This window comes from Streptomyces sp. HD (assembly GCF_028369295.1).
Taxonomy (GTDB): domain Bacteria; phylum Actinomycetota; class Actinomycetes; order Streptomycetales; family Streptomycetaceae; genus Streptomyces.
Map to the genome: position 1 here is coordinate 57,672 of NZ_JAQMYP010000024.1, position 88,762 is coordinate 146,433.

General features: G+C 71.1%; 80 protein-coding genes (1 of these 80 running past the window's edge). 37 read left to right on the forward strand and 43 right to left on the reverse strand.

Features of this window, described 5'->3' with window-relative positions; translation table 11 throughout:
- Positions 1–697, forward strand: partial view of a cholesterol oxidase substrate-binding domain-containing protein gene (locus POF73_RS23420; RefSeq protein ID WP_272118655.1) — the end only. It extends 995 nt beyond the left edge of the window; only the last 697 of its 1,692 coding nucleotides appear in the window; the start codon falls outside the window, past its left edge; the stop codon is at positions 695–697.
- A 7-nt stretch (positions 698–704) separates the two neighbouring features.
- Here POF73_RS23420 and POF73_RS23425 read toward each other — a convergent pair whose 3' ends face one another.
- The gene (locus POF73_RS23425; protein WP_443049608.1) at positions 705–1,922 is read right to left on the reverse strand and encodes an FAD-dependent monooxygenase; all 1,218 of its coding nucleotides are present in this window, start codon (positions 1,920–1,922) and stop codon (positions 705–707) included.
- 360 nt (positions 1,923–2,282) lie between these two features.
- On the opposite strand from POF73_RS23425, the gene melC1 reads away from it, so the two are divergent.
- Complete coding sequence (melC1, locus tag POF73_RS23430; RefSeq protein ID WP_272118659.1) at positions 2,283–2,654, forward strand: apotyrosinase chaperone MelC1; 372 nt, start codon at positions 2,283–2,285, stop codon at positions 2,652–2,654.
- Positions 2,655–2,688: 34 nt separating this feature from the next.
- Positions 2,689–3,513 (forward strand): tyrosinase MelC2, encoded by an 825-nt coding sequence (gene melC2, locus POF73_RS23435; RefSeq protein ID WP_272118661.1) that lies wholly within the window; start codon positions 2,689–2,691, stop codon positions 3,511–3,513.
- Positions 3,514–3,532: 19 nt separating this feature from the next.
- Here melC2 and POF73_RS23440 read toward each other — a convergent pair whose 3' ends face one another.
- Positions 3,533–4,213, reverse strand: a complete 681-nt coding sequence (locus POF73_RS23440) for a ribonuclease H family protein (protein WP_272118663.1) — start codon at positions 4,211–4,213, stop codon at positions 3,533–3,535.
- A 47-nt stretch (positions 4,214–4,260) separates the two neighbouring features.
- Positions 4,261–5,064, reverse strand: a complete 804-nt coding sequence (locus POF73_RS23445; protein ID WP_272118665.1) for a VOC family protein — start codon at positions 5,062–5,064, stop codon at positions 4,261–4,263.
- Between the two features lie 149 nt (positions 5,065–5,213).
- Here POF73_RS23445 and POF73_RS23450 point away from each other — a divergent pair, with 149 nt between their 5' ends.
- From POF73_RS23450 to POF73_RS23470, 5 genes are all read left to right on the forward strand, one after another.
- Entirely contained in the window at positions 5,214–6,221 is a 1,008-nt protein-coding gene (locus POF73_RS23450; protein ID WP_272118816.1) for a zinc-binding alcohol dehydrogenase family protein, read from the forward strand.
- A 432-nt stretch (positions 6,222–6,653) separates the two neighbouring features.
- Positions 6,654–8,096 (forward strand): family 2B encapsulin nanocompartment shell protein, encoded by a 1,443-nt coding sequence (locus POF73_RS23455; protein WP_272118668.1) that lies wholly within the window; start codon positions 6,654–6,656, stop codon positions 8,094–8,096.
- A 16-nt stretch (positions 8,097–8,112) separates the two neighbouring features.
- Positions 8,113–9,159: a family 2 encapsulin nanocompartment cargo protein terpene cyclase gene (locus POF73_RS23460; RefSeq protein WP_272118670.1), complete on the forward strand. Its 1,047-nt coding sequence runs from the start codon at positions 8,113–8,115 to the stop codon at positions 9,157–9,159.
- Between the two features lie 74 nt (positions 9,160–9,233).
- Positions 9,234–10,112, forward strand: a complete 879-nt coding sequence (locus POF73_RS23465) for a geranyl diphosphate 2-C-methyltransferase (protein WP_272118672.1) — start codon at positions 9,234–9,236, stop codon at positions 10,110–10,112.
- A 120-nt stretch (positions 10,113–10,232) separates the two neighbouring features.
- Positions 10,233–11,144, forward strand: coding sequence for an SGNH hydrolase domain-containing protein (locus tag POF73_RS23470; RefSeq protein WP_272118674.1), 912 nt, complete (start codon positions 10,233–10,235; stop codon positions 11,142–11,144).
- 39 nt (positions 11,145–11,183) lie between these two features.
- Here the strand turns inward: POF73_RS23470 and POF73_RS23475 are convergent, their stop codons facing one another.
- Positions 11,184–11,666, reverse strand: coding sequence for a VOC family protein (locus POF73_RS23475; protein WP_272118676.1), 483 nt, complete (start codon positions 11,664–11,666; stop codon positions 11,184–11,186).
- A 135-nt stretch (positions 11,667–11,801) separates the two neighbouring features.
- On the opposite strand from POF73_RS23475, the gene POF73_RS23480 reads away from it, so the two are divergent.
- The 3 genes from POF73_RS23480 to POF73_RS23490 all read left to right on the forward strand — a co-directional run bounded on the left by POF73_RS23480 (position 11,802) and on the right by POF73_RS23490 (position 14,346).
- On the forward strand, positions 11,802–13,016 hold the full coding sequence (locus POF73_RS23480; RefSeq protein WP_272118678.1) for an epoxide hydrolase family protein: 1,215 nt from the start codon (positions 11,802–11,804) through the stop codon (positions 13,014–13,016).
- Positions 13,017–13,103: 87 nt separating this feature from the next.
- Entirely contained in the window at positions 13,104–13,742 is a 639-nt protein-coding gene (locus POF73_RS23485) for an ATP-dependent Clp protease proteolytic subunit (RefSeq protein WP_272118680.1), read from the forward strand.
- Position 13,743: 1 nt separating this feature from the next.
- Positions 13,744–14,346 (forward strand): ClpP family protease, encoded by a 603-nt coding sequence (locus POF73_RS23490; RefSeq protein ID WP_272118682.1) that lies wholly within the window; start codon positions 13,744–13,746, stop codon positions 14,344–14,346.
- Positions 14,347–14,384: 38 nt separating this feature from the next.
- Here POF73_RS23490 and POF73_RS23495 read toward each other — a convergent pair whose 3' ends face one another.
- The 3 genes from POF73_RS23495 to POF73_RS23505 all read right to left on the reverse strand — a co-directional run bounded on the left by POF73_RS23495 (position 14,385) and on the right by POF73_RS23505 (position 16,742).
- Positions 14,385–14,879, reverse strand: a complete 495-nt coding sequence (locus POF73_RS23495; protein WP_272118684.1) for a helix-turn-helix domain-containing protein — start codon at positions 14,877–14,879, stop codon at positions 14,385–14,387.
- Positions 14,880–14,990: 111 nt separating this feature from the next.
- The gene (locus POF73_RS23500; protein WP_272118686.1) at positions 14,991–15,446 is read right to left on the reverse strand and encodes an ATP-binding protein; all 456 of its coding nucleotides are present in this window, start codon (positions 15,444–15,446) and stop codon (positions 14,991–14,993) included.
- 99 nt (positions 15,447–15,545) lie between these two features.
- Positions 15,546–16,742: a DUF6777 domain-containing protein gene (locus POF73_RS23505; protein ID WP_272118688.1), complete on the reverse strand. Its 1,197-nt coding sequence runs from the start codon at positions 16,740–16,742 to the stop codon at positions 15,546–15,548.
- Between the two features lie 221 nt (positions 16,743–16,963).
- On the opposite strand from POF73_RS23505, the gene POF73_RS23510 reads away from it, so the two are divergent.
- A complete protein-coding gene (locus POF73_RS23510; protein WP_272118690.1) occupies positions 16,964–18,250 on the forward strand; it encodes a streptophobe family protein in 1,287 nt (428 codons plus the stop codon).
- Positions 18,251–18,266: 16 nt separating this feature from the next.
- On the opposite strand, the gene POF73_RS23515 is transcribed toward POF73_RS23510, so the two are convergent.
- From POF73_RS23515 to POF73_RS23530, 4 genes are all read right to left on the reverse strand, one after another.
- The gene (locus tag POF73_RS23515) at positions 18,267–19,322 is read right to left on the reverse strand and encodes a serine/threonine-protein kinase (RefSeq protein ID WP_272118692.1); all 1,056 of its coding nucleotides are present in this window, start codon (positions 19,320–19,322) and stop codon (positions 18,267–18,269) included.
- The gene (locus POF73_RS23520; RefSeq protein ID WP_272118694.1) at positions 19,312–19,857 is read right to left on the reverse strand and encodes a hypothetical protein; all 546 of its coding nucleotides are present in this window, start codon (positions 19,855–19,857) and stop codon (positions 19,312–19,314) included. The genes POF73_RS23515 and POF73_RS23520 overlap by 11 nt, the downstream gene beginning before the upstream one ends.
- A 9-nt stretch (positions 19,858–19,866) precedes the next feature.
- Positions 19,867–22,224 carry an FHA domain-containing protein gene (locus tag POF73_RS23525; protein WP_272118696.1) on the reverse strand — a complete coding sequence of 786 codons (2,358 nt, stop codon included), beginning with the start codon at positions 22,222–22,224 and terminating at the stop codon, positions 19,867–19,869.
- Between the two features lie 71 nt (positions 22,225–22,295).
- On the reverse strand, positions 22,296–22,706 hold the full coding sequence (locus tag POF73_RS23530) for a hypothetical protein (protein ID WP_272118698.1): 411 nt from the start codon (positions 22,704–22,706) through the stop codon (positions 22,296–22,298).
- Between the two features lie 337 nt (positions 22,707–23,043).
- Here POF73_RS23530 and POF73_RS23535 point away from each other — a divergent pair, with 337 nt between their 5' ends.
- Positions 23,044–23,448, forward strand: a complete 405-nt coding sequence (locus tag POF73_RS23535; RefSeq protein ID WP_272118700.1) for a nuclear transport factor 2 family protein — start codon at positions 23,044–23,046, stop codon at positions 23,446–23,448.
- Positions 23,449–23,660: 212 nt separating this feature from the next.
- Here POF73_RS23535 and mgrA read toward each other — a convergent pair whose 3' ends face one another.
- Positions 23,661–24,653 carry an L-glyceraldehyde 3-phosphate reductase gene (gene mgrA / locus POF73_RS23540; protein WP_272118702.1) on the reverse strand — a complete coding sequence of 331 codons (993 nt, stop codon included), beginning with the start codon at positions 24,651–24,653 and terminating at the stop codon, positions 23,661–23,663.
- Between the two features lie 136 nt (positions 24,654–24,789).
- On the opposite strand from mgrA, the gene POF73_RS23545 reads away from it, so the two are divergent.
- Both POF73_RS23545 and POF73_RS23550 read left to right on the forward strand, forming a co-directional pair.
- On the forward strand, positions 24,790–25,677 hold the full coding sequence (locus POF73_RS23545; protein WP_272118704.1) for a LysR substrate-binding domain-containing protein: 888 nt from the start codon (positions 24,790–24,792) through the stop codon (positions 25,675–25,677).
- Positions 25,678–25,702: 25 nt separating this feature from the next.
- Complete coding sequence (locus POF73_RS23550; protein WP_272118706.1) at positions 25,703–26,212, forward strand: mycothiol transferase; 510 nt, start codon at positions 25,703–25,705, stop codon at positions 26,210–26,212.
- Here the strand turns inward: POF73_RS23550 and POF73_RS23555 are convergent.
- Positions 26,200–27,273: an adenosine deaminase gene (locus POF73_RS23555; protein WP_272118708.1), complete on the reverse strand. Its 1,074-nt coding sequence runs from the start codon at positions 27,271–27,273 to the stop codon at positions 26,200–26,202. The two genes, POF73_RS23550 and POF73_RS23555, sit on opposite strands and share 13 nt — an antisense overlap.
- A gap of 52 nt (positions 27,274–27,325) precedes the next feature.
- A complete protein-coding gene (locus tag POF73_RS23560) occupies positions 27,326–27,712 on the reverse strand; it encodes a VOC family protein (RefSeq protein ID WP_272118710.1) in 387 nt (128 codons plus the stop codon).
- Positions 27,713–27,892: 180 nt separating this feature from the next.
- Here POF73_RS23560 and POF73_RS23565 point away from each other — a divergent pair, with 180 nt between their 5' ends.
- Positions 27,893–28,351, forward strand: a complete 459-nt coding sequence (locus POF73_RS23565; RefSeq protein WP_272118712.1) for a pyridoxamine 5'-phosphate oxidase family protein — start codon at positions 27,893–27,895, stop codon at positions 28,349–28,351.
- 121 nt (positions 28,352–28,472) lie between these two features.
- Positions 28,473–29,459, forward strand: a complete 987-nt coding sequence (gene sph / locus POF73_RS23570) for a sphingomyelin phosphodiesterase (protein WP_272118715.1) — start codon at positions 28,473–28,475, stop codon at positions 29,457–29,459.
- A gap of 19 nt (positions 29,460–29,478) precedes the next feature.
- Here the strand turns inward: sph and POF73_RS23575 are convergent, their stop codons facing one another.
- The 10 genes from POF73_RS23575 to POF73_RS23620 all read right to left on the reverse strand — a co-directional run bounded on the left by POF73_RS23575 (position 29,479) and on the right by POF73_RS23620 (position 39,990).
- Positions 29,479–30,384: an aldo/keto reductase gene (locus POF73_RS23575; protein WP_272118717.1), complete on the reverse strand. Its 906-nt coding sequence runs from the start codon at positions 30,382–30,384 to the stop codon at positions 29,479–29,481.
- A gap of 38 nt (positions 30,385–30,422) precedes the next feature.
- Positions 30,423–31,130, reverse strand: a complete 708-nt coding sequence (locus POF73_RS23580; protein ID WP_272118720.1) for a chitinase — start codon at positions 31,128–31,130, stop codon at positions 30,423–30,425.
- A 257-nt stretch (positions 31,131–31,387) separates the two neighbouring features.
- Positions 31,388–34,153 carry a fumarate reductase/succinate dehydrogenase flavoprotein subunit gene (locus POF73_RS23585; protein ID WP_272118722.1) on the reverse strand — a complete coding sequence of 922 codons (2,766 nt, stop codon included), beginning with the start codon at positions 34,151–34,153 and terminating at the stop codon, positions 31,388–31,390.
- A 69-nt stretch (positions 34,154–34,222) separates the two neighbouring features.
- Positions 34,223–35,017, reverse strand: coding sequence for an ABC transporter ATP-binding protein (locus tag POF73_RS23590; protein WP_272118724.1), 795 nt, complete (start codon positions 35,015–35,017; stop codon positions 34,223–34,225).
- Positions 35,014–35,856 (reverse strand): ABC transporter permease, encoded by an 843-nt coding sequence (locus tag POF73_RS23595; protein ID WP_272118727.1) that lies wholly within the window; start codon positions 35,854–35,856, stop codon positions 35,014–35,016. The genes POF73_RS23590 and POF73_RS23595 overlap by 4 nt, the downstream gene beginning before the upstream one ends.
- A complete protein-coding gene (locus POF73_RS23600; RefSeq protein WP_272118729.1) occupies positions 35,853–37,193 on the reverse strand; it encodes an ABC transporter substrate-binding protein in 1,341 nt (446 codons plus the stop codon). Before POF73_RS23600 ends, POF73_RS23595 begins: the two co-directional genes overlap by 4 nt.
- Positions 37,194–37,207: 14 nt before the next feature.
- Positions 37,208–37,435, reverse strand: coding sequence for a 4Fe-4S dicluster domain-containing protein (locus POF73_RS23605; RefSeq protein ID WP_031480193.1), 228 nt, complete (start codon positions 37,433–37,435; stop codon positions 37,208–37,210).
- 79 nt (positions 37,436–37,514) lie between these two features.
- Positions 37,515–38,285, reverse strand: coding sequence for a GntR family transcriptional regulator (locus tag POF73_RS23610; protein WP_272118736.1), 771 nt, complete (start codon positions 38,283–38,285; stop codon positions 37,515–37,517).
- Positions 38,286–38,443: 158 nt separating this feature from the next.
- Positions 38,444–39,637: an RNA polymerase sigma factor gene (locus POF73_RS23615; RefSeq protein WP_272118738.1), complete on the reverse strand. Its 1,194-nt coding sequence runs from the start codon at positions 39,635–39,637 to the stop codon at positions 38,444–38,446.
- On the reverse strand, positions 39,634–39,990 hold the full coding sequence (locus POF73_RS23620) for a YciI family protein (protein WP_272118740.1): 357 nt from the start codon (positions 39,988–39,990) through the stop codon (positions 39,634–39,636). The genes POF73_RS23615 and POF73_RS23620 overlap by 4 nt, the downstream gene beginning before the upstream one ends.
- A gap of 236 nt (positions 39,991–40,226) precedes the next feature.
- On the opposite strand from POF73_RS23620, the gene POF73_RS23625 reads away from it, so the two are divergent.
- On the forward strand, positions 40,227–40,667 hold the full coding sequence (locus POF73_RS23625) for an SPW repeat protein (protein WP_272118742.1): 441 nt from the start codon (positions 40,227–40,229) through the stop codon (positions 40,665–40,667).
- A gap of 80 nt (positions 40,668–40,747) precedes the next feature.
- Here the strand turns inward: POF73_RS23625 and POF73_RS23630 are convergent, their stop codons facing one another.
- On the reverse strand, positions 40,748–41,515 hold the full coding sequence (locus POF73_RS23630; protein WP_272118818.1) for an ArsR/SmtB family transcription factor: 768 nt from the start codon (positions 41,513–41,515) through the stop codon (positions 40,748–40,750).
- A gap of 197 nt (positions 41,516–41,712) precedes the next feature.
- Between POF73_RS23630 and POF73_RS23635 the strand changes: the two genes are divergently transcribed.
- The 3 genes from POF73_RS23635 (at position 41,713) to POF73_RS23645 (ending at position 43,387) form a co-directional block, all read left to right on the forward strand.
- Positions 41,713–42,408 carry a hypothetical protein gene (locus POF73_RS23635; protein ID WP_272118744.1) on the forward strand — a complete coding sequence of 232 codons (696 nt, stop codon included), beginning with the start codon at positions 41,713–41,715 and terminating at the stop codon, positions 42,406–42,408.
- 74 nt (positions 42,409–42,482) lie between these two features.
- On the forward strand, positions 42,483–43,052 hold the full coding sequence (locus tag POF73_RS23640; protein ID WP_272118746.1) for an AAA family ATPase: 570 nt from the start codon (positions 42,483–42,485) through the stop codon (positions 43,050–43,052).
- 71 nt (positions 43,053–43,123) lie between these two features.
- Complete coding sequence (locus POF73_RS23645) at positions 43,124–43,387, forward strand: GlsB/YeaQ/YmgE family stress response membrane protein (RefSeq protein WP_272118748.1); 264 nt, start codon at positions 43,124–43,126, stop codon at positions 43,385–43,387.
- 66 nt (positions 43,388–43,453) lie between these two features.
- Here the strand turns inward: POF73_RS23645 and POF73_RS23650 are convergent, their stop codons facing one another.
- Both POF73_RS23650 and POF73_RS23655 read right to left on the reverse strand, forming a co-directional pair.
- Positions 43,454–44,431 carry an NAD-dependent epimerase/dehydratase family protein gene (locus POF73_RS23650; RefSeq protein ID WP_443049617.1) on the reverse strand — a complete coding sequence of 326 codons (978 nt, stop codon included), beginning with the start codon at positions 44,429–44,431 and terminating at the stop codon, positions 43,454–43,456.
- A gap of 57 nt (positions 44,432–44,488) precedes the next feature.
- On the reverse strand, positions 44,489–45,265 hold the full coding sequence (locus POF73_RS23655) for a GNAT family N-acetyltransferase (RefSeq protein WP_272118752.1): 777 nt from the start codon (positions 45,263–45,265) through the stop codon (positions 44,489–44,491).
- A gap of 74 nt (positions 45,266–45,339) precedes the next feature.
- Between POF73_RS23655 and POF73_RS23660 the strand changes: the two genes are divergently transcribed.
- The 3 genes from POF73_RS23660 (at position 45,340) to POF73_RS23670 (ending at position 51,008) form a co-directional block, all read left to right on the forward strand.
- Positions 45,340–45,825: a nucleoside deaminase gene (locus POF73_RS23660; RefSeq protein WP_272118754.1), complete on the forward strand. Its 486-nt coding sequence runs from the start codon at positions 45,340–45,342 to the stop codon at positions 45,823–45,825.
- 157 nt (positions 45,826–45,982) lie between these two features.
- A complete protein-coding gene (locus POF73_RS23665; RefSeq protein ID WP_272118819.1) occupies positions 45,983–50,272 on the forward strand; it encodes an aminotransferase class I/II-fold pyridoxal phosphate-dependent enzyme in 4,290 nt (1,429 codons plus the stop codon).
- A gap of 7 nt (positions 50,273–50,279) precedes the next feature.
- On the forward strand, positions 50,280–51,008 hold the full coding sequence (locus POF73_RS23670) for a class I SAM-dependent methyltransferase (protein WP_272118756.1): 729 nt from the start codon (positions 50,280–50,282) through the stop codon (positions 51,006–51,008).
- On the opposite strand, the gene POF73_RS23675 is transcribed toward POF73_RS23670, so the two are convergent.
- Positions 51,005–51,856, reverse strand: a complete 852-nt coding sequence (locus POF73_RS23675) for a GNAT family N-acetyltransferase (RefSeq protein WP_272118758.1) — start codon at positions 51,854–51,856, stop codon at positions 51,005–51,007. The genes POF73_RS23670 and POF73_RS23675 overlap by 4 nt on opposite strands.
- Positions 51,857–52,058: 202 nt before the next feature.
- Complete coding sequence (locus tag POF73_RS23680) at positions 52,059–52,718, reverse strand: chaplin (protein WP_272118761.1); 660 nt, start codon at positions 52,716–52,718, stop codon at positions 52,059–52,061.
- 271 nt (positions 52,719–52,989) lie between these two features.
- Between POF73_RS23680 and POF73_RS23685 the strand changes: the two genes are divergently transcribed.
- Both POF73_RS23685 and POF73_RS23690 read left to right on the forward strand, forming a co-directional pair.
- Positions 52,990–54,570 carry an alpha/beta hydrolase gene (locus tag POF73_RS23685; RefSeq protein WP_272118763.1) on the forward strand — a complete coding sequence of 527 codons (1,581 nt, stop codon included), beginning with the start codon at positions 52,990–52,992 and terminating at the stop codon, positions 54,568–54,570.
- Between the two features lie 64 nt (positions 54,571–54,634).
- Positions 54,635–55,732 (forward strand): baeRF3 domain-containing protein, encoded by a 1,098-nt coding sequence (locus POF73_RS23690; RefSeq protein WP_272118765.1) that lies wholly within the window; start codon positions 54,635–54,637, stop codon positions 55,730–55,732.
- A 62-nt stretch (positions 55,733–55,794) separates the two neighbouring features.
- Here the strand turns inward: POF73_RS23690 and POF73_RS23695 are convergent, their stop codons facing one another.
- The gene (locus POF73_RS23695) at positions 55,795–56,208 is read right to left on the reverse strand and encodes an SsgA family sporulation/cell division regulator (RefSeq protein ID WP_272118767.1); all 414 of its coding nucleotides are present in this window, start codon (positions 56,206–56,208) and stop codon (positions 55,795–55,797) included.
- 429 nt (positions 56,209–56,637) lie between these two features.
- On the opposite strand from POF73_RS23695, the gene POF73_RS23700 reads away from it, so the two are divergent.
- Positions 56,638–58,068, forward strand: coding sequence for a PP2C family protein-serine/threonine phosphatase (locus tag POF73_RS23700; protein WP_272118769.1), 1,431 nt, complete (start codon positions 56,638–56,640; stop codon positions 58,066–58,068).
- Positions 58,069–58,110: 42 nt separating this feature from the next.
- Here the strand turns inward: POF73_RS23700 and POF73_RS23705 are convergent, their stop codons facing one another.
- A complete protein-coding gene (locus POF73_RS23705; protein ID WP_272118771.1) occupies positions 58,111–59,607 on the reverse strand; it encodes a DNA-binding protein NsdB in 1,497 nt (498 codons plus the stop codon).
- Positions 59,608–59,840: 233 nt separating this feature from the next.
- On the opposite strand from POF73_RS23705, the gene POF73_RS23710 reads away from it, so the two are divergent.
- Together POF73_RS23710 and POF73_RS23715 are read left to right on the forward strand one after the other, a co-directional pair.
- Entirely contained in the window at positions 59,841–60,989 is a 1,149-nt protein-coding gene (locus tag POF73_RS23710; protein WP_272118773.1) for an aminoglycoside phosphotransferase family protein, read from the forward strand.
- Positions 60,990–61,306: 317 nt separating this feature from the next.
- Positions 61,307–63,205 carry an N-acetylmuramoyl-L-alanine amidase gene (locus POF73_RS23715; RefSeq protein ID WP_272118775.1) on the forward strand — a complete coding sequence of 633 codons (1,899 nt, stop codon included), beginning with the start codon at positions 61,307–61,309 and terminating at the stop codon, positions 63,203–63,205.
- A gap of 13 nt (positions 63,206–63,218) precedes the next feature.
- Here the strand turns inward: POF73_RS23715 and POF73_RS23720 are convergent, their stop codons facing one another.
- Complete coding sequence (locus POF73_RS23720) at positions 63,219–65,453, reverse strand: glycoside hydrolase family 95 protein (protein WP_272118821.1); 2,235 nt, start codon at positions 65,451–65,453, stop codon at positions 63,219–63,221.
- 269 nt (positions 65,454–65,722) lie between these two features.
- A complete protein-coding gene (locus POF73_RS23725) occupies positions 65,723–66,220 on the reverse strand; it encodes a hypothetical protein (RefSeq protein ID WP_272118777.1) in 498 nt (165 codons plus the stop codon).
- A 171-nt stretch (positions 66,221–66,391) separates the two neighbouring features.
- Between POF73_RS23725 and POF73_RS23730 the strand changes: the two genes are divergently transcribed.
- A complete protein-coding gene (locus POF73_RS23730; protein WP_272118780.1) occupies positions 66,392–67,315 on the forward strand; it encodes a phosphotransferase family protein in 924 nt (307 codons plus the stop codon).
- Between the two features lie 39 nt (positions 67,316–67,354).
- Here the strand turns inward: POF73_RS23730 and POF73_RS23735 are convergent, their stop codons facing one another.
- From POF73_RS23735 to POF73_RS23760, 6 genes are all read right to left on the reverse strand, one after another.
- Positions 67,355–68,260 carry a universal stress protein gene (locus POF73_RS23735; protein WP_272118781.1) on the reverse strand — a complete coding sequence of 302 codons (906 nt, stop codon included), beginning with the start codon at positions 68,258–68,260 and terminating at the stop codon, positions 67,355–67,357.
- 178 nt (positions 68,261–68,438) lie between these two features.
- Complete coding sequence (locus POF73_RS23740; protein WP_272118783.1) at positions 68,439–68,684, reverse strand: DUF397 domain-containing protein; 246 nt, start codon at positions 68,682–68,684, stop codon at positions 68,439–68,441.
- A gap of 118 nt (positions 68,685–68,802) precedes the next feature.
- Complete coding sequence (locus POF73_RS23745; RefSeq protein WP_272118785.1) at positions 68,803–69,969, reverse strand: thiolase domain-containing protein; 1,167 nt, start codon at positions 69,967–69,969, stop codon at positions 68,803–68,805.
- Positions 69,966–71,015 (reverse strand): thiolase domain-containing protein, encoded by a 1,050-nt coding sequence (locus POF73_RS23750; protein WP_272118788.1) that lies wholly within the window; start codon positions 71,013–71,015, stop codon positions 69,966–69,968. The genes POF73_RS23745 and POF73_RS23750 overlap by 4 nt, the downstream gene beginning before the upstream one ends.
- A complete protein-coding gene (locus POF73_RS23755) occupies positions 71,012–72,019 on the reverse strand; it encodes a Zn-ribbon domain-containing OB-fold protein (RefSeq protein ID WP_272118790.1) in 1,008 nt (335 codons plus the stop codon). The genes POF73_RS23750 and POF73_RS23755 overlap by 4 nt, the downstream gene beginning before the upstream one ends.
- A gap of 13 nt (positions 72,020–72,032) precedes the next feature.
- Positions 72,033–72,833, reverse strand: a complete 801-nt coding sequence (locus POF73_RS23760; protein WP_272118792.1) for a crotonase/enoyl-CoA hydratase family protein — start codon at positions 72,831–72,833, stop codon at positions 72,033–72,035.
- Positions 72,834–73,011: 178 nt separating this feature from the next.
- Here POF73_RS23760 and POF73_RS23765 point away from each other — a divergent pair, with 178 nt between their 5' ends.
- The 3 genes from POF73_RS23765 to POF73_RS23775 all read left to right on the forward strand — a co-directional run bounded on the left by POF73_RS23765 (position 73,012) and on the right by POF73_RS23775 (position 77,532).
- A complete protein-coding gene (locus POF73_RS23765) occupies positions 73,012–74,649 on the forward strand; it encodes an acyl-CoA synthetase (RefSeq protein WP_272118794.1) in 1,638 nt (545 codons plus the stop codon).
- Between the two features lie 506 nt (positions 74,650–75,155).
- A complete protein-coding gene (locus tag POF73_RS23770; RefSeq protein WP_443049618.1) occupies positions 75,156–76,949 on the forward strand; it encodes a sulfatase in 1,794 nt (597 codons plus the stop codon).
- 166 nt (positions 76,950–77,115) lie between these two features.
- Positions 77,116–77,532, forward strand: coding sequence for a hypothetical protein (locus tag POF73_RS23775; protein ID WP_272118799.1), 417 nt, complete (start codon positions 77,116–77,118; stop codon positions 77,530–77,532).
- A 91-nt stretch (positions 77,533–77,623) separates the two neighbouring features.
- Here the strand turns inward: POF73_RS23775 and POF73_RS23780 are convergent, their stop codons facing one another.
- From POF73_RS23780 to POF73_RS23790, 3 genes are all read right to left on the reverse strand, one after another.
- Positions 77,624–78,349: an alpha/beta fold hydrolase gene (locus tag POF73_RS23780; protein ID WP_272118801.1), complete on the reverse strand. Its 726-nt coding sequence runs from the start codon at positions 78,347–78,349 to the stop codon at positions 77,624–77,626.
- A 157-nt stretch (positions 78,350–78,506) separates the two neighbouring features.
- The gene (locus tag POF73_RS23785) at positions 78,507–79,778 is read right to left on the reverse strand and encodes a cation:proton antiporter (RefSeq protein WP_272118802.1); all 1,272 of its coding nucleotides are present in this window, start codon (positions 79,776–79,778) and stop codon (positions 78,507–78,509) included.
- Between the two features lie 6 nt (positions 79,779–79,784).
- Positions 79,785–80,270, reverse strand: a complete 486-nt coding sequence (locus tag POF73_RS23790) for a cation:proton antiporter regulatory subunit (protein WP_272118804.1) — start codon at positions 80,268–80,270, stop codon at positions 79,785–79,787.
- Positions 80,271–80,490: 220 nt separating this feature from the next.
- Between POF73_RS23790 and paaK the strand changes: the two genes are divergently transcribed.
- The gene (gene paaK, locus POF73_RS23795) at positions 80,491–81,786 is read left to right on the forward strand and encodes a phenylacetate--CoA ligase PaaK (RefSeq protein ID WP_272118806.1); all 1,296 of its coding nucleotides are present in this window, start codon (positions 80,491–80,493) and stop codon (positions 81,784–81,786) included.
- On the opposite strand, the gene POF73_RS23800 is transcribed toward paaK, so the two are convergent.
- A complete protein-coding gene (locus POF73_RS23800; RefSeq protein WP_272118807.1) occupies positions 81,783–83,282 on the reverse strand; it encodes an acyl-CoA synthetase in 1,500 nt (499 codons plus the stop codon). The genes paaK and POF73_RS23800 overlap by 4 nt on opposite strands.
- A gap of 120 nt (positions 83,283–83,402) precedes the next feature.
- Between POF73_RS23800 and POF73_RS23805 the strand changes: the two genes are divergently transcribed.
- The 3 genes from POF73_RS23805 (at position 83,403) to POF73_RS23815 (ending at position 88,658) form a co-directional block, all read left to right on the forward strand.
- Positions 83,403–85,841 (forward strand): penicillin acylase family protein, encoded by a 2,439-nt coding sequence (locus tag POF73_RS23805; RefSeq protein WP_272118808.1) that lies wholly within the window; start codon positions 83,403–83,405, stop codon positions 85,839–85,841.
- A gap of 329 nt (positions 85,842–86,170) precedes the next feature.
- On the forward strand, positions 86,171–87,661 hold the full coding sequence (locus POF73_RS23810) for a cytochrome P450 (protein WP_272118810.1): 1,491 nt from the start codon (positions 86,171–86,173) through the stop codon (positions 87,659–87,661).
- Complete coding sequence (locus tag POF73_RS23815; RefSeq protein ID WP_272118812.1) at positions 87,645–88,658, forward strand: (-)-alpha-amorphene synthase; 1,014 nt, start codon at positions 87,645–87,647, stop codon at positions 88,656–88,658. Before POF73_RS23810 ends, POF73_RS23815 begins: the two co-directional genes overlap by 17 nt.
- The last annotated feature ends 104 nt before the right edge of the window (positions 88,659–88,762 follow it).

An 88,762-nucleotide genomic window follows, 5' to 3' on the forward strand; every position in this document is an offset into this window, starting at 1 on the left:
GCGGATGGTGTCGGACGGGGCCTGGTATCTGGCGCCGGTGCTCGGCAACGCGCAGTACGACGTGGCCGCGCTCGGGCTGGTGACGACCCTGTCGGCGGACATCTGGGGGCCGTCCAGGAACACGCTGCTGTATCTGCGGCCGACGACGCTGAGGATCGCCACGAACGGCTGCGCGGTGCTGACCAGCCGGGCCCAGGTGCAGCGTGTCGTCGCCGAGTTCACCGCCTTCTACCGGGAACGGCTCACTGCGTACGCCGACCGGGGGCACTTCCCGGTCAACGGCTCGCTGGAGATCCGGGTGACCGGTGTGGACGATCCGGCGGACGTCGGCTCGCAGGGGGCGCGGACCCCGCTGCTGTCCGCGCTCCGGCCCCGGGACGACCGGCCCGAGTGGGACACCGCCGTGTGGCTGAACATCCTGACGCTGCCGGGGACGCCGTACGCGGAGGCGTTCCTGCGTGAGATCGAGCAGTTCATGCTGCGCACCTTCGACGGCGGGTACGCCATGCCCCGGGTCGAGTGGTCGAAGGGCTGGGCCTACACCGACGAGGCCGCCTGGAGCGACGACGAGATGCTGGACGCGGTGGTGCCCGGCTCCTTCGGGGAGGACGTGTGGGGGCAGGCGTCCGGGGCCCTGGACCGGCTGGACCCCCACGGGGTGTTCGGCAACGCCTTCCTCGACCGGCTGTTCCGGTGAGGTACGGCTATCTGCGGGACGTCAGCGCCCTGGCGTGCACGGTGCGGGCGACCTTCGGTCCGAGCCAGCGCTTGAGGCGGCGCAAGGCCTCCAGCTGTCCGGCCGCCCGGTCGAGCCGGTAGTACAGCTGGGGCGGTACGTGGGGCAGCAGGGGTGAGTGGCGCTGGCCCAGCAGGGCGAACATCTGCCGCGGGGGCAGGTCGATGTAGCGGGGCAGGTTCTCGTACCACTGAGCGCTGTAGCGGGCCGCGCTCTGGACGGGCAGGAGGGCCTGTTTGCGGGCCCGTTCGTAGTGGGCGAGGGCCTGCGGGAGCGAGGCGTGCTCGTGCAGGGCGTCGGCGAGGGCGATGGCGTCCTCCAGGGCCAGGGTGGTGCCGGCACCGATGGAGTAGTGGGTGGTGTGGGCGGCGTCGCCGAGCAGGACGAGGTTGCCGCGGTGCCAGGTGCGGTTGGTGAGAGTGCGGAAGGTCAGCCACTGCGCGGTGCCGTCGGCGCCGGAGCGGCCGATGAGGGGGTGGCCGTCGAGGACGGCGGCGAAGAGCTTCTCCAACAGGGCCAGTCCGGCGGCCTCGTTCGCGGTGTCGAGGCCCAGGCCGGTCCAGGTCTCGGGGGCGCACTCGACGACACAGGTGCCGGCCTCGGGGCCGAAGCCGTAGCCGTAGCCGTAGCACCAGATCCAGCCGTGCGCGGTCTCGACGAAGGCGAAGGTGAAGGCGTCGAAGGCCTTGCTGGTGCCGAGCCAGGCGTAGCGGTTGCGGCCCGCCATGAGCCTCGTGCCGAAGTGGTCGGCGTGGCGGGTGCGCAGGGCGCTGTGGACTCCGTCGCCGGCCACGACCAGGTCGGCGGCGGGCAGGGTGTCCGGGGTGATCCGGTGCTCGAACTCCAGCCGTACGCCGAGTGCGCGGGCGCGCGCGGTGAGGATCTCCAGCAGCCGGTGGCGGCCGATGCCGCGTCCCTCGTCGCCGGGCCGACGGGTCGTCAGGTCCCGTACGTGGGCCACGCCTTCCCGCCACTGGACCGAGCTCTCGTCGATGGCGCGGGCGGATTCGGGGTCGTGCTCGTGCAGCGTGTCCAGCAGGGTGCGCCAGTAGGTGACGCCCCAGCCGTAGGTGGCGCCCTCCGGGTCGCGTTCGTGGACGGTGACGTCGTGGGACGGGTCCCGCAGCTTCAGCAGGATCGAGAGATACAGGCCGGCGGGTCCGCCGCCGACGCACGCGACCTTCACACACACCCCTGAAAATTGCTCAAAGCGGTCATTTCGGCATCGCAGGGTAGCAGGGCGGGTGCGTCGATCCCTGGCGTTTTGAATCGCGCCAGTTTCCGCGGGTGAGACAGACCACGAAGGACCCTCCCGCCCACCAAGGACCACCGGGAACGCGATCCCCAGGAGAAGGAATTGCTCATTCCGGGGATACGCGGGCGCCGTCCACAGCAAGATCACCCTCGTTCAAACTTGCACGACATGTGACTAATTGTCCGGATCGGAGCCAACCACTACCGACCGATTTCTCCCGCTCTCCTCGGTCCGGATAGGCATACGGAGTCCTCAACCGAACGCACCATCGAACGAACCCAGGAGGTCCGTATGCCGGAACTCAGCCGTCGCCGCGCGCTCACCGCCGCGGCCGCCCTCGCCACCGCGGCCGGCGTCCCGGCGGTCACCGCCCTCACCGCGTCCGCCGCCGAGCACGACCACCACGCCCCGACGTCCTTCGACGAGGTCTACAAGGGCCGCCGAATAGCGGGCCGGCCGGTCTCGGGCGGCGGCCACGAGCATCACGGCGGCGGATACGCCGTGTTCGTCGACGGGGTCGAGCTGCATGTGATGCGCAACGCCGACGGCAGCTGGATCAGCGTCGTCAGCCACTACGACCCGGTGCCCACCCCGCGCGCCGCCGCCCGCGCCGCCGTGGACGAGCTGCAGGGCGCCGCACTCCTGCCCTTCCCCGCCAACTGACCTGCCGTACCCGCACTTTGGAGCACCAGCGACCATGACCGTCCGCAAGAACCAGGCCGCCCTGACCACCGACGAGAAGCGCCGATTCGTCGCCGCCGTCGTGCAGTTGAAGCGCAACGGCCGCTACGACGAGTTCGTCACCACGCACAACGCCTTCATCGTCGGCGACACCGACAACGGGGAACGCACCGGCCACCGTTCACCGTCCTTCCTGCCCTGGCACCGCAGATTCCTGCTCGATTTCGAGCGCGCGCTGCAGGAGGTGGACGCCTCGGTCGCGCTGCCGTACTGGGACTGGACCACCGACCGCTCGACACGGTCCTCGCTGTGGGCGCCCGACTTCCTCGGCGGCACCGGGCGCAGCCGCGACGGACAGGTCATGGACGGCCCGTTCGCGTCGGCGTCCGGCAACTGGTCGATCAATGTGCGCGTCGACGGCCGTACGTTCCTGCGCCGCTCCCTCGGCACCGCCGTACGGGAACTGCCGACACGGGCCGAGGTGGAGTCCGTGCTCGCCATGCCGACGTACGACATGGCGCCCTGGAACAGCGGGTCGGACGGCTTCCGCAACCACCTCGAAGGGTGGCGCGGCGTCAATCTGCACAACCGGGTGCATGTGTGGGTCGGCGGGCACATGGCGACCGGGATGTCGCCCAACGACCCGGTGTTCTGGATGCACCACGCCTATATCGACAAGCTGTGGGCGGACTGGCAGCGTCGGCACCCCGACTCCGGTTATGTGCCGACGGCCGGGACGCCGAACGTGGTCGATCTCAACGACACGATGAAGCCTTGGAACGACGTGCGTCCCGCCGACCTGCTGGACCACACCGCGTACTACACGTTCGACGCGGCCTGAGTCAGGCCGGGCGGCTCGGTCAGGCGTCGGCGGTGCGGCACTCCGGGTGGCCCCAGCCCTGGGTGTTCTTGGCGATAGGCTCGCCCGCCGCGTAGCCGCGGCCGCAGACGCAGCGGCCGGGGAACTTGGCCTTGATGGTGCGCGAGGAACTGCCGTTCTTGCGGGCGGTCGCCGCCTTGCGGCGCGGGGCCGTGGCCGGCGGGGTGTCCGGGGAGGCCGGCGGCTGCGGGGAGCCGAGGCCGCTGCCCGCCGGTTCCTGCACGGTGGCCGCCTGGCTGGCGGCGCGGTCGGCGAAGTCGTTGAGCGGGTCGCCGTCGACCTGGTGGGCGGGGACGTAGCGGAACTCGACGGTGCGGCCGTCGAGCAGTTCGTCGATGCGCACGACCAGATCCTGGTTGGCGACCGGCTTGCCGGCGGCCGTCTTCCAGCCGTTGCGCTTCCAGTTCGGCAGCCAGGTGGTGACGGCCTTCATGGCGTACTGCGAGTCCATGCGGATCTCCAGCGCCACGCCGGGGTCGGTCGCGGTGAGAAGGCGCTCCAGCGCGGTGAGTTCCGCGACGTTGTTGGTTGCCTTGCCGAGCGGCCCCGCCTCCCAGCGGGCCGGGGTCTCCGTCTCGTCGGCGACGACCCAGGCCCAGCCCGCCGGCCCGGGATTTCCCTTCGATGCCCCGTCGCACGCGGCCACAACTCGTTCACGCATGTGCCGATCATGCCATGGGCGGGCCGGGGGCCCGGTCGCGGAGTCGTTCAGGAGACGTCGCTGAGCCCCGGCATCTCTCCCTCGGTCGTGCTGGTGTCGATCACCGAGAAGTTCGCGCCCTGGGGGTCGCTCAGCGCGGCGAACCGGCCGAACGGGGTGCTCATCGGACCGAAGCGGAGCACGGCGCCGATCTTGGTGGCCTTGGCGACGGCGTCGTCGCAGTCGGGGACACTGAAGTACACGTTGATGTACGGCGGTACCTCGGGCGGGAAGTCGTCGGTCATCTTCATCCGGCCCAGGACGGTGGTGTCCTTGCCGAGGGAGTAGAGGCGGAAGTCGATCGCGTCGTCCTCCATCTGCTGCTGCCGGTATCCGAAGACGGCGGCGAAGAAGGTGTCGGACTTCTCCGGCTCGCGGGTGAAGACCTCCGCCCAGCAGAAGGCGCCCGACTCGGTCGGCTCCGTTTCGAACCCCTCGTGGGTGCCGGCCTGCCACAGGCCGAAGACGACGCCGCCCGGGTCGCGGGCCAGGCACATGCTGCCGAAGTCGCCGACCGCCATCGGCTCCATCAGGATCTCGCCGCCGTTCTCACGAATCCTGCCGGCGGTCGCGGCGACGTCCGCGGAGGCGAAGTAGAGGCACCACTGCGACATGCCCTCCTGGCCCGGCATGGGAGGGACCACCGCGGCGGCGGCCTTGCCGTTCGCGTAGGCCTGGGTGTAGTTGCCGAACTCCGACGACGCCTCGCCGAAGGTCCAGCCGACCACGTCGCCGTAGAAGCTCTTGGCCGCCTCGACGTCACTGAACATCGCATCGGCCCAACAGGGGGTTCCTTCAGGTTGCACGGCCATGGCTGCGGCCCTCTCCGGGATCGGTGAGCTGTCCGGATTCTCACGCTAGTCACCGGGCGGTCGGGTCGCGCGCCGAACGCCCGGTTCCGTCCCAGACTGGATGGGAGACGGCCGCTCGAAGGACGGGGCTCGGAATGGCGGACGGGACGATGCGCGCGTGGTCGGTGGTCGAGCCGGGGCCGGTGGATGCCGGGTCACTGCGGCTGGTCGGCAAGCCGGTTCCGGTGCCGGGGGACGACGAACTGCTGGTGCGGGTGCGGGCGTGCGGGGTGTGCCGTACGGATCTGCATGTCGTCGAGGGAGATCTGCCGGTGCGCCGGCCGGGTGTGACGCCGGGGCACGAGATCGTCGGCGTGGTGGCCGGGTTCGGGGCGGCGGTGCGTGGCTTCGAGGCCGGGGAGCGGGTGGGGGTGGCCTGGCTGCGGCGCACCGACGGCAGCTGCGGCTACTGTGCGCGCGGGTCCGAGAACCTGTGCCCGGCCTCGCGGTACACGGGCTGGGACGCCGACGGCGGTTACGCGCAGTACACGACCGTACCGGCGGCGTACGCCTACCGGTTGCCCGGCGACGTCGACGACGTGACGCTCGCCCCGCTGCTGTGCGCCGGGATCATCGGCTACCGCGCGCTGCGCCGGGCGGCGCTCCCCGCGGGCGGCCGGCTCGGGCTGTACGGCTTCGGGGGCAGCGCCCATCTGTGCGCGCAGGTGGCGCTGGCCGAGGGCGCCACCGTGCATGTGCTGACGCGGGGCGCGGCCGCGCGGAAGCTGGCGCTCGATCTGGGCGCCGCCTCGGCGCGCGACGCGTACGAGATACCGCCGGAACCGCTGGACAGCGCGATCCTCTTCGCGCCCGTCGGCGACCTGGTCCCGGTGGCGCTGCGGGCGCTCGACCGGGGCGGCACGCTGGCGGTCGCCGGCATCCATCTCAGCGACGTGCCGGCGCTGCGCTACGAGAGCGACCTCTTCTACGAGAAGCAGTTGCGCAGCGTCACCTCCAACACGCGCGAGGACGGCCGTCAGTTCCTGGCGCTCGCCGCCGAGCACGGCGTCCACGCCACGACGCACACCTATCCGCTGTCGCGGGCCGACGAGGCACTGCGGGATCTCAAGGCGGGCCGGTTCGACGGGGCGGCGGTGCTGGTGAACGACCTGTCCTAGTGCCTGTCCGGCGGATCAGGCCGGCTGCAGAAGGCGGCATCTCATTGACGCAGGTGAGCGGGGTCTGGTGCGTGCAGCTGCAAGGCGGAGGCGAGCGGCGACGCGATGGGGGTCCCCCCGCGCGAGGTGTTTCGAGCGTCGGGGAGTCGGCAACCGGCGACAACGCGACTGAGGGTCCCCCCTCTGGGGAGGGCGTGCCGGCCCCCGCGACGCCGGCATGATCCGCCGGACAGGCACCCCAGCGTCGCGATTCAGGCGTGCGGGAGCACGGGAGGGGAGCGGGGGCACTCACGGTTCGATCACTGCCCCACGCGGCAGGTTTGCACCTCCAGGGTCCTGAAGCCGCCCCGTTCACGCCCTGATCATGCTGTCACGGCGGCTGTTTGGCTAGGACGCGCGCACGGCCAGCCAGCTCACCTCCCGGGAGGGAATGTGTCCACTCCGGACAGCGCCACCGGTCCCGCCATCGACGAACCCGAGCCCGATCCCCAGTCCGACGGTCAGCTCACCAGTCTCAGCACACAGGCGGCACGGCAGCTCGCCACGACCACCAAGTCCGAACCCCAGATGCAGGCCATCAGCTCGCGCTGGCTGCTGCGGATGCTGCCCTGGGTGGACGTGAAGGGCGGCACCTACCGGGTCAACCGCCGACTGCAACTCCGTGTCGGCCGGGGCCGGGTGCAGTTCGACCAGAACGGCGCCGACGACATCAAGGTCATCCCCGAGACGCTCACCGAGCTGCCGGTATTGCGCGGCTACGCCGACCTCGACGTGCTAAGGGAGGTCGCCACCCGGTTCCGGGTCCGTGAGGTCCGCGCCGGTCAGGTGCTGGTCGAGGCCGGGCAGCCGGTCACGGAGGCCTACCTCGTGGTGCACGGCCGGTTCACCCGCTTCACCGAAGGCAAGTACGGCGAGGAGGAGATCCTCGGCGTCGTCACCGACGGCGACCAGCTCGGCGACGAGGCCATCGGCCGGGACGACCCGCTGTGGCTGAGCTCGGTGCGGGCGGAGACCGCCGGCGTGCTGCTCGTCCTGCCCTGGACGGTGGTCGAGGAGTTCACCGACCGGGTGCCGTCCCTCGCGGCGCACCTGCAGGCCTACGCCGCACAGCAGAGCCTGCCCATGAACCGCAAGGGCGAGGCGGATGTTCCGGTGCAGGCGGGCCATGTCGGCGAGCCCACGATCGGTGGCGGCTACGTCGACTACGACCTCGCGCCGCGCGAGTACGAGCTGTCCCTCACCCAGACCGTGCTGCGCGTCCACACCCGGGTCGCCGACCTCTACAACAACCCGATGAACCAGACCGAGCAGCAACTGCGGCTGACCATCGAGGAGATCCGCGAGCGCCAGGAGTGGGAGCTGGTCAACAACCGGGAGTTCGGGCTGCTGCACAACGTCGACTACGGGCAGCGCGTCAGCACCTTCTCCGGGCCGCCGACCCCGGACGACATGGACGAACTGCTGTCGATGCGCCGTAAGACCAAGCTGTTCATCGCCCATCCGAAGGCGATCGCGGCGTTCTTCCGGCAGTGCAACCGGCGTGGTCTGGTGCCGGGCACGGCGAGCGTCGAGGGGCACGAGATCCCGGCCTGGCGCGGGGTGCCGATCTTTCCCTGCAACAAGATCCCGATCAGCCCGCAGCACACCAGCAGCATCATCGCGCTGCGCACCGGAGAGGGCGACCAGGGCGCCATCGGGCTGTACCAGACCGGGATCCCGGAGGAGTACCAGCCCGGTCTGAACGTGCGGTTCATGGGCATCGACGCCAACTCGATCATCCGCTACCTCGTCACCGCCTACTACTCCATGGCGATCCTCGTGCCCGACGCGGTCGGGATCCTGGAGAACGCCCAGATCGGCCGGACGGCCGAGTGACCGCGTGGAGCAAGCCATGAGCACGTCGCCCCCCTTCTCGCTGCCGGGCCCGCCCAATCTGGCGAGCGCGGTGCGCACCCGGCGCGGCGGGGCCATCCCCGGACTGCGGTACCGGGAGGTCGCCCCCGCCGACCCGGAGAAGGCCGCGGAGGTCGACCGCAGGCTGGAGGACTGGGCGCGGCGCCTCGACCTGTTCCCCGAGGCGTGGAACGGGGACTTCGCGGGGTTCCAGTTCGGGCGGGCCGTGGTGCTCCAGCATCCGCAGGCCGTCGATCTGGACCGGCTGACGGTCGCCGGAGAGTTCCTGCTCGCCGAGAACGTCGTCGACTCCTGCTACTGCGAGGAGGACGAGGGCCGGGGCGGGGCGCGCCGCGGTCTCGGGGGCCGGCTGATCATGGCACAGGCCGCGATCGACCCCTTCCACGGCATTCCGGAACTGGAGGAGGAGTGGCGCGAGGGGGTGCGGGCCGACGGTCCGCTGCGCTCGTACCACTTCGCCATGCAGGACTACGCCGCCGTCGCCACGCCCAGCCAGGCCGACCGCTTCGTGCACGACATCGCCAGGCTGCACCTGGGCTACCTCGCCGAGGCCGCCTGGGCGGAGACCCGGTATGTGCCCCGGGTCTGGGAGTACCTGGTGATGCGGCAGTTCAACAACTTCCGTCCCTGTCTGTCGATCGTGGACGCCGTGGACGGCTACGAGCTGCCCGAGCCGGTCTACGCACGGCCCGAGATCCAGCGGATCACGGCGCTGGCCTGCAATGCGACCACGATCGTCAACGACCTGTACTCCTTCACCAAGGAGCTGGCGAGCGACCCGACCCACCTCAATCTGCCGCAGGTCGTCGCCGCGAACGAGCGGTGCGGGCTGAAGGCCGCCTATCTGAAGGCCGTCGAGATCCACAACCGGATCATGGAGGCCTTCGAGGAGGAGTCCGCGCTGCTCGCCGCCACCTCACCTCTCGTGGAGCGCTATGCGCAGGGGCTGTCCGACTGGGTGGCCGGCAACCACGAGTGGCACGCCACCAACACCCACCGCTACCACCTGCCCAACTACTGGTAATCCGCGACCGCCAACTACGGGTAATGCGCGCACGAATGACAGAACGTCACACGCACCAGCACGAGGAGTCACCGTTGACCATCGCCCCCGAAGCCGGCACCACCAACGCCAAGGTGCCGTCCCAGTCCACGTACCAGACCCGCGTCGCGGACTACTGGAACGCCGAGGAGAACCCGGTCAACCTCGAACTCGGAAAGCTCGACGACCTGTACCACCACCACTACGGCATCGGCGACGCCGACCGCTCCATGCTCGATGAACCCGACCCCGTCCGGCGCCGGGAACTCATCACCGCCGAACTGCACCGGCTGGAGCACGCCCAGGCCGAACTGCTCGCCTCCCGTCTCGGCCCGCTGACGCCCGCCGACCGGGTCTTCGACGCCGGCTGCGGGCGCGGCGGCGGCAGCGTCGTGGCCCATCTGCGCCACGGCTGCGAGGCCGACGGGGTCACCATCTCCGAGAAGCAGGCCGAGTTCGCCAACGCGCAGGCCCGCAAACGGGGCATCGACGACCGGGTGCGCTACCACCACCGGAACATGCTGGACACCGGGCTGCCGACGGGAGCGTTCGCGGCCTCCTGGAACAACGAGTCCACCATGTACGTCGAGCTCGACCTGCTGTTCGCCGAGCACGCCCGGCTGCTGCGCCGCGGCGGCCGCTACGTGGTCATCACCGGCTGCTACAACGACACCTACGGGCAGGCCTCCCGTGAGGTGTCCCTCATCAACGCCCACTACATCTGCGACATCCACCCGCGCTCGGCGTACTTCCGCGCCATGGCCCGCAACCGGCTCGTCCCGGTGCATGTGCAGGACCTCACGGAGACGACCATCCCCTACTGGGAGTTGCGCCGTGAGGCCGACCACCTGGTGACCGGGATCGAGGACACGTTCCTCAACGCGTACCGCAACGGCAGCTTCCAGTATCTGCTGATCGCGGCGGACCGCGTCTGAGCGACGACCGGGCCCGCGTCGGCCACGGGGGTTCCCCGTGGCCGACGCGTGTCTTCCCCCTTGGGCCCGGCTGTGCTTGCCTGGGGAGCCGTTTTCGGTGTCCGGGGCGGGAGTTGCCGTATGCGCAAGCCGTGGCTCGTCGGGGTACTGCTGGCCGCCGTGCTGCTCGGTGCCTGCGGGGATCCGGCGTCCGGGCCCGAGACCGCCGCGCCCCCGGAGGTGCCGCGGGCGTCGGCCACCACACAGCAGCGGGCGCCGGCCTCCCCGAGCACGGCGGCCACGCCCTCCGCCGGCGCCCCGGCGAAGGCGCCCAGCGTGCTGTATCTGGGCGACTCGCTCGCGATGGAGGCGCAGCAGGTGCTCGGGCAGGAGCTGCGCCGGGGTCTACGGGCGACGTACACGAGCGCGCCGTACTCGGGAACCACGCTGTGCGACTACCTGGAGGGCACGGGCGAGCGGTCGCTGGTCCCGGTCGCGGACAAGGCGGCCGCCCTGGTGCGCAGGCTGCGGCCCGACTTCGTGGTGCTGCAGTTCTGGGGCAACGCGTGGGGCTACACGCCGTGCATGGACGGCATCACCCATGACGCCTCGCCGGAGAAGTACTTCAGGCGGTACCAGGCCGACATGAAGCGGCTCGCCGACCAGATCTCGGCGGCCGGTCAGGCCCGGATCGTGTGGGTGCTGCAGGGCCCGGACCCGATCACTCCCGACCGGGTCCGGCGGGTCAACGCCCTGTACGAGCTGCGGGCCGGGGCCTCGGGCGACCTGCTCGCCGACGCGGGGAGGACGGTGAGCGCGACCGGGGCCCGTTACTCCTGGGTCCAGCACCTGCCGTGCACGGCGTACGAGCGCGCACACCCCGGGTACTGCACCCAGCCGGGCCGCGACCGCACCGCGCTGCACCGTGACGACGACTATCTGCACTTCTGTCTGGCGCCCACGACGTCGACGCCGAAGCCGTGCCCGGTCCGCTCCCCCGGGATCCGGCGGATCGCCCTGGAGATCACCCGGGTGATCCGCGAGAACGCGTAGGGCGGGGAGGCCGAGCGTGGGCAGGCCCGGGGGTGGGGTTCACTCCCCCGCGTACGCCTTCTCCAGGGCGGCGATGTCGAACTTGCGCATCGCCATGAACGCCTTGGTCGCACGGGCCGCCTTCGCCGGGTCCGGGTCGGTGATCATCGCGTCGAGCCGGTCCGGGACGACCTGCCAGGACACGCCGTACCGGTCCTTGAGCCAGCCGCAGGGGCCGGGCTCGCCGCCGTTCTCGGTGAGCTTGGCCCAGTAGTAGTCGATCTCCTCCTGGTTCTCGCAGAAGATCATGAAGGAGGTCGCCTCGGTGAACTTGAACTCGGGGCCGCCGTTCAGCCCGAGGAACTTGTGTCCGTTGGCCGTGAACTCGACGGTCATCACGCTTCCCGCGGGCTGCATCGCTCCCTCGGGGTAGCGGGCGACCTTGCCTACGCTGGAGTTCTTGAAGACGGAGACATAGAAATGGGCGGCCTCCTCCGCCTGGCCGTCGAACCAGAGACACGTGGTGAAACCGTCGCTTGCCATGACTACCTCCTGGGGCGTGGAACCGGGGCGTGGAACCGGTCATCTGTGTCGACCGATCCTCCCCGCGAAACTCATCGGTCGTGACGCCGATTAATCCAGGTGGCCGCTACACCTTTCGGATCTACCATCGCGGGCATGACGTCTTCGCCCGCGCACCGCGGCATCCATGCCTTCCGCATCGACATACCGCAGAGCGATCTCGACGACCTCCACGACCGCCTCGACCGCACCCGGTGGCCCGACGAGCTGCCCGGGGTGGGATGGGCGTACGGCGTGCCCTCGGACTATCTGCGTGAGCTGGTGCGGTACTGGAGGCACACGTACGACTGGCGGGCCGCCGAGGCGCGGCTGAACGAGTGGCCGCAGTTCACGACCGAGATCGACGGCGCGCATGTGCACTTCGCGCACGTCCGCTCCCCCGAGCCCGACGCCACGCCGTTGATCGTCACGCACGGCTGGCCGGGTTCGATCGTGGAGTTCCTGGACATCGTCGGGCCGCTCACGGACCCGGCCGCACACGGCGGCGACCCGGCCGACGCCTTCCATGTGGTGCTGCCCAGCATTCCGGGCTTCGGGTTCTCCGGGCCGACCCGGGAGACGGGCTGGGAGGCACGGCGGATCGCCGATGCCTGGGTCGAGCTGATGTCGCGCCTCGGTTACGACCGGTTCGGCGCCCAGGGCGGTGACTGGGGGGCGGGCATCTCCCGTGAGCTGGGCCGTGTCCACGCCGACCGGGTCATCGGCATCCACCTCAATCTGCTGCCCGGCGCGCAGGCGGTCACCGAGCCGACGCCGGAGGAACTGGCGGTGCTGAGCCCCAAGGAGCGGGAGCGGACGCTCACCTCGTGGAGCCGGTTCGACCGGTTCTTCCGGGACGGGGCCGGCTACTTCCATGTGCAGTCGACCCGGCCGCAGACCCTGTCGTACGCGCTCACGGACTCGCCGGTCGGTCAACTCGCCTGGATCGTCGAGAAGTTCCGGGAGTGGACGGACTCCGAGATGCTGCCCGAGGAGGCCGTCGACCGGGATCTGATGCTCACCAACGTGATGCTGTACTGGCTGACGGGCACGGCGGGTTCGTCGGCCCGGGTCTACTACGAGCGCGCCCACGCCGAGGGCGACCGGATCGCCGCCCCGCACGAGCCCTCGACCGCTCCCACCGCGGTGGCGTCGTTCGCCGGCGACCCGCTGATCCCGCTGCGGCACAAGGCGGGGCGCACGGAGAACATCGTGCGCTGGACGGAGTACGACCGGGGCGGGCACTTCGCGGCGATGGAGCAGCCGGAGCTGCTGGTGGGCGATGTACGGGCGTTCTTCCGGGAGTTGCGGAAGGCCTCTGCCGTCAGCTGATCTGCCACGGGCAGAGAAACCGGTCATCGGCGTCGTCCGAGGTCAACAGTGGAGTCATCGGCATCCCGACCACCACGAGGAGACCTGATGACTCCACTCGCCACGCTCGCACCCCGGGCCGAGGAGGGCGACGCGCCGCCGACTCGGTTCGACGACCATCTCGCCGCCCAACTGCTCGCCCAGCGCATCGTGTTCCTCGGCACCGAGGTCACCGAGACCTCCGCCAACCGGGTCTGCGCCCAGCTGCTCCTGCTGTCGGCGGAGGACCCACGCACCGACATCAGCCTGTACGTCAACAGCCCGGGCGGGTCGGTGCATGCGGGCCTCGCCATCTACGACACGATGCGGCTGATCCCGAACGACGTCTCGACGCTGGCCATGGGCTTCGCGGCCAGCATGGGCCAGTTCCTGGTCAGTGTCGGCACCGCGGGCAAGCGGTACTCGCTGCCGAACGCGCGGATCATGATGCACCAGCCGTCGGCCGGGATCGGCGGCACCACCGCGGACATCGAGATCCAGGCGGAGAACCTGGAGTTCACGAAGCGGACCATCGAGCGGATCACCGCCGAGCACACCGGCCAGAGCGCGGAGAACATCTCCCGGGACGGTGACCGCGACCGCTGGTTCACGGCCGAGGAGGCCAAGGAGTACGGCTTGGTGGACGGGGTCGTGGAGTCCCTCGCGGACGTCCGCCCGGCCGCCTCGAAGCGACGGATGGGGCTGTGACATGGGGAACTACACGATTCCGTACGTCGTCGAGCGGACCGCGCACGGCGAGCGGTCCTCCGACGTGTTCAGCCGGCTGCTGTCGGAGCGGATCATCTTCCTCGGCACCGAGATCGACGACGGCGTCGCCAATGTCGTCATCGCGCAACTCCTCCATCTGGAGTCGGCGGCTCCGGAGAGCGAGATCGCGATCTACATCAACTCCCCCGGCGGCTCGTTCACTTCGCTGATGGCCGTCTACGACACGATGACGTACGTGCAGGCGCCGATCTCCACGTTCTGCGTGGGGCAGGCCGCGTCCACGGCCGCCGTACTGCTGGCCGGTGGGGATCCGGGGCGGCGGTTCGTGCTGGAGCACGCGCGCGTGCTGCTCGGTCAGCCCGCCAGCGGAGGGAGCCGGGGCATGGTGTCCGACCTCGCCCTCCAGGCCAAGGAGATGGTCCGGATCCGCTCGCAGGTGGAGGAGGTGCTGGCCCGGCACACCCATCACGACGTCGCGACGCTGCGCGCGGACATGGACCGCGACAAGGTGTTCACGGCGCAGGAAGCGGTGGCGTACGGGCTGGCCGACGAGGTGGTGAGTCGGCGCCTCGTGGGGGTCTGAGGCGCCGGCTCGGATTCACCCGGCCGGGCGGTGGGGTCTCACGCCGCCAGGCACAGCCCGTTGTACGGCGTGCCGGTCCTGGCGCGGTGACCGCCCGGCAGCTGGCGGCTGGTAAGCCGGACCAACTCGCCCTGCGCCAGCGACAGCAGGTCGCCGAGGCCGAGTCCCAGGGCGTGGGCGGCGGCCGCGAGGACCTCCGAGGAGGCCTCCTTGCGGCCGCGCTCGACCTCCGATAGGTACGGCATGGAGATCCGGGCCGCGTCGGCCACGTCCTTCAGTGTGCGCTCCTGGGCGAGGCGCTCACGGCGCAGGACGTCGCCGACCAGGTCGCGCCACAGGGGCTCCTTGGAGGCGGGCGCTGCGGGCCGCACGGCGGGTGGGGGCGTGGTCGGCACGGGGGCGGCGGTGGCTGGGCGTTCGGACGCGGGGCGGGTCGTTCCGGGGCGCGGGGCCGACGGGCCGGCGGCGGGCCGACGTACGGCGGGCGGGCGCAGGGGAATGACGCGGGCTTCGTTCGTCGCTTGTTCGCTCACCCGCCCAGCCTAGGAGCGTCCGGCGCCGGGGGAAGGGATCAGCGTTCTGCCCTGGGGGAAATCGCGCTCGGCTAACTCCGGCCGCACCCGGCACTCGTCAGTGGCTACTCGTCACTCGTCGCTCAGCCGCAGCACCGCACGCACCCGCTTGCCCACCGGTACGCGTTCCACGGCGACCTCCGCCGCCAGCGCGTGCACTATCTCCAGCCCGTGCCGGCCGATCCGTTCCGGATCCCTGGGGAAGCGGCGGGGCAGGGCGGAGCTGCTGTCGTACACGCTGACCGTCACCGCGTCGTCCGTGCCCTCCAGGTCCAGGATGTACGGCCCGTTGCTGTGCCGGTCGGCGTTGGTGACCAGCTCGCTCACCACCAGGAGCACCTTGTCCTGGGCGGACTCGGCGATCGTGGCGCACCACTCGGTTCTCAGTCTGCCGAGGAACAGTGCGGCGAAGGACCGCGCCTCGGCGATGCATCCTGGTTCACCGCTGTAGTGCGCCGCCCGCCTGAGCGGTTCCACGGGCACGTCGAAACCAGTCTGGATCACTGCCCCGTCCACGTGCTCGATCATGCGTTTCTCTCTCGGAAGCCGGAACTGGCCGGACACTACTGCACCAGTCCTCGTACCCAGAGCGGAGCCCCGCAGTCACTACCCAGGTGGCGCCGTACGTCACAGCGACGCAGACGCCGTCTCGCTCGTGGTGGACGCCGACTGTGACGTCGTTGTCGTATCCGTGTCCGGCGCCGACCGGGAGGTCGGTGTCTCCGGCTTGGTGGTCGGCTCCGACGTCGTCGTCTCCGGGCTCGTCGACGGGGACGAGGGGGCGGTCGACGTGGGTGGGCAGGGGGAGACCGAACCGGTGGGCGTCGCGGTGGCGTCGTCGGGCAGCGTGACGCACGTGGTGGGGGTGCCGGGCGAGGTCGGTGTCGACATGCTCACCGACGGGGAGGGCTTCGTCGGCCGGTGGGTCTTCTTGTCCTTGCCGCCGTCGTCGCCGCGGTGCCGGGAGATCCACTCGTCGTGGTCGGGGTCGAAGATCACGAAGACGTTGATGACCGTCGTCGAGGGCGCGACCACCACGACGTTCGAGGAGCTGTACGACGGCCAGGAGTCACCGGTCTGCTTCGGTGTGCCCTGCTGGGCGACCGCCGGGGTCAGCGGGTTGCCGCAGGCGCAGCGCACCCGGGGCACGCCGCGGTCGTCGACGAGGACCGCCGTGCCGGTCTGGAGGACGGCCTGGTAGCTGGTGACGGCGCCGTCGCTGTAGCCGTGGTTGGTGACGCGGGTGTCCAGGCGCAGTTGGACGGGCGTGAGCGAGCGCAGATAGGAGGGGACGTCGGCGGGTTCGACGCGGGCGACAGAGGCGAACGCCCTGTTCTTCGCCGGGACCGCCTTGAGGTACTGGATCTGCTTTTCGACGTCGCAGGCGGCGACCTTGCGGGTGCCGCCGTACAGGCCGGCCGCTCCCCCGTCGACACCGCGTACGGCGTTGGAGGGCGCCGACTCGGTGGGCGCGGACGGGGTGACGGGCGGGGCGGAGCCGTCCGTCGCGGTGGACTCGGTGAACGGGTCGGGGCCGGTCTTGCCCGCGGCCTGGAGGAAGACCTCCCCGCTCTGCGCGCTGCCGCCGCCGTCGCCGCGCGACAGGATGACGGCGACGACCACGGCGGCCACCGCCACGAAGGTGATCACCGCGATCCGGGGTGCGTGCCGCCACCAGGGGTGATGGGGTTCGGGGCCGGGCGCTCCGGCACCGCCGCCGTCCGGCGGCTGCGAGGGCGGGCCGGAGGGCGGTTGGGCGGGGCCCGACAGGGGGCCCGAGGGCGGCCCTGTGGGGCGGCCGGACGACGGAGGTTCGACGCTCACGGAGCCTTCTTCCCTACTCGAAGCCTTCTTCCCGACGTGGGATTCCTATGACGCTCAGTCTCGGTTGGCTCCCACGCCGTTGACTCTCCCATCCACCTTTGCCCCTTTTGGAGCTTTCCGCATGGTTTCCAATCTGTGCGTGGGTCCCGTGCCGCTCGCAAGCCGACGCGGACGGACCTCCCGGCGGGCGCGCCGCGGGGGTGCTGCTTAGCGTGGGCAGGGTGAGCGTGCCGACCCCCTCTCGCCCGGCCGTGGCCCGTCATGGCTGGCCGCAGGCGCTCGGTGCCGTGCTGGCCGGGCTGGTCTCGATGGGGGTGGTCGCCGCGCTGGGGCTGTGGGCGGCCGGGGCCGCGGAGCTGCCGGACAACGCCTTCCCGAGGGTCGTCGCGGCGACCGTGGTCACGGCGGTCGGCGGCACGATCGAGCTCTCGGGGAACGCCGGAGGACTGGCCGAGTCCGATGCCGGGCTGACCGTGGTCCCGCTGTCGGTCACGCTCGTCGGCGCCCTCGTCCTGGCCGCCGGATTCCTGCGGCCGCTCAGGCACCGGGCGGTCGCCGGCACCCGGGAGCTGGCCGGGTGGGCCGCCAAGGTCGCCGTACTGTGGCTGGTCGCGCTGCTGGCGCTGTCGTTCACCGCCCGCCAGACCTTCTCCCTCTCCCTTGACGACCTCGGGCAGGACACGCTCGGCGACCTCGGTGATCTGTTCGGCATTTCCCCGGAGGTCGGCTTCACCACGGACGTCCCCGCGACCCTGTTCTTCGGCCTGCTGTGGCTGGCGGGTGTGCTGGTGCTGGCCCTGCTGGTCTCGCGCGGGGCCCCGCTGCCGGGGCGGCTGCTGCGCTTCCAGGAATCGGTGCGGCCCGCCGCGTATGCCATGGTGCTGCTGTTGCTGGCATGGGTCGGGCTCGGTGTCGTCATCGGTCTGGTCGTCGCGGCGACCCGCGGGCACGCGGCCGAGACCTTCGCCGTGATCCTGCTCGGCATGCCGAACCTGATGTGGCTGGCCCTGACCCTCGGGCTGGGCGCCACCTGGAACGGCAGGGTGGATGGGCCGTTCGGGCTGCCCATGCCGCATGCTCTCGACGAGGTGCTGCGCGGCCGGGAGGCCGCCGAGCTCAATCTGGGCACGCTCGCCGAGCACGACGGCCGGGTGTGGTGGCTGGTCGTGGCCGATACGGTGCTGCTGCTGGCCGCCGCCTACGTGATGGCGAGGCGTTCACCGTCCCGGATGCGCGCCTGGCAGCACGCCGTACACCTGGCGGTCGCACTGGCGCTCACGGTGCTGATGATCTGTCTCGTCGGTCGTATCGCGGCGCACTACGGTCTGTCGGTACTGGGCATCGGCGACCTCGGCGGGGATCTGGGCGGGGAGCTGTTCCTGAGGCCGGAAGTGTGGAGCGCGGTCGGCCTTGCGCTGCTGTGGGGGCTGGTCGCCGGGTTCCTCGGCGGGCTGCCGGCGCGGCGGGTACGGCACAGGGGTGAGGTGGTGGCACCCCCGCGGGGATGAGCGGGCCGGCATGCGTTCACCGACGCCGGAAGACCGGCTCGGCCCAGTGGGGCGGGGGTTTCGGCGTGTCGGTGGCGGACGTCTCCGGTCGTCCCGCTGCGCCTGACTTCTTCGGCGCCCCGTCATCCGCCGATCCCTTCCGCAGCCCTACGGCCTTGAGGTCGACCTCCGTCGCCGCGTGCCCGGCGCCCGCGCCACCGGCCACAGCCGCCCGCAGGTCGGCGACCAGCGCGAGGCAGGAGTCGTGGCGGTCGTCGGGGCTCTTGGCGAGGGCACTGGCGAACACGGCGTCGACCCGCGCGGCAAGGTCCGGGCGGGCCTCGGTCAGCGGCGGTGGCTCGTCGTACTGGTGGGCCCACAGCAGGGCCATGTCGTCGTCGCGGCGGAACGGCGGGTGGCCCGCGAGGCACTCGTAGAGCACGCAGGCGAACCCGTACACATCGCAGCGCGCGTCGACCGGCCGGCCGGAGATCTGCTCGGGGGCCACGTAGTCGAGCGTGCCGACGAACTGGCCGACGGTCGTGAACCCGGTCAGGGACAGCGACTTCTTCGTCAGGCCGAAGTCGGTGAGGTAGACGTGCTCGGGGTGGTCGCTGTCGGTGCCGCGGGCGACGAGGATGTTGCCGGGTTTCACGTCCCGGTGGACCAGTCCGTGCTCGTGCGCCGCGTCGAGCGCGGAGGCGACCTGTGCGGCGATGCGCAGGGCCGTCGGAGGCGTCAACGGGCCCTCGCGGTCGAGGAGATGGCGCAGGTCGCTGCCGTCGACGTAGCGCATGGCGATGTACAGGACGCCGTCCGTCTCGCCCGCTTCGTAGACGGGCACGATGTGCGGGTGGTCGATCGCGGCGGCCGTGCGGGACTCGTGGGTGAAGCGGCGGCGGAAGGTGTCGTTGCGGGCGAGTTCGGGGGCGAGGAGCTTGAGCGCGACGGTGCGCTCCAGGCGCAGGTCCCGGGCGCGGTAAACCACGGCCATGCCTCCCCGGCCGACCTCGCGCTCGATGCGGTAGCCCGCGACCTGCCGGCCGATCAGCTCGGAGGGCCGGCCGGAGAACAGGCTCGTGTCACGGGCCATCGGGGGTCACGACCTGGGTCGGGGCGTGGCCGGGGTCCTCGGTGGCGCGGGGTCCGTCGTCCGTGGCGTAGGTGCTCAGCCGTGCGCCGTCCGCATACGTCCACCGCCCGTGCTCGGTGTCGTACAGCCACATGGACTCGCCGTCGACGACGACCCCGATCCGCAGGCCCGATGTGCGGACCCGGAAGGTCTCGCCGTCCAGTCCGCCGGCCGCGAGGTCCTCGACCGCGGAACGGTAGCCGGCCAGCACCCGTTCGGTGCGGGCGAGCAGCGGGCGCGGGTCGGCGGTGCGGGCGGGTGGGCCGCCGTCGGCGGTGGGCGGGTCCTGGGGTACGGCGACCAGGAAACGGCCGTCGACCCAGGCCGACCAGCCGTTGGCGCACAGGATGCGTCCCCAGTCGCCGCGCCGTTCGACGAGCTGGACCGGCAGAAACGCGTCGAGGGGCACGGTGGGCCGGGCGGGGTCGGGGGTCTCCCAGGCGGGCATCCCGTGCTGGGGGACGACGTGGGTGGGCCGGAAGCCGGGGGAGGTCATGGCGTGCCCCTACTTCCGCATCACGACGGGTTCGCGGCGGCGCAGCAGCCGGGAGACGAGGTAGCCGAAGGCCGCGGAGAGCACGACGAGCATGGCGATGTTGAACAGCCACACGCCGGCCGAGTGCTCGAACAGCGGGTCGCCGGTCAGGTCGCCGGGCACGATCCGGGCCAGGTCGACGGTGCCGGCCATCGCGCCGAGTGCCCAGCGCGAGGGCACCAGCCAGGACAGCTGCTCCAGGCCGGGGACGCCGTCCAGCTTCAGCAGGGCGCCGCAGAACACGACCTGGACGATGGCGAGCAGCACCAGCAGCGGCATCGTCACCTCCTCCTTGCGCACCAGCGCGGAGACGACCAGGCCGAGCATCATCGCCGTGAAGGCCAGCAGGGCGACGGCGACGGTGATCTCGACCAGGGGCGGCATCAGCACGCCTTCGCCGCCGGGGGCGTTGAGGTCGACGCCGAGCAGGGCGACCAAGGTCAGTACGACGGCCTGGAGCACGGTGATCGTGCCGAGGACCACCACCTTGGACATCAGATACGCCGATCTGGACAGGCCGACGGCGCGTTCCCGCTGGTAGATCACCCGTTCCTTGACGAGTTCGCGCACGGCGTTCGCCGCTCCGGTGAGGACGCCGCCGACGCACAGGATGAGCAGCGCGTTCATCGCCGTCTCCTGGGTCAGCTTGCTGCCCGCCAGGGCGCGGGCCATCGCGCCCATCACGAAGGGCAGGGCGATCATGATGGCGAGGAAGGTGCGGTCAGCGCCGAGCGCGCTGGTGTAGCGGCGGATCAGCGTGCCGAGCTGGGCGCCGCGGCTGCGCGGTCTGGGCGGCCGGGTGATGACGACCGGGCCGGTGCGGGGCAGCCGGGGCTGTCCGGTCGCGTCGGCGATGTACTGCCGGTGGAAGAGCGAGACGCGGTAGTCGCCGGCCCAGTCGCGTTCCTGGTCGCGTTCGAAGGCCTCGAAGGCCTCCGGCCAGTGCGCGAAGCCGAAGAAGAGCAGGGCCTCGTCGGGCGGGCCGTAGTAGGCGATCCGGCCGCCGGGGGCGAGCACGAGGAGCCGGTCGCAGACGTCGAGGCTGAGGACGCTGTGGGTGACGACGATGACGGTGCGGCCGTCGTCGGCGAGGCCGCGCAGCGTGTTCATCACCGAGCGGTCCATGCCGGGGTCGAGCCCGGACGTCGGCTCGTCGAGGAACAGCAGCGACGGCTTCGTCAGCAGCTCCATGGCGACGCTCACCCGCTTGCGCTGCCCGCCCGACAGACTGTGCACGGGCTGCCCGGCGCGCTGCTCCAGGCCCAGCTCGCGGATCACCTCGTCGACCCGGGCCCGGCGCTCGGCCTTGGCGGTGTCCTGGGGGAAGCGCAGTTCGGCGGCGTAGGACAGGGCGCCGCGGACGGTGAGTTGTGCGTGCAGGATGTCGTCCTGCGGGACGAGGCCGATGCGCTGGCGCAGCTCGGCGTAGTCGCGGTAGAGGTCGCGGCCGTCGTAGAGCACGGTGCCGTGGTCGGCGGGGCGCTGTCCGGTCAGGGCGTTGAGCAGGGTGGACTTTCCGGCGCCGCTCGGGCCGACGACGGCGAGCAGGCACTTCTCCCCCACCGGGAAGGAGACGTTGTCGAGGAGGATCTTGCGGCCGTGGTCGACGGCGACCGCGAGGTCCTGCACCTCCAGGGAGATCTCGCCGGTGTCGACGTACTCCTGCAACTGGTCCTCGACCAGGCAGAACGCGGAGTGGCCGATGCCGACGACGTCGCCGGGGCCGATCGGGGCGCCGGTGACCGGACTGCCGTTGAGGTAGGTGCCGTTGTGGCTGCCCAGGTCGGCGATCTCGTAGGTGCCGTCGGGCAGGGCGCGCAGTTCGGCGTGGTGGCGGGAGACGATCAGGTCGTTGATGACCAGGTCGTTGTCGGCGGCGCGGCCGATGCGGACGGTGCGGGTGGGCAGCGGCCGGACGGTGGTGGGCTGCCGGAAGGTGCCGGTGAGACCGGGCCTCGACACGACGGAGACCGCCGAGGGGCGTTCCGCCCCGACGGCCGGGGCGGGGCGGCGGTCGAGCAGCACGGCGCGCGGTCCGTCGGAGGGGTTGCCGAAGCGGATGACGGTGCCGGGGCCGACGTCCCACTCCTGGACGCGGTGGCCCTCGGTGTAGGTGCCGTTCGTGCTGTTCTCGTCCGCGAGGGTCCAGTGGTCGGCCTCGGGCCGCAGAACCGCGTGGTGCCAGGAGACGCGGGAGTCGTCGATGACGATGTCGCAGAGCGGGTCGCGTCCGACGTGGTAGTCACGGCCCGGGGTCATCACGGTGGCGCCCGACTCGGTCTCCAGGACCAGTACGGGGGCTGTCGGTGCGGCCGGTCGCTCCGCCATGCCAGGATTCTATCGATCTGCCCGCATATACGCCTGCCTGCGTCCGGGGCGGGGATCTTCCTCGACGGGGCTCAGCCGACGGGCATGAACAGGGCCGGGATGGTGCGCTGCATACGCAGGGCGTCCACCGACTCGGCGAGCAGTTCGTACTCGGTGGTGTCGTCGCTCACGGCGATCCGGACCAGGTGCCCGGCCGCCAACTCGTCGGCGACCAGCTCCTGCCGGTCGGTGTCGGCGCACCAGGTGCGCAGTACGGCCGGTACGTCGGGCACGGTGGCGGCGACCGGGACGAGTGCGCTCGGGGGGATGTGCTCGGCGTCGGGGTGCGGGTCTAATCGCTCGGCGATCCAGGAGGCCCGGTCGCGTAACCACCACAGGGCCAGGGCCAGCGTGGGTGCGCGGTACGTGCCCAGGGGTACACCGATGCGCCGGCCTCCGCAGACTCCGTATGCGGTGACATGGCAAAGGAACTCGTCGTGCACGTAGCCTCCCCCGTGTTGCCGTGTTCGCCTGTCGGCGGGCCTCGCTTTCGGTGCGGCTCGTGAGCGGTGTGTAAGGGAGCCGTCGCCCCATGTGAGGCACCCTCGTAGTGAGTATGTTCACTACTGAAACACTGTCACCACGACTTTCCGGCCAGTCTCCTGGCATATTCACAGCCGGTGTTGGCTGAAATACGGCGGGTACACGTCAAACCCGCCTTCCTTACCTCCGAGGTAATCGAGCTTCCCGACACGCGCGGGCATCGTTGCGGTACCGGCTCCCCCCGACCGGGACCCGGGTCCTACCAGTAATGACGACCTCGTTGGAGGCTGATCGACCATGCCCGCGTCCACCGACCGCCACGACACCGGCATCGACCGCTACGAGACCGCCGTCGACCGCTACTTCGAGGCCTGGAACGCCCGCGAACCCGCAGAGTTGGCCCGGGCCGTCGCCACCGCCTGGACCCCGCTCGGCAGCTACACCGACCCCCTGGCCGACGTCCGCGGGCAGGAGGGGATCGCGGCCGTCGTCGCGGCCGCACAGGCGCAGTTCCCGGGCTTCGCCTTCCGTCTCACCGGCTCCATGGAGGGCCACCACGACACGGCGCGCTTCTCCTGGGAGCTGGTGAACGAGGCCGACGGTTCGGCGCCCGTCGCCGGGTCCGATGTGATCACGCTGGACGCCGAGGGGCGGATCGTGTCCGTGCTCGGATTCCTGGACCGGGTGCCCGCCGACGGGTGAGGTGAACGATGAGCTTTCAGGACTTGCGGCGGTCTCGACCAGTGAAGGCCACGGAGACCGCCGCAGCGGAGGGACGCCATGACAAACCAGGCGGAAAGTGGACGCGGAGTTCACCGCCGCGCCGCGCAAGAGCCCGAGCAAGGGCGGCCGGCCCTGTGCCGTCCGGCCGCAGGCGCCTGACGGAACGACTCAGCCCCTGATCACCACAGCGCTCAGCTCTTGACCACCGCGTCGATCCGGGCCAGTTCCTCGGCGTCGAAGTCGAGGTTGCCGGCCGCGGCGACGCTGTCCTCGATCTGACGTGTGCTGCTCGCGCCGACCAGCGCCGAGGTCACCCGGCCGCCGCGCAGCACCCAGGCCAGCGCCATCTGGGCCAGGCTCTGGCCGCGGGACTTGGCGATGTCATCGAGGGCGCGCAGCTGGGCCACGAGGTCCTCGGTGAGCCGGTCCGAGTTCAGGAACGGGCTGTCGCTCGCAGCCCGCGAGTCCTCCGGGATGCCATCGAGGTAGCGGGCGGTCAGCACGCCCTGCTCCAGCGGGGAGAACACGATGGAGCCGACCTGGAGCTCGTCCAGCGTGTCCAGCAGACCCGACTCCTCCGGGCCGCGGGCCAGCATCGAGTAGCGCGGCTGGTGGATGAGGAGGGGGGTGCCCAGCTCGCGCAGGATGCGGGCGGCCTCACGGGTCTGCTCGGGCGAGTAGTTGGAGACGCCGACGTACAGCGCCTTGCCCTGCTGCACCGCCGAGTGCAGGGCGCCCATCGTCTCCTCCAGGGGAGTGTCCGGGTCGGGGCGGTGCGAGTAGAAGATGTCGACGTAGTCCAGGCCCATCCGCTTCAGGCTCTGGTCCAGCGAGGACAGCAGGTACTTGCGCGAGCCCCACTCGCCGTACGGGCCGGGCCACATGTGATAGCCGGCCTTGGTGGAGATGATCAGCTCGTCGCGGTACGGCGCGAAGTCCGCCTTCAGTGCCTCGCCGAACGCCGACTCGGCGGCGCCGGGCGGCGGGCCGTAGTTGTTGGCCAGGTCGAAGTGGGTGACGCCGAGGTCGAAGGCGCGGCGCAGGATGGCCCGCTGGGTCTCGACCGGGCGGTCCGGGCCGAAGTTGTGCCACAGTCCGAGGGACAGCGCCGGGAGCTTGAGGCCGCTGCGTCCGGTGCGCCGGTAGGGCATGTCCGCGTAGCGGTCGGGGTGTGCGGTGTACAACGCGACTCCAGAGGGGTTGGCACACGAGGGACGGCTCCGTGGAGCCGAATTCCGTTCGGTATCCACTCTTTCGTGACCTGCGGGCAGTGGTCCAACAGGTAAATCAGATGGGATTGAGCGGCTACGCTGCTCAATCATGGAACTGCGCCATCTCCAGCACTTCGTGGCGGTCGCCGAGGACCAGCATTTCACCCGGGCGGCCGAGCGCCTGATGGTGTCCCAGTCGGGGCTGTCGGCCTCGATCCGGGCGCTGGAGCGGGAGTTGCAGACGCCGCTGTTCGTGCGCACGACCCGCCGGGTGACCCTCACCCCGGCCGGGCGTGCCCTGCTGTGCGAGGCGGAGCGGATCCTGGCGCAGGTGCGGGCAGCCCATGAGGCGGTGGCCGCGGTGCAGGGCGTGCTGCGCGGGATGCTGGCGCTCGGGTCCGAGCAGTGCATCGCCGGGGTGCATGTGGCGGGGCTGCTCGCGGCGTTCCGGCGGGCCCATCCGGACGTGGAGATCTGTCTGCGGCAGGCGGGCTCGGGCGCGCTCGCGGAGGAGGTCGCGGCCGGCCGCCTCGACATGGCCTTCGCCGTACGGGCCGCGCAGGAGGACACCGACCAGCTGCGGGTCGTACCGCTGACCGGCGAGCCGATGACCGTCCTGTGCCATCCGAGCCACCGGCTCGCGGCCGCCGGGGCGGCGGTCACTCCTGAGGAGCTGGGCGGGGAGGTCTTCGTCGACTTCCACCCGGACTGGGGGCCGCGCCGCACCACCGACGCGGTGTTCGCCTCGGCGGGCGTACGGCGCAGCGTCGCTCTGGAGGTCAACGACGTGCACAGCCTGCTGGACCTGGTGGACGAGAACCTCGGTGTCGCCGTCGTACCGCGCCACTTCCGGCACAAGCGGCCGTCACTGACCGCGCTGCCGGTGAAGGCCGGCGGCGAGAGCGTCTACGAGACGGTCGCCCTGCTGCCGCCCGCGCAGGCGACGAGCCCGGCGGCCCGGGCGCTGATGGGGCTCCTCGAATCGGAAGGCGCATGACGGACGGGTGCGCGATGGTGGAGCCATGCATGCCAAGGACATCCTCATCGACGGATACGACCGAATCCAGGAAGAAGTCCACGCAGCCGTGCAGGGTCTCGACCCCGAGGCCCTGCACGCCCGCCCCTCACCCGACGCCAACTCCATCGCCTGGCTGATCTGGCATCTGACCCGGGTCCAGGACGACCACATCGCCGACGCCTTCGGCCTCGACCAGGTCTGGCTGACCCAGGACTTCCAGAAGACCTTCGGCCTGGACCTGCCGCGCCACGACACCGGCTACGGACACACCCCCGCCAAGGTGGCCAAGGTGCGCGTCGACTCCGGTAACCTGCTCACCGGCTACTACGACGCCGTGCACGCCCAGACCCTGGGAGCCCTGCGGGAAGTGGCCGCCAAGGATCTGGAGCGCATCGTGGACGAGCGCTGGGATCCGCCGGTCACCCTGGGCGTACGGCTGGTCAGCGTCCTGTCCGACGATCTGCAGCACGTCGGACAGGCCGCCTATGTGCGCGGGCTGCTTCAGAGCGCGTAGCCCGGCAGGACGACGTCCTCGATGAGGGCCTTGCGCTCGTCGAACGGGATGAACGCGCTCTTCACGGCGTTCACCGTGACCGTGCGCAGGTCCTCGACGCTCCAGTCGGCCTGCTCGACCAGCAGCGACATCTCTCGCGTCATCGTCGTGCCGGACACCAGACGGTTGTCGGTGTTGAGGGTGACGCGGAAGCCGAGGTCCTTCAGCGCGGTGATCGGGTGCTCGGCGATGGAGGTGGCGGCGCCGGTCTGGAGGTTGGAGGTCGGGCACATCTCCAGCGCGATACGACGGTCGCGTACCCAGCCCGCGAGGCGGCCGAGCTTGCCGGCCGCGAGGTCGGGGATGTCGTCGGTGATGCGGACGCCGTGCCCGAGGCGCTGGGCGCCGCAGATCTGCAGGGCCTGGTGGATGCTGGACAGGCCGTCGGCTTCACCGGCGTGGATGGTGAACGGCACGCTCTCGCGGCGCAGGTGCTCGAAGGCGGCCAGGTGGTCGGCGGCGGGGAAGCCGGCCTCGGCACCGGCGATGTCGAAGCCGACGACACCGGCGTCCCGGAAGGCGACGGCCAGGTCGGCCGCCTCGCGCACCCGGTCGAACATCCGCATGCCGCACAGCAGCGTGCCGACCCGCACCGGGGTACCGGCGGCAGCGGCCTTGGCCATGCCCGCCGCGAGCCCCTCCTGGACGGTCTCGACGACCTCGGCGAGGCTCAACCCGCCGTTGGTGTTCAGCTCGGGGGCGTAGCGCACCTCGCCGTAGACGACACCGTCGGCGGCCAGGTCGAGGACGTACTCCTCGGCCGTGCGCAGCAGGCCCTCGCGGCTCTGCATCACGGCGAGGGTGTGCTCGAAGGTGGCTATGTAGCGGACCAGGTCGCCGGAGTTCGCGGCCTCGAAGTACCAGGCGGCGAGCTCGTCCGGGTCGGTGGTGGGCAGGGTGTGGCCCACCTCTGCCGCGAGCTCCACCACGGTGGCGGGGCGCAGGCCGCCGTCGAGGTGGTCGTGCAGGACGGCCTTGGGGAGGCGGCGGATCACATCGGCGTCTACGCGCGTAGCAGTCATGGCGGGTCTTTCCTTGAGCCTTGAGCGGGGTTCGGAGCGACAGAGAGGAGGGTCAGCCGGCGGGCTGGAGCAGGTCCCAGCGGTTGCCGTACAGGTCCTGGAAGACGGCGACCGAGCCGTACGGCTCATGCCGGGGCTCCTCCAGGAAGGTCACGCCGGCGGCAAGCATCCGGGCGTGATCGCGGGCGAAGTCGTCGGTGTGCAGGAAGAACCCGACCCGCCCGCCGGTCTGGTCGCCGACCCGGGCACGCTGGTCGTCGCCCTTGGCCCGGGCCAGCACCAGCCCGGTGCCCTCATCGCCGGGCTGGACGACGACCCAGCGGGAGCCGTCCGGGCGCGGGGCGTCCTCGACGAGCCGGAAGCCGAGGGCTTCGGTGTAGAAGCGGATCGCCTCGTCGTAGTCGTCGACGACGAGGGTGACCAGGGCGATGCGTCTCATCGGGGCCTTCCGGGGCAGTCGGTTGACGGGAGAGGTTATACGTAAAACTTCGGCGACGCCAGTCATGACCGGGACCGCGGTCCTACGTCTGCGGCCGGAGGCGTGACGGACCTTGCGTCCGAGGTGGGACAGGTCCGGCGTCCGAGGTGCGACAGTCGACCGACGACTAGCGTTCCGGGCATGACGATCATGGAGCCGCCGCGCAGCCCCGAACGCCGCAGGCAGGACGTGCTGGACCGGCTGGAACGGGAGATGGACATCTGGGTGGCCTCGGCGGACGCGGACGGGGTGCCGTGCCTGGTCGCGCTCTGGTTCGTCTGGGACGGCGAGGCGCTCTGGCTGGCCACCCGCCCCGGCAACCCCACGGGCCGCAACCTCCGGACCGGGCGCCGGACCCGGCTGGCATTCGGGGACACGCGGGACGTCGTCCTCATCGACGGCGAGGTGGAGGTCCACGGCGTCGACGAGGCGCCGGCCGCCGCGGCCGAGGCGTTCCACGCGAAGACGGGCTGGGATCCGCGCGGCGACTCGGCGACGTACGCCTACTACCGGGTGCGTCCGCAGGCGGTGCAGGCGTGGCACGAGGTGCGCGAACTACCGGGACGGCATCTGATGCGAAACGGAATGTGGCTTGTCTGAACAACTTGCATGGCGTACGTCCCCCCCGCCATCCAATTCCCGCACGACGGTTACCTGAGAGTAATCCCTGATGGTTTGATGTGCGGCGCCACTCAACCCCCTTCACCCACAGGGAGATCCAGTGACGCTCTTCGCACATCGCCGTGCACAGGGCTCGGCCGTGCTCGCGCTCTCGCTCGCCACCGCAGGTCTGGTGGGCGCGACGCCCACCGCGTCGGCCGCCGAGCAGACACCGCCGATCAAGGTGCTGACCTACAACGTGTTCCTGTTCAGCCGTAGCCTCTACCCGAACTGGGGCCAGGACCACCGGGCCGCCGAGATCGCCAAGGCGCCGTTCGTGCAGGGCAACGACGTCGTCGTCCTCCAGGAGGCCTTCGACAACTCCGCCTCGGACGCGCTGAAGAGCTCCCTCACCGGCCAGTACCCGCACCAGACGCCGGTGGTGGGGCGTTCCAGGAGCGGCTGGGACGCGACCGGCGGCTCGTACTCGGCGACTACGCCCGAGGACGGCGGGGTCACGATCCTCAGCAAATGGCCGATCCTGCGCAAGGAGCAGTGGGTCTACAAGGACGCGTGCGGGGCGGACTGGTGGTCCAACAAGGGCTTCGCGTACGTCGTGCTGAACGTGAACGGCACCAAGGTGCACGTCGTCGGCACGCACGCCCAGTCGACCGACCCGGGCTGTGCAGCCGGTGAGGCGGCCGCGATGCGCAGCAGGCAGTTCAAGGCGATCGACGCGTTCCTGGACGCGAAGAACATCCCGGCGGGCGAGCAGGTGCTGGTCGCCGGTGACATGAACGTCGACTCGCGCACGTCCGAGTACGCCTCGATGCTCGCCGACGGCGGGCTGGTGGGCGCCGACGGGCGGACCGGGCATCCGTACTCCTTCGACACGCAGGACAACTCCATAGCCCACGACCGCTACCCCGACGACCCGCGCGAGGACCTGGACTACGTCCTGCACCGCGCGGGTCACGCCCGTCCCGCGGTCTGGAAGAACGAGGTCGTCAAGGAGCAGAGCGCGGCCTGGACCGTCACGAGCTGGGGCACGGACTACACGTACACGAACCTCTCCGACCACTACCCCGTGACCGGGTACGCGGGCTGAGGGACGGCGTCGGTCCGGCTCAACCGGCTTGCTCGCGTGCCGTGTTGAGCCGGGCCAGTTCGTCGGCGGTGAGGCGGAGGGCGCCCGCGGTCACATTCTCGGCCAGGTGGTCGGGGTTGCCGGTGCCGGGGATGGCGAGGACGTGCGGGCCCTGGTGCAGGGTCCAGGCGATGCGCACCTGGGCGGCGCTGACGCCGTGCGCCCGGGCGACGGCGAGGACCTCCTCGTCGTGGGCGGCGGTCGCGCCCTGCTCCCCCACCTCCCCGGCGACGGCGTAGAACGGCACGAAGGCGATGCCTTGTTCGCCGCACAGGCGCAGGAGTTCGTCGGCCTCGGGGTCGGGCCGGTCGAGCGCGTACCGGTTCTGCACGCACACCACGGGCGCGATGGCCCGTGCCTCGGCGAGGTGCCGTGGCTCCACGGCTGAGATGCCGAGGTGCCGGACGAGCCCCGCCTCCCGCAGCTCGGCCAGCGCGCCGAAGTGCTCGGCGATGGAGTCCTGTCGCATACGGCGCAGGTAGACGACGTCCAGGTGGTCGCGGCCGAGCTGGCGCAGGTTCTCCTCGACATGGCCGCGCAGTTGGTCGGGGCGGGCCGAGGTGGCCCAGTCGCCCTGGTAGTCGCGGTGGGGGCCCACCTTGGTGGCGATGACGAGGCCGTCCGGGCACGGTGCCAGCGCGGTGTTGATCAGTTCGTTGGCGGAGCGGAGGGCGGAGAAGTAGAAGGCGGCGGTGTCGATGTGGTTGACGCCGAGCTCGATCGCCTTGCGCAGTACGGCGATGGAGCGATTGCGGTCGCTCGGCGCCCCATGGTGGAAGGCGGCGCTGCCCGTCAGCCGCATCGCGCCGAAGCCGACGCGGTTGACGGGCAGATCGCCGAGTTTCCAGGTGCCCGAGGCGTGTGCGGTGATCGTTTCGGAGGTCATCGGCGGAGTCTCGCACACGCCTCGGGCACCGGTGGGCGTCAGCAGTAGAGGTTGCCGCCCGGGGAGACGCCGAGGATCTGGGTGAAGCGCTGGTAGGCGTCGACGCGGCTCTGCACCTGGGCCGGATTCTTGCCGTCGCACTCCAGGGAGCCGTTGATGGAGCGGATGGTCTGGCCGAAGCCGGCTTGGTTGACCATGGCGTTGTGCGGGGTCATGGTGCCGGGGCCGCTCTGGGTGTTCCAGTACCACAGACCGGTCTTCCAGGCGACGGCCGCCTCGTTCTGCACCCGCCAGGGATTGTTGAGCAGGTCGATGCCGAGGGCGTCGCCCGCGGCCTTGTAGTTGAAGTTCCAGCTGAGCTGGATGGGGCCGCGTCCGTAGTAGGCGTCCTGGCCCGCGGGGCAGCCGTAGGGCTGGCTGCGGTCGCAGTAGTGGGGGTAGTTGGCCTGGTTCTGCTCGACGATGTGGACCAGGCCGCCGGTCTCGTGGTTGACGTTGGCGAGGAACGCGGCTGCCTCCTGCTTCTTCACCGTGTCGCTGCCGGTGTTGGCGAAGCCGGGGTAGGCGCTGAGGGCGGCGGTGAGACCGCTGTACGTGTAGAAGGGGTTCCGGTTCGGGAACATCTGGTTGAACTGCGACTCGCTCACGACGAAACCGGCGGCGGACGCGCTCGGGGGCTGGATCACCAGGGCGGCGCTGCCCAGGGCGAGTGCGGACAGGACTGCGGCTATGCGGCGCCTCGACACAGGATCAACTCCTTTGCGGAGCACGGCCGCACCCGGACATGGGCAGGGCGAAGCAGCGCCTTGTGCGCACGCGCCGACGGGGTCGGCCACGGCGTGGGGCGGCCGTGGTGGGGGGTGTGGAGACACACTCAACCGTATTGGTCTGTACCAGTCAATGGTCCGGACCAATCAACTCGAAAGTTGGCCGAGAGAGTTGGCCGAGAAAGTTGACTGAGAGAGCTGGCTGAGTGAGTTGGTGAGGCGCCGGATCTCCCGGGTCAGCGCACCCCTCGGCCCGCGTAGGCGCGGACGTCGGCGTCGGGGTCGTCGACCGCGGTGGACAGTGCCGTGCGGGCGTCCTCGTGGTCGGCGTGGCGCGACAGACCGAGTACGGCGGCCTTGCGCACGTCGGCGTCCGAGTCGCGCAGCAACTCGGCGAGGGCGGGCACGCCGCGGCCCGGTGCCGCTCCGCCGAGGGCGGTGGCCGCGCCCGCGCGGACCTGCCAGGCAGGGTCGGTGAGCGCCGCCGTCACGGTGGTGAGGAGTGCGTCGGGGACGCCGAGGGCGCCCAGGGTCTCCAGTGCGGCGGCGCGCACGAGGGCGTCGGGATCGTGGATCAGGTGGTGCAGGGTGCCCGGTGTGCCGTCGTCGTCCGCGGGCGCGGTCCGATGCGGGTCCAGGGCGGCGAATCCCCGTGCCACGGCGACCCGAACCTCGCGCGCCGTGTCGCCCACCGCCTGCGACAGCGCCTCGGCCGCGTCCACCGAGACCAGGGCGCGCACGGCGGCCAGGCGTACGTCGATGTCCGGGTCGGCCAGGTGCCCGGCGAACAGGGCGGCGTCCCCGAGGCGCAGGGCGCGCAGCACGTCCAGGGCGGCGGCGCGGGCCGTGGGGTCCGCCGCGGTCAGCGCTGACACCAGGGGGTCGCGCAACTCCGGCTCGGAGGGCAGGACTTCGGCCAGCTCGCGCAGCGAGGCGGCGGCCGACGCCCGCACGCGCCCGTCGCCGTCGCGCAGGGCACGGGCCAGCGCGGGGCCAGCCCCGGGTGGGGCCGTCTCGGTCAGCGCGGCGACGGCGGCGAGTCGTACAGCGGGGTCCGGGTCCTTCAGGTAGGGCTCCAGGGTTGGGAGATCGGGTGTCTCATCCGTCAGCGCGACGATTTCGAGAAGCCGTACCTGGGAGGATGCGGACGTTTCGTGCGTCGTGCCAGTAGGTGGGATGGCGTCGTCCGACTCTCCCGTGGGCGCGGCCGGGGGTGCCTCCGCGCGTCCCGCCGTCGCCGTCGGCAGCGGACGCACCTCGCCCAGGTGGCGGGACGGGCCGCCGGTGGGGGTGAACTCGGGCACCGGAACGAGGTACGGATCGACCGGGCGGGCCGTGAACTCCATGGCGCCGTTCGGGCCCTTGTGCAGGTCGAGGTGGTGCAGCCAGGCCGTGTCGTCCCGTCGGGGGTGGTCGAGGCGCTCGTGGTAGAGGCCCCAGCGGGACTCGGTGCGGGCGAGGGACGACCGGGCCGCCATCTCCGCGCAGTCGCGGATGAACGACACCTCCGCGCAGCGCATCAGTTCGTGCGGTGTACGCGCTCCCATGCCGGCGATCTCGTCCCGCATCCGCTCGAAGTGCTCCAGCGCCAGAGAGAGCCGGGCGCCGCTCTTGGGCGGGGCGACGTAGTCGTTGACGAAGCGCCGCAGCTTGTACTCGACCTGGGGCTGGGCGGGGCCGTCGGGGTTGCGCAGCGGCCGGTAGATCAGCTCGTGCGCTTCGGCCAGCTGGTCGACCGGCAACTCGCCCTCGTACGCGGTGTACTGGGCCGCGTCCTCGCCCGCGAGGTCACCGAAGACGAACGCGCCGATCATGTAGTTGTGCGGTACGCAGGCCAGGTCGCCGGCCGCGTACAGACGCGGCACGGTCGTCCGGGCATGGTCGTCGACCCGTACCCCCGAGGCGGAGTGGCCGCCGCACAGACCGATCTCGGAGATGTGCATCTCCACGTCATGGGTGCGGTAGTCGTGTCCGCGTCCGGCGTGGAAAGTGCCGCGGGTGGGGCGCTCGGTGGAGTGCAGGATCGACTCCAGGGCCGCGACCGACTCCTCGGGCAGATGGCTGAGCTTGAGGTAGACCGGGCCGCGGTCGGAGGCGACCTCGGCGGCGAACTCCGCCATCATCTGCCCGGACCAGTAGTCCGAATCCACGAACCGCTGCCCGTGCCGGTTGACCTGGTAGCCGCCGAACGGGTTGGCGACATAGGCGCAGGCCGGGCCGTTGTAGTCCTTGATGAGCGGGTTGATCTGGAAGCACTCGATGCCGGTGAGCTCGGCCCCCGCGTGGTACGCCATCGCGTAGCCGTCGCCCGCGTTGGTCGGGTTCTCGTACGTGCCGTACAGATAGCCGCTCGCCGGCAGTCCGAGGCGTCCGCAGGCACCGGTCGCGAGGATCACGGCGCCCGCGCGCACGGTCACGAAGGCACCGGTGCGGGTGTGCAAGGCGGCGGCGCCGACCGCCCTGCCGTCGGCGGTCAGGACCCGCACCGGCATCAGCCGGTTCTCGATCCGGATCCGCTCACGGTTCTCCCGCCTGCGCAACTGCCGGTAGAGGACCTTCTTGACGTCCTTTCCCTCCGGCATGGGCAGCACGTACGAGCCGGAGCGGTGCACCTGGCGGACCGCGTACTCGCCGTGCTCGTCCTTCTCGAACTTCACCCCGTACGACTCCAGGCGCCGCACCATGTCGAAGCCCCGGGTGGCCGTCCGACGGACCGTCGACTGGTCGACGATGCCGTCGTTGGCGCGGGTGATCTCGGCGACGTAGTCGTCCGGTTCGGCGCGGCCGGGGATCACGGCGTTGTTGACGCCGTCCATGCCCATGGCCAGTGCTCCGGAGTGCCGTACGTGCGCCTTCTCCAGCAGCAGCACGGAGGCGCCGCGCCCGGCGGCGGTCAGCGCAGCCATGGTGCCGGCGGTGCCGCCGCCGATCACCAGGACGTCGCAGCTGAGCTCCTCGGCCGAGTCGAGGGTGGGGATCTGCGTCGGGGTCGCGGGGGTCATGGGAAGGGCGCGCCTTTCAGGACGTACGGGAGCAGCCGGGGGATGTACGGGGACAGCGAGGGGCGCTGGTCAGGGTGTGGCGGGGCCGAGGGAGCCGAGGATCTCGTGGCGCAGTGCCACGGTCGCGGGGTCGTCGTGGGCGTCGCGGTCGCGGGGCCGGGGCACGGTACGGATCCCGGTGAGGCCGCCCGATCCGAGCAGCGCGACACGGTCGCCGAGGAACAGGGCCTCGTCCACGTCGTGGGTGACGAAGACGACCGTGGCGCCGGTCCCGTGCAGCACCTCCACCAGCAACTGCTGCATGCCGGCCCGGGTCTGGGCGTCCAGGGCGCCGAACGGCTCGTCCATGAGGACGGCGCGTGGTTGCCCGGCGAGCGCGCGGGCGAGCTGGACTCGTTGTCGCTGCCCTCCGGAGAGCCGGTGCGGCAACTGCCGCTCCAGGCCGGCGAGCCCGACCCGGTCGAGCCACTGCTCCGCCCGCCGCCTGCGTTCGCTTTGACCCAACCCCCTTATGATCAACGGTAGTTCGACGTTGGCGCGGGCCGTGCGCCACGGCAGCAGCGCATCCTCCTGGAAGACCAGCGCCCGGTCGGCGCCGGGCCCCGTGACCGGCCGGCCGTCCTGGGCGACCTCTCCGGCGAGCGCGGGCAGCAGCCCGGCCAGGGTGCGCAGCAGGGTCGACTTCCCACAGCCGGACGGGCCGACGACGGTCAGGATCTCGCCGGGTGCGGCTTCGAGGTCCACCCCGTGCAGCACGGCGGCGCCCGGCCGGCCGAGCCGCGCATCGCTGAGGCCGAGCCGTGCCCCGGGGGCGGGCAGGTCGGTGCGCGAGGCGGTGGTGGCGATGTCCGTTTCCGTGCTCATGACGTGGCACTCCCCTCACGGCGCGGCAGCCAGTGGGTCAGCCGGCGCCCCACGAGCTCCACCACGGTGGAGGTCAGCCAGCCCAGCAGGCCGATGCTGACGATGCCGGTGAACACGGCCGGGTAGTCGATGACCGTGTAGTCCTGCCAGGTGCGATAGCCGATCCCGTACTCGCCGGAGATCATCTCCGCGGAGATCACACAGATCCACGAGACGCCGATCCCGACCGACAGCCCTCCGAAGATCCCCGGCAGCGCACCGGGCAGCACCACGGAGGCGAGCACCCGCCACCGTCCGCCGCCCAGGGTGAGCACCGCCTCCTCCCACACCGGGACGAGCGCGCGCACCGCGTGCCGGGTGGCGACCAGCACCGGGAAGAACGCGGCGGTGAAGGTGATGAAGACGATGCCCTGTTCATTGCTGGGGAAGAGCAGGATCGCCACGGGCACCAGCGCGATGGCCGGGACGGGCCGCAGCACCTCCAGCACCGGCCCGATCAGATCCGCCGCCCAGCGGGAACGGCCGACGGCCACGCCCGCGGCGACACCGAGCACCGCCGCGAGCAGAAAGCCGGTGACGATACGGCGCAGACTGGCGGTCACGTCCTGCTGGTACGCGGCGTCACCGAGCCGCCGCCCGAACTCCCCGGCCACGTCGGTGACGGACGGGAACTGGTCGAAACGCAGCCACAGTTGGACGTCCAGCGTGGTGAGCACCTGCCACAGTCCGAGCGCGGCGAGCAGCGACAGGGCGCGCACGACGGGCCGCGACCGGTGGGTGCGCCGCGCGGGTGCCGGCTCCGACGACGCCTTCCTCGTCGGGGCGGTCAGCGCGGTCATGACGTCTGCTCCAGTGCGGTGGCGTAGGAGACGGTACGGGCGCCGGGGTGTGCCCGGATGTACGCGCGGGCGGCGGAGGCGGTGACGAAGGGCCTCGGCTCCTTGCCGTCCTGGACCCAGACGGCCTTGTCCGCGTACCAGCGGGTGCCGGTGGTGGCATCCGGGACGTATGCCGCCCGGACCCGGTCCTTGTGCCCGGCGACGAACTTCAGAAGTGCGGCGGGCGAGTCGAACGGACGGGTGCTCTCCTCGCCCTTGAGCCACACCTCGCCGCGCGAGGTCCCGGGCGCGGCGGCGAGGCGCTCGGCGTATTCCTTTCCGTACACCCGCTTGACCGGGCCGTCGTCGACGAACGAGTCCACGTCCACGTCGCCGACGAGCTTCGCCGACCGCAGCACCGGCACGTCCTTCTTCAGCGCGGAGACGAGCTGCGGCTTGACGGCCGGGTCGAAGGTGGCGATGCCGCCGCTGCCGTTGTAGAGGTAGACGACCTCCGGGGGCAGTCCGGTGGCGTCGGCGACCTTCTCGGCGGCCCGTACGGGGTGTTCGTTCAGGTACTTCGTCGCCTCGATCTGTGCGGTGAGGAACGCGTCGAGTACCTTGGGCCGCTTCTCGGCGAAGTCCTCGCGCACCGTGACTCCGTGGAAGGTGGGCAGGTCGAGCTCCGCACCGTCGTACAGCGCCTTCGCCTTGTCCTGGAAGACGAGCAGGCCGGGCCAGGCCACGAACTGGGAGAGTGCGTCGGCGCTGCCCGCCTGCAGCGCCGAAGCTCCCACCGACGGCTGCTGGTTGAGCTTGCGGATGTCCTTGTCCGCGTCGAGGCCGGCGCGTTGCAATGCCCGTACGAGGGTGCCGTCGGCCGCCGAGCCGACACTGGTGGACACCTTCTTGCCCTTCAGGTCCTTCAGCGAGCGCAGCGTCGACTGCGGCGGCGTCACCACGGTGTTCAGGGCGCCCCGCAGGTTGTAGCCGGTGACCGACACGAGGTGGGTGGGGCGGCCCAGCTGCTTGCCGCGGGCGGCGTTGATCAGCAGCGGGAAGTCGCCCATCGACCCGATGTCGATCTTCCCGGCGGTCATCTGCGCGGTGATGGGCGCGCCCGTGGCGTAGTCCTGCCAGTCGACCTTGTAGGAGACGCCGTCCCGCCTGCCCTGAGCGGCGAGTTCGCGCTCGAAGTAGCCGAGGGAGCGCAGCAGGGTGCCGGCGGTGGCGGTGTTGATGGTCCTGGACTGGTAGCCGACGGTGACGGTGACGTGGGTGGCGTCGCCGGCGCAGCCGGTGGCGAGGGTGCCGACCAGGGCGATCGCGAGCAGGGCCGCAGGAGTAGTGCGTTTCATCGGGAGTGGGCCTTTCACCGCAGCAGGTAGGGCATGTTGACCGTGACGGCCCCGGTGGGGCAGCGGGCGGCGCAGGGGCCGCAGTACCAGCACTCGTCGACGTGCATGTACGCCTTGCCGCTGTCGGGGTTGATCGCCAGGGAGTCAAGCGGACACATGTCGACACAGAGCGTGCAGCCGTCGATGCACTTCGACTCGTCGACGGTCACGGGCACGTCGGCCCGCTGGGGCACCAAGGGCATGGCTGTCTCCAGTGAGGTCCTGCGAGGGTGAAATGACGCCTGATCAGACGCCTGGTCGGACGCCCGGTCGGACGCCTGGTCAGACCGAGCGGCGCAGCAGCCCGCTCATCGCGATCCGGTCGCCGCGGAACCGGATGAACTCCAGGTCCACGGGCCTGCCGTCGCGCAGGTGGGTGAGGCGCTCCAGCATCAGCACGGCGGTGCCGCGGGGCGCCTGGAGCACGGTCGCGGAGTGCGCGTCGGCGTTGACGGCCTCCAGGGTGATCTCCGCGTGCCCGAGCGGCTGCCCGGTGATCTGCTCCAGCAGCCGGAATACGTCGGTGTTCTCCAGGTCGGCGCCGATGAGTTCGCCGCCGATGTCCAGGGGGAGGTAGGTGAGGTCGAGGGAGAGCGGCAGCCCGTTCAGTCTGCGGAGCCGCTCGATGTAGAGCACGTCGGTGCCGGTGGGCAGACGGAGCCGCTCGGCCACGGGTGCGGGTGCGGCGACGGGTGCCATGGTGCGTACCTCGTTGGTGACCCGGCCGTGTTCTCGCAGGGTTTCCGCGAGTCCCATCAGCCGGTCGAGGCCGTGCGAGTACTTCTCGGCGACGACGACGGTGCCGACCCCGGGCAGCCGCTCGACGAGCTGCTCGGCGCGCAGCAGGTCCAGTGCGTGCCGGACGGTGTTGCGCGAGACCTGGTAGTCGGCGGCGAGCACGTCCTCGTGGGGCAGCGCGCCGCCGGGGAATCCCCCGGTCAGGACCAGGTGCCGGAGCAGGTCCGCGAGCTGCCGCGCCCGGTCCGCACGCAGCCTACGGCGACGGGCGGCGGCGAGCGGCGTGGCGTGCTCGCGGATTCGTTCGGGTGGCATGCGGCGACCATACCGACGGTTTCCGCACGGTGGTGTTGCTGAATCATTGCGCCACCTGAGCCCCCTTCATCAAACGGCTGACCTGCGAATTTCCGGGGACTTGGCGCAGTTTCGCCACTGCGCCCGCAGTCCGCGCGGGGCGGGGCGCCGGCGACATGTCACTCGCGGACGAGTTCTAGGCGGCGGCGTTCGAGGTACGCACGCTCCGCCGGGTTCTCCGAGAGCACTACGGCGGCCTCGTACGCCCGCACGGCCTCCGTGTCGCGGCCCAGTCGGCGCAGGAGATCGGCGCGGACGGCGTGGAAGACGTGGTAGCCGTCCAGGTCCAGGGCGTCCACGAGGTCGAGGGCCTGCCGTGGACCCGCGACCTCGGCGACGGCGACCGCCCGGTTCAGGGCCACGACGGGACTCGGGGCGACGGCCGTCAACTGGTCGTACAGCCGCAGGATCTGCGCCCAGTCCGTGGCCCCGGCGTCCGGTGCATCGCTGTGCACGGCCTGGATGGCGGCCTGGATCTGGTACGGCCCCGGCCGGTTGCGGCGCAGACAGCGCCGGACGAGTTCCTGCCCCTCGGCGATCAGCTCCCGGTCCCACCGGTCGCGGTTCTGCTCGGGCAACGGCACCAGCACGCCATGGGCATCCAGCCGGGCGTCCCGGCGCGACTCGACGAGGAGCATCAGCGCGAGCAGCCCGGCGACTTCGGGTTCGTCCGGCATGAGCTCGGCCGACAGGCGTCCGAGGCGCAGCGCCTCCTCGCACAGCCCCGCCTCACCCTCGTACCCCTGGTTGAAGATCAGGTAGACGACGGCGAGCACCCCCGTGAGGCGGTCCGGCAGGTCGGCGTCGCGGGGCACCCGGTACGGGATCCCGGCGTTGCGGATCTTCGCCTTGGCCCGCACCAAGCGCTGGGCCATGGTGGGTTCGGGGACCAGGAAGGCGCGGGCGATCTGGGCGGTGGTGAGCCCGCCGAGCAGGCGCAGGGTCAGGGCGACCCGGGCGTGGACGGCGAGGGCGGGGTGGCAGCAGGTGAAGATGAGCCGGAGCCGGTCGTCGCGCACGGGGCCCTCCTCGGACGGTGCGTCGGGGACGTGCAACAGGGCCGCTTGGGCGTGGCGTTCGTCCCGGCCGGCCTCGCGGCGCAGCCGGTCGACGGCACGGTTGCGGGCGGTGGTGATGATCCAGCCGGCGGGGCTCGGGGGCACACCGGTCTCCGGCCAGCGCCGTACGGCGGTGGTGAAAGCGTCCTGGACCGCTTCCTCGGCAAGGTCGATGTCGCCGAGGAAGCGGACGAGGACCGCTACCGCACGGCCGTACTCCGCGCGGAAGACGGCCTCGACGTCCGGGACCGTCATCGGTCCTCGGCTTCGCCCATGAACGGCCGCACCTCGATCGGCAGGGTGGTGGCCAGGGCCAGCCTGCGGCCCCACTCCAGGGCGGCGTCCAGGTCGGGTGCCTTGATCAGGCTGATGCCGCCGAGCATCTCCTTGCCCTCGGCGTACGGCCCGTCGGTGACCAGGACGTCGCCGTCACGGGGCCGCAGCACGGTGGAGGACTCCGGGCCGTGCAGTCCCCCGGCGAACACCCAGGCGCCGGCCTCGCGCAGCTCTCGGTTGAGGGCGTCGAGGTTCTGCTCGATCTCGCCGAGGGCCTCCGGTGCGGGCGGCTCCCCGACCGGCTGCATCACATTGAGCAGGTAGTACTTCATGACGGCCTCCTCAGGCGTCGTGGTGGTCTCTCACCTCCTACACGAACGGCCCGTCCCCGGATCGACACCGACGGGCCGACACCGCGCGGATTTTTCGGAGAGCGTCTCCGCTTACATCGTCATGAACCCGTCGACCTCTACACATAAAGAAGAAATAAGCGCAGAATGACCATAGGCGGCGCCAACCGCACACCGCACCAGACGCGGTCAGGCCTGCGAGTCAAAGGAGACGAGTCATGGCCAACGTCTCGCCCACCAGAGGTGACATAACCAGCCACCCGGATGTATCCGAAATGCGGGATCGCTACGCCCGCATGCTCGGGGGTCGTGATGTGACGCTGCTGGACGGACCGGTGTTCCTGCTCGGTCTGTACTGCGCCGTGTCCCCCTGGATACTCCACTACACGACGAGCCAGCCGGCGCTCGTGACCCACAACCTGGTCGTGGGGATCGCGATCGGCCTGCTGGCCCTCGGGTTCACCCGGGCTCCGGAACGCATGTACGGCCTGAGCTGGGCCTTCTGCGCGATCGGCGTCTGGATGATCATCGCGCCGTGGGTCGTCGGGGACAGCCCGGACGCGGGCGTCGTCGTGAACAACATCATCATCGGCGCGCTGGCCGTGATCCTTGGCCTGATGTGCGCCGGTACGGCGGCGAAGAGCACCTCCGGGCCGTAGCGGCGGCCGGGGAGGAACTCACCCGGGCCGGTCCGCACCCGCGGACCGGCCTCTCCGTGCCCTCAGCTCGGCGGTCCCGTTCAGCGGGTCGGCACGAGCCACGGCTCCTGCGGCAGCACATGGCCGGTCTCCAGGAGCGACTTGAGGTTGGACAGCACGGCCGGCCAGCCGGACGACACGTCGACGCGGGCGCTCTCGTCCGGCAGGTCCTCGTGGGTCACGGTGAGGCGGACGATCTCGGCGTGCCGCTGGATGTCAAAGGTGACCCGGGAGTACTTGTCCTCCTGACCCTCCTCGTCCGGCGCCGCCCAGGTGGTGACCAGCCGGGTCGGGCGCTCGCTCTCCACCACGGTGCCGACGACGTCGGCCACGCCCGAGCCGTCTGTTCGGACATGCTCCCAGCGGGAACCCGGATTCCAGTCCGAGACGTTGCTGTGTCCCCAGTAGGCGGCGGTCAGGTCGGCGTCGGTGAGCGCGTCCCAGACCTTCTCCGGTGTGCTCTCGATGTAGGTGACGTACACGAATGTTGGCTTGTCGGTCATGGCTTCCTCGGCTCGTCGTTTCACTGCCCCGAGCACGCGCAGCCGCGGGGCCTCGAACTTGTCGATCCACCGCTCCTGGATCTCGTGGAGCGGGACCGGATTGAGGTAGTGCAGCTTCTCCCGCCCCCGCCGCACCGTGCTGACCAGGTTGGCGGCCTCCAGGACGGCCAGATGCTGGGTCACCGACTGACGCGCCATGTCGATCCGCGCGCACAGCTCCCCGAGCGTCTGCCCGTTGTCCTCGCGCAGCCGGTCCAGGAGCCGCCTTCGCGTGTCGTCGGCCAGCGCCTTGAAGACCTTGTCCATCGCGGGGTCGCTCTCTGATCGCACACTCAAAGTTATGCAGGCAAATGCCTGCATGTCAATGGGTGCCAGTTTGGGCTGTTTGCTCCTTACAACCGTTATCTGCCGAATAGCTGTTACACGACATATGGGGTCCTGTCATGGACGGTCCGTAGCGTCGAACGCGTCGGAACGAACCCCATCGAAGGAACAACTCACTGATGCGTGCTCCCCGCACCCTGCGCACCGCCCTCGTCGCCACCGGCGTCACCGCCGCACTGGGCGTCTCGGCCGTCGGCGCGTTCGCCGCCGATACGCCCGCCAAGGCGCCGGTCAAGTCCGTGGGCCAGGTCGGCCAGGCAGGCAAGGCGGCCCACCACTCCAAGGCCGAGCGTGTCCACGTGAAGACGGTGAAGCTCGCGGACAAGGTCAGCCGGGCGAAGCTGTACCGCACCGGAGAGGACCGCTACGAGGCGGAGATCTGGGTCAAGGGCCGGAAGTACGGGGCGCTTTACACCGACGGCAGGGCAGCCGCTCGCGCCCAGAACAACGGGTTGCACGTCACCCTGCACCCGAACGGCAAGGTCACGTCCTGGATCGAGCGGGCCAAGCCCAAGCCGCAGCCCAAGCCGGTCGTCAAGCGCCTCCTGGTCGCCACCCCGACCCTGGCGGACGGCGTGACCACTGCGAAGGTCTACCGGCTCGCCACCCACCACTACGAGGCCGACATCTTCGCGGACGGCGTACGCCTCGACACCCTCGTCGCGAACGGCCGTGCCGCCTACGGCGAGAACAACGGGCTGAAGGTCGTACTGAAGCCGGACGGCCAGTTGATCTCGGGATTCGACGAGACCACGGACCCGGCCACCACACCCTCGCCCGGCACCGACGACCAGCTCCAGCCGGAAGCCGGCTGACCGACCTCGCCCATACGTCCGGCACGAGCCAAAACCGTTCGCCAACGACGCCTGCCCCCAGGCACCCTGCCCGCATGGATCACGCAGAGGTACTCCTCATCGGAGGACGGGCCGGGGTCGGCAAGACCACGGTGGGCTGGGAGGTTTCGGCTCGGTTGCGGGCCGTGCGGGTCGCGCACGCCGTGATCGACGGCGACTTCATGGGCGCCGTCCATCCGGCCCCGGACGGCGACGCGCACCGGGCCGGCATCACGGAGCGGAACCTGGCCGCCGTGTGGGGCAATTACGCCGAGCTCGGCTACCGGCGACTCGTCTATGTGAACACCGTCAGCGTGCTCGACGAGGCCACGCCCATGTTCCGCCGGGCCATGGGCGACGGAATACGGGTGGTGCGGGTTCTGCTCACCGCGACCGACGAGACCGCCGAACTGCGGCTGGCCGGGCGCGAGCTCGGCTCCGAGCTGGAGCAGGAGGTGAGGAGCAGTGCCCGCAAGGCGCGACTGCTGGACGAGCGGGCACCCGCGGACGTCCTGCGCGTGGTGACCGACGGCCGCTCGGTGATCGACATCGCCTCCGAGGTGGTGAGTGCCACCGGATGGGCGGCGGCCGACGTGGCGAGCGGCCCGGTGCCGGCCGCCCCCTGAAAACGGAACGGACTGTCCCTCTCTCCAGGGGGAACCCGCATCAGTGCGGGGACAGGAGGAAGAGGGGCGACATGGAGATCTCGGGCATCATCAGTGCCATCGTGATCGGCATCATCATCGGTGTGCTGGGGCGTCTCGTGGTTCCGGGCCGTCAGCGCATCGGGGTCCTGTGGACGATCCTCGTCGGCATCGTGGCCGCACTGCTCGGCGCGGCCATCGCGGCCGGACTCGACGTGGGCGACACCGACGGCGTCGACTGGGTCGAGTGGCTCATCCAGATCGGCCTCGCCGCACTGGGCGTGGCCGCACTCGACCGGGCGAAGGCACACCGCTGACGTCGTACGTCGTACGCGGGACAACGCGGCGCACGCACGGACGGGGTACGGGGCACGCTGGGGGCCTTATTTGTGCCCGGCGGTGGCGCGCATCGCGGCGAGGCCGTCGCCGACCGCGGGGTACGCGGGTGTCCAGCCCAGCTCCCGCTCCGCCTTCGAGGTGGACACCCGCAGCGTCGTCGACATCACGGCGTGCGCGTACGACATGGGCCGCATCAGCCACCGCGGTACGGTCATCGGCTTCGGCAGCCCGAACTCCTCGGCCACGCACCGGACATGGGCGCCGAAGCCCGTCGGGGCGCGGTCGGCGATGTTGTACGCCTCGCCGGGCCGCCCGTGTTCGACGGCGGCGGCCACCGCCCGGGCCGCGTCGGTGAGCTCGATCCAGGGCAGGACCCGGCCGTGGTCGGCGGGGACGGGAAGTTGCCGCTTGCGCAGCATGGGCAGGAGGGCGTCGGTGCCGCCGGGGCCGTAGAACAGGCCGAAGCGGAGCGCGATGCCCTCCAACCCGGGGGTTTCGAAGGTGAGTTGTTCTTTCACCCGCATCGCCGCGATGTGCCGTTCCAGCTCCGGGGAGCGGCCGCGCGGCCCGAACGGGTCGTCCTCGACGATGACCCGGTCGCCGTGGTCGCCGTAGCCGTATCCGAAGACCATCGACTCCGCGACGAGGCGCCGGGCGCCGGTGGCTCGGGCGGCTTCGATCAGGTGGACGGTTCCGTCGGTGCGCAGCGTGTCGGTGGCGTGCATGCCGCGGTGGCGCATCGGTGGCCTGCGCAGCGCGGTCGCGGCGTGGATCACCGTGTCGAAGTGGTGGCCGTCGACGGCGCGCAGCAGGGCGTCGCGGTCAAGCAGGTCGGCCCGGATACCGTTGCCCGGTCCACGGCCGAGGCCGGTGACCTTGTGGCCCGCCTCGGTGAGGGCGTGGGTGATGTGCCCGCCGAGGACACCGCTGGCGCCCGCGAGGAGGATGCTCTGGCTCCGGCCGTTCCGCTCGCTGTGGTCGCTCCGGCTGCTCTGATCCGTGTGGTTCTGGTTCGTCGTCATGACCATGCGACGGATCGAGCGGGCGCGAATGTGACATCCACGCACGGTGGGCTGCCGCTACGGCACGTACACATGAGGCGTCGTGGTGGTGAGCGGTGCGAAGCCGAGGCGCTCCAGGATGGGGCGGCTGGCGCTCATCGCGTCCACCTGGAGGTACCGGTAGCCGCGGTCCACGGCGGCGCGCGCCCGGTGCGCGACCAGGGCACGGTAGATGCCGCGACCGCGCCAGGCCTCGACGGTGCCCCCGCCCCACAGCCCGGCGAACCTCGTGCCCGGCACCAGCTCCATCCGGGCCGCGCTCACCGGTGTGTCCCCGGCCAGCGCGACCACGGCGACCACGGTGTCCGGGTCGGCCGCGAGGCGCGCGAGCAACTGGTGCCGCATCCGGGAGCTGTCGGTGCCGAACGCCTTCTCATGCACCTCGGCGACGAGGTCGACGCCCTCGGTGTCGGTCACCGGCAGGACGCGGATGCCCTCCGGCGGCTCGGCGTCCAGGGTCAGCCCGGCGACCTCGCCGATCATCAGCGTCTCCTCGGGCTGGGCCGTAAACCCGGCGTCCCTGAGCCGCTGCCCGAGGTCCACCGGGAGGTCGTGCCCGTAGAGCTTCCACTCGAACTCGCGACCGAGACCGGTGAAGTGGGCGACCTGCTCGGCGATCGCCGCATCGGCGTTCGTCCGGTCCAGGTCGGACCACACGACGCCGTTCCAACCGCGTGCGGAGGAGACCTGGCGGACCACGCGCCCGATCTGCTCGACCCGGGCGTCCGGGCTGTCCGGCTGTGCTCCCTCGCGCATGTCCCGGTCGTACAGGGCGAGTATCGAGGCATGGTCCATGGCATCACTCCAGCACCGGCCCAAGCCGGGGGCAACAGCTTTACCGGTCAACGACATCTCCGAGGTGGTACTCCGTGGTCGTGAAGGACGCCGAACTGCCGTACCTGCGCCGCTGTGTCGAGCTCGCGGCCGAGGCGCTGGAGGTGGGGGACGAGCCCTTCGGCTCGGTTCTGGTGGGGGCGGACGGCGCGGTGCTCGCCCAGGACCACAACCGGGTTGCCTCGGGCGACCGTACCCGGCACCCCGAATTCGAGCTGGCACGCTGGTCCGCCGCCCACATGACGCCCGGGGAGCGGGCGGCGGCGACCGTGTACACCTCCGGTGAGCACTGCCCGATGTGCGCGGCCGCGCACGCCTGGGTGGGCCTCGGCCGCATCGTGTACGTCGCCTCCTCCGAGCAACTGGCCGGGTGGCTGGCCGAGTTGGGGGTGCCCGCCCCACCGGTCCGGACACTGCCGGTCCGGGAGGTCGCGCCGGGTGTGGCGGTGGAGGGTCCGGTGCCGGAGCTGACGGAGGACGTCCGGGCGCTGCACGTCCGGTTCCACCGGCGAACGGGCTGACCGGGCAGGCGTTTCGGGTGCCGCGGTGTCAGGGTCCGTTCAAGATGCAAGCGATCGTCCGGGGTGCCTACGATCGAAAGTGGACTCAGACCAGGTCGACGGCCCGGTCTCCTCCGACAGGGGGAGGCGCTTGCCCTTGCGTTCGGCTAAGCGGCTGATGATCGCCTACATCGCGTTGGTCGCCGTGGCCACGATCGTCTACATGACGGTCCCCGCCGCGCTCGCCCCGGTGTGGGCCGTCATCGGTCTGGGGGGCGTCGCCGCGATGCTGATCGGCACCCATCTGCACCGCCCTGTCCATCGCTGGCCCTGGTGGGTACTGGCGGCCGGACTGCTCGCCTTCATCGCGGGCGACACCTACTACAACGTCATGGAGGCCTACTTCGACGCCTCCAACCCGTTCCCCTCCCCCGCCGACGCCTGCTACCTCGCCTGCTACGCCCTCTTCGCCATCGGCCTGTACGGCCTGGTGCGCTACCGCTGGGCCGGCCACGACCTGCCCAGTCTGCTCGACGCGCTGATCTTCACCGCGGGCCTCGCGCTGCCCGTGTGGGTGTTCCTGGTCCAGCCGCTGACCGAGATCGAGGGGCTGACCTGGGAGCAGCGGGTGATCAGCATCGCCTACCCGCTCGGTGATGTGCTGGTGCTGGCGCTGCTGGCCCGGCTGCTGACGCCGGGCCCGGTGACCGGGCACAACCGGTCGGTGGGCCTGCTGGTCGTCGGCACACTGACGCTGCTCTGCTTCGACATCGCGTACGGCATCCTGCAGCTCAACGACTTGTGGCAGACGGGAACCCTGGTCGACTCCGGGTGGATCGTCTTCTACACGGCGTGGGGCCTGGCCGCGCTGCACCCGGCCATGGTCGAGCTGACCGCGTCCGTGCCCCTGCGTGAGTCCCTGCTCCCACCGCCGCACCGGATCCTGATGCTGGCCGTGGCCACCTTCATCGCCCCGGCGATCCTGCTGCACGAGGGCATCAAGGAGAAGCCGCACGGCGTCCCGGTGATCGCCGCCTTCTCCGCTGTGCTGTTCTTCCTGGTCATCCTGCGTCTGGCCGGCATGGTCGTGGCCCATCGCCGGGCGGTGGAACGGGAGCTGGTACTGCGCGCGGCGGGAGCCTCACTGGTCTCGGCGGTCCGCCACGAGGAGGTCGAACGCTCCTGCGAGGCCGCCGCCGACCGGCTGCTCGGCCCCACCGTCCGCCACCGCACCCTGGTGCTGCCGGCCGAGCGGGCCGCCGGGCTCACCCCGCGCCGCGCCCAGCTGGTGGACGTCGACTCGCTGGACGCCGACATCGCGGCCGGGCTGAGCGGCTTCACCTCCGCCCTGGTGTGCCCCATGACCCCGCCCGACCGTCCGGCCGGGGACATCCCGGGCGTGCTGCTGGTCGCCGGTCCGCCCAGGCGGCTCGCGGAGACACGGAGCTCGCTGGAGATCCTCGCCTCGCACGCGGGCCTCGCCAAGGAACGCGTCAAGCTGCGCCAGGAGATCATCCGCCGGGAGAGCGAGGCGTACTTCCGCACCCTCGTGCGCAACGCCTCCGACGTCATCCTGATCCTGGAGGACGACGACACGATCCGGTACGTGAGCCCGTCCGCCGCGTCCGTGTTCGGCAGCACGGACCTGGCCGGCCAGCCGCTGCCGGACCTCGTGGATCCCCGGGACCGGCACCGCGCGGCCCGGCAGCTGGCGGCCGTACGCGAGATCGGGCCGCGGGCCACCCACGACCACTGGTGGGTGCGGCACCCGGAGGGGCGGGTCGAGGTGGAGGTGCGGTGCAGCGACTTCCGGGACGAGCGCACCGTGGCCGGGCTGGTCGTCACCCTGCGGGACGTCACCGAACAGCGGCGGCTGGAGCACGAGCTGACCGAGCGCGCCTTCCACGACTCGCTGACCGGCCTGCCGAACCGGACGCTGCTCCTTGAGCGCATCGAGCGGGCCCTGCTGCGCAGCCGCCGGGAGTCCTCGCTGACCTCGCTGCTCTTCATCGACCTGGACGACTTCAAGCTGGTCAACGACACGCTGGGGCACTCGGCCGGCGACCATCTGCTGCGGGACGTCGGCGCCCGGCTGTCGCAGACGCTGCGGCGCACCGACACCGCGGCACGCCTCGGCGGCGACGAGTTCGCCGTGCTGATGGAGGACGCGCGCGAGCCGCTCGACGCCGAGCTGCTGGCCGCGCAGGTGATCCAGACCCTGAGCAGGCCGTTCGTGCTGGGTGAGGAGTCGGTGACCGTCTCCGCCAGTGTGGGGGTGGCCACGGCGCGCGACAGCACGGACGCCGACGAGCTGCTGGGCCATGCCGACCTCGCGCTGTACGCGGCGAAGGCGGCGGGCAAGCGGCAGTGGCGCCGCTTCCAGCCCATGCTGCACACCCGCATGATCGAGCGGCACGATCTGCAGAGCCGGCTCGCCCGGGCCGTCGCCGGGAAGGAGTTCGCGCTGCGCTACCAGCCCGTCGTGGACATCACGGCGGGTGAGGTCGTCGGCTTCGAGGCACTGGTCCGCTGGCCGCGCGCCCCGCACCGGCCGGTGACGCCGGAGCAGTTCATCTCGCTGGCCGAGGAGACCGGGCACATCACCGGGCTGGGGTCGTGGGTGCTGGAGAACGCGGTCCACGACATCGCCGGGCTGCAGCGGCTCCAGCGGCCGGAGGGACCGCCGTACGTCAGTGTGAACGTGTCCGCCCGCCAGTTCCGGGACACGGGGTTCGTGGACCAGGTCGGCCAGGCGCTGCGGACACCGGGGCTCGCGCCCGGGTCGCTGCAGCTGGAGCTGACCGAGACGGTGCTGCTGCGCCGCGACGCGCAGATCCAGGCGGTGCTGCACGCCCTGAAGGATCTGGGCGTGCACATCGCGGTCGACGACTTCGGCACCGGGTTCTCCTCACTGCGGTATCTGCGGGACTTCCCCATCGACGTGCTGAAGATCGACAAGTCGTTCATCGACGACATCACCCGGGACTCCCAGCAGGTCGCACTCGTCGAGGGCATCGTGCGGATCGCCGACACGCTCGGGTTGCAGGTGATCGCCGAGGGCATCGAGGACCCCGCGCAGCGGGATCTCCTCGCGGGCATGGGGTGCCGGTTCGGGCAGGGCTTCCTGTTCGCGCGGCCGATGACGGTGGAGCAGAGCCGGCACGTGCTGCGCAAGGACGGGAGCCGCTTCGCGCCGGGCTCCGGTGTGGCGACACGGCCGCCCGACCACCGGAACCTGCCGCTGCGCAGCAGGCGGGAGGCGCGCTGGATGGACCTCGACCATCTGCGGCGCACCAGTCCCATGAGCGACGCCGTCCTGGACGAGGTGCGCGGCCGGCACATCCGCAGCCGGGACCACTGGCTGATCGACTTCGCCTCCTGCAACTACCTCGGTTTCGACTGGGACCCGGAGATCGCCGCCCGGATCCAGCCCGCCGTACGCGAGTGGGGCACGCACCCGAGCTGGTCGCGGCTGCTGGGCAGCCCGCGGCTGTACCCGGAGATCGAGGAACGGCTCACGGCACTGCTGGGCGCCCAGGACGCACTGCTGCTGCCGACACTGACCCTCATCCACGCCTCGGTGATCCCGGTCCTCGCCGACGAGGGGAACGTCTTCGTCGAGGCGACCGCGCACCGGACGGTGTACGACGGCTGCCTCGTCGCCCGCAGTCAGGGCGCCAACCTGCGCCGCTTCCACGCCGACCGGCCCGACGAGCTCGACTCGCTGCTGGCGACGGCACCGTCCGGGTCGCCCCGGCTGGTCTGCCTGGACGGCGTCAACAGCATGACCGGCAACATCTGCGACCTGCCCACGCTGGCCGCCGTGTGCCGCGACCGGGACGCCACCCTGTACGTGGACGACGCGCACGGCTTCGGTGTGATCGGCGAGCGCGGTCCGGACGAGTCCTGTCCGTACGGCATGCGCGGCAACGGGCTGGTCCGGCACACCGGCGAGTCCTACGACCGCATCGTCCTGGTCGCCGGTTTCTCCAAGGCGTACTCCTCGCTGCTGGCCTTCCTCGCCCTGCCCACGGACCTCAAGAACCGGCTGAAGACGGCCGCCGCGCCCTACCTCTACTCGGGCCCGTCGCCCACGGCGTCCCTGGCCACCGCACTCGCCGGTCTGGACGTCAACGACCGGCGCGGGGACGCCCTGCGCGCCGACCTGTACCGCAGGACGGTCCGGGTCCTGGACCACCTGGACGCGCTGGGCGTCGGCACCCTCAACACCGACCGGCTGCCCATCATCGAGATCCCCCTCGCCGATCCGGCCGACCTGGACTCGGTCGCGGCGTTTCTGTGGCAGGAGGGCATCTATGTGACGCTGGCCGCCTATCCCCTCGTACCGCGCGACCGGGTGGGTTTCCGCGTCCAGGTCACGGCGCTCAACTCCGACGACGACATCGACCGGCTGACCGGCGCGCTGACCCGTCTGTCCGCGCGGTTCCCGCTGCGCCCGAAGAGCTGAGCCCGCGATGATCACACACAACGACGACGTGGACTGGGACAACTGGCCGGTGGCGGACTATCTCGCCGAGAACTACCGCGAGGTGCACCCCTCCGACGCCGCGGTCATCACCCACCACTCGGCGTTCTACCGCCGTCTCCCGCCGGGTTCGCTCGGCTGCTCGGTGGAGTTCGGGGCGGGCCCCAACCTGTATCCGCTCATCCTCGCGGCCGGGGCCAGCCGCCGGGTCGACGCGGTGGAGGCGGGCGCCGGCAACGTCGCCTATCTGGAGCGGCAGCTCCTGGTCGAGCCCGACGCGAGCTGGCTGCCGTTCCACGCGCTGTGCCGTCGGCTCAACCCCGACCTGCCCGCGACCCTGGCCGGGGCACTGGCCCAGGTACGCGTCGTGCACGGCGACGTCCGCGAGCTCCCGCCGGGCGGCTACGACCTGGCGTCGATGCACTTCGTCGCCGAGGGCGCCACCGAGGACTACGCCGAGTTCGCCGAGTTCTGCCGGGCGTTCGTCCGGAGTGTGGCGCCGGGCGGGTACCTGGTGGCGGCCTTCATGGAGAACATGCCGACCTACCGCATCGGCCCCGCCTCACGCTGGCCGGGCTGCCCGGTGAACCCGGACCTCGTCACGGAGGTGTTCGCCCCGCTGACCAGCGAATTGGATGTCACCCGCATCGACACCGACCCGACGCTGCCGGACTACGGGGACTCCGGGATGGTGCTGCTGGCGGGGCGCACGCGCTAGCCGAGTTCCAGGGAAGTGACGCCGAAGACGCGCTCCTGGGCGTACGGCCGTACGGGGCCCGTGTACATGCGGGCCGTTTCGAAGGAGGGGGTGAACCCGGCCTGCTCGGCGAGGGCGACGGCCGCCGCATTGGTCTCGGGCACGTCGATGGCGACCTCCCGGCCGGCCGCCTGTGCGGTCAGGGCCGCGAACAGGGCCCGTGCGTCCTCGGCGGTGTCGGCGAAGAGCGGGCCGATGCGCGGGCAGTCGTGGCCGGGGCGGATCACGCCGTAGCCGGTGACGCGGTCGCCGCTGCGGCGGACGACGGCGTGGTGTCCGGCGCCGGTGAGCCAGTGGGCGAGGAAGCGGGGGCGGTCGGCGGGGGTGCAGGTGGCGTCGTACGCGGTGATGTCATCGAGGTCCTGGGGCCGGACGACCCGGACGTACGGTGCCTCGCCGGCAGGTGCGGTGCCGGTGAACCGGAAGGTCCGGTGGGCGAACTCGAAGCCGGAGCGGCGGTAGTTGTCCTGCTGGGCGACGACCCCGTCCAGGCCGACGGTGCGGTTCTCGGCGTGTGCCAGCGCGGTCTTCCAGGTGGTGAGTCCATGGCCTCGGCCGCGTACGTCGGGGCGGACCAGGTACCAGCCCAGGAAGGCGTAGTCGGAGCCGTGGTTGACGACGGAGATCGCCGAGACGGGCTCGCCGTCGATCCGGCCGATGAAGAAGCCCTCCGGGTCCTGCGCGAAGAAGGCGGCGCTGTCCGCGACTCCCGGGTTCCAGCCCTCGTCGACGGCCCAGCTGCGGACGACCGGCCAGTCGTCGAGGCCGGCCTGGGTGATGACGAGGTCTTCGGGGGCCGGAGAGGCCATGGGTGCGCTCCATTCCGTGGGGGGTTCGCGTGCACACGGTGATCGACCGTGCACGCAGCATCCTTTCGGATCGGCCGGGAGGGCGTCACGTCATGATCAAGCCGTTGCCGCACAAGGGGTTACGACCGGACGGGTGTGCGCATGACGAAGGCCCCACCGTCCGCCCGGTGGGGCCTTGCGTGCCGCGCGTGCGAGGCGCGGGTCAGCTCACCGCCCGGGGGCTGAAGCGCCGGTACAGGATGGCGCCGCCCAACACGAGCACCGCGCCGCCCGCCGCGGCCGCGGCGAGGGTCTCGTCCGATCCCGTGTCGGCGAGGGCGCCCCTCGGGCCGTGGGGGACGAACGCGGGCGGCTCCGCCTTCGGACGCGGGTGGTGCGCCCTCGGCTTGGGCGCCGGCCTGGTGCTGGGGGACGGTCCGCCGCCGTTCACCGACTCGTTGCCGGTCGCCTCGTTGCCGACACCGACCACGTTCACGGAGTTGCCGCTGACGTTCACCGGGAGGTGCACGGGGAGCTGGACGGTGTTGCCGGACACGACACCCGGCGAATCCTTTCCGCTTCCCTCGGCCGAGGCCCCGCCGCGCGCGGAGCCCTTCTTTGCGTCGCCGTCCTGGTTGGTGCACTTGTTGCCCATGGCGGGGTTGAGCAGCCCCACCACGTTCACGGTGTTCCCGCACACGTTCACCGGGACGTGCACCGGGAGCTGGACGGTGTTGCCGGACAGCAGTCCCGGGGAGTCGGCCGCGGCACCGTGGGCCGCGGAGGCAGCGTCTGCCGCAAAAGCGGCGGACACCGGGACCGTCACAGCCATCGCGCCGGTGGCGGCGAAGGCGATCACACCGTTTCGGGTAACCCGTTTCATAGGTTCCCTGCCTTCCAGACATGGTCTCGGGCACCTCGCCCGCATCGGATAAAACGCAAGGGAACCAATCGAGTTATGGCTTATCGGCCTTTCACCCCATCGAGTGGCACGCTTGTCGAACTAGTGGCAAAAACGCCCGATAGGAACGCAAGGGGCGCAGAGTACGCCCGTCCGGGCGGTCCCGCACGCCCGGAGGCGGTCGTTCCGGGGCCCGCTTATCGTGATCGAGGACGCCGTTTCCCGGTCCGCGACGGGCGTCCTGGAGGCATTCATGCCGGCAAAGCTGTCAACGCGGCCCATGCTGCGTCGCTGCGCCGTCGCCGGTGCGGCCGGGATCGTCCTGCTCGGTACGGGACTGCCTACGGCCACGGACGACGACAGGCCCGATCTCAACCGCTTCTACCGGCAGAAGGTCGCCTGGGCGAAGTGTCCCGGCGAGGGACTGCCGAAGGACATGCAGTGCGGCAAGATCACCGTCCCCCTCGACTACGCCCACCCGAAGGCGGGGACCCTCGATCTGGCGCTCGCCCGCTACCGGGCCACCGGCGAGAAGCGGGGCTCGGTGCTGCTGAACTTCGGCGGGCCGGGCGGTGCCGGCATCCCTGAATTCGCCTCCGGCGGCAAGGAGTTCATGGAGCTGACGGACGGCTACGACATCGTGACCTTCGATCCGCGCGGCGTCGGCAGGTCGTCGCCGGTCAGCTGCGGGGACCGCGAGGAGAACATCGGGGTGGCGGACGACGGCACGGAGGTCGACCGCGATCCGCAGACCGTGCTCAAGCAGCTGCGGCGGGCGGCCGACGCCTGCGCCCGGCACTCCGGGCCCGTACTCCCCCACATAGGCACGGTCAACGCCTCGCGCGACATGGACGTCATGCGCCAGGCCCTCGGCGACAAGAAGCTCAACTACCTGGGCTTCTCCTACGGCACGCGGCTCGGCGCGGTGTACGCCGCCCAGTTCCCCGAGAAGGTCGGCCGAATGGTGCTCGACGGCGTGGACACGCTGACCGAACCGCTGACCGAGCAGGGCGTGGCGGGCGCCCAGGGCCAGCAGAAGGCGCTGGACGACTTCATCAACTGGTGTGTGAAGGACATCGCCTGTCCGTTCGGGCAGGACGCGCGCGAGGCCCGCAAGCAGGTCGTACGGCTCGTCGAGTCGCTGGACGAGAACCCGGTGCCGTCGGCCTTCGGTGAGCCGTTCACCGGGCAGGACCTGGTCGGCGCGATCGGACACGCGCTCTACAGCGAGGAGTTGTGGCCCTCCCTGGAGCGGGCGCTCGCCTCACTGATCGAGGACGGCGACACGCACACCATCGAGTCCTTCGCCGGCCGGGCCGCCCCCACGGGCCGGGAGGAGACCGCCGACCCCGACGGCGGTCTGGTCGACGCCGAGGACATCCCCCTCGACAACGTTCCGGCGGCACTGATGGCGGTCAACTGCGCGGACGACCCCGACCGCCCCACCGCCGGGCAGATCGTGCGCAACCTCGACCGGCTGCGCGCCGAGTACGAGCAGGCGTCGCCGGTCTTCGGGCTCTACCGGCTCACCGAGGTGCTGATGTGCTACGGCCGCCCCAAGGGCACGGACTTCATCCGCGACGAGGTGAAGGACGTCCACACCCCGAAGGTGCTCCTCGTGGGCACCCGGGGCGACCCGGCGACGCCGTACCGCTGGACCGTGGAGACGGCCCAGCGACTCGGCTCCTCGGCCGTGGTCCTGGACAACAAGGGCGGCGGCCACACCGGATACGGCTCCTCCAAGTGCGTACACAACAAGGTGGACAGCTTCCTGCTGTACGGCACACTGCCGCCCGACGGGAGTTCCTGCGGGCTTGAGGAGGACCGGGAGTAGCGCCGTGACAGTGCACGGGATTGCCCCTAATGCCCGATCGGCGAATCGGTCCTATCGTGCTGTTATGGAGCACGCACTCAGTCCCACGACCCTCGCCGAGCTGCGGCGCCCGCGCCCCTATCCGGCCGTGTCCGTGCTGACGCCCACGCATCGCCGAGAGCCTTATCGCACCCAGGACCAGGTCCGGCTGCGCAATGCCGTGGCCACGGCCAAGAAGCAGCTGGAGGCCGATCCGTCGGTCACCCGCGAGCGGCGGACGGACGTCGAGCGACAGCTCGACCAGGCCCTCGCCGAGGTCGATCTCACCTACGCCGAGGACGGTCTGGTGATCTTCGCCGCTCCGGGTGAGCACCAGGTCTGGTCCCTCGCCCGCACGGTGCCCGAGCGCGTGGTGCTCTCGGACACCTTCCTGACCCGCAACCTCGTCTCCGCGCACGCCGCCGAACGGCCGTACTGGGTGCTCTCGGTCTCCGCCGACCGCGTCACCCTGTGGAACGGCAGCCTGGACCGCATCACCGAGGCCCGCATCGGCGGCTTCCCGCTGACCCGGCGCGCGGAGAACTTCGACGCCGAGCGCCGGGAGCAGATCGGGGACGACCCGAGCACGTTCCGCGACGAGGGCACCCGGCACTTCCTCAAGGACGCGGACTCCGCCATGACGACGGTCCTGCGGGGCAGTCCGCGGACGCTGTACGTCACCGGCGAGCCGGCCGCGCTGTCCCTGCTGGACGAGATCGGCGGCGTCACCAAGGAGGCGGTGCACATCTCGCACGGCGGGCTCGCCCACGGCACCCACCAGGCGGTGTGGCAGGCGATCCGGCCGGTGATCACCGCGGAGGCCCGCAGGAACACCGACGCCGTGACCCGGGAACTCGAAACCGCCCTCGGCCGCAAGGCGTTCGCGGCCGGCGTCGACGAGGTCTGGCGCAGCGCCCGGGAAGGCCGGGTACGGCTGCTGGCCGTCGAGGAGAACTTCCGCGCGACGGTGCGCGGCGAGGACGGCGACCATCTGATCCCGGCCGTGAGCGGCGACCTCGACGCCCGCGAGGACATCGTGGACGAGATCGTCGAGCAGTGCCTGGAGACCGGCGCCGAGGTCCGCTTCGTGCCGGACGGCACACTGGCCGACGCCCGCGGGATCGCGGGGGTACTGCGCTACTGACACCGCGGCGTCGTCCGGTCGCCTCCTCATTCGGCCGGCCGCTCCCGGGTGGCCGGCCCTCCTCACACGCTGCCGAAGAGCGCGCTCAGACCGCGTTCCACGACCGCCCCGAGGTCCTCCTCGCCGGCCGGGACCGCCGCGTACGTGCGCAGCAGGAAGCGTTGCAGCACGCAGGTGTCGAACTGGAGCAGCGCCATGCCGTAGGGCGAGTGCAGCTCCACGACCGTACGCTCGGGCCCGCACGGCCAGATGTGCACGTCCCCGTCCCCGGCCGAGCCGCGCAGCCCCGACTCCAGCAGACAGCGGGCGAAGGTCCAGGTGGCCCCCTGCCCGTCGAGGGAGACCTCGCCCGGGAAGTCGAGGTGCACCGCCAGCGGGTCCGTCGAGGCGTACCGCAGCTTGGCGGGAACCGTGAGTTCGCGTTCCTCGCCGGTGATCAGACGGGCGGGGGCGGACTGTTCGAGGGCGATGTCCATGGGCGGTCTCCCCTGAGGGTCGGAGGTCGGACGCTTTTGCCGCTGTGCTGATACGACCCCGCAGGCGCCCTTCGCATTACGCCGAAGCGGCCCCCATTTATGTGAACTGCGTCACTCACAGGGAGTGCAACCGTCCACCGGGCGGCGACGGCCGCTCCACCCCTAGAACATCCGGCCGTCGAACACGCGGATGAGCGCCGTACAATCGTCCCACCGGACCGTCAAATCGCGTATGCCGCCTACGACTTGCCCCCTTCGGCGACGTACAGCATTCGCACGGCACGAGCCCTCCGTGGAGACTCTGGCATATGCCGGACGCACCACCGTATCGGGTGTTGCCAAATCCCTTACAGCGCGTCGCGGGCTGTGCGACAGTCGTAACGGTCCTTCCGTCATCCTTGGTCGTACCGTCCCGCATCGGAGTGCGTCATGCCGCCCCATGTCTCTGCGGACCACCCCGCCGCCCAGCCGCCCGGACGCGGCCCGGTCGACGCGCTCATATCGCAGACGCGGCGGCTCCGGGGCGACGTGGACGCCGTACGGCGGGACACGCAGAGCGACGGTTCGAACCCGCGGGAGCGGTGGCAGCGGGCGCTGTGCGATCTCGCCCTGCATCAACTCAACGACCTGGACGAGCACTTGGCGCAGCTGCGGGACGGCCCGTCCGCCGCCTCCCCGGCTCCCGCTGCCGCGCCGGCCGACCGAGCAGCGGCGCCCGCTTCCCGGACGGGTGCACTGCTCAGCCGGGTCGGCAGCGCGGAGTGGAACCTGCTGACGGACGAGGCCAGTTGGAGCGGCGAGCTGTACCAGATCCTCGGGCGTGACCCCGCCGCCGCGCCGCTCACCCTCGACGAGCTGCCGGCCCTGGTGCTCGACGAGGACCGGCCGATGCTGACGTCGATGGTCACCCACTGCCTGGTCGACGCCAAGCCCATCGACGGGGAGTTCCGGATCGTCCGGCCGGACGGCGAGGTCCGCACCGTGCACATGATGGGCGAGCCCGTGCTCGACTCCGACGGCAGCACCGCCTCGATGTGGGCCGTGCTCCGGGACGTCAGTGAACTGCGCCGCAGCCAGCACGCGCTGAGCGAGACCCGTGACTCGCTCCAACGCGACCGGCACCACGCGCAGACCGAGCACCGGCTGGCGGTCGAGTTGCAGGAGGCCGTGCTGCCGCCGTGGCGCGGCTCCCTGCGGCTCCCGCACCAGGGCCCCCGGACACTGGACCTCGCCGCCCGCTATCTGCCGTCGTCGACCAGCGCGCTGATCGGCGGCGATTGGTACGACGCCCTTGAACTGGCCAACGGCGACACACTGTTGAGCGTCGGCGACCTCACCGGGCACGGCGTCGCGGTGACTTCGGGCATGGCGACCCTGCTGGGCGCCGTACGCGGTATGGCGATGGCCGGCACCCAGCCGGGCCAACTGATGTCCTGGCTCAACCAGTTGCTCGACGCCACCGTCCAGCCGGCCCTCGGCAGCGCCGTCTGCTGCCGCTACCGGCCGGACACCCGCACCCTGACCTGGGCACAGGCCGGACACCCCGCCCCGCTGCTGTTCCGCGACGGGACGGGGCACCGGCTGAACGCGCCGGACGGCGTCCTGCTGGGCGCCACCTCGGGTGCCGTCTACGCGCAGGCCGAGGAGAGCCTCCGGGTGGGAGACCTGCTCCTGCTGCACACGGACGGACTGGTGCCGAGGCACAGCCGAACGGACTCCGTGCACCGCCTCCTCGACCTGGCCCCCCGCTTCGGCGGGGCACACAGCGCACAGGACTGCGTACGGCTGGTCGTGGAGGAGTTCGGTGAGAGTGAGCGCGCGGACGACGCCTGCGTACTCGTGGCCAGGGTGATGTCGTAGGACGTACGGGGATCGGGCGCACAGGCCCCCTATGCCTGTGCGCTACGCCTGTGCGCTGTTGCCGCTGCCCGGCTTCTTCGCCTTGGGCAGCGCCAAGCGGATCTCCTCCCGCAGTTCGTGGATCTTCGGATAGCTGGAGTACTCGGCGGTGAGCCGGTACATCTGGCGCAGCCGGTCCCAGGTGCGGCCGGAGGAGTTCGAACCCATCGACATCAGGGCCAGCCGTGCGTACCGGTCCGCCTGTTCGGGGTCGTCCGCGATGAAGCAGGCGGACGCCATGGACAGATGGTCGAAGATCTTCGAGCGCTCCCGGCCGTCGATGCGCAGGGCCAGGGCCTTCTCAGCGTAGTGCTGGGCGTGCGCGGCCGCGCCCGGCTCGAACTCGGCCAGCGTGCGGTAGGCCAGGGCCTGCATGCCGTACAGATCCTCGTCCTTGAAGGTCTGCATCCAGCTCGGCGGCGGCACGTCGCCCCGGTCGGAGACGAAGAGGTCCTCCGCCTGTCCGAGGGTGCGGCGCATGGCCTGGCCCTTGCCCATCGACGCCTGCGCCCAGGCCTCGATGGTGTGGAACATGGCCCTGGTGCGCGGCAGCACCTCGTCGCCGGAGCCGGACTGGGCGAGTTTCATGAGGTCGAGTGCGTCGTCGGGCCGGCCGAGGTGCACCATCTGGCGAGCCGCTCGCGAGAGCGCCTCCCCGGCGCGCGGCCGGTCGCCGCCCTCTCGGGCCGCGTGGGCGGCGATGACGAAGTACTTCTGCGCCGTTGGTTCCAGGCCGACGTCGTGCGACATCCAGCCCGCGAGGACGGCGAGGTTGGCGGCGACGCCCCACAGGCGCCGCTGCAGATGTTCGGGGTGTCGGTAGGCGAGCATGCCGCCCACCTCGTTGAGTTGGCCTACGACGGCCTTGCGCTGCAGCCCGCCGCCGCGGGCCGCGTCCCAGGCCCGGAACACCTCTACCGAGGCCTCCAGCTCCTCGATCTCCTGTGATCCGATGGGGGCGGCCTCGTAGCGGTCGAGCCCCACGGGGTCGGCGTGCAAAGGGTCGTCGAACTGGGGGGCGTCGGCCCTGAGGGCCGGGTCGGTGTGCAGCCAGTCGTACATGGCGCTGCTGAGTGCGGATCCCGCGGCGAGCGCGGCACCCGCGCCCACCAAGCCGCGTCGGTTGAGCATGAGGTCCATTCCCGTGAATTCGGTGAGGACCGCGGCGGTTCGCTCGGGCGCCCACGGCACACCGTCGGGATGCTCCACATTCCCGGCGTCCTGCCGTTTCCCCGCACGCCCGTGCCGGACCAGACCGAGGTCCTCGATGGTCACGACACGGCCGAGACGCTCGGTGAACAGGGCCGCCAGCACCCGCGGCACGGGATCGCGCGGGATCTCTCCCATGTCGATCCACCGCCGCACCCGCGAGGTGTCGGTCGCCAGCTGGGGGTGGCCCATGGCCGCCGCCTGCCGGTTGACCAGCCTCGCGAGCTCGCCCTTGGACCAGCCGGCCAGGCCGAACAGGTCCGATAGGCGGGTGTTGGGTTCTCCGCTCACGTCAAGCCCCCAGGTTCTCGGCTGAGTTGACAGTAGCCCCGTGAGAGTTGCCTCGGGACTATTCGCCAGGGTTCGCCAGGGTGCGCCAGATGGTGTGCCACTGGGCATCGGGTGTCAGGTAGGAACGCGCCACCCCGACCCGGTCGCCGAGGGACATTCCCCAGGGTGCACCCGGGCGGCCGGATCGGGCAGCGCTTTGACGTCGCAGGCACACGAAGGGATCTGTCTCTCCCATGTACGCAGCATCGTCCTCCGTGTCCGCCCCGCCCCGGTCGCTGCGAGCCCGTCCGGCGGGCAGCGGCCCCTACCTCGACCCCGCGCGGCCGACGGCCGCCCCCGCTCCCGTACTCGGTGCGGGTCGGCCGCGGCGCGCGCCGGGGCTCGGCACCCAACCGCTCAGCGGGAGACTCGACTTGTCCGGCCCTCAGGGCGCCCAGCTGCGTACGGCGATCGCGTCGGTGCACCGGATCTGCCCGGAGTTCACCCCGGTTCAGGTACTGCGCCGCAGCGGGCGGTCCGTCCTTCTGGTCGGCACGACCGGGCGCAGCACGGCCGTAGCCAAGTGTTTACTGGACCACTCCCCTACGTGGGCCGAGCGGATCCGGCACGAGATAGCGGCATACCGCTCGTTCGTCCGGCACCGTCCCCCGGTGCGTGTGCCGAGACTGATCGCGGCGGATCCGGACAACTGCACACTGGTCATCGAGCGGATGCCGGGGCGGGTCGCGGCACTGCAGCGGCACCCGTTGGAGGCGCCGCCGCGGGCGGACATCCGGGCGGCACTCGGAGCGATCTGCCGGCTCAACTCGTGGCGGCCGCCCGCGGGCACGTTCGACGCGCCGCTGGAGTACGCCGAACGGATCTCCCGGTTCCATGAGCTGGGTCTGCTCACCGACCGGGACATGGGCGATCTGCAGAAGCTGCTGCACGGCATCGCGGCCTCCGCGGGCCGGCAGGGCATGGGACAGTTCTGCCACGGCGACGCGCTGCTGTCGAACATCCTGCTCTCACCGGCCGGTCCAGTGCTGGTGGACTGGGAGCACGCGGGCTGGTACCTGCCGGGCTACGACCTGGCGACGCTGTGGTCGGTGCTCGGGGACGCGCCGGTGGCCCGGCGGCAGATCAGCCAGATCGCGCAGTCGGCGGGCCCGGCGTCACGGGACGCGTTCCTGGTGAACCTGATGCTGGTGCTGACGCGTGAGATCCGTACCTATGAGACGGCCGTGCAGCGTTCGATGCACGACCCGACCCCGGCGGCACCGGGAGTGGCCCACCCGGGTGCTGCGCCGTCCGGCGAGGAACAGCGGCTTCTGCTGAGGCGGCTGCACGACGACTGCCAGCTGGCCCGCCGGGCCGTGCGAGCGGCGGTCGGCACTCGCTGACGGGGACGAAGGCCCGCGGTACGCGCTGAGACAGCGACGTACCGCGGGCCTTCGTGTGTCCGTTCCTGCGTACGGCGGCCATGACTTCCTCCATATGGCCGTACGGCATGCACAGGTGTACGCCACTGACGCCGCGCAGGCCCGGCGGCCGTCGCGGCGAAACTCCCGGGAATCACGGTTGACAAGGGAATTCACCCGGCCCTTGGCATGATTGACGGATCGTCGGACAGCCGGTACCACTGACGCACGCCCGGCCCCGCACGGCTCATCGCGCCCGACCGTCCCAGGAGGCTGCATTGCGAGGATCCGTCACCGCCATGGCCGCCGCGACACTGCTGGTCCCGTTGCTCGGCGCGGCCCCGTCCAACGCCCGGGACACGGGGGACCGTCTCCAGTCGGCCTTCGCGTCCGCCGCCGCCGAGTACCACGTGCCGCAGAGTGTCCTGCTCGGCGTCTCCTATCTGCAGTCCCGCTGGGACGCGCACGGCGGGGCGCCCAGCGTGACCGGCGGCTACGGCCCGATGCACCTGACCGACGCGCGCACCGCGCTCACCGAGCAGGCCCCGCACCACAGCGAGGGCTCGGAGGACCCGCGCGGCGACAGCGCCCGCCCACCACTGCATCCGAAGGCGACGCCGCCGAAGAACTCCGAGCTGCCGGCCCGCCTCAGGACGCTGCCCAAGGCGGCCGAACTGACCGGACTGAGCGCGGATCGGCTGCGCAAGGACCCGGCCGCCAACGTGGCCGGCGGCGCCGCCCTGCTCGCGGCCCAGCAGAAGGCCCTCGGCCGACCGCTGAGCTCCGATCCGGCGGACTGGTACGGCGCGGTGGCCCGCTTCTCCGGCGCCGACGACACCGCGACGGCGGCGGCGTACGCGAACGACGTCTACGCCGTGCTGCGCACCGGCCACAAGCGCCGTACGGACGCGGGCCAACTGGTCGCCCTGGCCGCGCAGCCGCGCCTCTCCCCCGACACCGGGCAGTTGCGGCGGGCGGGACTGCGCACGCTGGAGACCGGTGAGACCGAGTGCCCGCCGACGGTGTCCTGCGAGTGGGTCCCGGCACCGTACGAGCAGTTCGGTGAGGGCGACTACGGCAACCACGACCTGGGGAACCGTCCGGCGTCGCAGAACATCCGGTACATCGTCATCCATGACACGGAGGGCACCTGGGACGGCGTCCTCAAGATGGTGCAGGACCCGACCTATGTGTCGTGGCAGTACTCGCTGCGCTCCACCGACGGCCACATCGCCCAGCACGTGAAGGCCAAGGACGTGGCCTGGCACGCGGGCAACTGGTACATCAACGCCAAGTCGATCGGCCTGGAGCACGAGGGCTTCCTGGCACGGCCGGACGCCTGGTACACGGAGGCGATGTACCGGTCATCGGCCCGGCTGGTGACGTATCTCGCCGCCAAGTACGGCATCCCGCTGGACCGGCAGCACATCCTCGGCCACGACACCGTGCCGGGCGGGACCTCCTCGGCGGTGCGCGGCATGCACACCGACCCGGGCCCGTACTGGGACTGGCGGCACTACTTCGAACTGCTCGGCCGCCCCATCGTGCCCACCGCCGGCCCGTACGGCGGCCTGGTGACGATCCGCCCCGACTACGCCACCAACCGGCCCGAGTACACGGGCTGTGTCACCGCGGGCGAGCCCTGCGCCGACCACGGTTCGAGCGCGGTACGGCTGTACTCCGGGCCCGGCGAGTCGTATTCCCTGATCAAGGACATCGGTCTGGGCACGACCCCGAGCAAGGGCGTGAACGACCTGTCCTCGCGGGTCTCGACCGGTCAGCAGTACGCGGTCGCCGGCCGGGAGGGCGAGTGGACGGCGATCTGGTACCTGGGCCAGAAGGCGTGGTTCAAGAACCCGCGGAAGGGCCCGACCGCGGTGAGCGCGGCCGGGCCGGTGGTGACGCCGAAGGACGGCGTGACCAGTGTGCCGGTGTACGGGCGCGCCTATCCCGAGGCCTCCGCCTATCCGGCGGACGTGCCCGCCCAGGAGGTGTCGCCGCTGCCGTACACGCTGCCGGCGGGGCAGCAGTACGCGCTGGGCGACAGTGTGTCTGGCCAGTACTACTACGCGGTGTCGTTCGACGATGCCTCTCACCGAGTCGTGATCGGCAAGGACCAGTACTACGAGATCCAGTTCGGTCACCGGGTGGCGTTCGTGCGGGCGGAGGATGTGCAGGTGGTGCCGTCGGGTTGGTGACGGCAGGTCCGCGTCAGTCCTCCCGTTCCCAGGTGTGGCGCCGCCCGGCGACCGCTCTGAAGGTGAGATCCCCGTCCTTGAACAGGTCGCTGCGGACGGTGAGTTGACGCGTGCGGGACGCCTTGAGGGTGATGCGGGTGGCCCGGCCGTGGGCCCACTCGATGTCGAGGGTGGCACCGCCGCGGGCGCGCAGTCCGCGCACCGAGCCGGCCGGCCAGGCGGCGGGCAGGGCGGGCAGCACCTCGATGACGTCGTGCTGGCTCTGCAGGAGCATCTCCACGACGCCGGAGGTGGCGCCGAAGTTGCCGTCGATCTGGAACGGCGGGTGGGTGTCCCAGAGGTTGGGCAGGGTGGAGGACCTGAGCTGCTCGCGGAGCATCTTGTGGGCGTGGTCGCCGTCGCGCAGCCGGGCCCAGAAGTTGATCTTCCAGGCCTTGGACCAGCCGGTGCCGCCGTCGCCGCGTGCGGTCAGGGAGACCTTGGCGGCCTCCGCCCACTTGCTGCCGGGTTCGATCTGTCGTCCGGGGTGGAGAGCGAACAGGTGGGAGACGTGGCGGTGGGTGTCGGCGGGGTCGTCCAAGTCCTCCTTCCACTCCTGGAGTTGGCCCCAGGATCCGATGCGCAGCCCGGGGTCGAGCCGGTTCAGCGCCTCCTCCACGCGGCGGCGGAAGTCGGGTGTGTCGCCCAGGATCCGGGCCGCTTCGAGGGTGCTGGTGAACAGGTCGTGGACGATCTGCTGGGACATGGCGGCGCCGGCCGTGAAGTCGCCGTGCTCGGGTGAGTAGCTGGGGGTGACGACCAGGGTGCTGTCGCGTGGGTCGGTGCGCAGGTTGTCGAGCCAGAACTCGGCGGCCTCCTTCATCGCCGGGTACGCGGTGCTGCGCAGGTAGTCGGTGGAGCCGTTGAACCGGTAGTGCTCGTACATCTGCTGGGTGAGCCAGGCCGCCGCCTCGGGGAACCAGAACGCGGTCGCCCAGTCGTGCACGCCGGTGAACCCGTACGGGTTGGTCTCGTTGTGCACGACCCAGCCGCGCGAGCCGAACATCTCCTGTGCGGTGCGGCGCCCGGGTGCGCGCAGTGCCTGGACGAAGCGGTCGTACGGCGCTGTCGTCTCGGCGAGGTTCGCGGCCTCGGCGGGCCAGTAGTTCATCTGGATGTTGATGTTGGTGTGGTAGTCCGCCGACCACGGAGGCGAGGTGCTGTTGTTCCAGACGCCCTGGAGGTTGGCGGGCAGCGAGCCGGGGCGTGAGGAGGCGATGAGCAGGTAGCGGCCGTACTGGAAGTAGAGGGCTTCCAGGGCACGGTCCGCCGCACTCGTACCGCCGGTGTAGGAGGAGAGCAGCCGGTCCGTGGGTACGTCCGCCGGGAGTGACTGCCCGATGTCCAGGCCGAGTCGGCCGAACAGGGCACGGTGGTCGCGCAGGTGGCGGGCGAGCAGTGTCTCGTAGCGGTCGCCCGCCCGCTGTACGGCACGGGTGACGGCGGTGTGCGGGTCGGGGCCGCGGTAGTCGGGGTGGGTGTCGGCGTAGTCGGTGCCCGCGGCGAGCACGAACCAGGCGCTGTCGGCCCCGGTCACGGTGACGGTCCCGTCGGCTTGGGAGGTCACGGTGCCGCCCTGGGCGCGGACCCGGACCTGTGCCTCGAAACGCAGCCCGTTGTCGGCGAGCGCGCCCCGCACGGTCAGGGTGCCGTCGGCCGCGGTGGCGGTGAAGTCGGCGCGGGGCGAGGTGTGGCGCAGGGTGAAGGTGACGCTGCCGGGGCGGTCGGCGTGGAGTCGGCCCACGATCACGCCGTCGGGGTGGGAGGCGAAGAAGTCCCTTTGGTGGCGGACGCCTTGGTGGGTGTAGGAGACCGAGGCGACGGCTGCGTCGAGGTCGAGCGCGCGACGGTAGTCGTCCGGTGTCGTGGTCGGTGCGCCGGGCAGGTCGAGGTGGAGGTCGCCGAAGGTCTGGTGGGAGCCGTAGCCGGTCCGTGGCTGGCCGAGCCGGTCGGCCACGGACTCGGGGGCGAGCTTGGTGCGCGCGTCGAGGTCGTCCTGGACCGCGGTGATCGCGCCGGGGCGGGGCTCGCGCCAGTTGCCGTGGTCGTAGCCCTGCGCGGAGCCGGGCCCGCCGGTCCAGAGGGTCTTCTCGTTGAACTGCAGCCGTTCGGAGGCGAGGGTGCCGAACACCATGGCACCGAGCGCGCCGCTGCCGATGGGCAGGGCCTCGCGTTCCCAGTCGGCGGCCGGGGCGGCGTACCAGAGCACCGACGGCCCCGTGGACACGTCGGCCGACACATCGGAGGAATCATCGGCGACGGCTTCTGCGATACCCGCCCCAAGGGCCAGCCCGCCGGGTCCTCCGACCGCCCCTCCGACCGCTGCCTTTAACGTATTTCTTCGGGTGATCCCCTGAGACTCATACGACATGACCCCTCACGCTAGAGATCCGATGACTCTGCGGCAAGGGTCATGACAACACAAACAAGGCCCCGATCAATCGGGGCCATGACTGTCCGGGGGGGGTGACCGGCGGTTCAGCCCTGCTGGAAGAGCTCCGCGGGCAGCGGCTTCAACAGGGCGTACAGGTCGTCGGTGATGGGGCGGTCCCAGGCGGCGATGGTGACCAGGACGTTGTCGCTGCGGTCGAACTGCACGCAGGAGATCCGGCTCTCGGAGAGCTTCAGACGGCGCACGATCAGGAGGTTGTCGCCCTGCATCACCGGCACGTCCTCGCTGCCGACGACGGTGATCTCCTCGTCGTTCTCCAGGGCCAGCAGCAGCTGCGCGACCTCGAACGGGATCTCGCCCTCGGTGACCTCGCGGGCCGGCGAGCCCTCCGGGAGGTTGCCGATGATCATCGCGGGGCCGCGGCCGCCGAAGAGGTCGTAACGCAGGAAGACACCCTGACAGCTGCCGTCCGGGGCGGGCAGCAGCCCGGCGCCCAGATTGCCCGGCCAGTCGCCCGGGTCCATGGCCAGTACGTCGAAGTCGGGCCCGGCGGGCGTGGCACTGCGGCGGCGGAGGAACGACATGTCGCCATGGTACGTGGCCGAACCTGCTCCGTGACGTGCGGGCAGAGGTTCGGGCGTTGCTCCCCCACCGCTCCCGCACCCGTGGGCGCGGGGTCGCGGCTGCCCTGCCGCGCGGCCGGACGCCACGCAAATCCGTTGCCGCCCGGCAGGGGGCGCCCTACGGTCGCGATCATGCTGCCTCCGGTGGAAACGGACGAGGAATGGGACGCGGTCGTCCCCGACGAAACCGTCATGCGGCCCGGCGCGGAGGACCTGTGTGCCCGCCTCGGCCTGGCCGGAACCCCGCTGATCCGTTTCCCCGACGGGTCGCAGCCGGTGTACGCCGTGGGCGACGAACACGTCCTCAAGCTGTTCCCCGGCGCGGCCGCCCGGGACGGCGAGGCCGAGGGCCGGGTCCTGTCCCATCTCCAGGGGCTCCTGCCGGTACCGACGCCGCAGGTGCACGACGCGGGCGGGTACGAGAACGGCTGGCGGTACGTACTGATGTCACGCCTGCACGGCGAGAACCTGGCCGGCGTCTGGAACCGCGTTCCGCGTGCCGACCGCGAGCGCCTGGTGGCCGAGATCGGTGAGGCCCTCGCCGTGCTCCACACGGTCGATCCCGGGCCACTCGAAGACGTCCTCGGGCCCGGGGACTGGGGCGCGTTCGTGGACCGGCAGCGTGCCGGGGCCGTGGAGCGGCAGCGTGGACGCGGGCTGTCGGCCGAGTGGCTGGAGCAGATCCCCGAGTTCCTCGGCTCGGTCCCGCTGCCGCGCACTCCACGGCGTTCCTTGCTGCACACCGAGGTCATGCGGCAGCACTTCCTAGTCGATCCCGACGGCTGGCGGCTGACCGGCCTCTACGACTTCGAGCCGGCCATGATCGGGGACCGGGCCTACGACTTCGTCGGCGTGGGCGTGTTCGTCACGCGGGGCGACCCGTGGCTGCTGGCCCGCCTCGCCAACGCGTACGGCACCGTCTTCGACCCGGACGAGCTGCTGGCGTACACCCTGCTGCACGTGTACAGCAACCTGCCTTGGTATCTACGGGAGTTGGGCGCCCCGGCCGACGGCACCCTGCCGTCGCTGGCCCGGGCCTGGTTCGGCATCGAGTGACCGGGCCGGGGCACCCGACCGCGCGGCGGGCCGGGCCGCTCATCCCTCGGGCCGTGCGGGCGGCACCACAGCGATCGGGCTCGGGGCGTGCAACAGGACCGCGTGGGTGACCGAGCCCATCATGCGGGCGGGGGCCAGCAGGCGTCGCCGGTGCCGGCCCACGACGACGAGGTCCGCGTCCCTGGAGGCCGCCACGAGGTGACCCGCCGCGTCGCCCGGGGCCACGTACGGCTCGGCGTGGACGTCCGGGTGGCGTCCGCGGTGCGGGGCGAGGAAGCCCTCGGCGAGGGTGCGGGTCGCGGCCTCGACGGCGTCCTGATCCTCGGACGGCTGCATGACCTGCGCGGTCACCGCCGTCCAGAGGTGCAGGGGCCATGCGTAGGCGGCGACGACCTGGAGGCGGGCGCCGCGCAGGGCGGCCTCCGCGAAGGCGAAGGACAGCGCGGCCTCGTCGGGGCTGTCGACCTGAAGGCCGACGACGACCCGCGGCCCCGGCTCGACGGGCATCCCCTCGTGGACCGGGCGCCCCGGCTTGGGCACCACGACGACCGGGCACTCGGCGTCGCGTGCGGCGGCCATGCCGTTGGAGCCGAGCAGCAGTCCGCTGAAGCCGCCCCGGCCGCGACTGCCCAGGACCAGCAGTCCGGCGGTGGAGCTCAGTTCCGGCAGCACCGCACCGGGCACCCCCTCCAGCGCGAGGTACTCCATGACGGGCCGCTCGATGCGGCCCTCCAGATAGCGGCGTACCCGGTCGAGCACCGGATCGTCGTCCGGTGTGGGCTGCCCGGCGGGCAGGACCTCGGGCCCGGCCCAGGATGCGTACTGCTGCACGTGGACCACCCGCAGGGGCGCCTCGCGCACCAGCGCGGTGTCGAAGGCCCAGTCCAGCGCGACGAGGCTGTCGTCCGAACCGTCGACCGCCGCGATGACCGGCAGGGTGCTCATGGGTTCCTCACCTCCGGAATACGACCTTCCCGATCCCGGGGCCAGCCTGGCTCAGGCGTCGCCCTCAGGGGGGTCCTCAAGGTCACGTGTCCGGAAAAACGGGCGGAACACACCCGGATCGGCCCGAAGGCGGCCGGCGTGCGGGGCGACCGCCCGCCGGCTCACCCGGGCCCGTGCGTCACGTCAGGTCGAACTCGCCCTCCCTCGCACCCGACACGAAGGCGCCCCACTCGGCGGGGGTGAAGATCAGGGAAGGGCTCTCCGGGCGGCCGCTGTTGCGCATCGCGATGAAGCCCTCGACAAAGGCGATCTGGACATCGCCCACGCCACGGCTGCTTGAGTGCCACTCGGCGCTGCTGAGGTCCAGCTCCGGCTTGTCCCAGCCCGCGAGCGGCGGCTGCTGCTGGATGGTGCTCTCGGCCACGTCCGTGCTCCTCCCGGTTCGTCGTCCGCGGCCAGCCTAGCGATCGGTCCCGAGTGCCAACAGGCCACGTGAGGGGGACCTTTGCGGAGGCGTCTCCACCGCCCTCCGGCGAAAGGTCTCAGGCGTCGGGGGGCGCGGCGCCCACCAGCCACATCGAGAAGAACTGGGACCCACCGCCGTAGGCATGTCCCAGCACCTTCCGGGCCCGCTCGACCTGGTGTTCCCCGGCCTGTCCGCGCACCTGAAGGGCCGCCTCCGCGAAACGGATCATGCCGGAGGCCCCGATGGGGTTGGTGGACAGGACGCCGCCGGACATGTTCACCGGCAGGTCACCGTCGAGTTCCGTCACCCCGGACTCGGTGAGCTTCCAGCCCTCGCCCTCGGCGGCGAAGCCGAGGTTCTCCAGCCACATGGGCTCGTACCAGGAGAACGGCACATACATCTCGACGGCGTCGATGTCCCGGCGCGGGTCGGCGATCCCGGCCTGCCGGTACACATCCGCCGCACAGTCCTTGCCGGCCTGCGGCGACACGGCGTCCTTGCCCGCGAAGAGGGTGGGCTCGCTGCGCATGGCGCCGCCGAGCATCCAGGCGGGCGGCCTGGGCGCACGAGCGGCTCCGGCCCGGTCGGTGAGGATCATCGCGCAGGCGCCGTCGGAGGAGGGGCAGGTCTCCGAGTAGCGGATCGGGTCCCACAGCATCGGCGAGGCCTGGACCTTCTCCAGGGTGATGTCGTGCTCATGCAGATGGGCGTAGGGGTTCTTCAGCGCGTTGCGCCGGTCCTTGTACGCCACCAGGGAGCCGACCGTGTCGGGTGCGCCGCTGCGCCGCATGTACGCGCGCACGTGCGGCGCGAAGAAGCCGCCCGCGCCGGCCAGCAGGGGCTGCTGGAAGGGGATCGGCAGGGACAGTCCCCACATGGCGTTGGACTCGGACTGCTTCTCGAAGGCCAGCGTCAGCACGGTGCCGTGCACACGGGCCGCGACCAGGTTGGCGGCGACCAGGGCCGTGGATCCGCCGACCGACCCGGCCGTGTGCACCCGGAGCATGGGCTTGCCGACCGCGCCGAGGGCGTCGGCGAGGTACAGCTCCGGCATCATCACGCCCTCGAAGAAGTCGGGCGCCTTGCCGATGACCACGGCGTCGACGTCCGCCCACGTCAACTCGGCGTCGTCGAGGGCCCGCCCAGCGGCCTCCCGGACGAGCCCGGCGATCGACACGTCCCGGCGCGCCGCGACGTGCTTGGTCTGACCGACGCCCACGACGGCCACGGGCTCCTTGCTCATCGCGGATCCCCTTCGAGTACGGCGACCAGGTTCTGTTGGAGGCAGGGGCCGGACGTGGCGTGTGCGAGGGCGCGGTCGGATTCGCCCCGGTGGACCCGGGCCGCGGCCTCGCCGATGCGGATGAGCCCGGCGGCCATGACAGGGTTCGCGGCGAGCGCCCCGCCGGACGGGTTGACGCGTACGCCGCCGTCGAGCTTGAGCGCCTTGCGCAGCACGACCTCCTGCGCGGTGAAGGGCGCATGCAACTCGGCGGTGTCGACGGGCCGTTCGAACGCGCCCGCCTTCTCCGCGGCGAGGCGCGCCGAGGGCGAGTCGGTCAGGTCGCGCACCCCGAGACTGTGAGCCTCGATGCGGTGATCGATGCCGCGGATCCAGGCGGGCCGGTCGCACAGCTCGCGGGCCCGCTCCCCCGCCGCGAGGATCACGGCGGCGGCTCCGTCGCCGATGGGCGGGCAGTCACCGGTACGCAGCGGTCGTACGACGTACTCGCCCTGCGGAACCGAACCCCGCAGCTGGGCATGGGAGTTGTCGGTGGCGTCCGCGCGGCTGCGGGCGGCCACCGCGGCGAGGGCGGGTTCGTCCGTGTCGCCGGCGTCGATGAGGGCCTGGGCCTGGAGGGCGGCCAGGGCTATGGAGTCCGGCCACAGAGGGGCGACGTAGTAGGGGTCGAGCTGGCGGGTGAGGACGTCGCGCAGGGGGCCGGGTGAGGACTTGCCGTAGGAGTAGACGAGCGCGGTGTCGGCGTCCCCGGTCAAGAGCTTGGTCCACGCCTCGTACAGCGCCCACGCGCCGTCCATCTCGACGTGCGACTCGGAGATCGGCGGCCAGGCGCCTACGCCGTCGAGGGCGAGGGTGAAGGAGAAGGCGCGGCCGGCGAGGTAGTCGCTGGAGCCGGAGCAGGTGAAGCCGATGTCGGCGGTCTTCAGGCCGGTCTGCGCCAGTACCTCGTGCAGCACGGGCATGAGCATCTCCACCTCGGAGTGCTCCTCGCTGGTGCGCCGGTGGTCGGTCTGTGCGAAGGCGACTACGGCGATCTCGCGGTTCACAGCAGCTCCCGGTAGGTGTCGTAGTCCGCGTCGGGCTCGCCCGTGGGCCGGTAGTGGTCGGGGTAGCGGGCACCCTCCGTCCACACCGGTTCGACCCGCAGACCCATGCGCACCTGGTCGTAGGGGATCCCGCCGATCCGCCCGTGCAGGGCGAGGCCGGCGCCGTCGAGGGCGATGTGGGCGTAGACGTAGGGCACTTCGATGTCGAGATTCGCCGTATGAGCAGCCTTGATGTTGACGATGCAGAACGTGGTGACTGTGCCGTGGGGCCCTACTTCGACCTGTTCCGATGTGGCGAGGCCACATGTGGGGCACGCACCCCTCGGCGGGACGTACACCTTGCGGCAGGACGGGCATCGCTCGCCGACGTTGCGGTGTTCGGCCAGCGCGTTGATGTAGGCGGTCTGGGCGCGGCCGGGCGAGTAGGTGTAGTCGAGGCGGGCCGGGGCGACGATGCCGGTGACCGGATCCTCGAACTCGCCGGTGCGAACAGCCGGTTCGGCCTCACCGGTGCGAAGCGCTGGCTCGGCCGTTCCGCCGACCTCGCGGCCGTTTCCGCTCGGGCTGTCGTCGTACGGCTCGAAGCAGGCGATGTCGGTGATCGCGCCGACGCGTTCCCCCGCCCAGCGGATCCGGACCCGCATGCCGGTGCGCACGGCGTCGGGGCCGGGGGCGTCGAGGGCGTGCAGAAGGGCGGTGTCGGCGCCGTCTAGGCGGACCAGGACCCAGGCGAAGGGCGTGTCGAGGGGCTGGTCGCGGCGCGGGGCGTGGTTCCAGGCCCAGGTGGTGACCGTGCCGGTGGGGGCGACCTCGACCAGGTCGCGGATCTCCTCGGCGGTGACGGGGTCGTACTCGACGGGTGGGACGAGGGTGCGGCCGTCTCCGGTGCGCACTCCGAGGACGACGCGTTCGCGCAGGCCGGTGAGGAAGGCGCTCTGGACGGGGCCGAGGGAGCGGGTGAAGGGGAACTCGACGACCAGGGGGGCTTTGAGAACGTCCGGCACGATGGCTCCCTCGTCAGGCTCGCTTGTAGTCGGGTGACCGCTTCTCCGCGAAGGCGCGGGCGCCTTCCTTCGCGTCGGCGGTGTCGAAGATCGGCCAGCCGCGCTTCAGTTCGGCGGCGAGACCGTCGGTCTCGGTCATCTCGGCGGTCTCGTACACGGACGCCTTCACGGCCTCCACGGCGAGCGGTCCGCAGGCGTTGACCAGGTCGGCGATCTCCAGGGCCTTGTCGAGGGCCGTGCCGTCGGGGACGACATGGCCGATCAGACCGATGTCGGCCGCCTCGCGAGCGCTGTAGGGACGGCCGGTGAGCAGCATCTCCAGGGCGTGGGTGCGCGGGATCTGGCGTTGCAGGCGGACCGTGGAGCCGCCGATCGGGAACAGACCCCGCTTGACCTCGAAGAGCCCGAAGGTGGCCGACTCGCCGGCGACCCGGATGTCCGTGCCCTGGAGCATCTCGGTGCCGCCCGCCACGCAATGCCCCTCGACGGCCGCGATCACCGGCTTGCGAGGGCGATGGTGGCGCAGCATCGCCTTCCAGTGCAGGTCGGGATCGGCCTTGAGCCGGTCGCGGTACTGCTGACCCGTCATGCCGTTGCCGGCGAGGGCCTTGAGGTCCATGCCCGCGCAGAAGCAGCCCCCCGCTCCGGTGAACACGATCGAGCGGACCGAGTCGTCGGCGTCGGCCTCGACCCAGCCGTCGTAGAGACCCACCAGCATCGGCAACGAGAGCGCGTTCTTCGCCTCGGGCCTGTTGAGCGTGAGCACCAGTGTGGCGCCCTCGCGCCGCATCGTGAGGTGTTCCGTCCCACCCATGAGCCGTCTCCCCTCTGACAGAACGAGAACAGGTTGCAGTAGGCGGCAGAGCACTTCAAGGGTTTTCTGACAGACAGTCAGATTCTTTTGCGCGGAGGCTTCACAGTTGTGCCGCCCTTTGCTCTGATGACCGGCGAACCGTCGGAGAGCCAGGCCCTGTCGAGGTCCAGGAGGAGCGGTGGAGTACAACCTTGCCGACCTGTTCGAGTCGGTCGTCGACGCGGTTCCCGACCGCGAGGCGCTCGTGTACGTCGACCACCCGGGCACGGGTGCGGAGCGCCGCCTGACGTACGCGGAGCTGGACGCGGCCGCCAACCGGATCGGCCACCATCTGATCGACAGCGGGATACGTCCCGGCGAGCACCTCGGGCTCCACCTCTACAACGGCGTCGAGTATGTGCAGACGGTGCTGGGCTGCCTGAAGGCGCGGATCGTTCCGGTCAACGTCAACTACCGCTACGTGGAAGAGGAGTTGGTGTACCTCTACCAGGACGCCGATCTGGTGGCCCTGGTCTTCGACGCCGAGTTCACGGACCGGGTGGCGGCGGCGCTGCCTCGGGTGGACGGGCTGCGGCATCTGGTGCGAAAGGGCGACCCGGCGCCGGGTGCGGCCGATGCACCGGTCCGGGCGTCCGTGCCCGCCGTCGCCTTCGCGGACGCCGAGGCCGCCGGGTCGCCCGAGCGCGGGTTCCCGGCACGGTCCGGGGACGACCAGTTCATCATCTACACCGGCGGCACCACCGGGATGCCCAAGGGTGTGATGTGGCGTCAGGAGGACCTGTTCTTCTCGGGGCTGGGTGGCGGAGCGCCGACCGGTGAGCCGGTACAGAAGCCGGAGGAACTCGCCGAGCGGGTGGCGGCGGGCGGTGACGGGATCACCTTCTTCCCCACCGCCCCGCTGATGCACGGGACGTCCACACTGACCGCCTTCATCGGCTTCAACTTCGGCCAGCGTGTGGTGATCCACCGCAAGTACGTGCCGGAGGAGGTCCTGCGGACGATCGAGAAGGAGAAGGTCACCAGTATGTCGCTGGTCGGCGACGCGATGCTGCGGCCGCTGGTCGACGCGCTCAGCGGGCCCATGAAGGGTACGGACTGCTCGTCGATGTTCAGCGTGTCGTCGTCCGGCGCGATCATGTCCGACACGGTGCGCCGGCAGTTCCAGGAGCTGGTCCCCAACGTGCTGCTGCTCAACAACTTCGGCTCCTCGGAGTCCGGCTTCAACGGCACCGCGACCGAGGACTCCGGCCCGGAGCGCGGCTTCCGTATCCGCGTCAACTCCCGTACGCAGGTGGTCGATCCGGCCACCCACGAGCCGGTCGCGGTGGGCGAGGTGGGCCGGGTGGCGCAGTGCGGACATGTGCCGCTCGGCTACTACAACGACCCGGGGAAAACCGCCGAGACCTTCTTCGAGAAGGACGGCGAGCGATGGGTGCTGCTCGGCGACATGGCCACGGTCGACGAGGAGGGCGTCGTCACCGTGCTGGGCCGTGGCTCGCAGTGCATCAACACCGGGGGCGAAAAGGTGTACCCCGAGGAGGTCGAGCAGGCTCTCAAGTCCCATCCCGATGTGTACGACGCGCTGGTGGCCGGGGTGCCGGACGCCAGGTGGGGAAACCATGTGGCGGCCGTGGTGCAGTTGCGGACGGGTGCGGTGCGCCCTTCGCTGGCGGACATCCAGACGCACTGCCGCTCCCATCTCGCCGGCTACAAGATCCCGCGCCAGCTGGTGATCACCGAGTCCATTCGGCGCTCGCCCAGCGGCAAGGCGGACTACCGGTGGGCGCGTGAGGTGGCGGTGGCGGCGGACGGATGAATTCCGGACAGGTCCGATTGAACCTAAGGTGACGTGCGGACGTACTCGTGGTGGCAGGCCCGGTCTTCGGGCGCTGTTCGCCATGCCATCGCAAGACCGCACGGGAGGTCCTCCGGGTGTCACAGGAGGCGGCAGAGGAAGTAACGCACGAGACGGAAGAAGCGGGGACGAAGGAAGCGGGCGGGGCGGGCGGGGCAGCCGCCGCGGCCGGGACGGCTGCCGCGGCCGGGACGGCTGCCAAGGCGGCTGCATCGGCCAAGACGGCCGAGGTGGCCGAATCGACCGAGACGGCCGAGGCGGCCAAGACGGCTGTGGCGGCCAAGACGGCTAGGGCGAGTGAGAGAGGCGACGCCTCCGACGCAGCCGAGACGGCACAGGCGGTCGGGTCGGCCGAAGCCGTCGAAGCCGTCGAGGCGGACGAAGCGGCCACGGCGAGCGATGAGGCTGAGGCAGGCGAGGCGGGCAAAGCGCGCGATGACGCCGACGCAGGCCAGGCGGCCAACGCCATCGATGAGGACAAGGCGGGCCAGGCGGTCGAAGCAGACGGCGAGGCTGAGTCGAGCGAGGCCACCAAGGCAGGCGATGACGCTGAGCCGAGCGACGAAGCCAAGGCGAGCCTCTCCGCGGAGCCGTCCGGCTCCCCCTCCCCCGGCTGGTTCGGCTGGCGGCGTCGCTACCCCCGTACGGCTCGCGGCGTCAGTGTGGGGACGACGGTCCTGGCCGGCGCGCTTCTGCTCTTCGCGCTCCTCGTGCCGAACCGTCTCGAACGGCTCGACGCCGAGGCGTTCTTCCGCCTCCCTGCCGAGGGGATCCTGCTCGCGGGCCTGCTGCTGGCGCTGCCGACGCGGTCCCGGCGGCTGATGGCGGTGGTGTCGGGCGCGCTGCTCGGCCTGCTCACCGTGCTGAAGTTCGTCGACATGGGCTTCTACCAGGTCCTGGCCCGCCCGTTCGACCTGGTCCTGGACTGGATCCTGCTCGACGACGCGGCGGAGTTCGTCCGGGAGTCGTTCGGGCGTACCGGTCAGGTGCTCGCGGTGGTCGGGGTGATCGTCCTGCTCGTCGCCGTGCTCGTGCTGATGACGCTCGCGATGGTGCGGGTCACGAACCTCATGGTCCGGCACCGGCCCGTCGCCGCCCGTACGACGCTGATCCTCGGTACCGCGTGGATCACCTGTATGACCCTGAGCATCCAGATCGCCGGCGTCCCGCTCGCCACCAAGGGCAACGCCGAGTTCCTCAACAACCGTGTCGAGCAGGTGCGCGCGGGCCTGAAGGACGGGCGGGTCTTCCAGAAGCAGGCGGCCGTGGACGCCTTCGCCAAGACGCCGCCGGACCAGTTGCTGACGGGGCTGCGCGGCAAGGACGTGCTGTTCACGTTCATCGAGAGCTACGGCCGGGTCGCGATCGACGACCCGGCGATGGCGCCGCAGATCGACGCGACGCTCAAGGAGGGGACGAACTCCCTCAAGGCGGCCGGGTTCCAGTCACGCAGCGCCTGGCTGCGGTCGCCGGTGACGGGGGCGGGCAGTTGGCTGGCCCACTCCACCTTCCTCTCCGGCCTCTGGATCAAGAACCAGCAGCGGTACCGAAGTCTGACCACCAGCGACCGCGCGACGCTGAACAGCTACTTCCGCAAGACCGGCGCCTGGCGCACGGTCGGTGTCGTGCCCGGCGTGCGGCGGGCCTGGCCCGAGGGCAAGTTCTTCGCTCTCGACCACATCTACGACTCCGAGCACCTCGGCTACCAGGGCCCGTACTTCAGCTGGACGCCCGTGCCCGACCAGTTCAGTCTGGAGGCCTTCCAGCGGCTGGAGCACGGCAAGAAGGACCGCGAGCCGATCATGGCGGAGATCATCCTGGCCTCCAGCCACAACCCCTGGTCGCCCATCGCCCGCATGGTCGACTGGGACGACCTCGGTGACGGCTCGGTCTTCCATCAGATCAAGAAGGAGGGCACCGACCCCAAGGAGGTCTGGAAGGACCCCGAGCGCGTGCGCACCGAGTACCGCCGTGCCATCGAGTACTCGATCCACAGCCTCACCGAATGGGTCCAGCGCTACGGCACCGACGACACGGTCCTCGTCTTCCTCGGCGACCACCAGCCCGTCCCGACGGTCACCGCCGGCAGCACGAGCAAGGACGTCCCCGTCACGATCGTCGCACGTGACCAGAAGGTCCTGGACCGGATCGCCGACTGGCACTGGACGGACGGCCTCAAGCCCGCCCAGAACGCCCCGACCTGGGGCATGGACAGCTTCCGGGACCGGTTCATGACGGCGTACGGGCCTCAGGCGCCCTGAGCACGCACGCGCTGCGCCGTCCGGGCATCGTCGATCGGCGATGCCCGGACGGCGTTGATGCGCAGGGCGTAATGCGTACGGCGTAACAGGACGCGACGGTGCGCGGAAGGCGTCCCTACGGTCACAGTGACGGTCGTCGAGACCTCAGGACCGAAAGGGATCGTCCGTGAAGAGACGCATGCCCGCGCTGTGCGCGACCGCGCTCACCCTTCTCGTCACCGCCGGCCCGGCGGCCCCCATGGCCCACGCGGCCCTCGCCCGCACCGATCTGGACTGCAGGGACTTCGCCTTCCAGGAGGACGCGCAGGCGGAGTTCAACCGCGACCCCCGCGACCCGCACCGTCTGGACCAGGACCAGGGCGTGGACGACGGCATCGCCTGCGAGATCCTGCCCCGGCGCGGTGTGACGGTGCCGTCGCCGGTCCCCACACTCTCGCCGCTCCCCACGCAGGGAGTACGGGGCGGCCTGGGCGGTATCACGGGACCGGCGGACTTCGAGGTGGCCCTGGGAGCGGGTCTGGCCGTCGGTGCGCTGGGGCTCACCGCCGGTTATGTGCGGTACCGGCGCCGGGTCGACCGCTGAGGCACCCGTAGGCCCACGCGGCCGCGCCGACGCGGCCACAACACCCACCCGGTCGCGCACCCTCGCCCGCGCCCACCGCCCCGTGCTGCCCTCACACCACCAGAAACGCCTCGACGGCCGCCAGGAAGTCCTCGGGCCGGGTCTCATGGACCAGATGCCCGGCGTCGATCGTCACCACCCGGGCGTCGGGGACGAGGCCGGCGAGTAGGGCGATCTGGTCCTGCGGGATGAGACTGGTGGGCCCACCCCCGATCAGCAGCGTCGGCATGGTGATCCGCCCCATGTGGTCCCACCACACAGCATCGGGGGCGTTGCGCTCCATGTCGGTCGCCAACACCATCGCCCAGTCGAACGGCAGCTCACCGTCGGGCCGTTCGGCGGGCGGCCGGGGCGGGTCGAGCGGGATCGGGGCCGGTACGTCCTCCAGGACCAGCCGTCGTACGACCTCCGGCGACTGCTGCGCCAGGAGGTAGGCCACCGCACCGCCCAATGAATGGCCGACGACATCGACCCGGTCGAGTCCGAGGGCGGTGAGGAAGGCGCGTATGTCGTCGCGCATCACCTCGTACCGGTAGACCTCCGGCCCCGCGCCCGGATCCGTGCCCGGCCAGTCGCTGCGCCCGTGCCCCCGCAGATCGGGGGCGTACACCCGGCGTGGCCGCGAACCCGTGGCCAGCCCTTCCGCGATCCGCGCCCAGTCCGCGCCATCCGCGCCGCGGCAGTGCAGCAGGAGGACGGGCGGCGCGTCCTCGGGGCCCCAGGTGCGGTAGGCCAGGGTGATGCCGTTCGCCTGTACAGTGCGTGCTTCTCTGTCCACAACGGCAAAGTACCCGGACGGTGTTGGGCAAGGCAGTGACCAAGTCGGCGTCGGCCGCGTAGTGGTGCTTGCCGCTCCGGCCGGAGCCGGGTATGCCCGATCCACCCACGCATGCCCGGCCCCCGCCCCCGCCCCCCATCCGCGCCCCGTCCTCCCGTCAGGGCCGTCCGACCACGTCCTGCCCCTCCACCGCATCGTGCGCCGCGTCCTCCAGCGGATCGACCTCGCCGTCGCCCCCGCCACTTGCCGGGGTCAGAGACGCCCGCCTGCCCAGACGCTCCGTCAGACGGGTCGCCACGGGCTCCGTGTAACGGGCTGTCAGCGGGCCGAGGATCACCAGGATCAGCACATAGGCGGTGGCCAGCGGACCCAGCGACGGTTCGATGCCGGCGGTGACGGCGAGCCCGGCGATGACGATGGAGAACTCGCCGCGGGCGACCAGGGTGCCGCCCGCGCGCCAGCGGCCCTTGGCGGAGATTCCGGCGCGTCTGGCGGCCCAGTAGCCGGTGGCGATCTTCGTGAGCGCGGTGACGGCGGCCAGGGCGAGGGCGGGCAGGAGTACCGGCGGGATGCTCGCGGGGTCGGTGTGCAGCCCGAAGAAGACGAAGAACACCGCGGCGAACAGGTCGCGCAGCGGCGCCAGCAGGTTGTGCGCGCCCTCGGCCACCTCGCCGGACAGGGCGATGCCCACCAGGAACGCGCCGACGGCGGCGGAGACCTGGAGCTGCTGGGCCAGCCCGGCCACGACCAGGGTGAGGCCCAGCACGACGAGCAGCAGCTTCTCCGGGTCGTCGCTGGACACGAACCGCGAGATGTGGCGGCCGTAGCGCACGGCGAGCAGCAGGACGAGTCCGGCGACGCCGAGTGCGATGGCGAGGGTGACGCTGCCCGCGGCGAGACCGGCGCCGGCGAGCAGGGCGGTGACGATCGGCAGGTAGACGGCCATGGAGAGGTCTTCGAGGACCAGGATGCTGAGCACGACCGGGGTCTCGCGGTTGCCGAGCCGGCCGAGGTCTCCGAGGACCTTGGCGATGACGCCGGAGGACGAGATCCAGGTGACGCCCGCCAGCACGACGGCGGCGACCGGACCCCAGCCGAGCAGCAGGGCCATACAGGCGCCCGGCAGCGCGTTCAGCGCGGCGTCGACGAGTCCGGCCGGGTACTGGGTCTTGAGGTTGGAGACGAGATCGCTGGCCGTGTACTCAAGGCCGAGCATGAGCAGCAGCAGGATCACGCCGATCTCGGCGCCGATGGCGACGAACTCCTCGCTGGTGCCCAGGGGAAGCAGCCCGCCCTCGCCGAAGGCGAGCCCGGCCAGGAGGTACAGGGGTATCGGTGAGAACTGGAAGCGAGCGGCGAACCGGCCCAGCAGGCCGAGGCCGAGGATGATCGCGCCGAACTCGATGAGGAAGACCGCGGAGTTGTGCATCGCGGCTCACTCCCGTCCGAGTATCTCGGCGGCAGCCTCCACGCCCTCGCGCGTGCCGATGACGATCAGGGTGTCGCCGCCGGCCAGCCGGAAGTCGGGCGCCGGGGAGGGGATGGCCTCGGCGCGGCGCAGCACGGCCACGATGGACACGCCGGTCTCGGTGCGCATCCGCGTCTCGCCCAGCAGCCGTCCGTTCCAGTGCGACGTGGCGGACAGTTCGATCCGCTCGGCGACGAGGCCCAGTTCGGTGGTGGACAGCAGGTTGGGACTGTGGTGGGCCGGCATCAGCGCGTCGATCAGCGTGGCCGCCTCGCCGGAAGTGAGGCGTACCGACAGCGCGCACGCGTCCGGATCGTCCTTGCGGTAGGCGCTCAGTGCCCGGGATCCGTCCCGGTGCGCGACCACCGACAGCCGGCGCTGTTCGCGGGTGGTGAGGTCGTAGCGGACCCCGATGCCGGGCAAGGGTGTGCTGCTCAGGCGTGGTGCGCCCACGGTTGTCCCCATGTCTCGTTCAGGTGTCTGGTGCGGCGTTCTTTGCCAAAACCTTAACGAGCGTCCAGGACTCCGGACGAAGGTGGCCCGCTCCCGCCGGTCCAGGAAAGTGCGGCCCGCCCTCTTGCCCGATCAAGCACCTCCTGGATTACTGATCCCGAACAACTGGACCGAATGATCGGTCGCCCGGATTGACGCGGTTGGTGAGGGAGAAGCCCCCATGGCGGACACGACGGAGCTGCTGGACTCGGGGGAACGGCTCGACCCGGAGGCGCTGCGGGCGGTGCAGCTGGAGCGGCTGCGGAAGTCGCTGCGGCACGCGTACGACAACGTGCCGTTCTACCGCCAGTCCTTCGACAAGGCCGGAGTACGGCCCGACGACTGCCGTTCGCTCGCCGATCTGGCCCGCTTCCCGTTCACCACCAAGGCCGACCTGCGCGAGAACTACCCGTACGGGATGTTCGCCGTACCCCAGGACCGTATCCGCCGCATCCACGCCTCCAGCGGCACCACCGGCCGCCCCACGGTCGTCGGCTACACCGAGGGCGACCTCTCCCTGTGGTCCGACATGGTGGCCCGGTCGATTCGCGCGGCGGGCGGGCGGCCCGGGGACAAGGTCCATGTGGCGTACGGCTATGGGCTGTTCACCGGTGGGCTCGGCGCACACTATGGGGCCGAACGACTGGGCTGTACGGTCATCCCCGCGTCCGGCGGGATGACGGCCCGCCAGGTCCAGCTGATCCAGGACCTCAGGCCCGACGTCATCATGGTGACGCCGTCGTACATGCTCACCCTCCTGGACGAGTTCGAGCGGCAGGGCGTCGATCCGCGCGGTACGTCCCTGCGCGTCGGCATTTTCGGGGCCGAGCCCTGGACGGAGCAGATGCGCCGGGAGATCGAGGAGCGGTTCGCCATCGACGCCGTCGACATATACGGGCTGTCCGAGGTGATCGGGCCGGGGGTGGCGCAGGAGTGTGTGGAGACCAAGGACGGGCTCCATGTGTGGGAGGACCACTTCTTTCCCGAGATCGTGGACCCGATCGGCGGTGAGGTGCTGCCCGACGGCGAGGAGGGAGAGCTGGTCTTCACCTCGCTGACCAAGGAGGCGATGCCGATCGTCCGGTACCGGACCCGGGACCTGACACGGCTGCTGCCGGGCACGGCGCGGGTGTTCCGGCGGATGGAGAAGGTGACGGGCCGCAGTGACGACATGGTGATCCTGCGCGGGGTGAATCTCTTCCCGACCCAGATCGAGGAGATCGTGCTACGCACACCGGGCGTCGCACCCCACTTCCAGCTCCGGCTCACCCGGGAGGGCCGGCTCGATGCGCTCACCGTGCGGGCGGAGGCCCGCCGTGACGCGGCGCCGGAGACCCGGGACGCCGCCGCGCGGGCCATCGCTGCGGCGGTGAAGGACGGCATCGGAGTGTCGGTCACCGTGGAGATCGTCGAGCCGGAGTCACTGGAGCGCTCCGTCGGCAAGATCCGGCGCATCGTGGACCTCAGGCCCCGTTAGCCGCCGGCGAACCGGTCCCGCAGCTCCCGCTTGAGGATCTTTCCGCTGGCGTTGCGCGGCAGCTCGTCCACGAACACCACCCGCTTCGGAGCCTTGAAGTGGGCGAGCTTCTCGCGGGCGTGGTCGATCAGTTCGGTCTCGGTCACCTCGCCGCGCGGCACGACGACGGCGGTGACGGCCTCGATCCAGCGCTCGTCGGGCAGGCCGATCACGGCGGCCTCGGCCACGCCCTCGTGCGTGTACAGCGCGTCCTCCACCTGCCGTGAGGCGACCAGTACGCCACCGGAGTTGATGACGTCCTTCACCCGGTCGACGATGGTGAAGTAGCCGTGCGCGTCGCGCACCGCGAGGTCACCGGAGCGGAACCAGCCGTCCCGGAAGGCCTCGGCGGTCTCCTCCGGCTTGTCCCAGTAGCCCTCGCACAGCTGCGGGGAGCGGTAGACGATCTCGCCGGAGGTTCCGTCGGGCACGTCCTCGCCGTGCTCGTCGACCACACGGGCGTCGACGAAGAGCACGGTACGCCCGCAGGAGTCCATCCGGCCCTTGTGCTCGTCCGGGGCCAGCACCATGGCCAGCGGACCGATCTCGCTCTGGCCGAAGCAGTTGTAGAAGGCCAGCTTCGGCCATCGCTCACGCAGCCGCTCCAGTACCGGCACCGGCATGATCGATGCGCCGTAGTAGGCCTTGCGCAGTCCGTCGAGGTCACGGGTCGCGAAGTCGGGGCGACCCGCGAGGCCGATCCACACCGTGGGCGGGGCGAACAGGCTGTCCACGCCGCCCGTCTCGATCAGGTCGAAGAGCCGGTCGCCGTCGGGTGCGTCGAGGATCGTGTTGGTGGCGCCGGCCGCGAGATACGGCAGCAGGAACACATGCATCTGCGCCGAGTGGTACAGCGGCAGCGAGTGCGCGGGGCGGTCGCCCGCACTCAGGTCCAGGGCCGTGATCGCGCTCAGGTACTCGTGGACCAGGGCGCGGTGGGTCATCATCGCGCCCTTGGGCAGGGCCGTGGTGCCCGAGGTGTAGAGCAGCTGCACCAGGTCCTCGCTGCGCGCCTCCGGGCCGTCGTAGGCAGGCGCGGTCGCCTGTCGCGCCAGCAGCGAGTCGTCGGCGTCGCGCAGGGGCAGCGTACGGACGCCGTCCGGGAGGCGGTCCGCCAGGTCCGGGTCGGTGAGGACCAGGGAGCTGCCGGACTGGCCGACGAGATACGCGAGGTCGTCGCCGGTGAGGTTCTGGTTGACCGGGACATGGACGAGGCCCGCGCGGGCGCAGGCGAGGAAGGCGATCAGATAGGCGTCCGAGTTGTGGCCGTAGGCGCCGACCCGGTCGCCGGGGGTGAGGCCCTGGCCTAGCAGGACGCTCGCCACGCGCGAGACGGCCTGGTCGAGTTCCTCGTACGTCCAGGAGCGGTCGCGGTAGTCGACCGCGACGCGCGCGGGGGTGCGCCGGGCGCTGCGTCGCAGCACCCCGTCAACCGTGCTGCCGTGTCCAGGCGTCATGTCACATGATCCTCGGTGCGTCGCACGGACAGGTCAAGCACGACGCGCAACACCGCGCCGGGGACACATACCCGTTGGTACGTTCAACGGCTCCTTCCCTCAATGACGTTGGGAGGCACGATGCGCACCCGCCCCAGACGGCTCCTCGTCGCGGCCGTCGCCCTGCTCACCGCCACCGCCGCACTGCCCGCGGCCGCGGCCGAGCGGCAGGATCGGCAAGATCGGCAAGAACAGCTCTCGCACGGCGGCATGTCCGCCGTCGTCCGCTACACCGAGTACGGCATTCCGCACATCGTCGCCGGGGACTACAAGTCCCTCGGTTTCGGCACCGGTTGGGCGCAGGCCGCCGACCAGGTGTGCACGCTCGCCGACGGGTTCGTCACCGTGCGCGGCGAGCGTGCACGCTTCTTCGGGCCGGACGCGGCGACCGACTTCTCACTCTCCTCGGCCGCCACGAACCTCTCCAGCGACCTGTACTTCCGAGGCGTACGTCGGGCACGCACGGTGCAGAAGCTGCTCGCCGAACCGGCGCCGCGCGGCCCGAGCCGTCAGGTCAAGGACCTCATAGGGGGCTTCGCAGCCGGGTACAACGCCTGGCTGAAGCAGAACCCGATCACCGACCCCGCCTGCAAGGGCGCCGCCTGGGTCCGGTCGGTCACCGCGCTGGACGTGGCCGCCCGCTTCTACGCCATCGCCGTGCTCGGCGGTCAGGGCGGCGCCGTGGACGACATCACGTCCGCCCAGCCGCCCACCGGATCCGCCGCCCGCGCCAAGGGCACGGCGGGCACGGCCACCGGCCCGGACGCCGAGGCGCTGATCCGGGCCGTGCGGGAGCGCACCGCCGAGTCGGCGGACATGGGCTCGAACGCGGTCGCCTTCCGCGGCGACACCACCGCCGACGGGCGTGGTCTGCTGCTCGGCAATCCGCACTACCCGTGGCATGGCGGACGTCGCTTCTGGCAGGCGCAGCAGACGATTCCCGGCGAGCTGAACGTCGCCGGCGCGTCGCTGCTCGGATCGCCGACGATCTCCATCGGTTACAACGCCCATATGGCGTGGAGCCACACCGTGTCGACCGGTGTCCCGTTCAATCTGCACCGCCTGACGCTGGATCCCGCCGACCCCACCGTCTATGTGGTGGACGGCAAGCGGCACCGGATGACCAAGCGGACCGTGACCGTCGCGGTCAAGGACGGCGCACCGGTGACCCGCACCCAGTGGTGGACCCGGTACGGCCCGGTCGTCGCCTCCACCGACAGCGAGCTCCCGCTGCCCTGGACCTCGACGACGGCGTACGCGCTCAATGATCCGAACGCGTCCAACATGCGCTTCGCGGACACCTCGCTCGACTTCGGCAAGGCGCGCGGCACGGCCGACGTCCTCGCCTCCCTCACCCGGCACCAGGGGCTCCCCTGGGTGAACACCATCGCCGCGGACTCCTCGGGGCACTCCCTCTACACCCAGTCGCAGGTACTGCCCCGGATCACGAACGACCTCGCGGCGCGGTGCTCGACCGACCTCGGCAAGGCCACCTACCCGGCGGCAGGTCTGGCGGTCCTCGACGGCTCCCGCGGCGACTGCGCGCCCGGCAGCGACGGCGACGCCGTACAGTCCGGGATCTTCGGGCCCGCACGGATGCCGACGCTGAGGGACGCGCCGTACGCGGAGAACTCCAACGACAGCGCCTGGCTGGCCAACGCCGACCGACCGCTCACCGGGTACGAGCGGGTCTTCGGCAACATCGGCACGCAGCGCTCGATGCGCACGCGGGGCGCGATCGCGGACGTGGCGGCGATGGCGGAACGGGGCGGACTGACCGTACGGGACCTGGAGCGGCAGCAGTTCGTGAACCGGGTGCCCGCGGGTGACCTGGCCGCGGCCGACGTGGCGAAGGCGTGCGCGGCGCTGCCGGGCGGGACGGCGACAGGCAGTGACGGCAAGGCCGTTGACGTCACCGAGGCCTGTCCGGTGCTGGCGGCGTGGGACCGCACGGCCGACGCCGGCAGCCGGGGTGCCCTGCTCTTCGACCGGTTCTGGCGGAAGCTGTCGGCGAAGGTGCCGTCCGCCCAGCGGTGGAAGGTGCCGTTCTCGGCGGCGGACCCGGTGCGCACCCCGAACACCCTCAACACCGATGCCCCCGGCTTCGCCACGGCCCTCGCGGACGCGGTCGCGGAGCTCCGGGCGGCCGGCATCGCGCTCGACTCCCGCCTCGGCGAGCACCAGGTCGTCGTACGGAACGGGCAGCGCATCCCGGTCCCCGGTGGCGCAGAGGGGCTGGGCGTGTGGAACAAGGTCGAGCCGGTGTGGGACCAGGCGCGTGGCGGCTATTCGGAGGTGACGACGGGCTCCAGCCACATCCAGGCCGTGGGCTGGGACGGCAGCCGCTGCCCGGTGGCCCGTACGCTGCTGACGTATTCACAGTCCTCGAACCCGAATTCGCCCCACTTCAGCGATCAGACCCGGTTGTTCTCCGGTGAGAAGTGGGTGACCGCACGCTTCTGCGAGAAGGACATCCTGGCGTCGCCCGCGTTGAAGATCGTGCACGTACGCGAACGCTGAATCGGTGTGGTCCCGTCCCCCATGGGGCGGGACCACATGGGTTGAGGCCACATGGGTTGAGGCCACATGGGTTGAGGCCACATGGGGCGGGACCACTCTGGAGTGGCTCCTGAGCGACGAGTGAGCACCGCGGTCCATGCATGATGCATCAACGACCGTTCCCGAATGCTTCCTGCGCTTCTTTTGCTTCCCCGATGCTCCCGTGCGCCCCTCTGGAGAAAGGTTTCGGGAAACCCGACACCGCCCGGACTGGGCAGGACTTGTCACAAGTGTCAAGTCCGTGGCACGTTCACCGATTTCGCGTGCCGCGTTTGAGCGGGAGGTTTCTCATGAGCCGTGCCGTACCTGAACAGGAACGGGCATGGAGGACTGGTACTGCTCCAGGCATATTCCCACTGCTCGGTCACGGTATCGCGTTGTTCCGGCGGCCGCTGGAGTTTCTCAATTCTTTGCCCGCGCACGGGGACCTGGTCGAAATTCGGCTCGGCCCCCAGCGCGCCTGGATGGTGTGCCATCCGGAACTGGTCCACCGGATGCTCAAGGACACGCGCACCTTCGACAAGGGAGGCACGCAGTACGACAGGCTGCGGCTGCTGATGGGCGACGGGGTGGTGACGTGCCGTCACGCCGAGCATCGGCGGCAGCGCAGACTGCTGCAACCCGACTTCCGCCCCTCCCGCGTGGCCGATCACACGGAGTGGATGGGTGAGGAGGCCGAGGCTGTGTGCCGTGACTGGCGGCCCGGGCAGCGGGTCGACGTCAGCGCGGCCACGATGGCGTTCACGACCGGGGTCGTCAGCCGCGTCCTCTTCTCCGACTCGATGGACGCCGCGACGTCCACCGAGGTGCGGCACAGTCTCGCCGCGATCGTCCGCGGCCTGTTCGTGCGCACGGTCGTGCCGGTCGAGGCCCTGTTCCGGGTGCCCACACCCGCGAACCGGCGTTACCGGCGCGCGGTCGACAGTGTGCACGCCATCATCGACGCGGCCATCGCCGAGCGCCGCCAGGGCACTCCCCGGGACGACCTGCTGGGGACGCTGCTGGCGGCCACGCGTGACGACGGCTCGGCAGGCGCGATCACCGAACAGGAGGTCCACGACCACCTCGTCTCACTCCTGCTCACCGGCTCCGAGAGCCCTTCCATGGCCCTGGCCTCCGCCTTCAGTCTGCTGGCGGAGCATCCGGAGACGGAGCGCCGCCTGCACGCCGAGGTGGACGCGGTGCTCGCCGGAGGGCGGCGCCCCGGTCCCGAGGATCTGCCGCGACTCGTCCACACCCGAGCCGTCGTCATGGAGACGCTGCGCCACTCACCGCCCGGCTGGCTCTTCACCCGCGTCACCACCCGGGAAACGGAGTTCGCCGGTTGCCGTCTCCCTCAAGGGGCGACCGTCCTGTACAGCCCCTACCTGATGCACCACGATCCCGCGTCGTTCCCCGATCCGGACCGGTTCGACCCGGATCGCTGGCTCCCGGACCGGGCCGCCGACGAACAGTACGGTGCGACGATCCCGTTCGCCGCGGGCAGTCGCAAGTGCATCGGCGACGTGCTCTCCATGGCGGAGATGACCGTGGCCCTCGCCACCGTCGCCGGCCGCTGGCGCCTGCGGCATCTGCCCGGCCCCGTCGAACAGCCGCGTCCCGGCGCGACGTTGGGGCCGAGGTCACTGGTGATGATCTGCGAGCAGCGCAAGCACGTGCCGGTCGGCACCTCGCCCCGCGCGCAGTCTCTCGCCCCTTCGACAACCACCGCACCCCCCACCACAGCACCCCGCACGCACACATCCCGAATGGCAGGTGACAACGGTGTGGACGACGCATGAGGAAGTCGCGTTCGCCGCTCAGGGCGGAACTGCGACTTCCAATCTCAAGGAACTGATCGACGCCCATCTCTACATGCCTTTCCCGTTCCTCACCAATCCCCATACGTCCGACGCGGCCGCGGGTGTGGACATCTGGTTACGCCGGTGGGGACTGACCGACGAAGTGGGTGTGGCGACGATGATCGCCTTCACCCGGCCGGCCGAACTCGCGTCCTACAACAGCCCGACCGTGGACCTGGACATTCTCCAGATCGTGTCCAATCAGATCGCCTATCAATTCGTCTTCGACGACAGGGCGGAGGAAATCGGGCGACGGTCACCGGAGCGACTGCTCCCGATGCTGTGCGAGAGCATCGCCATCCTGCGCGACGGCGCCGCACCCACCACGGTGCTGGGCGCGGCGCTGGGCGATCTCCACCGGCAGGTCCAGGAGCGGTGCACACCCGCACAGGCCGCGCGCTGGGCGTGGAAGAGCCGCGAATACGTGCACGGCCTGCTGTACGAGGCCGTGGCCCAGGCCCACCCCCTCCCCCCGCGGATGGGGCTGAGCACGTCGATCCGTTCGCTCACGGCGGGCGTCGAGCCCTTCTACCCGCTGGCCGAAGCGGCACAGCCGTGCGAGCTGGCGCCCGAGGAACTCCACCACCCCGTCATGGAGCGCCTGGGCCGGCTGTCGGCCGACGCGGCGGTGTGGATACCGGACCTGTTCTCCGCGGTGAAGGAGCAGCGGGCGGGCGGAGTGATCAATCTGGCCCTCGCCCACCAGCGGGCCCTGCGCTGCTCCCTGCCGATGGCGGTCATGCTGGCCATACGGCAGATCAACAGCACGATCAGCGAGTTCGAGCGGCTCTACGAGGAGATCAAACCGGAGCTGAGCCCGGCCGGGATCGGCTATGTGGAGGGCATGGCCGGCTGGATCCGAGGCTGTTACTACTGGTCCCGCACCGTGCCGCGCTATGCCGACGCGACGCTGACGTCCGCCGGCGCCCTCAGCTGAGCCGCCGTGGGGGGGGGGGGGGGGGGGGGGGGGGGGGGGGGGGGGGGGGGGGGGGGGGGGGGGGGGGGGGGGGGGGGGGGGGGGGGGGGGGGGGGGGGGGGGGC

Bases quoted from the DNA above. Each gene is read 5' to 3' on its own strand.
- melC1 (WP_272118659.1), top strand. From the start codon at position 2,283: ATGCCGGAACTCAGCCGTCGCCGCGCGCTCACCGCCGCGGCCGCCCTC.
- melC2 (WP_272118661.1), top strand. From the start codon at position 2,689: ATGACCGTCCGCAAGAACCAGGCCGCCCTGACCACCGACGAGAAGCGC.
- POF73_RS23440 (WP_272118663.1), bottom strand. From the start codon at position 4,213: ATGCGTGAACGAGTTGTGGCCGCGTGCGACGGGGCATCGAAGGGAAAT.
- POF73_RS23445 (WP_272118665.1), bottom strand. From the start codon at position 5,064: ATGGCCGTGCAACCTGAAGGAACCCCCTGTTGGGCCGATGCGATGTTC.
- POF73_RS23450 (WP_272118816.1), top strand. From the start codon at position 5,214: ATGCGCGCGTGGTCGGTGGTCGAGCCGGGGCCGGTGGATGCCGGGTCA.
- POF73_RS23460 (WP_272118670.1), top strand. From the start codon at position 8,113: ATGAGCACGTCGCCCCCCTTCTCGCTGCCGGGCCCGCCCAATCTGGCG.
- POF73_RS23470 (WP_272118674.1), top strand. From the start codon at position 10,233: ATGCGCAAGCCGTGGCTCGTCGGGGTACTGCTGGCCGCCGTGCTGCTC.
- POF73_RS23475 (WP_272118676.1), bottom strand. From the start codon at position 11,666: ATGGCAAGCGACGGTTTCACCACGTGTCTCTGGTTCGACGGCCAGGCG.
- POF73_RS23480 (WP_272118678.1), top strand. From the start codon at position 11,802: ATGACGTCTTCGCCCGCGCACCGCGGCATCCATGCCTTCCGCATCGAC.
- POF73_RS23485 (WP_272118680.1), top strand. From the start codon at position 13,104: ATGACTCCACTCGCCACGCTCGCACCCCGGGCCGAGGAGGGCGACGCG.
- POF73_RS23490 (WP_272118682.1), top strand. From the start codon at position 13,744: ATGGGGAACTACACGATTCCGTACGTCGTCGAGCGGACCGCGCACGGC.
- POF73_RS23500 (WP_272118686.1), bottom strand. From the start codon at position 15,446: ATGATCGAGCACGTGGACGGGGCAGTGATCCAGACTGGTTTCGACGTG.
- POF73_RS23515 (WP_272118692.1), bottom strand. From the start codon at position 19,322: ATGGCCCGTGACACGAGCCTGTTCTCCGGCCGGCCCTCCGAGCTGATC.
- POF73_RS23520 (WP_272118694.1), bottom strand. From the start codon at position 19,857: ATGACCTCCCCCGGCTTCCGGCCCACCCACGTCGTCCCCCAGCACGGG.
- POF73_RS23525 (WP_272118696.1), bottom strand. From the start codon at position 22,224: ATGGCGGAGCGACCGGCCGCACCGACAGCCCCCGTACTGGTCCTGGAG.
- POF73_RS23535 (WP_272118700.1), top strand. From the start codon at position 23,044: ATGCCCGCGTCCACCGACCGCCACGACACCGGCATCGACCGCTACGAG.
- POF73_RS23545 (WP_272118704.1), top strand. From the start codon at position 24,790: ATGGAACTGCGCCATCTCCAGCACTTCGTGGCGGTCGCCGAGGACCAG.
- POF73_RS23550 (WP_272118706.1), top strand. From the start codon at position 25,703: ATGCATGCCAAGGACATCCTCATCGACGGATACGACCGAATCCAGGAA.
- POF73_RS23555 (WP_272118708.1), bottom strand. From the start codon at position 27,273: ATGACTGCTACGCGCGTAGACGCCGATGTGATCCGCCGCCTCCCCAAG.
- POF73_RS23560 (WP_272118710.1), bottom strand. From the start codon at position 27,712: ATGAGACGCATCGCCCTGGTCACCCTCGTCGTCGACGACTACGACGAG.
- POF73_RS23565 (WP_272118712.1), top strand. From the start codon at position 27,893: ATGACGATCATGGAGCCGCCGCGCAGCCCCGAACGCCGCAGGCAGGAC.
- POF73_RS23575 (WP_272118717.1), bottom strand. From the start codon at position 30,384: ATGACCTCCGAAACGATCACCGCACACGCCTCGGGCACCTGGAAACTC.
- POF73_RS23585 (WP_272118722.1), bottom strand. From the start codon at position 34,153: ATGACCCCCGCGACCCCGACGCAGATCCCCACCCTCGACTCGGCCGAG.
- POF73_RS23590 (WP_272118724.1), bottom strand. From the start codon at position 35,017: ATGAGCACGGAAACGGACATCGCCACCACCGCCTCGCGCACCGACCTG.
- POF73_RS23595 (WP_272118727.1), bottom strand. From the start codon at position 35,856: ATGACCGCGCTGACCGCCCCGACGAGGAAGGCGTCGTCGGAGCCGGCA.
- POF73_RS23600 (WP_272118729.1), bottom strand. From the start codon at position 37,193: ATGAAACGCACTACTCCTGCGGCCCTGCTCGCGATCGCCCTGGTCGGC.
- POF73_RS23605 (WP_031480193.1), bottom strand. From the start codon at position 37,435: ATGCCCTTGGTGCCCCAGCGGGCCGACGTGCCCGTGACCGTCGACGAG.
- POF73_RS23610 (WP_272118736.1), bottom strand. From the start codon at position 38,285: ATGCCACCCGAACGAATCCGCGAGCACGCCACGCCGCTCGCCGCCGCC.
- POF73_RS23615 (WP_272118738.1), bottom strand. From the start codon at position 39,637: ATGACGGTCCCGGACGTCGAGGCCGTCTTCCGCGCGGAGTACGGCCGT.
- POF73_RS23620 (WP_272118740.1), bottom strand. From the start codon at position 39,990: ATGAAGTACTACCTGCTCAATGTGATGCAGCCGGTCGGGGAGCCGCCC.
- POF73_RS23625 (WP_272118742.1), top strand. From the start codon at position 40,227: ATGGCCAACGTCTCGCCCACCAGAGGTGACATAACCAGCCACCCGGAT.
- POF73_RS23630 (WP_272118818.1), bottom strand. From the start codon at position 41,515: ATGGACAAGGTCTTCAAGGCGCTGGCCGACGACACGCGAAGGCGGCTC.
- POF73_RS23635 (WP_272118744.1), top strand. From the start codon at position 41,713: ATGCGTGCTCCCCGCACCCTGCGCACCGCCCTCGTCGCCACCGGCGTC.
- POF73_RS23640 (WP_272118746.1), top strand. From the start codon at position 42,483: ATGGATCACGCAGAGGTACTCCTCATCGGAGGACGGGCCGGGGTCGGC.
- POF73_RS23645 (WP_272118748.1), top strand. From the start codon at position 43,124: ATGGAGATCTCGGGCATCATCAGTGCCATCGTGATCGGCATCATCATC.
- POF73_RS23650 (WP_443049617.1), bottom strand. From the start codon at position 44,431: ATGACGACGAACCAGAACCACACGGATCAGAGCAGCCGGAGCGACCAC.
- POF73_RS23655 (WP_272118752.1), bottom strand. From the start codon at position 45,265: ATGGACCATGCCTCGATACTCGCCCTGTACGACCGGGACATGCGCGAG.
- POF73_RS23665 (WP_272118819.1), top strand. From the start codon at position 45,983: ATGATCGCCTACATCGCGTTGGTCGCCGTGGCCACGATCGTCTACATG.
- POF73_RS23670 (WP_272118756.1), top strand. From the start codon at position 50,280: ATGATCACACACAACGACGACGTGGACTGGGACAACTGGCCGGTGGCG.
- POF73_RS23675 (WP_272118758.1), bottom strand. From the start codon at position 51,856: ATGGCCTCTCCGGCCCCCGAAGACCTCGTCATCACCCAGGCCGGCCTC.
- POF73_RS23680 (WP_272118761.1), bottom strand. From the start codon at position 52,718: ATGAAACGGGTTACCCGAAACGGTGTGATCGCCTTCGCCGCCACCGGC.
- POF73_RS23685 (WP_272118763.1), top strand. From the start codon at position 52,990: ATGCCGGCAAAGCTGTCAACGCGGCCCATGCTGCGTCGCTGCGCCGTC.
- POF73_RS23690 (WP_272118765.1), top strand. From the start codon at position 54,635: ATGGAGCACGCACTCAGTCCCACGACCCTCGCCGAGCTGCGGCGCCCG.
- POF73_RS23695 (WP_272118767.1), bottom strand. From the start codon at position 56,208: ATGGACATCGCCCTCGAACAGTCCGCCCCCGCCCGTCTGATCACCGGC.
- POF73_RS23700 (WP_272118769.1), top strand. From the start codon at position 56,638: ATGCCGCCCCATGTCTCTGCGGACCACCCCGCCGCCCAGCCGCCCGGA.
- POF73_RS23710 (WP_272118773.1), top strand. From the start codon at position 59,841: ATGTACGCAGCATCGTCCTCCGTGTCCGCCCCGCCCCGGTCGCTGCGA.
- POF73_RS23715 (WP_272118775.1), top strand. From the start codon at position 61,307: ATGGCCGCCGCGACACTGCTGGTCCCGTTGCTCGGCGCGGCCCCGTCC.
- POF73_RS23725 (WP_272118777.1), bottom strand. From the start codon at position 66,220: ATGTCGTTCCTCCGCCGCCGCAGTGCCACGCCCGCCGGGCCCGACTTC.
- POF73_RS23730 (WP_272118780.1), top strand. From the start codon at position 66,392: ATGCTGCCTCCGGTGGAAACGGACGAGGAATGGGACGCGGTCGTCCCC.
- POF73_RS23735 (WP_272118781.1), bottom strand. From the start codon at position 68,260: ATGAGCACCCTGCCGGTCATCGCGGCGGTCGACGGTTCGGACGACAGC.
- POF73_RS23745 (WP_272118785.1), bottom strand. From the start codon at position 69,969: ATGAGCAAGGAGCCCGTGGCCGTCGTGGGCGTCGGTCAGACCAAGCAC.
- POF73_RS23760 (WP_272118792.1), bottom strand. From the start codon at position 72,833: ATGGGTGGGACGGAACACCTCACGATGCGGCGCGAGGGCGCCACACTG.
- POF73_RS23785 (WP_272118802.1), bottom strand. From the start codon at position 79,778: ATGCACAACTCCGCGGTCTTCCTCATCGAGTTCGGCGCGATCATCCTC.
- paaK (WP_272118806.1), top strand. From the start codon at position 80,491: ATGGCGGACACGACGGAGCTGCTGGACTCGGGGGAACGGCTCGACCCG.
- POF73_RS23800 (WP_272118807.1), bottom strand. From the start codon at position 83,282: ATGACGCCTGGACACGGCAGCACGGTTGACGGGGTGCTGCGACGCAGC.
- POF73_RS23805 (WP_272118808.1), top strand. From the start codon at position 83,403: ATGCGCACCCGCCCCAGACGGCTCCTCGTCGCGGCCGTCGCCCTGCTC.
- POF73_RS23810 (WP_272118810.1), top strand. From the start codon at position 86,171: ATGAGCCGTGCCGTACCTGAACAGGAACGGGCATGGAGGACTGGTACT.